This is a genomic window from Devosia riboflavina, from assembly GCF_000743575.1.
Taxonomy (GTDB): domain Bacteria; phylum Pseudomonadota; class Alphaproteobacteria; order Rhizobiales; family Devosiaceae; genus Devosia; species Devosia riboflavina.
Map to the genome: position 1 here is coordinate 113,553 of NZ_JQGC01000007.1, position 115,343 is coordinate 228,895.

The following is a 115,343-nucleotide window of genomic DNA, read 5'->3' on the forward strand; positions in this document are numbered from 1 at the left end:
CGCTGATTGTTGCCGCCAACGAGCGTGTTGCGGCTGCCCCCGACGTGCCGACCGCCGAAGAGGCGCTGGGGAACAAGTGGGCCGCCTATGCATGGCGCGGCATTGCCGCTCCAAAGGGCCTGCCGGAAGACGTCAAGGCACGCCTCGCCGAAGCCATGGACAAGGTCGTCAATTCCCAGGAGTTCAAGGACTTCATGGCCCAGCGCAATTTCGGCATCGACTATCGTGATGCGGCTGGCTTTGAAGCCTTCCTCAAGGATGCCGACGAGTCCATCGGCAAGGCCCTGCAGGCCGTTGGCCTCGCCAAGTAAGCGTTCCGGCTGTTGGACGGCCGGGATGCATTCCCGGCCGCTCCCTCTCCAGAGTCCAACGATCCAGTCTCCCGAAGGGATCAGGCGCTCTGGTTTTTCTTTTGCGCTGCGGTTCTGCCCCGAACCGTCGCGCCTTGGTCCAGTGCTTTTAGGAGGAGCGCATGAGGCAGTCATTTCCAATGGATAGCGCCTTGGGCGTGGTCTTTGCGTTGGGCGGCGCTGCAATCCTACAGCAGGCGCTCGCCATGCAGACCCTACCCGGCATGAATGTGGGCCCCGGCCTCTTCCCCTCGATCGTCGGCGCCGGCATGGCCATCATGGGCGTGGCGCTCACCATCCAGGGCTGGATCGTGCGCGATACGCCCGAGGACGAAGCCCAGCCGCTCGTCACCTGGTTTGCCGTGGGCATTGTCGTGGCCCTCGCGGTGACGACCCTGGCCATGCCCTATCTCGGCTTCCTCGTCGCCGGCACCATCTTCTCAGTGGTGATCGTGCTGATGAGCGGCGGCAAGTGGCTCCCCGCCATCATCTTCAGCCCCATCGCCTCGGCAGGCATCTACTATCTGTTCATGTCGGGCTTCCGGGTTCCCCTTCCTCGCGGCATCCTGGGATAGAGATCATGGACGCATTCGCTCTTGCCGTCGGCCTCGTCTTCAATGCCGAAACGCTGATCACCATTTTCCTCGCCGCCGTTTTTGGCCTGTTTGTCGGTGCCATTCCGGGCCTCACTGCCACCATGGCCACAGCGCTCCTTGTGCCCATCACCTTCTATATGGCGCCCATTCCGGCCATTGCCGCGATCATCTCCTGTACCGCCATGGCAATCACGGCCGGTGACCTACCCGGCACGCTGTTGCGCATTCCCGGCACGCCGGCATCCGCCGCCTATGTGGAAGATTCGTATCGCCTCGCCCAGAACGGCAAGGCAGGTCTCGCCATCGGTATCGGCGTGGTCGGCTCGGTTCTGGGCGGGCTTTTTGGTTTCCTGTTCCTGCTTTTCACTGCGCCTATGCTGGCCAAAGTCGCTCTGGGCTTTTCGAGCTTTGAATATTTCTGGCTTGCGGTTCTGGGCCTTTCCTGCGCTGCGCTAATCTCGTCGGGTGGCCTCGTGAAGGGCGCACTTGCCCTACTGCTCGGCCTTTTCATTGCGCAGGTGGGCATGGACCCGCTCACGGCAACGCCGCGCTTTACCTTCGGCAATCTCGAACTCATGGGCGGCATCAGCTTCATCCCCATCATGATCGGGATGTTCGCCGTGTCCGAAGTTATGCGCGCGGGACGCCGCGCCATGGCCGAAGTGCCGCAGATGAACCTCAAGAACCCATTTGAAGGTACACTGGGCGCGCTCTGGAAGTATCGCAAGAACCAGGTCCGTGGTTCGGTTATCGGCTCGCTGTTAGGAGCACTACCCGGTGTTGGCGGCGACCTTGCAGCCTGGATCACCTATTCGCTGGCCAAGCGGACCTCCAAGGAACCGGAAAAGTTCGGCAAGGGCCATCCCGAGGGCCTCGTCGAGGCTGGCGCCACCAATAATGCCGCGCTCAGCGCCTCGTGGATCCCGGCCATGGTGTTCGGCATTCCCGGCGACGCTGTGACCGCCATTGCCGTAGGCGTTCTGGTGATGAAGGGGCTCGACCCCGGGCCGACGCTAATGACGCTGCATCCGGAGAACTTCTACGCGGTGATGATCGTCTTCGCCATCGCCAACATCCTGATGCTGCCGCTCGGCTGGGTGGCCGCAAAATCGGCCCGCTGGATTTTTGAAGTGCCGCGGGCGCTGCTCAATGCCGCCATCCTGCTCTTTTGTATCGTTGGTTCCTACTCGATCAATAATTCGATGTTCGGCGTCTGGCTGATGCTGGGTGCAGGTATCGTGGCCTATGTACTCGAAGCACGAATGATCGCTATTGCACCGATCATTCTGGGCATCGTGCTGGGACCGCTGGTGGAAACCAATTTTACCACCTCGATGATGATCGCCGACGGCAACCTGCTCGGCTTCTTCGGCCGGCCCGTTGCTGCCGTGTTCGGCGTGGCTACGCTGCTGATCTGGGCTGTATCGATCTATCGAACCGTTTCTGACGCTCGAAATGCGAGGCTAGAAGCGGCAGGACACGCCTGACCGAGATGTGATGTTCGGGCATAGATCAAAACTCGAAACCGGGCGGCCGGGTACCATTATGGCGATTCCTATGCCTGTTATGGTTGCGGCCGCCACAGGCGATAGCAGAGGACTGGCAACGCGAGCGGCGGGATGACCTTGCCAGCACGATAGCAGTTCATACCGGCTCGCCCTTGCCGGCCGGTAGCGGACTAGGCGAGCAGGCCGGTGAGAAAATTGACACGGCCGTCTGCGGGTTCAAAAGTGACGCCGGGACCCACGCATACGGCGTCGCTCAATGCCGGCGAATGTATTGCCCTCGTACCGCAACTGCATTGAATTAAGGAAGACAGCGATATCCTCGGCCTCGCTAAGAAGAAAATCGCTGCCGGGATAGCTCAGCAAGTACCCCGCTTTCATCAACATGTCGCTCAACGACCTCACCGGCAGTGCTAGCAGGTCACGTCGCCGACGCGCCTCGAGGCTTTGCCAGCGGTCGAGTTCGGCCGCTGCGTCGGGAGAGTACCGGTGGTCAAGGGGATCTCCCAGGGGGACCAGGCGATCATAACTGAGAAAAGCCTGTCGATGGCGACGAATGCGCTGACGGAGGGCCGCGGACGGCCTTTGCCGAGAGATATGAAGTTCAGTCAAGATCAGGCTCCGCCCATGCAATCTGGAATCTGGGTCTGGGACGCTGGCATGGCCAAGACACTGAGGATGCGCTGGGGTGAGGGAAAGATGTTGCGCCCTCGATTGGCGTCGTCCGGCCCATTTTCGCCGGCGTTGGTACGATTTCGGCCATATCAAGCTCTTGTTGGCATAGAAATGAGGAGGTCGGCGGTCGCTGCGTGGACCACTTCTGAGCCGCCCGGGGCACGGCATTGTCGAAAATGAGGATCCGTTCTGGCCTTACAAGGCTAGCCTGCGGCTACGTTCTCCTTTGTCGATCGCGTGGTTAATTCGAACTTCTCCTCGCAGAAGGCCACGGAAGCGACGGTCGGGTCGCCATCGATCCCAGGCAGGAGGGGCAAAATGGTTGGATCTCTCAGTGTGATCGGGAGGTGGTCGAGCCTTTGTATCCAGCTGTATTTTTTCAAGGTGACTTGTCCCCGTCCTCTCGTCCCTCGTGCGCTCATTTGACATTCCTGTCGCGTCTGAGCGATGTCCGGCCCATGTCGGTCGATGTCCCTTCACGCGTCGTACCCATCGTTAATCCTGCCTCCAATGGTGCTGTGACAACACCGTGGTCCCGTTTCCCTTTCGCGCTCAAAGGGCGAGTTTCGGAGCTTTGGCTCTCGCTTCGGCAAGAGCGGCGTCAAGTGCAGGACGGAGCCCGGCGGCATCTGCCTCGTCAGCTGTCCATTTGATGCTTAGGTCTGTGGAGGAAAGCTTGAATATCGCAACCCTATCGGTGCCCGTTTCGCGACCGATCGCAGCATAGACGATCACATCGTAGGCCTCCGCTTGCTGGGGGAGGTATTGAAAGGCAATTTCCGGTTCAAGGCACTGCGGCGTTCCGGACGGATCGCAAGGGGCAGGCTGACCATCCTTGTAGCTCCAGATTAAATAAGTGACGGATTGCCCGTCCTTGCGAAAACTGGGCGTGCCATATTTCTCCAAGAGTGATGCCAGAAACGGCTCGTACAATGGTGCCTGCCGATCGGTATTTCTGTAGTCGGCTTCACGCTGAACGAACACGGTCTGATTGCCGCTTGATAGGCCTGACAGTCTTGCGGATAGGCGTTCGCCATCATGGTCCACCCACAGCGCGCGCGTATAGGGGACGCTGCGAACCATGATGCCGTTGCTCGAAATCGTTGTGCTGGTCGTAGTTTCTTCCGCGGCTGTGCCGGAAATGCTCGCTAGGGCAGCTCTTGCTTCATCGGCCGACATGCCCGGAACGAGGCCGCGAATGTCGATTTGCCTTCCAGGGACGCTGGATTGAGCGGCATCCATCAGAACTTCAGGGACGACGTCCTGAGCAAAGGCCATGGATGCAAAAAGCGCGAACAGGCAAGTGGCGACAAAGGGGTTGCGTTTCATCGAATTCTCCAGGTGAGCGAACTGGAATGCATCTTAAAGGCGACAAACTAATGTAACTTAAATCAGGTCGCCTTAAATGCGACAATAGCAATGATGTGCGACGTGAAACGCACCCATCCAGACCAACTTCGCGAGACCCTTGCCCGCAATGTCCGATTGCTAAGGGCGAGCAGAAGCATGAGCCAGGAAATGCTGGCTTTCGAGTCCGGCATCAATCGTAGTTATGTCAGCGATGTCGAGCGCGGCATCCGGAATATATCGCTCGATAATGTCTCCAGGCTCGCCAAGGCACTTGCTGTGCCAGCCTGGTCGCTCCTTAAGGAGCCCGAGGTGTTGGACCCATCCGCGGCTGGGGCGCGCCCCGGCGGGGCGCCGAATGATCCCCAGGAGTAACCTCGTCTCTAAAATCGGAAAGTCTTACCCTCTAATGCGTTCGCCGACGGTGGTCTCGGAAGAAGGTAGTATTTGGGGGGTATTGAGAGGCGCCAAGTATTGGTGAGATTCTCCGGACCAAATTGGCACCGGAAGGTGACCAGCAAATTCTCAGCCGATCCTCAGGGCGGCGGTGTTTCCCGATCCGTTTTCCGGCGTTCCAGTTTTGATAGCCGTTTTCGTGCGCGACGCGTCAATCGAAAACATGGTGACTCGGTCAGCAGGATGACTTCGCGCATCCTGAACAAAATTGACTCATCGGATAAAGCGAGATGAGGTATCGACCGTTCTCGTTGGGTCGATCTGGCTTCACTGTAGGAGGATATGCCGCAGGGGTGAGGGCGCCATGCGCAGAACTGCAGTCAAGGTTGCTGGCTGGTCAGAGGCATCCCGGAATTCGCCTGAATGTTTTGCCAGCTGGTACCGGCCAAGCGGCGTTATCAATACCAGAACGTCGCCTTTGCTGGCATAGGCGTCGAATTGATTGTTGGTATGTGCCGCAGTGCACCAGCGGGTGCCGCGGCCCCACCAGCGTGCGGCTTGTTCATTGCCCAACCGGACGAGGCACCACTTGTCCTTTTTGAAAAGAACCTGGCTCGCACAATAGGCTGCTGCACGCTCCGCCTCACGCATGATTCGGGCCTCCTGGGGATGTACTTCCTGGTAGGCGGCGAAAATCTCTTCGGCGCTCTGATATTGGTTGATGTCGCGTCTTGCGAGGGGGAGGTGGTGCCGTAGGGCGTCAAATTCGCTTAACGCAGAACTCAGTAATTCGAGATCTTCAATGCGCGCCATCGATCGCAGCCCCCCAATCGACCACATTTGGCGGCGCCAGCGGGCGAGCCAAGACCCATAGCGGTGGGAACGGCTAGGGTCGCAGCTAAGGATAAGTGCGAGTGCGTTCTTCTCGATCCTGACCGAGTTCGTTTGGTCAAGACGCTCCAGACCGGCACGATTCCATGCGGCTTGAAGATGGGTATTAATAACGAAGTCGATGCGCTTCAGATGCGATGAACCGGCCATGATGACAAACCTGGCTTTGCACGTCGTCTCAGCCAAGTCGGGAAATGGGAAATTCACCGGATTTGGCCCTAACCGCTGAGCAGTGCTAGCTCACGATGGCGCCTTGACGATATTCGGGTAGAGCGCGCCCGTTGAGGCCAAGCAAGTTGCGGACGGCCGGCTAGCCCCTCAGCAACATCCAAATCGCTCGTCGGTGAGGCGAAAGGGGAACAGTCTGTCACGCAATTCGCCTTCGATGCTATTGCGTCGTTTGGGGGCAATGTCCACATCGTGATAATAGCTCGGCGCTTTCCCGAGCGTGCGGCTTTCCTCCCGCGATGGTGCGTGCAAGAACCTTGTCGAGGGCGCGAGGAGCTTGCCTTCGAGGGAAAACCAGAAATCTCGAGTTTGGAGACTGGCACCGAGAGCGTTGCCGGCTGGTGGCGAAGCTTTGTCGTCATTCCCTCAAAGATTGCAAATGGAACGGACACGAGATGAGCAGCGAACATTTGAAAACCAACGCGGTCTGGCCGGTGATGCTGACGCCCATGACATGGAGCGGCGCGATCGATTGGGATGCGGTGGACCGCTTGACCGACTGGTATATCGAGGCAGGGTGCCTTGGACTTTTCACCAATTCGCGCTCGAGCGAGGTCGAATTTCTAACTTCCGAAGAGCGCGTCGAGCTTGCCGCTCGCGTGGTCAAGCGCGCGAATGGCCGCGCCGCCGTCATCGCGACGGGCACGTTTGGCGCATCGCCCGACAAGGAGATTGCTTCGATCAAGCAGATTGCCGATGTGGGCGCTGATGCCGTGTGCATCCTCACCAATCATCTCGGTTCGCCAGGCGATTCCGAGGCGCAGTGGAGCGGCAATCTCAAGCGCATCGTCGATGGAACCGGCGATATTCCGCTTGGATTTTACGAGTGCCCGACGCCGTGGAAACGCCTCGTTCCAACCACAGTCTACGAATGGGCGGCCAAGACCGGGCGCTTCGTGTTCCATAAGGACGTGAGCCATTCAGTGCCTGATATGAAGGCCAAGCTCGAGGTCTCGCGCGGATCGCCGATGCGGCTCTACAATGGCCAGATTTCCTCTGTCATCGAATCCATGCAGCTCGGTGGTTCCGGCCATTCGGGTTATGCATCGAGCATCGCGCCGGAATTGCTCGTCTGGCTCTGTGCCAATGGCACGCGCGATGATGAGGATACACGTCTTGTTCAGCGCTTGATGACGGTCTTCGAGCGTATGATCAACGTCAAATATCCCAGCTCGCTCAAGCAATTGCTCAATGAGACCGGCCGTCTGCGCATGACCCCGTTCAGCCGCATGACGGGTGCCGAGCCGCTGGGCGATCACGAATTCGATCCGCTGCTCAATATGGTTGATCTCATCAAGAGCCTCAATATCAAGACCACTTGAAAAACCGGGGCCCGGCCTGGGGGAGCCAGGAACAGCCGGGTCCCTGCCCCCGAAAGGGCAATGCAACAGGAGGAAACTGCATATGACCATTACTCTGTCGTGGGCTGGGCGACCGACGCTCCGCCGCGCCACGCTTGCTCTCTCGTTCATGGGGATGCTGACCGCTGGCGTCTCCGCCGAAACGCTGACCCTGGCGGTTGCGCTCGACAATGGTTCGTTCGATCCGGCCATCGTCGAAAATGGTCCGCGCGCCCAATATTGGGCGGCCGTCTATGACACGCTTCTGCTGATGGAACCGGATGGATCCATCGTCGGTAACCTCGCTGAGAGCTATGCTTACAATGAGGACAATACGGTCCTCACCCTCAAGCTCCGTCAAGACGTCAAGTTCACCGACGGCGCGCCCTTCAATGCCGAAGCGGTCAAAGCCAATGTCGAGCATTTGCGCGGGGGCACCGGCCAGAACAGCTTCATGGTCGGTGCGGTTACCGATATCGTCATTGTCGACGACTTCACCGTCGAGTTGCATCTGTCGGCGGCCAATCCGGCGCAGCTAACTTATCTCACCATGGCCGGCGGCGTCATGGGGAGCCCAGCGGCACTGGGTACCGAAGAGATCATTTCCGTGCCTGTCGGCTCGGGCCCCTATATGCTCGACGTCGCCAATACCACTAAGGGCGCGCAATATAGCTTTGTGCGCAACCCCGACTACTGGAACGCCGAAGCCTTTCCCTATGACGCGGTCGTGTTGATCCCGATGGGAGAAATCACCGCACGCATGAACGCTTTGCGGTCTGGTCAAGTCGATGGCGCGCAGGGCAATGCCCAGACGGCCGCTGAGGCCGAAGCTTCGGGCCTCAGCGTCAACCGTACACCCATCGACCGGCACGGCCTGATCCTTGCGGACCGCGAAGGTGCCCTCGTGCCGGCACTAGGCGATGTGCGCGTGCGTCAGGCCATCAATCACGCCATCGATGGCGAAGGCCTGTTGGCGGCCATTCAGCGTAATCTCGGCCACCACACGACGCAGGTCTTCAATCTCAACAGCGTCGCTTATGTGCCCGAGCTCGATGACCGCTATCCCTTCGATCCAGAAAAAGCCAAGGCGCTGCTGGCCGAAGCGGGCTATGCCAATGGCTTCGATCTGACCCTGCCGGAAAACCCAACGGTGCCGGCCAATCCGATTATCACCCAGCAGCTCGCCGATGTCGGCATCCGGGTGATCTGGGACAAGGTCGTGTCCGAGAACTATGTGACCGAAGCCCAATCCAAGCGCTATGGCGCCTTCTGGATGTCGCTCAGCACTGGCAATCCCTGGTGGGATATGACCAAGCAGATTTCGGCCAGCGGTCCCTGGAACCCGTTCGACAGCGCTACGCCCGAACTCGACGCGCTCCTCGCCAAAGCCCAGGCCGCCAGCGGCGACGAGTACACAGCGCTGATGCGCGAGGTGAATACCTATGTCACCGAGAATGCCTGGTTCGATATCTGGTACCAGGCGGATGCGGTTTATTTCGCGGCGCCCGATGTGAAGGTGACCATGCATCCGCAAAATGTGGTCCCCTATATCCGCCACTTCGCGCCCGCAACGGAGTAGCCTCCCAGCTACACTGAACCGGAGCAGCCATGGCCCAGACCATGGCTGCTCCGGCAATCTGAAAGGACGATGGATGACCGGATATGTGATCCAGAGGTTCGCTTCGGCGATGCTCTTGTTGCTGACCATTACGGCGGTGGCCTATGGCCTGATCTATAGCGGCGGCGCGGAAGTCTCGCGCTCGATCCTGGGCGAATTGGCAACCGACGAACAGGTTGCCGCCAAGAATGTCGAACTGGGCCTCGATCAGCCCCTGCCCATCCAATACGGTAATTGGCTGGCCAATGCGGTTCGGGGCGATCTCGGGCGGTCATGGTTTAGCGCCGAACGCGTGTCGGACGCGATCGCGTCGCGACTGGGCGTCACCCTTTCCATCGTCTCGGTTGCCATTCTCATCTGTACCGTGATCAGCGTGGCCCTGGGGGCCTTTGCTGCGGTCAGGCGCGGTTGGTGGGACAGGGCAGTGCAGATCGTTTCCGTCATCGGCGAGGCATTGCCCAATTTCTGGGTCGGGCTTTTGCTGGTCGCCACATTCGCCATTTCCCTTCGGCTTTTCCCGGCCACGGGCTTTGTACCACTCAATCGCTCGCCGCTTGGCTGGCTAAGCAGCATCACGCTGCCGGTGACGGCACTGGTGATCGGGGGCGTCGCCTCGGCCGCGGCCCAGGTGCGCGGCGCGTTGATCGATGTGTTGAGCCGGGACTATATCCGAACTTTGCGTGCCCGTGGTCTTCCTGAAAACCGGGTCATTCTGCGCCATGCGCTGCGCAATGCTGCGCCCGCGGCCATCACGGTTCTTTCCCTGCAATTCATCGGGATGATTGGTGGTGCGGTGATGATCGAGAAGGTTTTTGCGTTGCCCGGCATGGGAACGCTGGCCATCGATGCGACGGTGCGCGGCGATATACCGGTCATTATGGGTGTCTTAATCACCATGGCGCTGATCGTGGTGGTGGTGAATCTGTTCGTCGATCTTGCCAATGCCTGGATCAACCCGAAAGCGAGGCTGGCATGAGTACAGTGGACCTTGAAGCTGTCACTACGCCAGCCGTTGCCACGAGGCAGGGTCGCGCCGTATTGCGCCGCTTCCTCCGCAATCCGCTGGCCGTCATTGCTAGCCTCGTTTTCCTGGCTATCGTCCTGTCTGCGGTTTTCGCCCTCTGGCTTGCGCCCTATGGTGCTAATTTCACCAAGCTCGCTTTGGTGACCGCCCCGCCGGGAGAGGAATTCCTGCTTGGCGGGGACGGCGCCGGCCGCGATGTGCTGAGCCGCCTCATCTATGCTGGGCAGTTGACGCTGGCGGGGTCCTTTCTCACCGTCCTCGTGGCGGCGGGTCTTGGCGTCAGCACAGGACTTATCGCGGGCTATTTCGGCGGCTGGTTCGATCGTTTCGGCGGGTGGATGGCCAATTTTCTCATCGTGCTGCCGGGCACCATCGTGCTCGTCGCCATGTTCACGCTGATCGGGCCCAATATCATCATCACCATGGTGGTTCTGGGCGTGCTGATCGCCCCGAACTTTTTCCGTCTGGTGCGCAACCTCGTCATTTCGGTGCGGAACGAACTTTATGTCGATGCTGCGCGGGTCTCGGGGCTGTCCGATGGCCGCATCATCAGCCGGCACATCCTGTCCGTTGTCCGGGCGCCGATCATCATCATGGCAGCATCGGTCTGGGGCATCGCCATCGTGGTGCAGGCCGGGCTTGAATTCATCGGCCTTGGCGATCCGACGACGCCCACCTGGGGCAGCATGCTGCTCGATGCCTATAACAATATCTATATCGGCAGGCATCTGCTGCTGCCGCCGGGATTGATGATCGGGCTGACGGTGGGGGCGCTTATCCTGATCGGCAATGGCCTGCGCGATGCGCTCAATGGCGAAGAGGCCATTATGGTCGCGCCGCGCCAGCGAGTGAAGGACACGGCGCGGGCCGCAGTTGCGGTGCCTTCGGTTCCAGAAGCCCTCCTTGAGGTGCACGGCCTGTCGGTGGGGTATGCCGGTCGGGATGGCTCCACCAAGACCGTCGTCAGGTCCGTCGGCTTTACTATCGCGCGGGGCGAGATACTTGGCCTTGTGGGGGAATCCGGTTCGGGGAAAACCCAAACGGCGCTCAGCGTGCTGCGCCTCCTGCCCGAGGGCGGCATGGTCACCGGCGGCGGCATCTGGCTTGAGGGACAGAACTTGGCCGGGTTTAGCGACGCACAGATGCAGGCCATTCGCGGCAGGCGCATCGGCTATATTCCGCAGGAGCCGATGAGCAATCTCGATCCTTTGTTCCGTGTCGGCAGCCAGCTCTGTGAGCCGCTGCAGGTCGTCGGCGGCCTCAGCCGGCAAGAGGCCAGGGACAAGGCATTGGCTCTTCTTGAGCGCGTCGGCATTGCCGATCCACACCGCGTCTTCATGAGCTATCCGCACCAGATCAGCGGCGGCATGGCCCAGCGCGTACTCATTGCCGGGGCATTGTCCTGTGATCCCGACCTGCTGATTGCCGATGAACCGACGACGGCGCTCGATGTGACGGTACAGGCCGAAATTCTCGACCTGATCCGGGACCTCCAGGCCGAACGCAATCTCGGCGTGCTGATGGTGACGCATAATTTCGGTGTCGTCGCGGATCTTTGTGATCGCGTCGCCGTCATGCGCGGCGGCGAGATTGTCGAGTTGGGCCCGGTCAACGATATCTTTGCACGTCCCCAACACGACTATACGCGCACCCTCCTGGCCTCGACGCTTGAGGATGCGCCTGTGCGCCCGCCGCTCGTGCCGCGGCCACCCCGTCAGCAGAGCGCAGGAGCAGAGGCATGAGCACCATCGCGACTACCAACCTGCTCGAAGTCGATGAGCTCACTGTCCACTATGGCAAGTTCCAGGCGCTGAAGGGCGTGTCAGTTACCCTGGCGCCGGGTGAAACCCTAGGGCTCGTCGGCGAATCCGGATCAGGCAAGAGCACCCTCGGGCGTGCTGTCCTTGGTCTAGCCGAGGTTTCATCGGGCAGTATCCGGTACCTCGGCCGGGAGATCAGCCGTCTCGACCGGGCCGGGCGGCGTGCGCTGTCGCGCGAAATCCAGGTGGTGTTTCAGGACCCCTATACCTCGCTCAATGCCATGCTCAGCGTTGGCGACATACTGGTCGAGCCCTTGCTGGTTCAGGGAACCAATGGCGCGAAGGCACGAGAACGCGTGCAGGAACTGCTGGATCAGGTGCGGTTGCCGTCCGATGCGGCGACGCGTCTCCCCCGCGAGTTTTCCGGCGGACAGCGCCAGCGTATCGCCATCGCGCGCGCTCTGGCGATCAATCCGCAGCTTATCGTCTGCGACGAACCGGTCAGTGCGCTCGATCTTTCAACCCAGGCGCGGGTCATCGATCTCTTTATCGAAATCCAGGAACGCACGGGCGTGGCCTATCTCTTCATCTCCCACGATCTGGCGGTGGTGCGTGCCATCAGCCATCGTGTGGCGGTCATGAGCGGTGGAAAGATCGTCGAGCAGGGGCCGGCTGACCAGGTTACCAGCGCTCCCAAGGACGACTATACGAGGCGCCTGCTGATGGCGGCCCCGGTACCGGATCCCATCGCTCAGGCCGAGCGCAGGCGGGCCCGGCTGGCTCAGGCCGGCAAAGTGCCGGCCTGATATCTTCACGAACTGGATCGAACCATGACCTACCTTGCCGCCTCCGGGCGCTATCTCGACATGCCTTTTCGCCGCGTTGGCCGCAGTGGGCTAAAACTCCCCGCCGTTTCTCTCGGCCTCTGGCAGAATTTCGGCGATGATCGGGATTTCGGCACGCAGCGAGGCATCCTGCATCGCGCTTTCGATCTGGGTGTGACCCATTTCGATCTCGCTAACAATTATGGCACGCCCTATGGCTCGGCCGAGACCAATTTCGGCCGGCATCTGCGCGACAGCTTTGCTCGATACCGGGACGAGCTGATTATTTCCACCAAGGCGGGTTACGACATGTGGCCCGGCCCCTATGGAGATTTCGGCAGCCGCAAATATCTGCTCGCCAGCCTCGACCAGTCGCTCAAGCGCATGGGGCTCGACTATGTGGACATTTTTTACAGCCACCGCCACGACCCCGAGACGCCGCTTGAAGAGACGATGGGTGCGCTTGACATTGCTGTACGGTCGGGCAGGGCACTCTATGCCGGGATCTCATCCTATTCGGCAGAGGATACTTTGCGGGCAGCCGCGATCCTGCGCGAAATGGGCACGCCTTTGCTGATCCACCAGCCGTCCTATTCCATGCTCAACCGCTGGGTAGAGCAGGGCGCGCCGAACCTTCTGGATGCGCTCGACGATCTCGGCGTTGGCTCGATCGCCTTCTCGCCGCTCAATCAGGGGGTGCTGACGGATCGCTATGCCGGCGGCGTCCCCGCGCAATCGCGTGCGAGCCGCAATCCATCGCTGCTGGAGCGAGCAAAGGATGAGCGGGTGGTGGAGACGGTCGGCAAGTTGTCGAAGATCGCGGCGGGCCGTGAGCAGAGCCTTGCACAATTGGCCCTCGCCTGGGTGCTCCGAGGCGGAAGGGTGACCTCGGCGTTGGTCGGCGCGTCGAGCGTCGCCCAGCTCGAGACAAATATATCGGCTATCAACCGTCTCGATTTTTCCGAAGAGGAACTCACGTCGATCGAGACAGTGCTGGGCTAAGCATCGCCCGGCGCATAAGCCATGGCTGGCGGTATGATGCCTTTTACAGGCGTCTTGACCGTCAGCAGCCGCCCGGACAGAGGCGCGTTCTCAAGAACTTCGCGTGCCAGATCCATGCGTGCCGTTGTGACATGCAATGTGCCTTCAGTTGCGCTGGAGAAGGCAAGACCGGTCGGGCGGGGCACGGGCAGGGCGATGACGTGGTCGATCTCTCCTTCCGGCGTCAGCCGGGCAAGGCTCCAACCATCGTAGAGAGCGACCCAGAGGCGGTCTTCGGCATCGATGGCCAGTCCATGCGGTTCGCCTGAAGCCTTGGAGATGCGAGCCAATATCCGCGGAGCCCCGGACCCGCGGGACAGCGCATAAATGAGGCCGCGCTGAGGGACGGAAGCATAGAGAACCTGGCCATCGGTCGACCAGGTCATATGCTCTACCTGAGCGGCAATGGTCCAGGTTTCCTCGATTTCGCCGGCCTTGGTAATCGAACCTATGCTGGTGCGCGCCTCATGCTCGCAAAAGGTAGCACCATAGGGCACGCCATCGGCTCGGACGGAAAGGCATGTCAGGTTCTGCAGCGCCTCGAAGTGACGCTCATGGCTGTCGCCTTCGGGGTCAACGAACAGCAATGTGCCCTTGGCGAAGGCGATGGCGTGACGGATGGTGTGGTTCACCGCATCGATGGCGACCTCCGATGCAAAGCCATGGGCCCGGGTCGCGGTATGGCTGGTATGGAGACGCGGCGCGAACCGGTCAGCCCAATGCAAGGCCTGTCGGTGCTCGTCCCAGCTGGGTGAAACGCCATGGAGGGCAGGTTCACGATGTCCGCCATGAGGCACCGGCCAATCGGCGGGAGGTACGGGCGTTGCTACCTGGTTGCGCAGAAGTTGAGAGATGTCCTGGGCGACCTGCGCCACTTCCGGCCCCAGTCTTTCGACCCGCTCGCTTGTGACGCGATAGGTGGGACCGGCAATGCTGATGGCTGCAACTGGCCGCCCCGAGGAGTCGAGTACTGGTGCGCCGACGCAGCGCGTGCCGATCGCAACCTCCTCATCATCAATGGCATAGCCGCGCTGGCGGATGATCCGTAGTTGCGAGCGCAGGAGATCGGGATCGGTAATGGTGTGCTCGGTACTGCGGCGAAAATTCATGCGGGCGATCAGCGCATCCACCTCGTTTTCCGGTAGGAAGGCGAGGATGGCCTTGCCCTGACTGGTTGAATGGAGCGGCTTCTGTGCCCCCAGCCGATCCGCTCCCTTGTGCGGATGCGGGCCTTCGAATTTGCCCAACGCCAGGACGTGATCGCCTTGCAAGGCGCCGAGATGGGTGGTTTCTCCCGTTATGTCGCGCAGGCGACGCAATTCCAGGGACGCTGTCGTTACCAGTTCGCCCGAAGACCAGACGTTTTGCGCTAGTTCGATGAAGCGGAAACCAAGCGTATAGCCATTGCTGCGGGGGTCGAGCCGCAGAAACCCATTGGCGGTTGCGGCGCTTAAAATTCGATAGATGGTCGGACGCGGCCAGCCGGTCTCGGCGGCGAGATCAGCAACGGTGACATTCCCGGGCCCCTGCCCAACAATATCGAGCAGGACAAAAAGCTTGCGCAACAGCGCCGTGCCTGGAACGAGCTTCTCCACCGCAATACCCTTCGAGAGCCAACATACTCACGCTCCAGTGTGCCAGACACCAAAGAAGAAAGCTGCTTCCCATGTGGGGTATGGCGGGCGGATTCTCATAATGTGAACGCATCATAGATGAGCAACTAACGTCCCGCCAGTGCACAAAGTCGGCCAATTCGGGCTAACCGGCTAGAGTCCAAGCGCCTTGATATGGTCGATCGAACGCCTGGCGAAGCGCTGCCAATCGCTGGGATTGTCGTGCTCGGTCACGATGTGATCGGCTTTGGTTGCCCGGAATAGCGGCACCAGGTTCGCCCAGTCGATGATGCCGTCGCCGGTCGCGGTCCAGCCGTCATCGGTTTTGGTGCCAAGGGGCGCGGTGTCCTTGGTCTGGATGGCGATGATGCGGTTGGCATAGCGCTTCAGTTCCTGGGCCGGATCGGCACCAGCCCTCGTGATCCAGCCGCAGTCGATTTCGAATAGGACATCAGGCCCGCCGGCCTCGAATATATGGTCGATAGGCCGCGTCCCGTCGGGAAGCGGGACATATTCGAAATCGTGATTGTGCCAGGCCACCTTGAGCCCGTGCGAGGCCGCCGCGACCGCGCCACGCGCCAGTTTGTGCCCCAACTCCCGCCAGTAGTCCGGCGTGTTCTGGCGCTCCTCTGCCGTGACGTAGGGCGGTATCATGACTGTGGCGCCCAGTGTCAGGGCAATGTCGATGAAGCGGTTTGGCTCCGATACGAGGCCTGCCAGGGGCATATGAAAGCCGTAGCAGGCGAGCCCCGCATCGTCCAGTTGACGCCGGAACAGCTTGGTGTCGGCTTCGTAGGCCGGAAGCCAGGGCTCGATGGCGTCGTAGCCCATGGATTTGAGAATGGGCAATTGATCCGCGAGCGGCGGAAAGTTCCGTGAGGAATAGAGCTGGTAGGCAATGGGATAGGGCATGATCTTCTCGTAGGGCGTGCCGAAGGACGAGGTCGCAGCAGGGCGGGACTCCACGTCCCCCGAGAGGCAAGAGCTACGGTTGGGCTTCCTTGTCCTTGTCGAATTCGAGCAGTTCCACCATCACGCCCAGGTCCTTGACCGTGTCGTAATAGGCGTATCGTCCGTGGCTGCCGTCGAATTCGCCGCGCTGCAACAACTTGTGGCCCTTTTCTTCGAGATAGGCATGGCGCTTGGTGAGGTTGCGGGTGCGGAAGGCGATGTGGTGGCAGCCGGGGCCCTTTTCTTCGAGAAGATCGCGCCAGGCGCTTTTCTCGGGGCCGGGCTCAAGAAACTCCACGTCGATATTGCCGAACTTGAACATGCGGATTTTGCAGCCAACCGCAGCCGGCATGCCATTATAGATGGCCTTGGCCTCCTCCGGCTCCGCGGCCTTGCCGAGTGACGGCATGGGTTTGCCGGTCAGGTCGGCGAACCATTGCGCGGATTTGTCCACATCGTCGGTGACGAAGCAGATCTGCATTACCTCGTCTTCATCAAGCAGGCGCTTATCCATTTCAATCGGTCCATTCAAAGGGAGGGAGGCCGGCGGCCCAAAGGTCGCCGACCCAGGGAGGAGGCGGTTAACCCAGGATGGTGTCGTAGTTCTCGTGCATCTGGGCGATGGCGTCTTCGACGGTCATGTTCGGATCGCTCCAGAAGTTGAAGACAACGTTCCAGATCGAATCCTGCCAGTCAGCGTCGGCGGTATTGTGCGGGTTCTGCACCTGCTGGGCCGGGTCTTCGAGAATGCGCAGCACTTCGGTCGAACAGGCGTCGAGGCTCTCGGCCGGTGCGTCGAGACGGACCGGGGTTGAGCCCTTTGCTGCTGCGAACTTGGCCTGTTCGGCGGGATCGAGTACCACCGAAGCAAAGTCGAGTTCGGCGGTCTTGACGTCCTCGGCGGTGCCGCCGAGCAGACCCCAGGCGTCAACCGTAACGACCACGGCCTGCGCGCCGGGGATTTCAATACAACCGAAATCCGTGCCGGCGACCTTGCCGGCGCCGAGCCACTCGCCCTTCATCCAGTCGCCATGGATCTGCATCAGCGCCTTGCCGGTGATGACCTCATTGGTGGTCTCGTTCCAGGGGCGGTTCTGAGCTTCGGGGCCAGCTTCATTGGCGAAAAGGCGCAGGGTCTCGAGAGCCTTGGCGAAGTTGGGATCGTCTAGCGCGGCTGGGTCGACCTCTTCGCCATAGATCTTCTTGTAGACGTCAGGCCCGGCAACGGCGGCCACCAGCGCATGAGTCAGATAGCCGACCTGGAACGGCTGGCTGCCGACGGCGAGCGGAGCGTAGCCGGCATCGCGGATTTTCTGGAAGTCGGCGAACATGGCGTCCATCGAGTCCCAGGCCGTGGGGTCGACACCCGCAGCTTTGGCGACTTCCATATTGTAATAGAGCATGCCGTCGATATGCAGCGCCTGTGGCACCTTGACGATCTCGCCATCGACAGAGATCGAGGCGGCAACGGCGGCGGGGAGCTTTTCGACGATCGCGTTATCGTTGAACCACTGGGTCAGCGGAAAGCCGAGGCCCATGCCGGCAATGTCGCGATAGACGCCAGGGTTGGATTCCATGAAGACATTGGGCGGCTGTCCGCCGGTGATCAGGCTCATCAGGTTCACGTTGGAGCCGGTATCGTGCGGAATGGCGATATCGGTCCAGGTATGGCCCTTGGCTTCTAGCCCCGCCTTGATGACGTTGAGGGCGGCGATTTCTGGTGGGGCGGACCAGCTATGATAGATGACCAGGTCGGTCGCCATGGCACCGAATGAGGTGGTGCTCAGCATGAGGCCAGCGACAATGCCGGCAAGTCTCTTGGTAGACATCGTTCTCTCTCCCTATTTATGCTTACATTCGCTGCCCGGTTCGGGCGTCGAACAGGTTGGCTTTGCCCTTGAGGTAGCTGACGGCGATGGATTGGCCTGGAGTCAACTTTGCGGCGGCGCCAGGCTCGACGCGCAGGGCAAGCAATTCGTCTTCGAACTTGAAGTAGGCTGACGCATCGGGGCCGGTACGCTCTGCATATTGTACTGGCACGGTGAAGCTGGCCGCGACCGGGCCGGTTGCCGTCAGCACAAAATGTTCCGGGCGAAGGCCGGCGATCACCTCGTCGCCGTCTCGTGGCGGGCTGGCGAAGGGGTAGTCAGACACATCAAGCCGCACACCGGAGGCAAAGACTGCCTCGACCTTGCCGGCGGCAACACTCAGCTTTGCCTTACGCAGGTTCATGGCCGGGGAGCCGATGAAGCCGGCCACGAAAAGATTGGCCGGGCGCTCGTAGATTTCGTCCGGCGTGCCGAACTGCTGGATAACGCCGCCATTCATCACCGCGATCTTGGTCGCCATGGTCATGGCTTCGATCTGGTCGTGCGTCACATAGACGATCGTAGATTTGAGCTGGTCGTGCAGCTTCTTGATTTCTAGCCGCATCTCGGTGCGCAGTTTGGCGTCGAGATTGCTGAGCGGTTCGTCGAAGAGGAAGACGCTGACATTTTTCACCAGGGCCCGGCCGATGGCGACGCGCTGGCGCTGGCCGCCCGAGAGCTGGCCGGGTTTTCTGTTCAGCAGCGGCTCGATCTGCAAGAGCTTGGCGGCCCAGGCGATGCGCTTTTCAATCTCCTCGCGTGGCAGCTTGCTGGCCGAGAGGCCGAACCTGAGATTTCCGTGCACGGTCTTGGTCGGATAGAGCGCGTAGGACTGGAACACCATGGCAAGGCCGCGATCCTTGGGATCGAGGTCGGTCACATCGCGTTCGCCGATCATGATGCGGCCATCCGTGACGTCGAGAAGGCCCGCCAGCAGGTTCAGGAGTGTGGTCTTACCGCAGCCCGAGGGGCCAAGCAGCACGAGAAAGTCACCATCGTCGATAGAGAGGTTGAGATCGTCCAGGACCTTGAGGAGGCCATAGGTCTTGGTGATGTGCTCGAAGCTTACGCGGGGCATTCAGGTCAACCTTTGATGGCGCCGGCGGTAATGCCCTGGACGAAGAGCTTGCCGACGAAGAAATAGATGACGAGAGGGGGAATGGCGGTGAGCAGGGCCGCGGCCATGTTGTCGTTGTAGCGAACGGTGCCGGTCGAGATGGTGATGAGGTTGGCCAGGTTCACCGTCATGGGCTGGGCGCCCAGGCCACCAAAGGTCACGCCGATCAGATAGTCGTTCCAGATGGAGGTGATCTGCAGGATCAGCACCACGATCAGGATATTGCCGGACATGGGCAGGATGATTTCGAAGAAGATCTTCCAGAACGAGCCGCTATCCATGATGGCCGCGCTCATGATCTCCTGCGGTATATCCTTGTAATAGTTTCGGAAAATCAGAGTGAGGACCGGCATGGCCAGCACGGCATGGATGATGGCAACGCCCCAGATGCTGCCATAGACCTTGAGCGTCGCCGTCATCGAGATCAGCGGGAACATGATGATCTGGAAGGGCACGAAGGCGCAGATGAACAGCACGAAAAGGAAGGGACCCGCCCATTTGACGTTCCACAGCGCCAGCGCATAGCCGGTGACGATGGAAAGGCCGATCGAGAGGGCCAGCGAGGGAATGAGGATGGAGACCGAGTTCCAGAACCCGACCTTTAGGCCTTCGCAGCGCGTGCCGGAGCATGCGGTGTTCCAGGCATGGTCCCAGGCCTCCAGCGTCCACACATTGGGCAGCGCGAACATGGCGCCCTCGCGGATCTGGTCCATCGTCTTGAACGAGGTGGTGATCACCACATAGAGCGGAATGCAGAAGAACAGGGCACAGATGGCAAGGAAGGCGAGGACGGCGATCGAACGACCGGTGATCGCTTTCTTCTTGCGCGGGAAATAGGGGGCGCTACGGACGGCAACTTCGGCGCCGAGGGCCTTTTGCGTGGCGGTGAGATCGGTCATCCACGTGCTCCCGAACGGCGTTGTTGCCAGGCGGTGAGCAGCACCAGCGGCAGGAAGATAACCGCGGTGATCAGCAGCATCACAACTGCAGCGGCCGAGGCAAAGCCGAGATTGCCCTTGGCCGAGAGCGCCTGGATGGTGAAATAGGCTGGCACATAGGTCGATTGGCCCGGGCCGCCATTGGTCATGGCGACGATGACGTCATAGGCCTTGATAACGCCCAGCGAGAGCAGAATGGCGCAGGTGACGAAGGTAAACTTCATCATGGGAATGATGATCTCGGTATAGAGCTTGAATAGACCCACGCCATCGAGGCGCGCGGCGCTCCAGATTTCCGAATTGATGGATTTGAGGCCCGCCAGCATCAGCGCCATGTAGAAACCAGCGCTCTGCCAGACCGAGGCGAGGATTACGCCGTACATGGCGGTTTCCGGGCGCGCCAGCCAACTGGCATTGACCCAGGTTAGGCCAATGGAATGGATGAAATGCTCGGCGCCCAGTTCGGGGTTGAAAATCCAGCGCCATGCCGCGCCGGTAACGATCAGCGAGATGGCGAGGGGATAGAGAAACACCGTCCGGAAGAGGCTTTCCCCGCGCTTTTCTCGATCGATCATGGCGGCGAGGATGAAGCCGAAGACGATGGCGAGAGCGCTGCCGAAGCCCAGCACGATCAGGTTTTGCAACGAGATCATCCAGGCGTCGTCCTTGAACAGGCGCTCGTATTGCCGGCCCCAGTCGGACCAGTCGATCTCGTATTCCGGCAGGCGCCGGCTGCGCGTCAGGGATAGGTAGATCGTCCACAGGATGGCGCCAATGAAGGCGACCAAGGTCACCAGGCCAGCCGGCATCAATGCCAGCTGGGGTGACCATCGGCTCCACCGAAAGGTCATGCTCGTCCTCCCTTGCACGTCGCGGCGGATTGTTCCGCTCTTCGTCGTGACAGCTCTTGCGGGCAGTATTATCGTTAAACTAGGGTCATGCCGGACGATCCGTCAATAGTCTTTTCGCTTGCCGGATGGGTGTTTTGATCGACTGATGGAGCGAGTTCGTCGTCAGGGATCTCGGCTGAAGGAGGTAAAAATATGAAAAATCAATATGATATACCGCAAATGGGCTTCGGTACCTTTGCGCGAAAAGGAGGCGATGGCATCGAGGCCATGCTGGTAGCGCTCGAGACGGGTTATCGACATCTTGATACCGCGCAGGATTATGGGACCGAGACAGAGGTTGGTCAGGCCGTGCAGCGATCGGGTCTCAATCGCGACGATGTCTTCATTACCACCAAGATTGCCACCGGAAACCTGGGAGCCGGCGCGTTGATTTCATCGCTGCGGCAGAGTCTTGATAATCTGCAAGTCGACCAGCTTGACCTGACGCTCATCCACTGGCCATCCCCGAACAACGCCGTACCGTTGGCGGTCTATATCGAGCAATTGGCCGAAGCGCATGAACTGGGACTGACCCGCCTGATCGGCGTTTCCAACTTCACCATTGCCATGCTCGAAGAGGCTCAGGCCATTCTGGGTGACCTCAAGATTGCCAACAACCAGTTCGAGCTGAATCCGCTGCTTCAGAACAAAAAACTTGCAAACTATTGTATTAAAATGGGAATTTCTGTAACCTGTTATCTGCCGATTGCCCGCGGCATTCTTGGCGGCGTGCCGGAGATTGCGCAAATCGCCGCCCGCCATGGCGCGACGCCGGAGCAAGTGGCTTTGGCCTTCGAGTTTGCCAAAGGCTATATCGCCATCCCTACATCGAGCCGGGCAGACCGCATCCGCTCCAATTATCTCGCCACTAAACTCGTACTTTCCGCTGCTGAGATTGCGACGATCGAAACGGTGGATCGTGGGCAGCGCGTCATCGATCCGGCTTGGGGACCGGACTGGGATTGAGCGCATGGGTGGCTGTTGACAACGCCGCGACTTGGGATAATAGCTTGTCGTATTAACGTTCCTACTAGGTCGCCCGTGCTGACATATCGGGCGGTCCGCTGGTCCTTTGCCGGCGGAAAGGATCAGCTATGGCCGCAATGTCGGCGTGGAGGAATTATGAAGGGCATTACCAGCCTCGGGCACATCGCCATCAACGTGGTCGATCTCGACAAGTCGCTCGATTACTATGTCAACAAGCTCGGCTTCCCCGAAATGCTGCGGCTCAAGCGTGATGATGGCGAGACCTGGCTCGTCTATCTGCGCATCACCGACGAGCAATATCTGGAAATCTTCCCCGGCGCCGAAAACGATCGCGCTCCGGCGAGCTGGCACACCAATGGCATGACCCATATGTGCTGGACTATCGACGACCTCGACGCCACCTGCGATCGCATCAAGGCTACGGGCATAAAGCTTCTGTCCGAACCCAAGGCCGGGCTCGATGGCAATCGCCAGGCCTGGCTCGAAGATCCCGACGGCAATCGCATCGAACTGATGGAAATGCACCCGGACTGCTTGCAATATCAAGCCATCCGCCGTCTCCACGCAGAAGGCGTCTAGTTTAGAGCCGCTTCCGGTGTGTATTGTCGCCCATGATTTTGATCGTCTCTCGTCGGCCTCGTATATCCGCGTATCGGTCAGTGTTCGCCGCTCACGCAGCATGTCGGTAGGTTGAGATCATGGGCAAATCCACCGTTCGCCTGAAGGATATCGCGGATCGGACCGGTTTCTCGGTCAATACGGTTTCGCTGGCCCTGCGGCAGAGCCCGCGCATTCCCGAAGAAACCTCGATTCTCATTCGCGAGGCGGCCGCAGAGCTCAATTATCTGCCCAATCATGTCGCCAAGTCCTTGGTCAGCCGCGAGACCAAGACCATCGGGCTGGTGTTGACCGACATTACCAATCCAGCCCTTACGCAGGTTGCCCAGGCCGTTGAGACGCTCTTGTCGGAGCGCGGCTATTCCACGCTCTTTGCCACCTCCAACAATGACCTGGACGAGGAAAAGCGGGTCATCGAGATGTTCCGCTCTCGGCAGGTGGACGGCATGCTGATTTACCCGCGCAGTCACCGCGAACTCGATCATATCCGTCGGCTGCGCCAGGCCAATTATCCCGTGGTGCTGCTGGTTGGGGATCCCGATGCTGGTATAGACGCCGTCTGCATCGACGAGCGCCGCGGCGCCTATCGGGCCGTGCGCCACCTCATCGATATCGGCCACAGGCGCATTGCCATCATCGATACTTCGAATGCCAAGGGAAACCTCGAAAAGCGCGATGGCTATAACCAGGCGCACAAGGAGGCCGGGCTGCCGATCGACAGTGAATTGCTGGCTGACCCCTTGGGCAATTCGGTGATCCGCGGTTATTGGGCCATGGATCGCCTGATGAGCATGCAGGTGCGGCCGACGGCGGTCTTTGCGGCCAATGACTCGCTGGCCATCGGCGCGCTGCGCTGGACGCAGAAGAACAATCTACGCGTGCCCAAGGATGTCGCCATCATGGGTTTTGATAATATCGAATTTGCCGAGCATGCGGCGACGCCGATTTCTTCGGTCAAATATGAAGTCGATATGGTGACCGAACTGGCAGTGGAGCGCCTGTTGCAACTGATCGCCGCCCCGGAAGGCCTGCCAGAGCCGCGGGTCACTATGATAGACCCTGAACTTATCGTTCGCGACAGCACGGCGGGCAGGGGAGACTAGGCCATAATTGGGCAACTCTAGGTTTTCGAGGAGGAGACGAAAATTCTAAGTGTAGAAATTACCGGTGTGCGCGAAGCCGTGGTTGCGGAACGTCCGGACCCGCAAGCGGCAGGCGATGTCGTCAAGGTCGAGATTCTCGTAGCGCCGATGTGCACCGAGTGGCAGTCCTGGCGCGCCGGCAAGCCTGGCCATGAACTCGGCCATGAAGCGGTCGGTGTGGTTGTTGATGCAGCCTCGTCCACGCGGCATAAGGTCGGTGATCGGGTGATTGCCATGCCGCATTGGGGATGTGGCAAGTGCCCTGCCTGCCTCTCCGGGGAACATATCCACTGCACTGACCAACGCGATCTGCTGGCTGAAACCGGTTCCAGTTGCGGCCTTGGCGGCTATGCCCAATACCTCCTGAAGCCCGACTACCTGCTTTATCCCGTACCTGACGATATAGAGACCGATCACGCGGCCATGGCGCTTTGTGCGCTCGGCCCCAGCTTCACGGCGATGGAGCGCATGCAGGTCTCGCCCGCCGATACGCTGGTGGTGTCGGGTTGCGGCGCGGTTGGCCTCGGCGCCATCGTCAATGCGCGAACCATCGGGGCGCGCGTCATTGCGCTCGAATTGCATCCGTTCCGCGCTGATCTCGCCCGTGCGCTCGGTGCCGAACATGTGCTTGATCCGCGCGCGCCCGACCTCGTCGAGCAGGTCAGGGCACTAACCGGTGGTTACGGCGCCGATGCCGTCATCGAGACCAGCAATAATGAAGCTGCGCCTCCGATCGTGCTCGAACTGGTGCGCGCACGTGGTCGTCTCGCCTTCGTCACCTGGAGTGGCGCTTTGCCGGTTAATCGCATTACCGGCAAGGGCGTCGATATCTTTGGCTGCTGGCACTGGAACCATGATCAGGCCGGGGAGCGCATGATGCAGCGTGTTCGCGAGGCCCGACCGCTGCTCGACAAGCTCGTGACGCATCGTTTCGTCCTGGCCGATGTCAGTGACGCTTTCGCGCTGCAGGAGACAGGGCAGTGCGGCAAGGTGCTGCTCTATCCAGGTGGTCGGGGAGCAGGGGCATGACCATGAGACTCGGTGGCTATGGCATCGACTATAGGGGCGATCCCGAGGCCTATGCGCAAGCGCATGTCGCCTTCGGATACAATGCGGCTTACATGCCCAATATCAGCCTCGAAAACCGCGACGAGATCGCCGCCATCGTTACGGCCATGGCCGACGCAGATGTGATCATTGCCGAGGCCGGGGCCTGGAAAAACCTGATTGCCCACGATGAGGGGCAGCGAAAAGCCAATCTCGACTATGCCGTCCACCAACTGGCATTGGCGGACGAGTTGGGGGCGCGGGCCTGCGTTGCCTTTCATGGCACGGTCGGCCATGCGGGCGATCCCTGGCAGCTCAGCGACAATTACGACTATGGCCCGCATCCGGACAATCAGAGCGAGGCCGGATTCCAGCGGGCGGTGGATACGGCCCGCTATATCATCGATGCGGTAAAGCCCAAGCGCACCAAGTTTTCCCTGGAAATGGTGCCTTGGCTCGTGACCGATACGGCGGAGAATTATCTCAAGCTGCTCAAGGCGATCGACCGTCCGCAATTCGGTGCGCATATCGATGCGGCCAATATGGTGATCAGCCCGCGGCTTTACTTCAATACCGGGCGCATGATCCGCGAGGCCTTCGAACTCCTCGGGCCCTGGGTGGTGTCATGCCACGCCAAGGATATTGTGATGCAGGGTGGGCCGGGGACGATCTCGTTCCATCTAGACGAAGTGCCGCCGGGCGAAGGCAATCTCGACTACGGCGCCTATGTCGCCGAAATCGGCAAATTGGGCCGGGACATTCCGCTGATGCTCGAGCACTTTGGGGTGCCTGAATACAAGCGCGGGCTCGCTTACATCAAGACCATTGCCGGCGCCTGACGCGCCAAAACTCCCCCTTCAGATTTCGAGGTTTTCCATGGCTAAGACTGTTCTTTTCATCGGCGGCACCGGTCAGATTTCCTATCCGTGTGTCGCAGAGGCGGTGGCGCGGGGCCATAAAGTCAGTGTCTTTAATCGCGGCAAGCGCGGGGACGCCTTACCTCAAGGCGTAACGTCCATTGTTGGCGACCTGGCCGGGCCTGAATATGCCGAGCTCGCCAAGCACAACTTTGACGTCGTCTGCCAGTTCATCGCCTTCACGCCCGATCAAGTCGCTCGGGACATCGAGGTATTTGCCGGCCATTGCGGGCAATACATCTTTATCTCTTCGGCCTCGGTCTACGAGAAGCCGGCGCGCCACTATGTGATCACCGAGAAAACCCCTGCCATCAATCCCTACTGGCCCTATAGCCAGGCCAAGATCGCCTGCGAACAATTGCTGGAGAAGTCAGAAGGCTTGCCTTGGACCATTGTGCGGCCCAGCCACACGGTGCGCACGGGCCTGCCGATCATGATGGGCGATAGCGACATCATGGCCCGTCGCATGCTCGAAGGTGAGCCCACCATCGTTGCTGGGGACGGCAACACGCCCTGGACGCTGACCCGCTCGGTCGATTTCGCCGTGCCCTTCGTCCGCCTCTTCGGCAAGGACGCTGCACTCAGCGAGATCTTTCACATCACCAATGACCGTGCCCATATCTGGGACGACATCCAGAAGGCCATCGGCCGTTTGCTCGGCGTCGAAGCCAAGATCGTGCATGTGCCCACTGATACGCTGGTCCGCTACAATCCCGAATGGGTGGGGCCGCTGACTGGCGACAAAGCCTGGACCGCGATCTTCGATAATTCCAAGATCAAGAGTGTGGTCGGCGATTTTTCCTGCGCTGAAAGTCTCGATGAAATTCTGGCCGAGCCTATCGTGCATTTGAAAGATCGCCTTGCCGCGAAGCGCCCGCCCAAGGGCGATTTCGATGCCCTGGTTGACCGCATCTGCGCGGCTCAGGCGGCCCTGGGATAGACCGCGGGCCGAACCGGCCGGAACTGGACGAGCATGGCGGGCGTTGAGCCCGCCATGGAAACCAGCGTCGATTTTTCCGAGAACCTCGATCAGGGCGAGTTGTGGGCGCTTCGCGTTGCCGCATCCCCCTTGGTCGGAACCGCCATTCACGATGGGCACGCCGTTTGGCCACGCTTGTCGCAGATCATGGCCCTTGATGAGGCGCAGCGCCTTCGTGAAGAGGATCCATTCACCGCCGAATTCGTGAAAGATATCCCCACCAGCATCGTGGTGCGGCGATCGCGCTTCGAGGTGGATCTCAATCGGGCGCCGGAAGGCGCCATCTATCTTCGCCCTGAACAGGCCTGGGGCCTCGACGTTTGGAAGCGTAAACCCGACGAGGAGCATGTCGCCCAACTTCTTCGCCAGCATGCGCGCTATTACGCCCTGCTGCGGCATGTGCTTGGCGAGATCGCAGCGCAGTTCGGCGCCTTCGTCGTACTTGACATGCATAGCTACAACCATCGCCGCAATGGTCCGGGTGGGCCAGCCACGCCGCAGGATGATGCACCCGATATCAATATTGGGACCTTCTCCATGGATCGGGCGCGCTGGGCCCATATCCTTGATCCATTCATGGCTTGCCTGCGCCAGGCCACCGTAAAAGGGCGCCCGCTGGACGTTCGCGAAAATATCGCCTTCGCCGGCAAGGGCGAACAGACACGGTTCATCCACGAGCACTTCCCACAAGCCGGCTGCGCCATTGCCGTCGAGTTCAAGAAAATCTTCATGGATGAATGGACCGGCGTGCCGGATATGGAGGCCATCGCCGATCTCCGCCGTGCGGTCGCGATGAGCCTGCCAGTTTTGCAAGCCGCTCTGCTGGGTCGGCCATGAAGCAAGGACAGAGCGGTGTCGATATCGCAGCAGTTGAGGCCGCCCTGCGAGAGGACGGTCCCATACGGCTGGACTTGGCCGGGCGAGGGCGGCTGTTCATGGACCGGCCGATGCCCTTTCTTGTTGTGCATATCGGTAGGCGATCCGAACCGGCCGCGCGGGATGTGGCCATGGCCAACTCCGCTTATTTGCTGGTGCCCAATCTGACCGATGCCGTGGCCGTGATCCGCCTCGTGGGTGCCGCCATGCTCGAACGCTTCGGAGCCTTTGTCGTCCTCGACATTGGAGAATTGACCAAGGACGGTCTCGCCAAGGACGCGCCCTATCTCGCTCCCTTCGAGGTGAGTGCTTCGGCTCCGGCAGGTCGGGCCGCACAGTTAGCGTTGTCGGCGTTGATCGGTGGCCTCGAAAAGGTTGACGCGCGGTACCGGGCGCCGAGAGTGACCCGCAAGGCCCTCGATGAAGACGGTCATGCGGGTCTTGCTCGGCGTCTTCCCGCATTTCCCGTGCTGACCCTGCGTTTTGCTCCGATCTACAAGGTGCCGCAGTCCCACGCGACCTATCCTGAACTTCGGGAGCGTCTTGTCGCGAATGTCTTCGATGCCGCCTTGCAGGCAATGGCCGAATTCGCCCGCCACGAAACCAGTCTGTCGCCGGCCAGCCATCGGGCGCTCGGCCGTCGGGTTTTCGTCGATGCGGTCATGCGCGCCGATAAGGCTATCGACGCGATTGCCAGTAACTTCGATTTTCTTCTCGCCGTTACGCCTATTAATGCGGAAGACGCCTGGTCAGAGTTCAAGGCCGGCAAATTCGAACGCGCGCCCCAGTTTCTCTATAGACCGCTGACCATCGATATCGCGGCGAGCAAGAAGGCGCTTTTTTCCATTGGCCTCGATCATTTTGAGGATCCCGTGTTGAGCACGCTCTATCGGGAAAAGCAGCGTGAACTCGATCTACAGCTATCGATGCTTTCCATGCGCGAGGATCGTCAATTCCTTGAACTGGGCCGGGCGCTTTATCGCTCCATCGAACCGCGCCTCGAAAAAGCGGCGCACGAAATTCTGGAGGCGACGGCGAAAAGCCGATCCGGCAACGAGGTCGCCAATGTCGACTATCGGTTTGTGGAGCGCCGCGCGCAGGCGATGATCGATCGCTATGCCGCCCAGTCAAACAGTTTTGCCGCGTCTATCGACCTGCGCGACGACTTGCCCGCTGGCATGATGGTAACCAATGGCCAATTGCTGATCTCGCGCAATACCACGATGGCCAGGGATCGCGTGGAAGCCCTGCTCAGCCATGAGGTGGGGGTGCATCTCCTGACCTATTTCAACGGCTCGGGTCACGGCCTGCAGATCTTCCGCAGCGGGCTTGCCGGCTATGAAGGGGCACAGGAAGGGCTTGCCGTGCTGGCCGAATATCTGGCAGGCGGCATGACGATCGCGCGCCTGCGTCTCCTTGCGGTACGAGTGCTAGCCGTGTCGGACATGCTGGGCGGTGCGGGCTTTGTCGAAACCTTTGCCATGCTGACCAAGGAGCACAAGTTCTCCGAGCGCAATGCCTTCAACATTGCCCTGCGCGTCCATCGCGGCGGGGGCCTTGCCAAGGACGCCATTTACCTGCGCGGGCTGTTCGAGCTTCTGGATCATCTGTCGAGCGGCGGTTCTCTCGATCCTTTCTGGCTGGGCAAGATTGCTTCAGCCCATTTCTCGGTCATTCAGGAATTGAGCACGCGTGGACTGCTCAAAGCGCCGCGCTTGCTGCCGCAATTTCTTGACATTCCGGGCGCCGACCAGCGCCTGGCCCGCCTCAAGGGCGGGCTTTCACCCCTCGATCTCATCGCTGCCTAGGAGTGGCCATGCGCATTGCATTTTTTGTCAACTCAATCGAAGGCGAGTCGCCCCACTACACAACCACAACCCTCGCCCTGGCGGCATTGGGGCGCGGTCACGACGTCTGCTATGTCACGCCATCGGATTTTGTGCTGCGCGCCGACGATGGGCTGGCCATTCGCGGCCTCGAACTTCCGGCCTCCAACTACAAGAAGTCTGAAACGCTCCATAAAGACCTGCAGAGCAAAAGCGCCGAGATGCGCACATTCGATGTGGAGGAGATCGATGTGCTGTTTCTGCGCAACGATCCGTCTCTCGATGCGGTGGATCGGCCCTGGGCCGCCAATATCGGCATCATTTTTGGTCGCATGGCTGCTCGGCGCGGCGTTCTGGTCGTCAATGATCCGGAGGGATTGGCTCAGGCGCAGAACAAGCTGTACTTCCAGGATTTTCCCGCTTCAGTACGGCCCACAACGCTCATTTCGAAGAATATCGAGGAAATTCGAGCCTTCCTCGACGGCCAGAAAAAGGGGGCGATCGTCAAACCCTTGCAAGGCTCGGGCGGAAAGAACGTCTTCAAGGTGGCTTCGCCTAAGGACCACAACCTCAACCAGATTTTCGAAGCCGTCAGCGGCGAGGGCTATCTGATTGCCCAAGCCTTCCTGCCGGAGGCCAGCGAGGGCGATGTGCGCTTCTTCATGATGAACGGGCGCCCCCTTATGCGCGATGGCAAATATGCTGCCTTTCGAAGGGTGCCAGCCAAGGGTGAAATTCGCTCGAATATCCATGTCGGAGGTGGACCCGCGCCCGTCGAGGTGACGGAGACCATGTTGGCAATAGCTGAAACGGTTCGGCCAAAGCTCATCCACGATGGCATGTTTCTCGTCGGTCTCGACATCGTCGGCGACAAGATTTTGGAGATCAACGTTTTCACCCCCGGCGGGCTGAACAATCTCTCCGAACTCTACGAAACTAATTTTTCCGACAGCGTCATCGCGGCGCTCGAGGAGAAGAAGGCCATCAGCGACGCCTATGGGAAACGGATCGCCAATCGCGAACTGGCGACCCTTTAGGCTGTGCCGCCATGGTCGGGCTTGCGCAAGCTTTCGAGCAATAGTCGAAACCCGGCAACCGCCCGCTTGGAGGTTGCCTCGGGATCGTCGGCGCTGGCAATCCAGGTTGCGGCGTGAGAACTCGCGCCGTTGATCAGGCGGGCAGCCACCTCCGTGTCGACATCGATCAACTGCCCTTCGGTCTTTGCAGCGTCCAAATTAGTCTTGAGCGCCATAATACAGGCGTTTGCGCTGGGCCACTGTGAAGGGTCCCCGAGCACGGCCGGTGCATCGCGGAACATGATGCGCTGAATCTCTGGTTCGAGCGCCATTTCGATATAGGCGATCCATTCGTCGACCAGCCCCTGCCACCGGGAGGGCGCTTTCATCGAAATGGCAAGCAGACGCTCGGACATTTCGCTGTCGATCTCCTCGACCACAGCCCGAAGCAGCCCCTCCTTATCGCCAAAGTGGTGATAGAGCGCGCCCCGGGTAAGGCCGGCCTCTGCGGTGAAGTCGTCCATTGAGGATGCGGCATAGCCGATTGTACCGAAGGCCTTTCGTCCCGCCGCCAGCAGCTTTTGGCGGGTCTCAGCCATGGCTTCCTTTCGCGATTTTCCGACCATATCACTCCGTTCGCATACGTAACGTATTTGGATTGACATACGAGATGTATGCCAATATCCATTTCACATACGCAACGTATATAAGCGTTGCGAGAGTTCATCAAGGATGGGTGAAATGTCCAACCCCTATGCTCAAATTTTCCGCGCACCCGGTGCGAAAGGCTTTGCCGCCGCCGCCTTCGTTGCGCGCATGCCGATGGCCATGGCGCCGATCGGTATCGTCGCCATGCTGTCCCAGACCCATGGCGAATACTGGCTTGCCGGCGCGGTCTCGGCGACTTTCGCCATTGCCAATGCGATTGTCTCGCCGCAGATTTCGCGCCTCGTTGATCGCTACGGCCAATCGGCGGTCGTCGCGCCGGCCATGCTGGTTTCGGTCGTGGCGTTCGTCGCGCTAATTTTGGCTGCGAACCAAGGCTGGCCAATCTGGACGCTCTTCGTGTCGGCTCTTCTCGCGGCCACCATGCCCAGCATTTCGGCCATGGTTCGCGCCCGCTGGAGCGAGCTGTTCAGTGGCCGTCCTGAGCTCAATACCGCTTTTGCCTTCGAATCTTCTGCCGATGAACTCGTTTATATTGCTGGAGCTTCTGTCTCGGTGGCCCTGTCCGTATCGGTGTTTCCGGAAGCTGGCATGATTGCCGGCACCGCGTTTCTGGCTCTGGGCACAATTGCCTTTCTGTTGCAGCGCGGCAGCGAACCCAAGTTGCGGCTGCATGATCGCGTGACGGCACGCGGATCCGCCATCAGGCTGCGCCCAGTTCAGATCATCACCTTGGCGCTGGTCTTTGTTGGTGCCATGTTTGCCACGGCCGAGGTCAGCGCGGTAGCGATCACCGAGGCGCTCGGCCAGGCGAGCGCTGCCAGCCTCGTCATCGGCGTCTATGCCATAGGGTCCTTCGTGCTCGGCCTCGTCCTGGGTGCCCTCAACCCAAAGATGGCTCTCCATCGACAGTTGATGATCGCCGTCGGTGTGCTGGCGGTAACCTCGATCCCCCTCCTGTTTTCCACCGGCTCCGTGGCAGCTCTGGCGGTTGCGGTGTTCATCAGCGGTATCGCGATTTCGCCAACCTTCATCACGGCGTTTGGTCTCATTGAGCGACGCGTGCCGGAGTCCATGCTCACCGAAGGCGTTACCTGGGTGATGACCGGTATTGGTATCGGCATGGCGTTGGGGTCATTCACCGCCGGCTGGGTCGTCGATGCCTATGGTCCGCAGCACGGCTTTTGGGTCTCGGTGGCGGCAGGTGCGGCCAGTGCCCTCATCGTAGCGCTGGGGCAGGGGGTATTGGGAGACGACAGGCCCAGAGATGCCGATCGCCTTCAGGCACAGCCGGCGGAATAATAGATGGCATAAAGTGAGAGGGGCGCTTTCGGGCGCCCCTCTCTTCAAAGATATTGCTGCCGCTTCTAGCGGTGGATCGGCTCCTTGCGATGCCAATTATCCAACTTGCGCGAAGGCTTGTGCGGTTGCATGGCCCATTCGATGCCATTGCCGATCACGTGCTGCACCATAGGATGGTGGTAGATAGGGAAAGTCTCGTGGCCCGGCGAGAAGTAGAAGATGCGCCCGAGGCCGCGATAAAAGGTCAGGCCCGAACGGAACACTTCGCCGCCCTTGTACCAGGAGAGGAAGACGATCTCGTCGGGCGCGGGAATGTCGAAGGGTTCGCCATACATTTCCGAGGCCGGAATCTCGAAGAATGGCGGCACGCCATCGGCGATCGGGTGGTTGGGCAGAATGGTCCAGACCCGCTCGAGGTCGCCTTCCGGCAGTTCGCGCCAGGAAAGATTGGCATTGGTGCCGACCATGCGGCGGAACATCTTCGAGTGGTGGCCCGAATGGAGAACGACCAGGCCCATGCCGGCGAGCACGCGCTGCTGCACGCGGTCGATATATTCGTCCTTCACCTCATCATGGGCGACATGGCCCCACCAGGTGAGCACGTCCGTGCGGTCGAGCAGTTCCTGCGTCAGGCCCTGTTCTGGATCGTCAATGGTACGGCGCTCGATGGTGAAGTCACGATCCCCAAAGCCGGCGGCGAGCGCGCCATCCATGCCGTCAGGATAAATCTTGGCGACTGGCGGGTCGTTCTTTTCGTGGCGGCCTTCGTTCCACATGGTCAGGCGAATAGTCACAGTAGTCTCCGTAGAATGAATCAGCCGGTGATGACGCGTCCGGACTGATCGAAGAGGTGGAAGGCGCCATGGTTGAGCGCCAGCTTCACGGTTGAACCCGGCGCCAGCGCCAGGTCGCCCTGGGCGCGCACGAGCAGGGTGTCGTCGCCATTACGCGCATTGAGATAGGTTTCAGCGCCGAGGCGCTCGACAATGGCGATGGTGGCTTCGAGATCGACATTGTCCGTTGCCGGCTGAATGTGCTCGGGGCGCATGCCCAGCGTCACCAACTGACCGACGGCGCCGGCCAATGAGCGATTGTCGAGCCGCGTGGTCCAGCCGGCATTGGCCTTAAAACTCTGGCTGGCCGCATCGCCGATGATGGTGCCGGGCACGAGATTCATGCGCGGCGAGCCGATGAAGCCGGCAACGAAGGTGTTGATGGGGTTGTTGTAGAGCTCGATCGGGGTGTCCCACTGCTCGACCCGGCCCTTATTGAGCACGACGATCCGTGTCGCCATGGTCATGGCCTCCACCTGATCATGCGTTACATAGACGATGGTGGGTCTGAGTTCCTGATGCAGCTTCTGCAATTCGGCGCGCATCTGCACGCGCAGCGCCGCATCGAGATTGCTGAGGGGCTCATCGAAGAGGATGACGCGCGGGCGCTTGATGATGGCGCGACCGATGGCCACGCGCTGGCGTTGCCCACCGGAGAGTTCCGCCGGTCGCCGATCGAGCAGTTCGGAGAGCTGTAGAAGCTCGGAAACCCGGCCCACCTCGCGAGCGATCTCGGCCTTAGGCACCTTCTTCAGGTCCAGTGAAAAGCCGATATTCTGCGCCACCGTCATGTGCGGATAGAGCGCATAGGACTGGAAGACCATGGCGATGCCGCGCTGGTCGGGCGGCACATCGTTGATGCGTTTGCCGTTCAGCACCAGGTCGCCGCTATCGATTGATTCAAGGCCGGCAATCATGCGCAACAGCGTGGATTTACCGCATCCCGAAGGTCCGACGAAGACGGTGAACTCGCCGTCTTCCACGGCGATATCGACGCCCTGGATGATCTCGACCGAGCCAAAACTTTTGCGCACGCCGGAGAGTTGAATCATGGGAGTGGTCATCGCTTAGCCTTTGACGCCGCCGGAGAAAGTTTGAACGAGGAACCGACGCGCAAAGCTGAAGGCGATGACGGCGGGGATGAGGTAGATGGTGGCCAGCGCTGCGAGGAGCCCGTAGTCGATCTCGTTGACGCGCAGGAACGCGCGGAAAAGACCGATCGGCAGGGTCTGCAATTCGGGCGATGACAGGAGGATCAGCGGCAGAAGGAAATCGCCCCAGGCCGACATGAAGGCAAAGAGCCCGGCCGCCGCGAGACCCGGCAGCGCCAGCGGGATCAGCACCCGCCGAATGCGCTGCACCAGGGTAGCGCCGTCGAGAATTGCGGCTTCCTCATAATCCTTAGGCACGCCGTCGAAGAATACCTTCATGATCCACAGCGCCAGGGGCAGTTGCCCGGTTGCCAGCACGATGATCAGGCCTAGATAGCCATCAATGAAGCCGAAGAGCTGCATGACCGAGCGATAGTGTTCGCCAACCAGCGGTCGCAACAGCGTGCCGATCCCGTTATTTGCTGTGAGCAGGATCTTGTAGAGCGGCACCAGCAGCGCCGTCGACGGCAGCACGCGAATGAGCAGGATGGCGTAGAGGAATGGCTGCTTCCACCAGGCTTTCGAGCGCGACAGCGCATAGCCGCCGAGACCCGCGACCACCATGACGATGAACGTGGCGCTAAGCACGGTGAACAGCGAATTGGCGAACCAGCGCACGCCGTTCTCTTCGGCGAACACCTTGGTGTAGTGGTCGAACGTGACGCTATCAGGCCATTTCAGAAAGAGCTGTGCATTGCTGTCGATCGAGGCCAGAGCCATCCAGATGAAGGGCAGGATGCAGAAGATCGAAATGACGATCAGCGTAACATAGGCAAGGAAGGTATAAGCGCCCGAGCGCTTTTCGGAAATGCCGGCCATCAGACTTCCACCTTGAGGGAGCGCACATAGGCAATGCCCAGCGCCAGCGAGACGACCAGCGCCACCACGGCACCGGCCGCGCCGTAGCCGATCTGGAAAGCGGTGAAGGACTGGTTGTAGATGTAGACCGAGATCACCTCGGTCTTGTTGCCGGGGCCGCCACGGGTCAGCGCGTAAACGAGGCCAAAGACCGAAATGGTCGAGACGGTCGAAATCAGCATGTAGAGGAAGATGGTCGGCGCCATCAGCGGCAGGGTGATGCGCATGAACATCTGGCGCGGATTGGCGCCATCCATGCGCGCCGCCTCATATACTTCGGCAGGCACGGCGGCGAGGCCGGCGGTCAGCAGGATCATGGCGGTGCCGATGCCGCGCCAGGTATTGACCATGACCACCATGAACAGCGGGAAGGTCTGCAGCCAGTCGACATAGGGCAGGCCGAAGAACACAAGGATCTTGCTCAGCGTCGCGTGGTCACCACCGGCGAGCATCGAAATCCACATGAAGCCGGCGACCACTTCCGGCGCGGCATTGGGCAAGAGGATAGCAGCGCCGAAAACGGGCGCGCCGACGATCTTGCGCCGCAGCGCGATGGCGGAAATGAAGCCGAGCACGAACTGTCCGATAATGGCCGAGCCGACCACGAAGACGAAAGTGACGAACAGCGAGTTCCAGAAGCGACCGTCCGAGAAGAGGCGCAGATAGTTGGCGACGCCGACAAAGCGGGGCTTTGCCGCAGCAACGCCGGTCAGCGCCTCATTGGTCATACTCAGATAGACGGCATAGACCGCCGGATAAATGGTCAGGATCAGCAGCGGAACGAGCGCCGGCAAGAGCAGCCAGAGTAGCTGCCGCTCCTTGCGCTTCTGGAACGCGTCGAAGGCCATGGACGGGTGCCTCGATTGAGAGAATGGGAGACGCGGCCTTTGAAGGCCGCGTCTTGACCGGGAAAAGGGGACGCGGCCAAGGGGCCGCGTCCAGGGCGTCGGAGGAGGAGACCGACGACGCTTATTTCACCGCTTCGTCGCCGAGCGTCTGGCGAACGTGATCGACCAGAATCTGCTGGGCGCCGGCCGCGTCGGTTTCCTTGCGCAGCAGGGCTTCGGTGGCGCGCGCGACGCCTTCCGACACGACGGACATGCCGGTGGCCTGCTTGAGGTAGGTACCGTGATTGGCGGCGGCCTGGATCGGCACCAGTTCGGTCAGTGCCTGGAAGCGCGGATCCTTTTGCACGGCGTTGCTGGCCGGGATATTGCCGATGCGGGCAGCGGTTTCGATCTGGTTTTCGACCGAGCCGGCTTCGAGGAGAGCCTTCTTGGCGAGTTCAAGATTGGCGGCCTTGGCATTGACGGCCCAGGGTGCGCCAAGATTGGCCAGCACGAATTCGCCGCCGTTCTGGCCCGGGTCAGCCCAGGTGCCAACGACATTGGTCACGTCGGGAATGGGGTTGCGGCTCTCGCGACCCCAGTCGAAAATGTAGCACCAGGAACCGCAAGTGGTCGCCGCCAACTCGCCACTGGGGAACATTTCATACTTCGGGATCACCCAGGGCTCAGGCCCGAGAAGCGGGTCGACCGGCATCAGGTCGGCGTCGATCAGGTCCTTGTAGAACTGGAAGACGTCGAGCACGCCCTGGCTGGTGAGGTCGAACTTGCCGTCTTCGGTCACGAGCTGCGGGGTCGAAGAGCCGATGATGAGGTGCGAGAAGCCTTCGTCGAAGGCGCCGCCGCCCCAGCTGACGCCGGCTGGAAACAGCAGGCCGAACGAACCGGTCTTTTCCTTGATTTCCTTGGCGCGCGCGAGGAGATCAGCCCAGTCCTCGGGCTGTTCGGTCGAGATGCCGGCCTTTTCGAGCACATCGCGGCGGAAGTAGATCTGCTGGATGCCCAGGATATAGGGGACGACATAAGTCTCGCCATCCGGGCTCACGGCGAGCTGCTTGGCGACATCGACGAAGTCGGCATATTCGGGCCAGGCGGCGAGTTCCGCGCCGACCGGAGCGAGATAGCCGGCTGCCACCATGTCGGCAACGTCGGCAGCGCTCGGGATCGAGAACAGGTCCGGACCATTGCCCGCAGCCAGCTCGGTCAGGAGCTTGGTCATGTAGTCCTTGTCGGGCGCCGGGTATTCAACGATTTCGACGTCGATCCCGAGATTTTTCTCGATGCGCTCGGCAGTGGGGGTGAAGGCGTCGATGCCGGCCTGACCGTGCAAAGCAACGCGAAGGGATTCTGCATTGGCCGTACCGGCGAGCAGGCTCAGAGCGATGGCCGCCAGGCCACCTGCAACAAGTTTGTTCACAATTTCCTCCCTGACGGCGCGTCGGCGCCGCATGTCTCTTAACGTGACGACCCAAATGTACACGCTTACATTTTGCCGACAAGATAAAATCGAACATTCTTTCCATTTTTCAGAATAGCGGAATTTTTCGTTCATTTGGGCGTTTACGGCCGGGCCGAAGCTCATGTACACGTCTCCAAAAGAGGAGAGTTGCGAACATGGTTTTGCGTTTGGGCGTCATTGGTGCGGGGCTGAAAGCGGCCGACTATGCCAAGGGCTGGGCAGCGATGGCGGATGTCAAAATCGTTGCCACGGCGGAAGTGAGCGAAGTCTCGCGCAAACGGTTTGCCGACACTTGTGAAGCCGCAGGCGCCCCGCGGCCGGCCGAATATGGCAATGCCGAAGAGATGCTCGCCGCCATGCAGGGCCAGATGGATGCGGTCTATGTGTCTACGCCGCATGTCTTCCATGGCGCCAACGCCCTGGCTGTTGTCGAGGCTGGTTTTGACCTGCTTCTCGAAAAGCCGATGGTGACGACGGTCGAAGAAGCGCTGGCGCTGGTGGAAGCTGAAAAGCGGACAGGGCGCACCGTGGTCATCGCCTTTCAGGGCGGCCTCTCGCCGCTCGTGCATGATACCAAGAACCGTGCCCGCCGCGGCGATTTCGGCGATCTCGTCAGCGTCAATGCGTCCATCTGGGAAGGCTGGGCCAAGAATTATGCGGGGCAGTGGAAACAGAACCCGGCCATTTCGGGCGGCGGTTTCATGTTCGACACCGGCGCCCACATGATGAACACGGTCTGCGTGCTGGCCGATGCGGAATTCGAGCGCCTGTCGGCCTATGCCAATAATCGCGGTCTGGCAGTGGACCTTGCAACGGCCGTCGCCGCGCGCCTCAGCAATGGCGCGCTCGTCACTTTTAACGCCGCAGGCGAGGGCCCTCCGGGCTGCGCTTCAGCCATCACCTTCTTTTACACCAAGGCCATCGTTCGCATCGATGCCTGGGGCGGTTGGCGCGAGGTCACTATCGAAGGTGTCGCCGAGCCGCGTGAGGAAAACGAGATTCGCGATACGCCGATGCAGACCTTCCAGGCTGTCCGCGATGGTCGTCTGGAAAATCCCTCGACGGTTGCCAATGGCCTGCGCTTTGCGCGCCTTTGGGACGCGATCAAGGCATCTGTAGCTGGCGACGGCACGCCAATTGCCATAGAGGTGTCACAGACCTGACACTCAACGGAACCCGGCCGGTATGCGAAGTAAAGGGCTGACATCAGTACAATTGGCGAAACTCGCCGGCGTCTCCTCAGCCACCATTTCGCGTGCCTTCACAGCCGATTCCCTGATTAAACCCGAAACGCGAGCGCGCATTCTTGCGCTCGCCGACGAGCATGGATATCGGCCGAATGCGATGGCGCGCTCGCTCAATATGAGCCAGTCGCGCCTCGTTGCCTTAGTGGTCAACACAGTTGCCAATCCAGCTGAAGGCGAAGGCCTCGACCAGCTCGTGCACCGCCTGCAGGCCCGCGAGCGCATGCCGCTGCTGCTATGCTGCGCCAATCACGAAGACCGCAACCAGTTGATGCGCATCGCCTCGGCCTATCGCGTCGATCATGTCGTGCTTTATTCCGACGCCGTTTCCATCGACGACGCCACCGATATCTTCCGCTCCGCTACTCTTGTCGTCGCGTCGTCCGAGCCCCTAGAGGGCCGTGCCGTTTCCGACGTGCGGCTCGATGCATCTGCCGCGACCCGCCAGGTTGTCGATCGCCTCGTCGATATCGGCCGCCGCCATTTCGTCTATTTGTCAGGGCGCTCGTCGAGCCACATCGACAAGCAGCGCATGAGCTGGTTTTCCGAGGCCCTCGAAGCTCACAGCCTTGCCTTCGACATAGTCGAGCACGGCGACTATTCTTACGATTCCGGCTACAAGGAAGCCGTCCTTCTCCTCCGCCGCAGCCGCCCCGATGTCATCGTCTGCGCCAACGACCTGATGGCGATCGGCGTCAAAGACGCGGCCTCGCTCCTCAATATTCGCGTGCCCGAAGACCTTGCTATCGTCGGTCACGACGGGGTGGCGCTCGCCAATTGGGAAGCGCATTCTATCACGACGATCATGCCGCTGGAGGGCATGGTCAGCGCCGCTCTTGCCGAGATCATAGACAGAGACCCATCGGCTCCCGCGGTGCAGCGGGTCGTCGACTGCGTTGTTCGTTGGGCGCGATCCACGCCGGAGCTGCCGCGGTAGTTACGGTGACGGCGCCGGGCTTTGGCAGCGGGCGCCAGCGCGTGGGAATTGCCCGATATTCATAGTGTTTGGCGGGTGAATCCAGTCCTGCGGCTTACCGCTTGCGGAAGCAGAAGCAATGTGGTTAGCTAGATATTGCATACGAATGCAAAATAGTTGTGCATACGTATGCGTTGGGAACGCGGTAGAGCTGGAAGCGGCCGCCGTATGATGCAGGGGTACGCGGGTGCCCAAAGCCAGGAGAACGAAAAATGAAGCCCATCCTTATGCTTGCCGTCTCGACGATTGCCTTGGCCCTGGGGGCGGGCGCTGCCTATGCGGAATGCGGTATAGAAGCTGGTTCCGTGCGCATTCTGAGCAATGATTTCGAAGCTCTTCGCGCCATCAACGCGGCCGCGCAAGAATGTGCCTCCGGCACTGTGACGGTGACTGCCAATGCCACCACCGAACACAAGAACCTGCAGGTTCCGGCGCTGAGCATCAATCCTGCCGAATACACCGTTGCCGTTGTCGCCAACAATTCGATTGTCCCGCTGCTCAATGACGACCTGATCCGCCCGCTCGACGATCTGATCGCTCAATATGGCCAGGCCCTGCAGCCGAGCCAGCTCGTCAAGATTGACGGCAACACTATGGCTATTGCCTTCATGGGCAATGGTCAGCACCTGTTCTATCGCAAGGATATTTTGGAAGAGGCCGGTATTGAGCCGCCAAAGTCCTACGATGACATCCTGGCCGCCGCTCAGATCATTAGGGACAAGGGACTGCTCGAGCATCCGCTCGGCGCGTCGGTGAAGCCGGGCTGGGATCTCGCCGCAGAGTTCGTGAATGACTATCTCGGCACGGGTGCCGAATTCTTCGCGCCCGGTTCGGCGGAACTCGCCATCGACAATCCTGAAGGCCGCAAGGTTCTCGAAGTCATGCGTGCCATGACCGCCTTTATGGATCCGGACTACCTGACCTATAGTGCGGACGAACTGATCAAGGAATATGAAGCCGGCAACATCGCCATCATGGTCGCCTGGGGATCCCTGGCCGGCGCCGTGCTCGACGATCAAGGCGCTGCCGAGGGTGTCGTCGAGAACACGGTGCTTACAGCGGCTCCAACCATCAATGGCGGTACCATTCCGGCCGCCGCATTGTGGTGGGATGGTTTTACCATCGCCAAGAACATCACCGACGAAGACGCTGCAGCCTCCTTCCAGGCGATGGTGCATGGCATCAGCCCGGACATGATGAACGCCAACAAGGAAGCTGCGACCTGGTTGATCCAGGGCTATGAGCCTGGTCCCGCCGCCATCGGCGTCGTTGACAATGCCAATGGCGGCGCCCGTCCTTACCCGATGCAGCCCTATATGGGGCTCCTTCACACGGCGCTCTCGACCGAACTGGCCGAATTCATCGCTGGATCGGAAGACGCCGAGCAGGCGCTGGCCGACGTCAAGGCAGCCTACGATACCGCTGCGAAGGAAGCCGGCTTCCTCCAATAGGTCCTCTTCGGACGATATCAGGCTTCTCCCTTTCGCAGGGAGAAGCATTCGGACCGGTTGCGGCTTCGGCGCCGGTCTTGTCCGCAATACGGGGCTTTGCATTGGCATCGATCTGCCGAATGCTAGCACCCGTCGCGCGGCGCATCAGAGGTGGCAGGCATGCCGAACAAGACCTTCTTTGCTTTCATCCTGCCATCGCTTATCGCCATGGTGTTGTTTATCGCCCTGCCGATCGTGTCTGTGGTCGTGCAATCTTTGTATGTCGCGCACGAGCGCGTCATGGTGCAGGTGGAAAATTGCCAGCCCTTCGGCGGATGCTCCACCGAGCTGCGCGTCGACGCCGCAGCAACTGCCGAACTGCAGCGCGAGCAACCCCTTGGGCGCTTCAATGGCCTTGGCACCTATTTCAATCGTGCGCACCTGGCGACGGACGAACTCGGCGCTATCCTTTCGAGCGATCGCAGCTTTGACCAGAAGGTCGCACAGATATTCAATCTGCCCTTCTACAAGGCGCTGATTTTCACGCTGGTCTACTGCTTCGTGGTGACGCCGCTCGCCATGGCGCTGGGTTTCGCCATTGCGCTCGCTGTCAATGCTCTGCCCAAGGTCACCAAGGGGCCGATCATATTCTTCTCGCTGCTACCCATGATCATCACGCCGCTGATCGGTTCGCTGATCCTTTACTGGATGTTGAGCCCCAATGGCATTCTGGGCGCCACGATCCAGCACATCTTCAACGATCCAACGCTCTCATTGCGCGCCTCGCCGGTGCTTACCTGGACCGCGCTGCTGGTCTATGGCGTCTGGACCAATGGCCCGTTTTCTTTTGTCGTCTTCTATGCCGGCCTGCAGACGGTGCCGGCCGATACGCTGGAATCGGCCATGATCGACGGCGCCTCGCGCTGGGAGCGCATTCGCTACGTCATCATCCCGCATCTGGCGCCGCTCGCGACCTTTGTGGCGCTTGTCCAGTTGATGGATAATTTCCGCGTCTTCGAACCCATTGTCGGCTTCTCCGCCGAGGCCAATGCCACCTCGCTCAGCTACCTGATCTACAATGATCTTTCCGGCGATGCGCAGCAGTTCGGATCGGCCGGTGCCACTTCGGTGATCACCATTATCGGTGTCGTAATCCTCCTCATGCCGGTGCTGATCCGCACCTGGCGCGAATTCAAACTCAAGGCGGTGTGATCATGTCGGATGCTGTTGCACAAAAGCGCCCACTTGCCCTCAATGCCATCATCTATGGCTTCATCGTTTTGTGGGTAATCCTCGCTGCGGTTCCCTTCTTTTGGACGGTGTGGGGCTCATTCAAAGTCGAAGCGGACTTTTTCTCTCGCGAAAGCTGGTGGAACGCCATTTTTGGTACCAGTACCACCCGTCAGACTGGCAACGCCTTTACCGGCGCGGGCTACTATGGCGCTTGGGTTTTGCGCGATTTCTGGCGAGCTGCCGGCAATACCATCATCGTCACCGTCTGCGTCACCGTCATCTCGCTGACCCTCGGCACGCTCGGCGGCTATGCTCTGGCACGTTCGGGGCGCAACTACGCCTTCTGGATTTTGATCGCGGCCTTGGTCTTCCGGGCCATGCCGCACATCACGCTGGTTTCTGGCTATCTACTGCCGTTCTTCCAGCTCAATATCTGGGGGGTGTTGCCGACCTCGATCATCGTTCTCGTAGCGATCAACCAGCCCTTCACCCTGTGGATGCTGCACTCTTTCTTTCTCTCGATCCCCAAGGATCTCGATGAAAGCGCCATGGTTGATGGCTGTACCCGTTTCCAGGCTTTCCGCCTTGTCATCATGCCGGTGATGTGGCCCGGCGTCGTGACCACCGGGCTCTTCAGTTTCCTCCTCGGCTACAATGACTTTGCGGTGACCGCGATGCTTCTCAGTGCGGAGAACCAGACCATGGTGCCGAAAATCTCGAGCTTTCTCGGCTCGATCCAGGAAACCGGCAATGTCATGTATGCCGTGGCTGCCGTGGTTTCGGCCACAGTGCCGCTCTTCATCCTTGTTCTCTTCTTCCAACGCCAGATCGTCAGCGGCCTGACCGCCGGCGCAGTGAAAGGCTGATCCCGATGGCCCAGATCCGTCTCAAGAACGTCTCCAAGCGCTGGAACAATTTTGTCGGCGTCGACAATTTCAACCTCGACATCGCAGACCAGGAATTTTTGGTCCTGCTCGGCCCGTCAGGCTGTGGCAAGACCACGACCATGCGCATGATCGCTGGACTCGAAGAAATCACCGAGGGTGAAATCTGGATCGGCGATCGGCTGGTCAACAAGCTCGAGCCCAAGGACCGGGACATCTCCATGGTGTTCCAGAGCTATGGGCTTTATCCGAACATGACGGTCTACGAGAACATCCGCTTTCCCTTGAAAGTGCGAAAAGTGCCGCAGGAGCAGCACCATGAGCGTGTCATGGCAGCCAGCAAGATGGTCGAACTCGACGATTTCCTGCAGCGTCGTCCTGCCGCCCTGTCGGGTGGTCAGCGTCAGCGCGTCGCCCTTGCCCGCGCCATTGTACGCGAACCCAATGCTTTCCTCATGGACGAGCCGCTGTCGAACCTCGACGCGAAACTGCGCGTTTCGACGCGCGCCCAGATCAAGAACCTGCATCACACACTCAAGCGCACCACCATCTATGTGACGCATGACCAGATCGAAGCCATGACGCTGGCCGATCGTGTCGTCGTCATGAGCAAGGGGCTGGTGCAGCAGGTCGGCACGCCGATGGAAATCTACGACCGGCCGGCCAATACGTTTGTTGCGAGCTTCATCGGCTCACCGGCGATGAATCTGATCAAGGGTTCGATCGAGGGTGGAGTCTTCACCAGCGAAGGCATTCGCATCGAGGGGCTGACCTTGGCGGCGAAGGGCCCGGTGACGCTTGGTTTCCGGGCCGAAGATGCCAGCCTTGCGCAAGCGAGTGGGCAGATCGAAGCGCCGATCTATACGGTGGAGCTGCTGGGTGACGCGACCATGCTGTCCATGCGTGTGGCAGGAGAACTCGTCTCGATCAAGGTCAACAAGGATTATCGCGCCGAGATTGGGGAATTGGCGCGCGTCGCCATTCCTGCCTCTGCCTGCCATCTCTTTGATCATTCGACCGGTGCACGGATCGCCTGACCATGTCCAGCAACGACACGTCCGAGCGGCTTGCCTATTTCCAGGATCGGGTCGTCGCAGCCGGGCTCAAGCTTTACGAAAGCGAGGTCGAGGGACTGTTTGGCCTCGCCGCCTGGATGAGCGATGGTCTGACGGAGATGGCCGGCGCCGGGTCGGATGAGGACATCCTCGATCTCGACATCGCCGAGCTCGGCCGCCGCCTGCGCGACGGACGTCTATCCTCTTTGGGGCTGGTAGAGAGGACTTTGCGGCGGATAGCCGAGTGCGATCCTGCCTATCTGGCATTTTATGCCGTGGCCACCGATCAGGCTCTTGCGAACGCGACCAAGGCGGATGCCGAACTGGGCGCAGGGCATGACCGCGGGCCGTTGCATGGTATTCCTGTCGGCATCAAGGACATGATCGATGTTGCGGGTCTCGCGACCACAGCCAATGCACCTGGGCGCCGCGATGCGCTGGCGGTCGAAGACGCTGAGGTGGTCAAGCGTCTCCGCGAAGGCGGCGCTGTGATCATTGGCAAGCTCGCGACCTATGAATGGGGCACGGTCGGCCCAGACAAGCGCGGCCTGTTTCCACCGGCGCGTAATCCCTGGAGCCTGGAACACATCACTGGTGGCTCGTCCTCAGGCTGTGCCGTGGCGGTTGCGGGAGGGCTTTTGCGCACCAGTATTGGCTCGGATACGGGCGGCTCCGTACGCGGACCGGCTTTCTACTGCGGCGTTGTCGGATTCAAGCCGACTACTGGCTCTGTCTCCAAGCACGGCGCCCTGACCATGTCCCCGAGCATGGACCATATAGGCCCGATGAGCCGCACCGTTGCCGAGGCGGCGGTAACGTTTGATGTGATTGCCGGCAGGAGCGGGGAGGAGGCGGCAACTCGGCTCCTTGGCCGGCCTGTTGCAGGTTTGAAGATTGGCTATGCGCGGAACTGGTTCGCTTGTGATCATCAGGTCATGCCGGCGGTGGTTGTTGCGGTGGACGCAGCTGTCTCGCTTCTGAGCCAGCTCGGTGCAGAGGTCACCGAGATCGAGCTGCCGGACTATCCGTCGCTGGAAGTCGCGGCGGCAGCGATCCTCCATAAGGAAAGCTTTGATTTCCACGCGGACGCTTTGCGCAATCATCCCGAGGCCTATGGTCGTCGCGCCTTTCTCAGCCTTGCTGCCGGCTTTGCCGTCACCGATGCGGAACTGGCAACGGCGCGGCAGATCGGCAGCGATTTCACCCGGGCGGTCAACCGTCTATTGACGGGATCTGATGTCATAGTCACGGTCGGCGCCTTGACCACAGCCCTCGAAGTCGCGCGGTTTGAAAAGGAAGCCGTGTGGACGCCGATGCGCACCATCGGATTCAACATCTCCGGCCATCCGGTTCTAGCCATGCCAGTGGGTTTTCACGAAGGCCTGCCGATCGGTATGCAGATCGTCGGGCGGCACGATGATGAGGCCCGGGTTGTTCAGGTCGGTCATGCCTTTGAACAGGCGAGTGATTTCAGCCTGCAGCGTCCGCCGAAACCCTAGTCCACCAAGAAATGTGATGATTGGCATCACATTTGTTGCAATCATGCATTCGTATGCATAAAGTCTGATTGAACCATAAGGAGCTTCCGATGCCGATCTGGCTGAAGCGAGGTAAGGCGGTTGATGAGCGGGCGGAGGCTGATCGTCAGGTTCGCTCGACGGTCGAGGGGATTCTGGCCGATATCGAAAAGCGCGGTGACGCAGCGGTGCGGGACCTGTCGCAGAAGTTCGACAAGTGGGAGCGGCCGGATTTCCGGCTGAGCCAGCAGGAGATCGACGATTGCATCGCGCAATTGACCGATCAGGATCTCGATGACATCGCCTTTGCCCAGACCCAGGTGCGCAACTTCGCCCAGAAGCAGAAGGACACGATGCTCGAACTCAGCGTCGAGACCCTGCCGGGGGTCACGCTGGGCCACAAGCATGTGCCGATCAATGCGGTGGGCTGCTATGTGCCGGGCGGCAAGTATCCGCTGCTGGCCTCGGCCCATATGTCGGTTCTTACGGCCAAGGTGGCCGGTTGCCCGCGCGTCATCACCTGCGCGCCGCCCTTCCATGGCAAGCCGGCCCCGGCGATTGTCGCGGCCCAGGCCATGGCCGGTGCCGATGAGATCTATGTGCTCGGCGGCATCCAGGCGATCGGCGCCATGGCCATCGGCACGGAAAGCATTTCGCCGGTGGACATGCTGGTTGGCCCGGGCAATGCCTTTGTGGCCGAAGCCAAGCGCCAGCTTTATGGTCGCGTCGGCATCGACCTCTTTGCCGGCCCGACCGAGACGCTGGTGATCGCCGACGAGACGGTCGACGGGGAACTCTGCGCCACCGATCTTCTCGGCCAGGCCGAGCATGGTCCCACGAGCCCGGCGATCCTGCTCACCAATTCGGAGAAGCTGGCACGCGACACCATGGCGGAGATCGAACGCATTCTCGCCATTCTGCCGACGGCCGACATGGCACGCAAATCCTGGGAGGACTTTGGTGAAGTCATCGTCTGCGAGAGCTATGAAGAGATGCTGGCCGAAGCCGACCGCATCGCTTCGGAACATGTGCAGGTGATGACCGATCGCGATCTGTGGTTCCGGGACAATATGACCAATTTTGGTGCCCTGTTCCTGGGGCCGCGGACCAATGTGGCCTATGGCGACAAGGTGATCGGCACCAATCACACCCTGCCCACCATGAAGGCGGCGCGCTATACCGGCGGCCTCTGGGTCGGAAAGTTCCTCAAGACCTGCACCTGGCAAACGGTGACGACCGATGAGGCCTCGGCCCGGATCGGCGCCTATGGCTCGCGCCTCTCGATGCTGGAAGGCTTTGTCGGCCATGCCGAACAGGCCAATATCCGCGTGCGCCGCTATGGCGGCCGCAATGTGCCCTATGGTACCGCTGCCGCACCGACAGCAGAGGCCGCCAAGGAATGACGCTTCCCCGCACGCCCAGTTTTCGTCTCGATGGCAAGCGCGCCCTGGTGACCGGTGGCACGCGGGGCATCGGGCTGGGCGCGTCGGTGGCTCTGGCCGAAGCGGGGGCGCATGTGACCGTGGCGGCCCGCACCGCCGGTGATGTCGAAAAGGTCGTCAATGCCATGGCCGATATTGGCCTCATGGCTGAGGGCGTCGCCATCGACATCACCGACTTTGCCGCCATCCGCGCCTTTATCGAAGAGAGCGAGCCCTTCCATGTGCTGGTCAACTCGGCCGGCACGGCCCGGCACAGTGCCATTGCCGGGATCACCGAGCCCGACTATCAGGCGGTGATGCAGCTCAATCTCGCCGCGACGGTTTTCGTATCCCAGGCGGTTGTCGGAAAGCTGCAGCAGGCGGGGCAGGGCGGCTCGATCATCAATGTCTCCTCGCAGATGGGTCATGTCGGTGGTCCCAACCGCGCCATTTATGCGGCGAGCAAACATGCTGTTGAAGGTCTCAGCAAGGCCATGGCCATCGAGCTGGGGGCCAGCAATATTCGGGTCAACACGGTGTGCCCGACCTTTATCGAGACCGAGCTGACGGCCGGCAATCTCAGCGATCCCGACTTCCGATCCTGGGTTCTGTCCAAGATCAAGCTGGGGCGCCTGGGCCGGGTGGAGGACATTATGGGGCCGGTGGTTTTCCTGGCCTCGGACGCGGCGGCGCTGATCACCGGCACGGCGCTCTTGGTGGATGGCGGATGGACAGCGGAGTAAAAAAGCCGGGGGTGACCTCATCGGAAGTGGCGCGCCGCGCCGGCGTGTCGCAATCGGCTGTCTCCCGCACTTTTACCCCCGGTGCCTCCATTGCCCCAAAGACCCGGGCCAAGGTCCTGGCTGCGGCCAAGGAACTGGGCTATCGGCCCAATGCCATTGCCCGCTCGCTGATCACCAATCGCTCGCGCATCATTGCCGTGGTGATGGCGTATCTGGAAAACCTCTTCTATCCCGATGTGCTCGAAGAGCTGGGCCGGCTTCTTGCCAAGGAAGACTATCGCCTCTTGCTGTTCACCGGTTTTATGGATCGGGACAGCGACCCGGTCTTTGACCAGCTCATGCAATATCGTGTCGATGGCATTGTGCTGGCGTCGACCTCGCTGTCCTCGGAACTCTCCGAGGAATGTGCCGCCGCCGGCATTCCGGTGGTGCTGTTCAACCGCACCACCGAGCGCGATGCGGTCTCGAGCGTGACGACGCGCAATCGCGAGGGTGGGCGCCGCGTTGCCGAGTTCCTGATTGCCGGTGGGCACAAGCGGTTCGGCTATATCTCGGGTCTTGAAAGCTCCTCGACCAATCGCGATCGTTTTGGCGGCTACCAGGAGGCTCTCGCTGCGGCCGGGCATACCGATATCATCATCGAGGTCGGCAATTACGATCGCGCCGAAGCCGAAACGGCGGCGCGCAAAATGCTGAAGCGTCCCGATCGTCCCGATGCCATCTTCGTGGCCAATGACCATATGGCCGTTGCGGTGATGGACATCGCGCGGCACGAACTGGGCCTCTCCATTCCCGAGGACCTTTCCATTGTCGGCTATGACGATGTGGGTCCCGCCCGCTGGACCTCCTATGGCATCACCTCGATGAGCCAGCCGCTCAAGCGCATGGTGGAGGCCACCGTCGCCATCCTAATGGATCAGATCGCCAGCGGCGAGATCGAAGCCGAGCACCGCATCCTCAATGGCGAACTCGTCGTCAGGACCTCCGCAAGAATGCCCAAGGCCGGTGTGGTCGAGGTCGACGGACGACGTATCTACAAACCCGCAAAGAGCTGATCCGCATGTCCCTCAAGACACGCTTCCGCCCTCTTTGCGATCCATATTGCATACGAATGCAAAAATGCTATGCTGCCACTGGAAAGAGGATGTCATCATGACCCAGAGCAAGACTTGGACTCAGTCCGAAATGGAAAAGCGCATGGTGCGCTATGCCGATCTGAAGGGGTTGCGCAACGCGTTCATCGACGCGCGGACGCCGGGCTCGGACCGCAAGGAAAACTTCACCATTATCGGGCCGGGTGTGAGTGAGAATCCGGCCCAGGTCGTGCACATTCCGGAAGCCCATGGTTTCAATTTTGGCGCTGCCCGCCAGCCCTTTGGTTGCACCAATTCCCAGCACTCGCACCTGACCGCGGAAACCTTCCTCGTACACTCGGGCAAATGGCGCTTCGTCTTTGGGGCCAACAAGGACGAGGGCTATCTCGACGTTGAACCGGGCGATGTGGCGACCGTACCGACCCACATGTTCCGCGGCTTTGAAAAGCGCGATGAAGGCACGGGATTCCTCGCCGTCGTGCTCGGTCATGACGATCCGGGCAAGGTGGTATGGGCGCCGAGCGTCTTCAAAATGGCCGAGGATTTTGGCCTGAAACTGCTCAAGGGCGGCAAGCTGATCGATACGACGCTGGGCGAAAAGGTGCCGGAAGGCGCTGAACTCGAGCAGCCGCCGAACGCTGAAAAGCTCAAGGAATTGGCAACCCCGCCGATGTCCGAATTGGCGAAATATGCCATCAAGGCCGCGGATATCAAGGGCGACCCGAATTCGCCGCTTGCCGGTGAAGGCGTTGAAGAAGCTGGCGTTATCGGCGATGTCGACGGCCAGGACGGCATTAAGGCCGGGCCGATCGTCGGCCACTGGAAACACGATTTTACGCTGCGCCGCTTCAAGCTCGAAACCGGTGCTGTCATTCCCGTTCATGCCCGTTCCGAGCAAGAAGTGCTCTTCGTGCAGTCTGGTACACTGGAATTCAACTGGGATGGCGGCTCGCTCATCCTTGGCGCTGGCGACACGCTGACCGTGCCGGTTGGCCTGATGCATGGCTTCCGTAATCCGGCTTCGGCCGATGCGATCGTCTTCGTTATCCGTGGTGCCGCCTCGCCGGCCGCCCCGCAGTTCGCAACGGCTCAGGCTGCGGAGTAAACCAATGGCACACAAGATACTCACCACTCACGTTGGCTCGCTGCCGCGCAGCAAACAGGTGACCGATCTTGTGTTCGCCAAGGAGGCCGGCGTCCCGATTGAGGAGGCCGGCTTCAAGGAGATCATTTCGGCGGCGGTGAACGACATCGTCGCCAAACAGAAGGCGGCGGGCATCGACCTGCCGTCCGATGGCGAAATGAGCAAGATCTCCTACGCCACCTATATCAAGGATCGGCTGACGGGCTTTGACGGCGACTCCTCCCGCCGCCCGCCGGCCGATCTTGAACTCTTTCCGAATTTCCTGAAGCGCCAGGCTTCCTCGGGCGGGACGCCGACCTATCGGCGGCCCAAATGTGTCAGCGAGATCAAGGTAAAGAGCCTTGAGCCGCTGCAGGATGATGTCGATACCTTCCAGGCGGCCTTGAGCGCAAATGGTTATACCAAGGGGTTCATGAATTCGGCGACGCCGGGGGTTATCGCACTCTTTCAGCCCAATGAATTCTATAGGACCCAGGACGACTATCTCGAGGCCGTCGCCGAGGGCATGCGCGTCGAATATGAAGGCATTGTCGAAGCCGGATTCATCCTGCAGCTCGACGCCCCCGACCTCGGGCTTGGTCGGCACATGATGTACAAGGACCTCGACGATGCCGGCTTCGTCACTGCCGCTGAAAAGCATATCGAGGTAATGAACCACGCCCTGCGCAATGTACCAGGCGATAAGGTGCGCATGCATGTGTGTTGGGGCAACTATGAAGGGCCGCATATCTGCGATATTGCGCTCAAGAAAATCCTGCCGAGCCTGCTCAAGGCCAAGCCGCGATCGCTTCTCTTTGAAGGCGCGAACCCGCGCCACGCGCATGAATGGGTCGATTGGAAAAATATCGATCTGCCAGATGACTACGTGCTGATCCCCGGCGTCATCGACTCCACATCCAACTTCGTGGAGCACCCCGAGTTGATCGCGCAGCGGCTCAAGAATTTCACTGATATCGTCGGCGTCGATCGCGTCATCGCCGGCACTGATTGCGGCTTTTCCACATTTGCCGGATTTGGTGCCGTAGACCCCGATATCGTCTGGGCAAAATTGAAGGCGCTCAGCGATGGCGCCGAGATCGCCAGCAAGGCGGCTTGAGGAGTTTTCAAATGGCAAAGATATCGTCCGACGCCCTTTCGGCCCTGCGCAAAGCCGACACACCGACCGTATGCAACGCGCTGGAGCATGTCATGGGCGGACGCACCGCCGAGGGCTTTACCAAGCATCCGGTAGTCTGTGCTGATCCCAGCCTACCCCCGGTGGTAGGCTTTGCGCGTACGGCCAAAATCCGCGCCTCTTCGCCGGCCCAGAAGCCGGCGGTCGAGGTGCGGGCCCTCCGCATGCAGTATTATGAATATGTCTCGGCGGGCGAGGGGCCGACCGTTGCGGTCATCGAAGACGCTGATTGGCCCCATGTCATCGGTGGCTTCTGGGGGGAAATGCAGGTGGCTCAGCACAAGGGGCTGGGCGTTGCTGGCACCGTCACCAATGGCGTGCTGCGCGATCTCGGTATGCTCGATGAGGGCTATCAGGTGATCGCCGGCGCCGTCGGACCAAGCCACGCTTTCGTGCATGTGACGGAGCTTGATTGCCCCGTCACTATCTTCGGCATGACCGTACGGCCAGATGATCTGATCCATGCCGATCGTCATGGCGCTGTGGTCGTTCCTGCCGAGCACATCGAGCGCATGCCCTGGGCAATCGATGTCGTAATGCGCAAGGAAGTGCCGATCCTTTCGGCGGCGCGGGCTCCAGGTTTCAATATCGAAAAGCTACGCGCCGCTTGGCTCGAGGCCGACAAGATCAGCTAATGCCGCCTCGCCCGGCATCGAAATAGGTGCCGGTTTCGAGGTCATCGAGCAGGCTCGGGCCTTTTGGCTGCCAATCCAGCGTCGCCCGGGTCAAGGCGCTATCGGCCGGGATATCGAGTTGGGCGAAATTGCCGATCCAGCCGAAATGCTCGCTGGCTTCTTCGCGCGTTACAGAGACGACAGGCACACCGAGCTTGTGGCCGATCATGCCTGCAATGTCCTTGAAGGCAATGCCTTGCTCCGCAACGGGGTGATACCGGGTCTGATCGGCTTCAGTTTCCAGGATTTTCCGGTAAACCCTTGCAGCATCGGCGACGTGTACCGCGGGCCAGCGGTTCTGACCTGACGCGACATAACCTGCCGAGCCCTTGGCTCGCGCTATATCGATCAGCGTCGGCACAAAACCGTGATCGCCATGACCATGGACGGTCGGCGGCAGGCGGACAAGACCGACAGCGACGCCGCGATCGGCAAAAGCCATGGCACTGGCTTCGGAAAGACGGCCATGGCCTGAGATATTGGGCAGGTCGTTTTCGTCGAGCACTTTGCCCGGCGTCAGGAGACCAATGCCCGAGGTGACGATCAGCTTTTTGCCTGTGCCGACAAGCGCTTCGCCCAGGGTAGCGATGGCCATTGCGTCGGTTTGAGCAGCAGTGCTGAAATTGGAAAAATCGTGGATGAAAGCCAGGTGCATGACGGCATCGGCGTTCCTTGCACCAGCGACAAGGCTCTCGAGGTCCGTGAGCGAGCCAACATGGGGCGTGGCGCCTTTCTGACTTAGCGATGCCTGAGCCTCGGGTGAACGGGCGAGGCCGATGATCTCGTGGCCATGGGCTCTCAGCTCGGAAACCACAGCGGAGCCAACAAATCCGGTGGCGCCGGTTACAAATACGCGCATGGTGTATCCCTATCTTTGCGTGATAGCAGCAGACCTATTGCGCAGCGGTCCGGCGAAAAAGCCGGGACGTTATAATGGTATGGCGACTAACAGGCTCGGCATGGATAACCCTCTCGGCATTTTTCTGCGCGAAAGACGAGCCCGGCTTGATCCGGCGGCTTTCGGTCTGCCGCTCGAGCGGCGCCGCACGCCGGGGTTGCGGCGCGAGGAAGTTGCACAGCTCGCTCATGTGAGCGCCACCTGGTACACTTGGCTCGAACAGGGCAGGGGCGGCGCGCCATCGGCCGATGTGCTCGATCGTCTCGCGCGCGCACTGGCGCTCAATGACGAGGAGCGCGAACATCTCTATCTCCTCGCCCAGCAGCGGCCTCCCAAGATAGAGCGGACGGATCAGTCTGGCGTGACACCGCAGTTGCAACGCGTGCTTGATGCCTTTGGCGAGAGTCCGGCGATCGTCAAGACGCCGGAATGGACGGTGCTGGCCTGGAACCACGCCGCCAGTGTCGTGCTGACGGATTACAGTCAGGTGCCGCCGGAAGGCCGCAACCTCCTGCGCAATCTTTTCAAATATGGACGACGCGGTCACCTGATCGACTGGGAGCTGGTGGCCCGTTCGGTTGTGGGCACTGTGCGCCGCGACCTCTTGCGGGCCGGTATGTCGCCGGAAACAGAAGCGCTGATCGAGGAACTGAACCGCGACAGCGCGGAATTTCGCGAGATGTGGGCGGCCGGCGATGTGCTGGCGCATGGCGAAGGCATCAAGCGGCTGCGCACGGTTGCGGCAGGCGATCTGTCGCTGGAATTTTCCACCTTTGCTGTGGATGGGCATCCGGATCTTGGGCTCGTCGTGTTCAATCCCGCCAGTGAGGAAGACCGGACCAAGGTGCGAGCGCTAATGGCGACGAAATGAAAAGGCCGGCGTTTCCGCCGGCCTTTTTGCCTAGTTTGCCTTAGCCTGCATGCGATCGAGGCGCAGTTGGGCGGCGCGGCGGTGGCCTTCGAGGCCTTCGCTGGCGGATTGGCGGGCGGCAGGTGGGGCGACCTGCTTGACGCCTTCTTCGTCGAGCCACTGGTGAGTGGCGATTTTCACATAGGCACCCACCCAGAGGCCGCCGGTATAGGCGCCTGCGCCCATGGTGGGGAGGGTGTGGTTGGTGCCCGAGCACTTGTCGGAATAGACGACGCTGGCGAGTTCGCCAATGAACAAGCTGCCGTAATTCCTCAGCTTTTTGGCGAAGGCCTGGGCGTCCGCGGTATGGACCTGCAGGTGTTCTGCGGCGATCAGGTCGGAATAGGCGATCATTGCGGCTTCGTCCTCGCAGACGGTGATTTCGCCATAGTTGATCCAGGCTTCGCGGGCGGTATTGGCCGTGGAGAGCGTCTGGAGCTGGGCTTCGACTTCCTTGAGCACGGCTTCGGCCAAGGCCTTGTCGGTGGTGATGAGGCCGACGCGGGTGCGGATGTCGTGTTCGGCCTGGGCGAGGAGGTCCGTCGCGATCATTTCAGCATCGCCGGTCTTGTCGGCGACGACGAAAATCTCTGATGGGCCAGCGAGTTGGTCGATGCCGACGGGGCCGAAGACCTGACGCTTGGCTTCGTTGACGAAAGCATTGCCGGGGCCGACGATCTTGTTGACGGCCGGAACGGTCTCGGTGCCATAGGCCATGGCGGCGATAGCCTGGGCGCCACCGATACGGAAAATCCTATCCGCGCCAGAAAGATGGCAGCCGGCGATCATGGCCTTGTGGGCATTGGGCGGAAGGCAGGCGATGACTTCGTCGACGCCGGCAACCTTGGCCGGCACGATTGTCATGATCGGGGCGGAGAGCAGCGGATAGCGGCCGCCGGGAACATAGCAGCCGACGCGGTGGATGGGGATGACGCGGTGGCCCATGTGGACACCCGGCAAGGTTTCCACCTCGAGCGGCAGGATGGTAGCGAGCTGCGCCTGGGCAAATTTGCGAACATTTTCAATAGCAAATTCGGTATCTCGGCGCGTTTGCGGATCGAGTTCGGCAAGTGCGGCTTCTCGTTCGGCCGGGGTGACCTCGAAGACGTCGATGTCGGACTTGTCGAACTTGGCCGAATATTCCCGTACCGCCTTGTCGCCATTGGCGCGGACATTGGCGATGATCTCGGCGACCAGGGTTTCGACCGGCGCATTGTCGCTGATCGAGGAGCGCTCGGGCGCCTTCACATAGGTGACGCCGGGGAAGGGGGAATTGGTCATTGCATCGGTCTCCGAAACGATAGCGGGGGACGGCAATGCGTTAGCAGACTGCTAACATCTGGCGTCTCCTTTGGGCTGAGAATGTTCTTGCATACGTATTCAAAATTTGCCAGAGTTTTTTGGTGAGGAGCGCTTCGATCTTTCGTCGAAGCCCAGCCCGTGACCGATAGCGATGAATAGTCAGGCCCATTCCGATCCGGAGCGAAAAATGGCGGGTGCGCGTGCCGTGCCGCTGCTCCTCTTGCCGGGCACGGTGTGTGACGAGCGGCTGTTTGCGCCTCTGCTGGCCGAACTTGATCACCACGATATCCGCGTGCTGCCGATGACCGGCGCGACGACGACACCGGAGCTTGCGGCAAGGCTTTTGGAGATGGCGCCGGAGCGGTTCGCGCTGCTCGGTTTTTCGCTTGGCGGTATCGTGGCGCTCGAAATGGCGGCACAGGCGCCGGAGCGGATCGAGCGTCTGGCGCTGCTCGACACGACGGCCGCACCTGATCCCGAGGCCAACGCCGGAACGCGTCGCGCCGCTGCCGAAAAGGCGCGGGGCGAGGGGATGGATGGATATATTCTCGATAGCTGGCATAAGCTCGTTTCGCCTGCCAACGCGGGGGACGAAAAGCTACTCGAAGCCATTCTCGCCATGGCGCGTGATGCCGGCGCGGAGGTTTTGGCCGCGCAGTCGGAAGTCGCCATTCACCGTAAGGACAGCAGAAGACGGCTCGGCACTATGGGGATGCCAGTGCTGATCCTTGCGGGTGAAGATGAAAAGATCTGCCGCCTCGAAGGCCATGAAGAGCTCGCCGCCGGCATCGCCGGCGCGCGCTACTTCACCATTCCGAAATCCGGGCATTTCAGCCCGCTTGAAAATCCGGCCGCGGTGGCGCGTCATGTGCGCGACTGGTTGAGCTGGCCTCCCGAAAAATTCTCGAACGAGCCGTCACAGACCCAAGGAGCGGAAATGAGCGACGCAACGAGCAATCCCAAGACCAAGGGCGCTTCGCCCGTCGCCGTGGAAAACGTGCTGCAGGTCGAGCGCCACGACTATCCCGACCTGGCACCGACCAATCGTCCGCGGTCGCAGTCCCTGGCTGGGTTCGATGAGATCTATACCGACATCGTCGACTACATCATTCGCTGCACCCATAAGATCTGGGACGAACGCGATATCGGCCTGATCTACACGCACTACACGCATAACTGCGTGCTCTATGGCACCACCGGCACGATCTATAATCGCGAAGACGTGGTGCGCGACACCATTCAGCGCCTGGTTTCCTTCCCCGAGCGCCGCGGCATGGGCACCCAAGTGATCTGGAACGGCAATGACAAGGATGGTTTTTATACCAGCCATCTCGTGACTGGCTCGGGCCGCCACACTCAATATGGTCATCTCGGCCAGCCGACGGGGCGCCCCTTCGTCAGCCGCACGATTGCCGACTGCATGATTTTTGAGAACAAGATCTATCGCGAATGGGTCGTGGCCGACACCATGGCCATCATTCAGCAGCTTGGTCTCGACCCGCACCACTTTGCCATGAAGACGGCCAAGTCCAAGTTCGATGCGGGACTGATCTCGCTCGACATCGGCGAAAACCGCCGCTTCCTCGGCCAGACGCCGCCGGCGGAAAAGGCCGATACGTCGCTCGCGCATAACGACGTGGAAGCGCAGACGATCGAAATGCTGCACGAGGTCTTCACCAAACGCATGTTCGGCCGTATCGCCCAGGATTATGCGCCGAACGCGCAGTATCATGGGCCGCTGATGAAGGAACTCTATGGCCACGCCGCCATCATCCATCAGCATCTGGGCCTAATTGGCTCCCTGCCGGACGCGAGTTTCGAAGTCCAGCATGTTGCCTCCAATCCCTGCGACGAAGGCGGCACCAAGGTTGCCGTCCGCTGGATCATGGAAGGTCATCACCTGGGCTATGGTATTCTCGGCACGCTGGGCGACCCGACCGGCAAGCGCGTGCAGGTAATGGGCATGAGCCATTATCACTGGAAGAACGGCAAGATTGTCGACGAGTGGAATGTCTATGACGAGTTGAGCCTGCTGGTGCAGGTGAAGCTCGGCCAGTTGGCAGCTGAAGTAGGCTTGGCGCAATAGGCGCTGGTTGCTGAATTGACAGGGGCCGGTGCGTTGCGCCGGCCCTTTTACTTGCGCGGAAGGAATGGTCCCGGATCGGGCCTATTCAAGACGCCCGCCACCCTTTGCTCTTGCTGACGGCGGCCGCAAACCGGGCCCTGTTCTGGGACCAATCGCCTTCCGGCGTGATTTCCGTTCTCTGGCCCAGGTCGACATCGAGCGCGCCACCCGCTGCCAATTGCGCGAGGCCGACGCAGGTGAGTTCGGTAACGGTGTGGGTCACGATAGTGCGCCCGGTGGCATTGGCCAGCACCTGGCGGAAATAGCGGCTCTGGGACAGGCCCCCATCGACGGAGAATTTTGGGCCAAGAGGCGTTTCCGCATCGAGCGCGGCGACCACATCGGCGGTGAGAAAGGCAATACCTTCCAAGAGTGCCTGGCAGAGGTCGCGTTTGTCCGTATCCGCTGTCATGCCAATGAAGAGACTACCGGCGTGTCGGTCCCAATGGGGTGCGGCGAGACCCGATAGGGCGGGTACACAGGCCAAGTTGCGAGAGATTGCGGCTGGACGATCGAATGCCTCTAGTTCGGCGAAATCGGAAAAGAGTCCAAGGCGCTTGGCCCATTCCACCGCAGAGCCTGCATCATAGACGCCGCCATCGACGGCGCGGGTGACCCCATCGGGACCGGACCAGCCTATGGTCGGCAGAATGCCGCGTTCGGGGGCGCGGACGAGATGGTCCGACACGGCCAGAACGAATGCGCCCGTGCCGAAAGTGACCTTTGCATCGCCGGGCAAGCGGCAGCCGTGTCCATAAAGTGCGGCCTGCTGATCCACCATGCTGGCGCGAACAGGGATGCCGTTGATCGAGCCGAAATCGCCCATGGAAGGAACGATGGGGGGCAACGTTTCCAATGGGACGCCGAACACCGCACAAAGCTCGGCGTCCCAGTCCAAGGTTTCAATGTTCATCAGCCCGGTACGCGAGGCGGTGGTGATGTCGGTGACGCAGTGTCCGGCGAGGTTGTGCAGGAAGAAGGCGTCGGTGGTGCCGAGGCGTAGGCGACCGGCATGATGCGCGGCCGCGACCGGCAGACAGTTCTTCAAAAGCCAGGCGAGCTTGGATGCCGAAAAATAGGCGTCGGCGGGAAGCCCCGAAGATGCGAGGACTTTTGCACGTTGCATCTCGCCCCATTCCGCAAGGGCCGGGGCCGTGCGCATGTCCTGCCAGACGATGACGGGGGATAGGGGCTCGCCGGTCAGAGCGTCCCAGGCGAGGCAGCTTTCGCCCTGATTGGCGATGGCTATGGCGTCGACCGTTCCGGCTTCGATGAGGCAGGCCCGGATATGGGCCAGGAGTTCGTTGGGGTTGTGCTCGACCCAGCCTGCCTGCGGATAGAACTGCTGCTGGCGGTGGCGGGCGACGACTTCAGGCATCTTGCCCTCAGCGATCACGAGGGCTCGGGTGGAAGTCGTTCCCTGGTCGATCGCCGCCACTTTCATGCTTGCACCCTCGTTAGCCGTTCAGTCACAATAATTGACTGTTCAGTCATTCGCAAGAATGACCTCGACTGCGGCGTCATCGAGCGCCAGCGCGAGATCAGCATTGGGGGCGGCATTGGTGACGAGACGATGGACCTGGCGCAGCGGGGCGACCGGGAATAGCGCCTGACGGCCCAATTTGCTGTCGTCGGCGAGTACGGTAACGCGGCGGGCCTGGCGGATCATTGCCAGCGCGATCCGGGACTCTTCGACATTGTAGTCGAGCAAGCCCGCAGCGCTGATGGCGCCAACGGTGAGTACGGCGTGCTCGGCGTGAAAGCTGCCGATCTGCTCGACAGCCAGCGGGCCGAGGGTTTCGGAAGCATCATCGCTGAAGGCGCCACCGATGAGATAGATCGAATGGCCATTGCCAGAGCGGCCGAGAATCTGGGCAATCGCCAAGGAATTGGTGATGACAGTCAGGCCATGGCGGCGAGAGATTTCTTCGGCGAAGGCGATCGTCGTCGTGCCGGTGTCGACAAAGAGCGTGTCCCCAGGCTGAAACAATTCCCCGGCCCGGCGGGCGATGGCGCGCTTTTCGGCGGCGCGTTCGGTGAGGCGGGCGGCAAAAGCACCTTCGCCTTGCGGATCGGGCAGAATGGCGCCGCCATGGATTTTTCTGACCAGTCCCCGGTCAGCCAATTCGTTAAGGTCGCGGCGAATGGTTTCGCGCGAGATGTCGAGCGTGTCGGCCAGTTCGTCGACGCTGACCTTTTGGTTGAGGCGCACGGCATCCAGAATTTTCTCGCGTCTTTCGTCCGGCCGCATATCAACTCCAATTGACAGTTCGGTCAAAAGAAACTACCGAATAGTCATTCAAATGTGGAATTGAACGTGCCAGAGCTCGCTGTGAAAAGCAATTGCTACGATGTCGCCATTGTTGGCGGCGGCGTGGTCGGCTGCGCGGTGGCGCGGCGGCTGACGCTTGATGGTGCCCGCGTGGTGCTGATCGAAAAGGGCGCTGATATTCTTTCTGGCGCGAGCAAGGCCAATAGTGCGCTGCTGCATACTGGCTTTGATGCGCCGGCGGGTTCGCTTGAACTCCAGTGCATGCAGGCGGGCTATGCCGAATATCTAGCCATACGGGCGGAGCTGAATCTGCCGTTGCTCGAAACCGGCGGTATGGTGATCGCCTGGAATGAAGAGCAGCTCAGCAAGCTCGACGGCATTCTGGCCCAGGCGCACGGCAATGGCGTGGGCGATGCGGTCCTTGTCGATGGGGCGGCCGTGGCGGCGCGCGAGCCCCATCTGGCGCCGTCATTGGGCGCTGTGCTGGTGCCGGGCGAGCATGTCATCGACCCCTGGAGTGCGCCTCTGGCCTACCTGACGCAGGCGGTGGTAAATGGCGCGGAATTTCTGCGCAGCACCGAGGTGATCGGCGGTCGTTTTGCCGATGATGAATGGGCGCTCGATACCAGTTCAGGTCCGTTGCGCGCTCGTTTCGTTGTCAATTGCGCGGGCTTGTTTGGTGATCGGCTTGAAGCGAGCCTGCTCGGTGACGCGCATTTCTCCATAAAGCCGCGAAAAGGGCAGTTTCTAGTTTTCGACAAGATGGCCGCCAAGCTGATGCGGACCATTATATTGCCGGTGCCGACCGAGCGGACCAAGGGCGTGGTTCTGGCTCGCACGGCTTTCGGCAATGTGCTGGTGGGCCCCACGGCGGAGGAGCAGGACGATCGCGTGCATGCGCGAACCGATGAAGCGACGCTCGAAATTTTGCACGATGCTGCCGTGGCCATGATCCCCGAACTGGCCGATGTGCCGGTCAATGCCATCTATGCCGGGCTGCGGCCGGCCAGCGAGCAGAAGCACTATCGTATTCGGCGCGAGGATGGGCGGCAGTTCCTGACCTTGGGCGGCATTCGCTCGACGGGGCTGACGGCGGCGCTGGGCTTGGCGCAGTTTGCGGCGGGCGAACTGCGGGCGATGGGGTTGGAGATCAGCGCACTGGCCGAGCCAGTAGTGAAGCCAATGCCCAACATTTCGGAAATGGCGCCGCGCGATTGGCAGGCGGAAAATCACGGCACAATAATCTGCCATTGTGAACTGGTGACGGAGCGGGAGATCGCGGCGACGTTCGACACCGCCGTGCCGCCGGGTGATCTCGGCGGACTGAAGCGGCGGACGAGGGCCTGTATGGGGCGCTGCCAGGGGTTTTATTGCTCGGCCAATGTGGCGCGCCTGAGCGAAGGGCGGCTCGATCCGCCCATGGCGGCAGCGTCATGAAGGTCGATGTAGCGATTGTGGGCGGCGGGCCGGCCGGGCTCGGTGCCGCCATGGCACTGCGAAAGGCTGGTATCGAACGCGTCGTGGTGATCGAGCGCGAGCCCGAGGCGGGTGGTGTGCCGCGCCATTGCGGGCATCCCGCCTTTGGCATGCGTGAATTCGGCAGGCTGATGAGTGGTCCTTCCTATGCACGGGCGCTGGTGCGGCGGGCCGTTCAGGCTGGTGTCGAGATTTTGACGCGACATTCGGTGGTGGCGTTGCAGCCTGAGGGGCGGTTGATGGTTGCCAATCCCGCCGGTAGCCTGGAGATCGTTGCGCGGCGCGTGGTTCTCGCGACCGGCGCGCGCGAAATGAGCCGGGCGGCGCGGCTGGTGGGCGGCGATCGGCCGCTCGGTGTCATGAATACCGGCGCGTTGCAGGCTTATATCTATCTGCAGGGGCTGGCGCCGTTTCGACGTCCGGTGATCGTCGGCACGGAACTGGTGAGCCTGTCGTCCATCTGGACCTGCATGGCGCACGGCATTCGGCCGCAAGCCATCGTCACTGGCGGCGACCAGGCGGTCGCGCGATGGCCGCTGGGATTTTTTCCGCACCTGCTGGGCATTCCCGTGCACTATCGGGCGCAGGTACAAGCCATTGGCGGTGTTGGGCGGGTCGAGAGCGTTGCGGTAGTGCGCGAGGGCCGCGGGGCGGTCGAGATTGCCTGTGATGGCGTCTTGCTGACCGGGCAGTTCATTCCGGAATCGAGTCTGGCGCGGTTAAGTCATATCGTCGTGGACAGAGCCAGCGGCGGGCCGGCAGTCGATCAGGTTCATCGCTGCTCCGATCCCGTCTATTTCGCCACCGGCAATCTGCTACGTGGCATCGAGACCGCCGGCTGGTGCCATCGTGAAGGCCTGGCCCTGGGCAAACGCGTAGCCGAAGATTTGGCGCGCGACAGGCCTAAGGGGGCGCAGGTGTCCGTCTCGGTCAGCGCGCCATTCAAGTTCTCCGTGCCGCAGCGCCTGGCTGCTGACGTCGCCAGCGCGCCCGATTTGCAACTTCGCCTGACGGAACCGGTGTCGGGCACGCTGGTCGTCGAAAGTGGGGGCAGGGCGCTCTATCGCCGCCCCTTGCGCAGCAGGCCGGAGCGACGCATTCTCGTGCCGATCCAGCATTTGGCCGGCGCGCGCGAGCCCATAACCATCCGCATCGAGTAGTAAGATGCATACGAATGCTGAAGAGGGAAATATGGCAAACGAACCCCGCAAACCCAATGAATCCGCTGAGACAGCAGCGACGATGACGCCCATTGCCAAGAGTGAAAAGGCTCCGAAGAAAGGCGCGCGCGGCCGCATCGAAAATTGGGGTAATCAGCCAATCGAAGCCTGGATTCCGCCGTCGGATCGCGCGCGGGCCGAAATCAGGGATCTCGTGCCCAATCCGCACAAGCGCAGGAATCCGACGGATTACTCGATCTCGCTGCGCGGGCGCATGAGCACCGATCAGCAATTGCTGTTCCCTGGCGAGCGCCGCCAGTCGATGCGGGGTTTTGAGGACCACTATACCGACATTGTCGATTTCACCATTCGCGGCACGCACCGCGCCTGGGAGGAAAAGGACATCGGCTATGTCTACGATTTTTATAAGCACAACATCCTGATTCAGGACGAATTTTCCACGCGCTCGGGCCGCGACGGGGTGATTGCCGGGTCTTTGGGGCTGATGAATGCCTTTCCGGACATGCGCTGGATTCCGGCTGAAGTGATCTGGGCGGGCGATGACGAGAACGGCTTTCATACCTCCCATCGCAGCTTCTTCGTCGGTACCAATACCGGCTGGAGCGAGTTCGGTCCGCCGACGGGCCGCCGCTGCACCTGGTGGGTCGTCGCCAACTGCGTGGTGATCGGCAACGAATATTACCAGGAATGGGTGATCGAAAACTCGGCAAGCCTGGTGCAGCAGCTTGGCCTCGATGTGCGCGAGGCGGCGCGGGAGAAGGCAAACCAGACTGATACAGACAATTTCGCGCTGATCGGGCTGGGTGAGCCGGACCGCTTGCGCGGCCAGTCAAAGCCCTTCCATATGCCGCCGCCGGCCGAGGGGCCGTTCGATCCGGAAGATTTCGTCCGACGCATGCTGCATTATGTGTGGAACTGGCGCCTGATCGGTACCAGTCGCGAATATGTTGCCCAGAACGTTAGGAGTTTCGGGCCTTCTGGCCGCCAGAGCTATGGCATTGGCGATTATATGCAAAACATCGTGGCGCGCCTCGCCATGTTCCCCGATCTCGTGCATCAGGTCGACGACGTCTACTGGATGGGTAACGAGGCCGAAGGCTACCAGGTGGCGGTGCGCTGGTCGCTGATCGGCACCCATACCGGCTATGGCATCTATGGCAAGCCGACCGGCCGCCGCGTTCGCATGTGGGGTATCAGCCACTTTGCCATCGACGGCGGCAAGATCGTCGAGGACTGGACCATGTTCAATGAGTTCTTCGTGCTGCAGCAAATTTTCCGCGATCAGCCGTTCAGCTAAGGCGAAGATGCCCCTCGTCGCTCATGGAACCGGGCAGCATCGTCCGGTTCCGGCCTTGGTGCCCGGTAACGGCGCCCGTCATGCCTCGACAAGAAATATCTCGGTATTGCCGTCGATATAGTCGTCGAAAAGCACGGTGGTGCTGTCTTCGGTGCCGATTACATAGGCCATCTGCCCGGGGCCGGTGAGGCGACGCATGGGGACGTGCGGCTGGTCGACCGTGCATTGATAATGCCCGCCCGAAAGCGTGGTGAAGGCAATGCCGCGCCACACAGCTGTTGAGGTCAGGTGGACGTGGCCGGCGATGACCTGACGGATATCGGGATGGGTTTTGAGTGCGTCGATAAAGGCGTGGGGTTCAAGGATGCGGATGTCGTCGGATTCGATATGCAGCGCATTGGCGTTGTGATGGAGAATGACGATGACCGGACGATCCATGGCTTCGCCGAGGCGCGCCTTCAGCCACTCGATCTGTGATGCGGTCAGCGCGCCATCGACGCGCCCGGGTTCGGACGAGTCGAGCAGAATGATGCGGTAACCCTTGATATCAAAGGCTTTGTCCACCTTGCCGGTCTCCGCAATGTGGCTGGGGCCGAAGACCGAAAGGAAGCTGTCGCGATCGTCGTGATTGCCGAGCGTGATGTGCACGGGGATCGGAATACGGTCGATGATGGCCTTGAGCCGCTCATAGGCCGCTGGTTGACCGAGGTCGGCAAGATCCCCCGCCAGCACGCAGAAATCGGCATTGCCATAGCGCGCCGTGATCGCCTCGACCGCTTGTTCGAAGCGGGCGCCGGTGTCCAGTGTGACCGACAATTCCCCTTCGGGCATGACATGCAGGTCACTCAGCACGAGGAATTTCAAGGTCACGGCGAATCGCTCCGAAAATGGCTGTCATGCCGCTGGTTTAATCGGGTTCATGTGACATCTTGCCATTTGCCGTTCGATTTCTTCAAGAAGCGTGGGGAGTTCGCCGGGGGTCCGGATCGTGTAGCGCGGGACTTCATCCTCGTTCGCCGGAATGTGGCTGCGCTTCTTGGACCAGCTTTGCCAGATACTGACGATCCCCAGCCGGTTGGCGCCGCCGATATCGCGTTCGAGGTGATTGCCGACCATAACGATGTCTTTGGCGTCGCTTTCGGCTAGGCCCAGCGACGACATCGCCTTTTGGAACATGCGCGCGTCGGGCTTTTCGCAGCCCTCGGCTTCGGAAATGACCTGGGCGTGGAAATGCGGTTCGATACCGTGGCCGCCCAGGATGGTGGCAAAACTGCGGACGCGGCCGTCGGCGACAAGGGCGAGGCGATAGCCTTCCCCGGTGAGGGCGCTGATCATTTCGAGGGCCCCGGGGATAAGTCCGGCCTCAATGACATAGCCCTCGGCGTCGAAGACTTCAGTAGCTTCGTTGACCAGTGTGTCACCGCTGTCGAGAAACACAGCTTTGAGAAGAGGTTGCTGCTGCCGCACCTCGGCCAGAACTGTCCGGACTCGGCCCGGAATCCAGGCCACGAGATCCGCCCAGGACGAAAATTCGACCGAGGATAGATCGAAACGCTGGTTGAAATGAACCGAAGGCAGGAAGGCGCGGGCCTGCAGGTAGCGTTTTACCGCACGATGGTCCTCCGCGGTGAGGCCATCGAGGGCGGTGCGGAACATGTCGTTGACAAGGATGGTGTCGCGGCCGGCCAGCTCCTGGCAGCAGAGAGCGGTCAGCTTGGCGGCCGGCAACTGGCCTTCCGGCGTGGCCGAGAAGGCGTGCTTGCCGGGGGCGGAGGCCAGTGTCACGCGGCCGGCCTCCCGGGGGAGCGAGCCATTTTCCAAGACCATGGGGAAGATGCCGCCATGGGCGCTGGCCTCGACGGCGACGACCTGATCGTCGGCATCGAGCTTGAGCCAGATGTGCTCGAGCTCATAGAGGTGCTGGATGTCCCAGTCCCACCAGATGGCATATTCGACGACCTTGGCGATGCCTGGGCCGAAGGTGATGTCGAGCGCCGCAGAGGGCGAGCGGCAGGGTTCGGTCAACACCGAAATGCCGACGCGGCCGGGCAGAAATGGCTCGTTGTCGCAAAAGCGGATGACGGGGGCCAGACGGCGAGCGAGTTCGATTTCCGCTGTGGTGGCGGCCCGGATTGGCGAGGACATGAGACTTCCCTTTGACGATCGGCTGTCGCTGCAAACCTTGTAATCGTTTTCAAGATTATGCCGCAAGAGGCGTTGGCTGCTAAATTTGTAAAAGATGCTGTTGCTGGTCTGACCACGTTTTTTCGAGAGGCTGCATTCTCGTCGTGCCCAGTATAACGGAGGTGTGTGGGGCGGGGATAAGGCGGTGGTTTGGCCGCGCGCTGGTGTGCCGGCCGGACGAGAGGCGCCGGGGACTTGGAGGGCAGGCCTGGGCAAGGCCTTCGCGCTCCCGTCGGGGTCATTCTCGCGAAGGCGGGCGTCCCGGCGTAGAAGCAGAGATGCCCGCTTCCGGGATAATGCTGCCGTGGTTGAGAGGATTTCGAAATCTTGAGCGAGCGGCTTCGCGTGTGCCGGGAAAGTGCTTGTCTTGGGCGCTCCGCGAGCTACCCGTCGCGCTTCCCTTCGGGCCTGACCCGAGAGTCTGGCATCACAAGCGCAAGTGCCGTGGCTTCTGCACTGGCTCTCGGGTCAGGCCCGAGGGCGGCATCGTGGAGATGAAACTGCACGGATGAACCGAGCGATCGACCTGAATAATCGCCTGGGCCCGGGCGGGCGATGGGGTCCCTAGGTCTCCAGGGGAATGGTCGAGGCGCGCTGGACGAGGGTGTTCTCCAGAACGACCTGGCGCGGCGATTTGCTGGCTTCGCGCATGTGGTCGATCAGCGTCATGGCGGCGATCTGGCCCATTTCGTGGATCGGCTGGGCGATGGTGGAAAGCGTGGGGAAGGTAACGGCGGATTCGAGGACGCCGTCATAGCCCAGAATCGACAGGTCGCGCGGCAGGTCGAGGCCGAGGGCATGGGCGGCGTGCATGACGCCGATGGCGAGCATGTCGGTGGTGCCGAAAATGGCCGTGATATCGGGATTGCCTGTGATCATGGCCTGGCCCGCTTCGCGGCCCACTTCAAAACTGGCGGTGTCGAAAGGATGCGAGAAGACGATCTCGACATCGTCGGCAAGGTCGTGTGCCGCCTGACGGATGCCGCGAACGCGCTCGCTGCCGACATCCTGGCTGCCGCCGCGCTGGGCGATGCCGCCGGCGACAACGCCGATCTTGCGGTGACCTAGCTCGATAAGGTGGCGCATGCCCTGATAGCCGCCCGAAAAATTGTCGCAAACCACGGAACTGATCGAGGCGATCTTGGGCTTCATATCGACGAAGGCTACGGAAACGCCGCGCTCGCGCAGGGTTGCGACCTGCTTGACGGTGCGCGCAGTGGTGGCGGAGGGGCGGATGATTATGCCCTGTACCCGCATGTCGAGCATGGTTTCGAGATAGGCCTGCTCGCGGTCGGCATCGCCATTGGTTGAGCAGAGCAGCACGCGGTAGCCCTGGTCGAACATGGTGGTTTCGATGGCATAGGCGAGAGCGCTGGAGAAGGGGGTGCGCTGCTGGCGCAGCAAAACGCCCACGATATTAGACTGTTGCGTGCGGAAGGAACTGGCGAGGCCATTGCGGCGATAGCCGAGGCTATCGATGGCCTTGTTGACCGCATCGCGGACTTCCGGGCGCACATGGGCGTAGCCGTTGATCACGCGCGACACGGTGGCGATCGACACATCGGCCAGCTTCGCGACGTCCTTGATGGTTACCACTTGGTTAGCACACTGTTCACATCGAGAGTGACCGGGAAGGCCTTTGCGATAGCACTTTGCTGATCTCGCGACCATGTCGATTTTCGTATCTTGTTTTGAAAACGTTTACAAGATAGCGTCACCAAACCGATAGAAGTGGGGACTAGTTACGAGGGGCATCACGCACCCTCAACAAGGTGAGGTTCTCGGCTCCAAATCCCCACCGGCCGAACCTCGGAGGAATGCGACTTGTTCATTTTGTGGGAGGGAAGCAAATGCAGAAGGTACGTTTTGGCGTAACGCGGCTGGTGGCGGCATCGCTGCTGTTGAGCGCGTCGGCCTTGCCTGGCGCGGTGGTGTTGCCGGTGCAGGCGCAGGATAATGCCGCGGTTTGCGCGAGTGGTTTCACCGAGGCGCCGCAGCTCAAGGCGCAGGTCGATGCGGGTGCGCTGCCGCCGGTGGCCGAGCGCCTGCCGCTTGAGCCGCTGGTGATCCAGCCGGCCAAGGAAATCGGCACCTATGGTGGCCAGTTCATCGATAGCTGGGGCGGCGGCAATATCGCCGATATCCGCCAGTTCGGTTACGAGCCGCTGGTGCGCTGGAGTGTCGATGGCTCGGAAGTCGTGCCCGGCGTCGCCAAGGGTTGGGATGTGAGCGAAGACGCGCGCACCTACACCATCTATCTGCGCGAAGGCATGAAGTGGTCGGACGGCCAGCCTTTTACCGCCGATGACATCCTTTTCTGGTGGGATCGGGTCGAGAACAATCCTAAGGTCATGACCGGCGGGCCGCGTGGCGAGCTCAAGAACAATGGCAAGGCGCCGACCGTGACCAAGGTCGACGACTATACCGTCGCCTTCGCCTATGAAGACCCCAATGGTCTCTTCCTGCAGAACATGGCCGGCCCCTATGGCCAGCGCGCCGTGCAGTTTGCCAAGCATTATCTCGAGCAGTTCGATATCGACGCCAATCCCGAGGGCGTAGCCAAGCTAATGGCCGACGCCGGCCAGACCGATTATGCGGCCTGGTGGAAGGCAAATGTCGGCACCTATAACGACGCCGCTCAGTTCAATGATCCGAAGCGCCCCTCCGTGCATGCCTGGATCGGCACCGATACGCTGCTTGGCAAGGAACGCGTGACCTATGTCCGCAATCCCTACTATTTCGCGGTCGATCCCGAATGCCAGCAGCTTCCCTATATCGACGAACGCGTCTGGGCGCTGGCGGCCGATCCGGAAGTGACGTTGCTGCAGGCGATCCAGGGCAATATCACCATGTCGCCGCGCAATGTGTCGACCCCACAGAACCGTGCCGTGTTCTTCGACAACCAGGAGGCGGGCGGCTACCATCTCGTGCCGTCGCGTAGCTGCGACTATAACACAGCCGTCTTGACCTTCTCGGTCAACAGCCCCGATCCGCGCAAGGCGGCGGTTTTCTCCAATCCCGATTTCCGCAAGGGCGTGTCCCTGGCCATCAATCGCCAGGAGATCATCGACACGGTCTATCTGGGCCAGGGCGAGCCCTTCCAGCCGGCACCGCTGCGTGACTCGCCGTTCTTCAACGAAGCCATGGCCAAGAACTTCACCGAGTTCGATCTCGCCAAGGCAGCCGAATATCTCGATAAGGTTTTGCCCATGGGGGCAGATGGCAAGCGCGTCGGTCTCGACGGCCAGCCCTTCGCGTTCTCCATCGATATCAATGCCGACTTCCGTCCCGATACGGTGGATACGTTCCAGCTGATCGAACGCACCTGGAAGCAGGCCGGCCTCGATGTCACCATCAATGTCCGCGCCGATAACGTGTTCCAGAACTCGTTGGCGGCTCCAGAATCGGATGGTGGCGTCTGGGTGGGTGAGAATGGTTGTGGGCAATTGCCGCTGCTCAATCTCAACCGCTTCCTCAATGACTATGGCAGCTGGCAGCCGGGCAACTGGAAGGGCTGGACCGCCTGGAACGCTCTGCGCCTAGATCCCAATGCGACCGTACCGGAAGGCGTGACCCCGGTGGAACCGCCCGCCAATGTCGCCCGCATGTATGAGCTGCGTTCGCTCATTCCGACCAAGATCGGCGACGAACAGGCTGCACTGATGAAAGAGTTCACCGACCTTGCGGCCGAAGAACTCCTCGCCATCGGCGTCGCCACCCCGGCGGGCTTCTACCGGTCGGTCAAGAATGACGTGCACAACGTGCCCGACGAACTGATCGAAGGCTGGCTCTATCCGGGCCCGGCGCCGTCGAACCTGTCGACCTATTTCATCAAGCAATAGGTCTCCGCTACGGATGGTCACGCCAGGGGCCATCCGGCATCGGCCGGTCTCTCTTCACTCCCTGCAGGGGCCGGCCGTCTCATTGATTGCCACGCATTGCCGTGACTTCGCTGGGTTCATTCGATCCACGACGTCATTCCCGCGACAGCGGGAGCTTCCGTTTCGGTGGAGGGGCTGGGTCCGTGGCGTGAAATACAGGAGACCGGTATGGGCTCATTCATTCTGCGCCGCATCATCTATGTGATCCCGGCGCTCATTGCGGTTTCGCTCATATCGTTTCTTGTCATTGCCGTACCGCCCGGCGATTTCGTCGACCGGCTCGCCGAGGAAGCGGCCAAGAAGGGCGATATCATGCCCCTGGCCGAAATCGAGGCCATGCGCCGGGCCTATGGGCTCGATCAGCCGCTTCTGGTGCAATATTGGAGCTGGATTACCGGCGTCGTGCTGCGCGGGGATTTTGGCTATTCCTTCGGCTGGAACCTGCCGGTCAAGGAAGTCATATGGCCGCGCCTCGGGCTGACCGTGGTGCTGTCGCTCGCGAGCCTCCTCTTCGTCTGGGTCGTCGCCATTCCCATCGGCATTTATTCGGCAGTGCGCCGCTATTCGGCCGGGGACTATTTTTTCACTTTTCTTGGGTTTCTCGGGCTGGCCGTGCCCAATTTCCTTCTGGCGCTGGCGCTGATGTATGTCGCCTTCGCCTGGTTCGGGCAGGATGTGGGCGGACTCTTTTCGCCCGAATATATCGAAGCGCCCTGGAGCTGGGGCAAGTTCACTGATCTCATGGCCCATCTCTGGTTGCCCATGGTGGTGCTGGGCACATCGGGCACGGCCAGCGTCATCCGCGTGATCCGGGCCAATCTGATCGACGAATTGCACAAGCCCTATGTCACGGCGGCCCGCGCCAAGGGCAAGGGCGAGTTTGCCCTCCTCATGAAATATCCGGTGCGCCACGCGATGAACCCCTTCGTTTCCGGGCAGAACGACATTTTCGTCGACATCGTTTCGGGCGGCACCATCGTGGCAATCGTGATGGGCCTGCAGACCACGGGGCCGTTGCTGATCAAGGCGCTGCTGGAGCAGGACATGTATATGGCGGCCAGCTTCATCCTCATGCTGAGCGTGCTGGTGGTGGTGGGGACGCTCCTGAGCGACCTGCTGCTGGCCTGGCTCGATCCGCGCATTCGTTATCAGCAGGGGTGAGGGCTGGCATCATGACCACATTTGACGAAACCAGCGGCATGGTGTCACCGGCGCCGGAAAAGCGCCGGGGGCAGGGTTTTGAGGGGCATTGGGCCCTGGTCTGGCGCAAGTTTCTGCGTCACAGGCTGGGCGTGCTTGGCGGCATGATCGTGCTACTCGCCTATGTCGTTGCCGCCATTCCCGACTTTCTCGCGCCAGTGACGCTCGAAGCCTATAATCCGGCCTATGCCTACGCGCCGCCGCAACAAGTGCATTTGGGCGTTTCAACCGAGGACGGCTGGCAGTTCCGCCCGCATGTCAACGCGTACAAAACCGTCATCGATTACAATTCCGGCCGCCGCATTTTTACGGCCGATCCCGACTCCATCGTCGATATTGGCTTTTTCGTCGTCGGCGAGCCCTACAGGCTGCTTGGTTTCATTCCTGCCGACCGGCACCTTTTCGGGCCGGTCGAGGTGGGGCAGCCTTTTTACATCTTCGGCGCCGATCGGTTGGGGCGCGATATTCTGAGTCGCACTATCTATGGTGCGCGCATTTCCATGACCATTGGTTTGCTGGGCGTTGCCGCGAGCCTGGTGCTTGGCATTCTAGTCGGCGGGGTTTCGGGGCTGTTCGGTGGCGTGGTCGACAATGTCATCCAGCGGCTTATCGAATTCGTGCAGTCGGTGCCGGCCATTCCGCTCTGGATCGGACTCGCGGCGGCTATTCCGCGCGATATTCCGCCTTTGCAGGTCTATTTCTTCATTACCATCATCCTCTCGATACTGGGCTGGACGAGCCTGGCGCGCGTGGTGCGCGGGCGGTTTCTCGCCATGCGCAACGAGGATTTCGTGAAGGCTGCGCGGCTCGATGGCTGCGGACCGGTGCGGATCATTTTCCGGCATATGCTGCCGAGTTTCCTGAGCCACATCATTGCGACGGTATCGCTGGCCATTCCCGGCATGATCCTGGCGGAGACGGCGCTGAGCTATCTCGGCATCGGGCTCAGGACACCGATCGTGAGCTGGGGTGTGCTGCTGCAGGAGGCGCAGAATGTGCGCACCATCGCCTCGGCGCCCTGGCTGCTGCTGCCCGGCGTGGCGGTGGTGATCGCGGTGCTGGCCCTCAATTTCCTCGGCGATGGGCTTCGTGACGCCGCCGACCCCTATGCGGATTAAGACCATGGAAAATCTCGTTGAAATCCGCGGGCTGCGCATCACCTTTGCCGGGGCCGTCGATGTGGTGCAGGGGCTCGATCTCGATATTCCGGCGGGCAAGACGCTCTGTCTCGTGGGCGAAAGCGGCTGCGGCAAGTCGGTGACGGCCAAATCCATCCTGCAGGTGATCGATCATCCTGGCAGGGTATCGGGCGGCTCGATCAATCTCAGGCAAACCGATGGTTCAGTGCTCGATATTGCCAAGACCAAGCCGACGAGCCCCCTCATGCGGCAGGTTCGTGGCGGCGATATCGCCATGATCCATCAGGAGCCGATGAGCTTCCTGTCGCCGCTCTACACCATCGGCAACCAGATCAGCGAAGCGCTGATGCTGCATCGCAAGATCGGTAAGAAGGAAGCGCGGACCGAGGGCATAAAAATGCTCGAAGAGGTCGGCATGCCCGACCCGGCGCGGCGCTATGACAGTTTTACGTTCCAGCTTTCCGGCGGGCAGCGGCAGCGCGCCATGATCGCCATGGCGCTCATCAACAAACCAAGGCTGCTCATCGCCGACGAGCCGACGACGGCGCTCGATGTGACGACGCAGGCCAATATCCTGGATCTTCTCGGCGAGTTGCAGCGCGAGACGGGCATGGGGGTGCTTTTCATCACCCATGATCTCGGGGTCGTTGCCGAAATCGCCGACGAAGTGGCGGTGATGTATCTGGGCAAGATTGTCGAGCGGGCGCCGGTCAGGGAGCTGCTGGAGAACCCCAAGCATCCCTATACCAAGGGGCTGCTCGCCTCGATGCCGCGGCTCGATGGAGACTTCAAGGCACCGCTGAAAGCCATTCCCGGCATGGTCCCGCCGCCAGCCTTGCGGCCGGCCGGTTGCTCGTTCCATCCGCGTTGTGAATGGGCGCGGAAAGACATGTGCGGGCATGTTGCCGTGCTCGAAACCGATCTGGGGCAGAACCATATGGTTGCCTGCCATGCCTATGGACCGCAGGCGCACAAGTTTTCGCGCGCCACCAGGACGGCCGACCTTGCGGCTCCGGTGGCCGCGTCCAAGAAGGCGGCGGGAAAACCGCTGTTGAGTGTTCGCAACTTGCATAAGCACTTTGCCATTCGTGCGGGGTTCTTTCAGCGCCAGGTGGGGGCAGTGCGGGCGGTCAACGACATTTCGCTCGACGTGTTTCCGGGCGAAACGCTGGGGCTCGTCGGCGAGAGCGGTTGTGGCAAGTCGACCCTGGGGCAGACTCTCGTGGGGCTGCATCGGGCCGATAGTGGCGATGTTCAGTTCGCAGACATCGACGTGCGGGCGGCCAAGGGCGCCGAGGCAAAGCAATTGCGGACCGATATCCGCATGGTGTTTCAGGACCCGACCGGGTCGCTCAATCCGCGTATGCGGGTGCGCGACATCATCGGGGAAGTGTTGCAGGTCAATGGCAACCACAGTGCTGCCGAGATCGAGGAGAAGGTGCAAGGCCTGCTCTCGCGCGTCGGCCTCAGCCCCGACTATGCCGAGCGCTACCCGCATGCCTTTTCCGGCGGGCAGCGGCAGCGCATTGCCATAGCGCGGGCGCTGGCGTCCGACCCGAAGCTGGTGATCGCCGATGAGGCGGTGTCGGCGCTCGATGTTTCGGTGCAGACCCAGATCATCAACATGATGAAGGAGCTGCAGGCCGAACTAGGGCTGACCTATGTCTTTGTCAGCCACGACCTCGGCGTCATTGCCAATATCAGCGACCGGGTGGCGGTGATGTATGCCGGGCGGATCGTGGAACTGGGCGAGACCGACCAGATTTTTCGCAATCCGCGGCACCCCTATACCGAGGCCTTGCTGGCGGCCATTCCTGGCCGCGGGGCGCGCAAGACGGGGGCGCGTATCCGGCTGACGGGGCATGTGCCGGATGCTGCAAAGCCGCTCGAGGGCTGTGCCTTTGCCGATCGCTGCCGTTATGTCACCGACGCCTGCCGGGTGAATGTGCCAGCATTGCGCGGAGAGGCGAACCACCTCGATGCGTGCCTGCGCTCGGAGGAACTGAAACTGCGGTCCGTATCCCAGACGGGGGCGCTGGTATCAGCGTGACTTGAGGCGCGCTTCTCACAGAAATTCGCGATAATCGCTTTTCGCGGATCGCAAGATTACGCTTTTGGCCTTACCAACAGACGATCATGTCGATCTGGCCCAGCGGTTTTCTGATGGCATTCAATCACCAAGAGCAGCGCGGGAGCGGCACTTACGACTTGGACATTCCGGCCATGGCGGCGTCGATGCGGACCCGCCAGACCTTGGTGCTCGGCCTTGCCCTTTTCTTGCTTCTTGTGGCTTTTGTCGCCGCGATTTGCCTGGGGTCGACGGCGATACCACTGCAATCGGTAATCGGCGCTTTGAGCGGCCAGCTCGCCAACGGCAATCCGGATTTTGACATTGTATTGTCCATTCGTCTGCCGCGCGCCATCACGGCATGTCTCGCCGGGGCGGCGCTCAGCGTTGCGGGCCTGCAGATGCAGACGTTGATGCGCAATCCGCTGGCGGATCCCTTCGTGCTTGGCATCACTTCGGGCGCGAGCCTGGGCGTGGCGCTGGTTGTCCTTGCCTCGGGCACCACCGTCGGGGCGTTTCTGTCGAGCGGCATGGGTCTTGGCGGCGGTTTTGCCATTGTCGGGGCGGCCACGCTGGGTGGTCTCCTGGTGCTAGTGCCGGTGCTGGCGATTTCCGTGCGACTGCAAAATCCATCCACCGTGCTGATCTTCGGATTGATGACGGGCTATGCCGTCTCGGCCTTTGTCACCTTGCTCGTGGCAGGGGCGCGGCCGGACCAGCTCGAGCGCTGGATCGCCTGGGGTTTTGGCTCATTCAGTGCGGTGACCTGGACCGAGTTGCAGGTGCTGGCGCCTGTAGCGATGTTGGGCCTCGTGGTCGCCTGTGCCAGCATCAAGCCGCTTAATGCGCTGCTGCTGGGCGAAAATTATGCGGGCTCCATGGGGCTTAATACCCGGGCGATGCGCCTTGTGACCATGGCGGTGGCGTCGATGCTCGCCGGTGCTGTGACGGCCTTTTGCGGACCCATTGGTTTTCTCGGCGTGGCCGTGCCGCATATGGCGCGGGCCATGCTCAAATCGTCGGACCATCGCGTCCTTGTGCCGGCGACGATCCTCTTGGGTGCGCTCATGGCGCTTCTGGCACAGCTTGTTTCGCTTCTCCCGACCAATCTTGGTGTGCTGCCCCTCAATGCTGTCACGGCGCTGATTGGCGCCCCGGTGGTTGTGTTTGTCATCCTGCGGTCGCGCAATGGGGTTTTTGCGGGATGACTCCTTCTCTCAAAACCCATGATCTTGCCGTTGGCTATCGCAGCCGCGGCAAATCCCGGACCGTCCTGCGCGATATCAACGTGCAGGTTTCTCCGGGCGAACTCGTTTGCCTCCTCGGCGTCAATGGTATCGGCAAATCCACCCTGATGCGGACACTGGCCCGGATGGAGCCGGCGCTGGGCGGGTCGGTTGCGATCAATGGTGCCGACATCACCCGCATGTCGCAATATGACCTTGCCCGCAATGTCGCCGTTGTGCTCACCGAGCGCGTTGCGGTCGGTTCCATGCCGGCTTTCAGGCTGGTCGAGCTGGGGCGTTACCCGCATGTTGGCTGGTCGGGGCTTCTTTCCGAAGAGGATCGCGCAATCGTCCGCGACGCGGTCATTGCCGTCGGCGCGGAGCATCTGGCGCGTCGCGAGATCAACGAACTTTCAGATGGCGAACGCCAGCGCATCATGATCGCAAGGGCGCTGGCCCAGCGGCCCGCCGTGCTGTTGCTCGATGAGCCTGCGGCGTTCCTTGACGTATCGGCGCGCGTGGAAATTGTCGCTACCTTGCGGCGGCTGGCGCGGGAGCGGAATGTTGCAGTTGTTCTCTCGATCCATGATCTCGATCTGTCCTTGCGCATGGCCGATACGATCTGGCTGATCGATGGGGCAGGGCGGATGCATATCGGTGCGCCCGAAGATTTGCTTGCCGATGGCAGTATCAGTTCCGCTTTTTCGGGGCCCAATATTGCCTTTTCCGCTGGCGACCGTACGTTCAAAATTCGTGAGCATCCATACGGCAAGGCTTTTGTCGGCGGGACAGGCGAAGGCCTCGGCATGGCTCGGACCGTGCTGGAGCGCGAAGGCTTCGAGATCACCCACGCTCCCGAAGGCGCGCAGCTGATGGTCACGATGAACGCTTCTGGTTGGGAGGCTCGGGGCAGACTGGGCACCAATCACGGTGCAAGCTTTGGCGAACTCGCCCGCTTCGTTCGCCAAGAAGCCGGCGCCACACTCCAGACGGAACCTCAGCCGTGATCAGTCGTCGTCTCGCCTTCGTCGCCGTTGCCCTGCTGACACTGACCTTGCCGGCCTCTGCGGCATTTGAGGCCAATGGCTGTGTCACCGGCTTCGAACCAGGCATCGACTATTTTGCTGCGAAATCCAGCGTCGATTATGCGGAGAATTTTTCGGTCGCCTATTTTGACCACTACAAGGTGGTGACGGTCGAGCGGCCCACGCCCGGCGGGGCTAAGGAAAGCTACGTTCTCGTGCAATGCGGCACGCCCGAGCCGGAATTGGGCCCGGAGCTTGCCAAGGCGCCGCGCATCACCGTGCCGGTTCGTTCGCTCTTTTCCGGCAGCACGTCGCAAAGCCCGGCGCTGGTAGCCGTTGGCGGGGTGGACGCCGTGACCGGCGTAGCGCGGCGCGATTTTATCGCTACGCCTGAACTGATCGAGCACATGCAACGGGCCGAGGTCGTCGAATACGAAACCTCGGGCGTGGTCAATGTCGAGGCTGTTGTCGCCGCGGCGCCGGATGTGTTCATGGCTGGCGGTGGCGGCGAACCGGAGGTTCAGCGCCTGGCTGTGGCCGGCGTGCCGGTGGTCAATTTTGCCGAATGGCAAGAGACCTCGCCGCTGGGGCGGGCCGAATGGGTCAAGTTTATGGGCTTGTTCTTCAATGCCGAGGACAAGGCGAACGCGACCTTTGCCGATGTGGTGGAGCGCTACGATACGGCTTTGGCGCTGGTGGCCGATGTGCCTGAAAGCGATCGGCCGCTGGTGCTGAGCGGGCAGGCTTTCAACGGCGTGTTCTTTGCTGCTGGTGGGCAGTCCTTCATGGCCCGGCTGATTCATGATGCCGGCGGCCGCTATGTTTTTGCGGCTGACACCAGCACCGGTAGCTTCCAGATTCGCGATCTCGAACGACTGATCGCGGCGGCACGCGATGCAAAGGTCTGGATTCAGGCGTCCATTCACTATCAGACGCTCGCCGATATCGCGGCGGAAGATCCTCGCCTTGCAGCGCTGCCCGCGGCGCAATCGGGTCAGGTCTGGATACCTGATGCCCTCGAGGGACCCAATGGTGGCGTGCAGTTCTATGAACTAGGCAGCATGCGGCCGGACATGGTGCTGATGGACCTGATATCCATCCTCCATCCGGACAAGGCGCCGGGATATAGGCGCATCTTCAACCGCTCGATCGCGCTCGACTGACATTTAAGTTTGTCGTGCTCTCGAACCACAAAAGTGGTGTCCACTTTTGCTGATCGCACTCCACGCACAAGGCCGCTGTTGAAACAGATATAAGGAAATCCTTATGTCGTTGACTCTTAATGGTGTCTTCACCATTGTCCTCTCGTCCATGGTCCCCGCGAGGGGATAATAGGGAAGCCGGTGGGGGAGAGATCCCCAGTCCGACGCTGCCCCCGCAACTGTAAGCGGAGACGAAGCCTCTTTGTCCACTGGCCGGTTCGGCTGGGAAGGCGAGGTTTCGGTTCGATCCGCAAGCCAGGAGACCTGCCATGGAAACGGAATCCATTTCAGGCTGATCGGGCGGATCGGCGAGAGGACCCAAATCGATGACGACAAATCGCATCCGCTTTCTTTCGGGCCGCTGACCGCGGCGCCAGCGACTCCACTCTTTCCAGTTTCTGCTCAGCCTCGCCCGCCATTGGCACATAGGTGCACTCGCTGGAGCCCACTGAGCAGCCCTCGCCGAAGAAGGCCCGTTACTATGCGTCTCAAGCCCCATGTTTCGTCCCTCGCTCTCCTTGCCGCCATGCTGGCGACGGCCCTGCCGGCCGCTGCGCAACAAACGACGCTCGACGTTCTCCGCATCACCGCCGCGGGCCTGACGCCGTTCGAGGAGCAGGAGATCGGGCGGTCTTATACGGTGATCGACAGCGAGACGCTTGAGGTGACGAAGGCTGCCTATGTGGCGGATGTGCTGCGGACCGTGCCGGGCTTTGCCGTATCCCAGATGGGCTCAAAGGGCGGCATGACGCAGGTTCGCGTGCGCGGCGCCGAGGGCAACCACGTCCTCGTTTTGATCGATGGCGTTCCCGTCAGTGAGCACTCCACGGGCGAGTTCGATTTCGGGCGCCTGGCTGTTGCCAATATCGAGCGCATCGAAATCTTGCGCGGCCCCCAGAGCGCCTTCTGGGGCGCCAATGCAATGGCAGGCGTCATAAATATCGTCACCAAATCGGGTGGCTCCGATGGTCTCCATGGCAGCCTCGGCGCCGAGTTCGGAACCGACGGCACCAAGATGACTACGGGCTCGCTGGAATACGGCCAGGACAATTTCCAGGCCTCGGGTTCGCTCACGTTGCGCGATACCGATGGCTTCAACATTGCGGCGGTGGGCGACGAGCTCGATGGCGCCACGCATATCGACGCCAATGCGCGCTTCAAGGCCGATATCACGCCCTACCTGACGCTCGACGGTACGGTGCGCTATGGGCGCCTCATTGCCGATACCGACGAGCAGGACGACTTCACCGGCATCGTGAAAGACGCGCTCTATCAATCCAAGGTCAACGAACTCTATGGCGCGACCGGACTGGGCTGGGTCAGTGAAGACGGCTTGTGGTTCCAGAATGCCCGCGTTAGCGCGAGTACGCTCGAGCGCCAGTCGACTGACCAATATGGCGAAGCCGTCAATACTGGCGACCGCTACAAGGCCACCTACCAGATCGGCCGTCACTTCGACACGCCCGGCTTCCTCGATGCCACCCACACCGTCACGCTCGGCTATGACCTGGTCCACGAGACGTTCCAGAAGCTCGTTCCGACTAAGCTCGACGTGCAGCGCCGGACCACGCATTCGCTGGTCGGTGAGTATCGCGGCACCTATCTCGATCAGATCTTCCTGACCGCGGCTCTGCGCCACGATTTCAACGACGCCTTCTCCGACGTCACCACGTATAGCGTCAGCGGCGCGTGGGAGATTCCCGATATCGGCACGCGCCTCCATGCTTCAGTAGGGACGGGCTCGACCAATCCGACCTTTATCGAGCAGTTCGGCTTCACCCCGGCACTGTTTATCCCAAACCCGAACCTGCTCCCTGAAACCAGCTTTGGTTGGGACGTGGGTGTGCAGCAGTCCCTGCTCGACGGCATGGTCGTGCTCGATGCCACCTATTTCAATCAGACGCTCGAAAACGTCATCGCGACCGAAGGTTGGCCGCTCAGCACGGTGATCAACAGGACCGGTACCAGCACTCGCCAGGGTGTGGAACTGTCGGCCAGCGTCAACGTCTTCGAAGGCCTCACTGCCGGCGTGACCTATACCTATGTCGATGCCCGGCAACCCAACGGCACGCAGGAAATCCGCCGCCCGCGGCATTCCGGCTCGGTCAACCTCGCATACACTTTCGCCGATATCCCGCTCACTCTGCACAGCGAAGTCGTTCTTACCGGTGAAAATCCAGATACTGATTTCGGCACGTTCTCGCGCGTGATGATCCCGGCCTATGCCGTGGTCAATGGCGGCTTCAACTATCAAGTCAGCGATCAGGTGGAGGTCTATGGCCGCGTGCATAACCTCTTCGATACCAAGTACCAAGAGGTCTACGGCTTCAACACGCAGGGCCGTACCTTCTACGCGGGCGCCCGCGCCAAGTTCTGACCGGCGCCCCGGCTTGCGCCGGGGTGAAGACGGAACATAGCCGGCTCGAGACCCAGGTCTGCGCCGGCGGTATCTTCACGACCACCTCTCGCCGCACCATATCTCGCTTGGCTTTCTTTTCGGGGCGTGCCCCGCTAAAAGGCCCTCAACACTTGCGAGGTAGTCATGTCGGCAGTTGCTTCCCCCAGCCGCAAAGCTCTGGAGCGCCTGGCGCGCGAACGCATCCTTATTCTGGATGGCGCCATGGGTACGCAGATTCAGGGGCTTGGCCTGTCCGAGGACGACTTTGTCGGCCATGGCTCGGGCCATGCCTGCCGGCACCATTCCGATCATCCGCAGAAGGGCAATAACGACCTTCTGATTCTGACCCAGCCCGAGGCGATTGAAGAGATCCACTTCAAATATGCCATGGCCGGCGCTGATATCGTCGAGACCAATACCTTTTCGGCGACCACCATTGCCCAGGCCGATTACGGCATGGAATCGGCGGTGCACGATCTCAATGTCGAAGGCGCGCGCGTCGTGCGCCGGGCGCTCGATCGCGCCACGGCTATCGATGGCAAGCCGCGCTTCGTCGCTGGAGCCGTCGGCCCGACCAACCGCACGGCCTCGATCAGCCCCGATGTGAACAATCCCGGTTTTCGCGCTGTCACTTTCGAGGACCTTCGGAAGGCCTATTCGCAGCAGGTGAATGGCCTGATCGAAGGTGGCGCCGATGTCATTCTGATCGAAACGATCTTCGATACGCTCAATGCCAAGGCGGCGATCTTTGCCTGTGTTGAAGCGTTCGAAGCGCGGGGCGTGGCGCTGCCGATGATGATTTCGGGCACGATTACCGATGCCTCGGGTCGTACCTTGACCGGCCAGACGCCAACGGCCTTTTGGCATTCGGTAAAGCATTCGCGTCCCTTCACCATCGGGCTCAACTGCGCTCTGGGCGCCGAGGCCATGCGCCCGCACATGGCCGAAATCTCCAGCGTCGCCGACACTTTTACCTGCGCCTATCCCAATGCCGGTCTGCCCAATGCCTTCGGTCAATATGACGAAGGTCCGGAGGATACGGCCAAGCAGGTGGGTGAGTTCGCCAGGGAAGGCATCGTCAACGTAGTCGGCGGCTGCTGCGGCACGACGCCGGATCATATCCGTGCCATCGCTGCGGCCGTTGCTGGCGTTACTCCGAGGCTCGTGCCGTGAAGCCCTATCTCCGTCTCTCCGGTCTCGAGCCCTTCGTCCTCACGCCCGATATTCCCTTCGTCAATATCGGCGAACGCACCAATGTCACGGGTAGCGCGCGTTTTCGCAAGCTGATCACGGCGCGCGACTACACCGCGGCGCTCGCGGTGGCGCGTGATCAGGTGGAGAATGGTGCGCAGGTCATCGACATCAACATGGACGAGGGCCTGATCGACTCCAAGGCCGCGATGGTTGAGTTCCTCAACCTCATCGCCTCGGAGCCGGAAATTGCCCGCGTGCCGGTGATGATCGACAGTTCCAAATGGGAAGTGATCGAGGCGGGCCTGCAATGTGTGCAGGGCAAGCCGATCGTCAATTCGATCTCGCTCAAGGAAGGCGAAGAGCAGTTCCGCCACCATGCGGCGCTCTGCATGGCCTATGGCGCTGCCGTCGTGGTCATGGCCTTCGACGAGACCGGCCAGGCCGATACCTATCAGCGCAAGATCGATATCTGCGCGCGGGCGTACAAAATCCTCGTCGATGAGATGGGCTTTCCGCCGGAAGACATCATCTTCGACCCCAATGTGTTCGCCATCGCGACGGGCATCGAAGAACACGACAATTACGGCGTCGACTTCATCGAGGCGACCGCCTGGATCCGCAAGAACCTGCCGCATGCGCATATTTCGGGCGGCGTTTCTAATCTGTCCTTCAGCTTCCGCGGCAATGAGCCGGTGCGCGAAGCCATGCATGCGGTGTTCCTCTACCACGCCATCAAGGTTGGCATGGATATGGGCATCGTCAATGCGGGCCAGCTCGCCGTCTATGACCAGATCGATCCGGAACTGCGCGAAGCCTGCGAGGACGTGGTCCTCAACCGCAAGCCCAAGGCTGGCGGCACGGCGACCGAGCGCATGCTGGAGATCGCCGAGCGCTTCAAGGGCGGGGCCCGCGAAGAGAAGGTCCGCGACCTCACCTGGCGCGAATGGCCTATCGAAAAGCGCATCGAACATGCGCTGGTCAACGGCATAACCGAATTCATCGAGGCCGATACCGAGGAAGCGCGCCTTGCCGCCGAGCGTCCGCTGCATGTCATCGAAGGCCCGCTGATGGCCGGCATGAATGTCGTCGGTGATCTCTTCGGCGCGGGTAAAATGTTCCTGCCGCAGGTGGTGAAATCGGCCCGCGTGATGAAGCAGGCCGTGGCGGTACTTTTGCCCTATATGGAAGAGGAAAAGGCCGCCAATGGTGGCTCCGATCGCCAGTCAGCGGGCAAAATCCTGATGGCGACGGTCAAGGGCGACGTGCACGATATCGGCAAGAACATCGTCGGCGTCGTGCTCGCCTGCAACAATTACGAGATCATCGACCTTGGCGTCATGGTGCCGCCGCAGAAGATTCTGGAAGTGGCGCGGGCCGAGAAGGTCGACATCATTGGGCTTTCGGGCCTGATTACGCCCTCGCTTGACGAGATGGTGCATCTTGCCAGCGAAATGGAGCGCGAAGGTTTTGATCTGCCGCTGCTGATCGGCGGGGCGACGACTTCGCGCGTGCATACGGCTGTGAAAATTGCGCCGCGCTACACCAAGGGGCAGGCGATCTACGTCACCGATGCCAGCCGGGCGGTGGGTGTCGTCGGCCAGTTGCTGTCGGCCGAGATGAAGCCCGATTATGTCGCCGGCATCCGCGCTGAATATGTCGATGTCGCCGAAAAGCACGAGCGCGCCGAACTCGCCAAGCAGCGCCTGCCACTGGCCGCGGCCCGGGAAAATGCCTTCAAGGTCGACTGGTCGGACTACAAGGTGAATGCCCCGCAATTCCTCGGTACGCGCGTTATCGAGGATTGGGATCTCTCTGAGATCGCTCGGTATATCGACTGGACGCCGTTCTTCCAGACCTGGGAATTGAAGGGCGTCTATCCGCGCATTCTGGAAGACGAAAAGCAGGGCGAAGTGGCCCGGCAGCTTTTTTCCGATGCGCAGGACATGCTCAAGAAGGTCATCGCCGAAAATTGGTTCAAGCCGCGGGCCGTGGTCGGCTTCTGGCCGGCGAATGCTGTGGGCGACGACATCAAGCTTTTCACCGCCGAAGACCGTCGGGATGAGCTGGCAACGCTCTATACGCTGCGCCAGCAGACCTCCAAACGTGAGAACCGTCCCAATGTGGCGCTGGCCGATTTCGTGGCGCCGGAAGGTACGAAGGACTATGTCGGCGGCTTCGTCGTCACGGCTGGTCCCGAAGAGAACGAGATCGCCGAGCGCTTCAAGCGCGCCAATGACGACTTTGGCTCGATCATGGTCAAGGCGCTGGCCGACCGCTATGCGGAAGCCATGGCCGAAATGCTGCACGAGCGCGTGCGCAAGGAGCTTTGGGGCTATGGCGCAGACGAGACGTTCGCGCCCAATGAACTGATCGGCGAACCTTATCGCGGCATTCGCCCGGCGCCGGGCTACCCGGCCCAGCCGGACCATACCGAGAAGGTGACGCTGTTCCGTCTGCTCGACGCAGAAGCTTCGACCGGCGTGACGCTGACGGAAAGCATGGCCATGTGGCCGGGGTCATCGGTCTCTGGCATCTATATCGGCCACCCCGACGCCTACTATTTCGGCGTCGCCAAGGTCGAACGCGATCAGGCGATCGACTATGCCCAGCGCAAGGGCATGGATCTGGCCGAGGTGGAGCGCTGGCTGGCGCCGATCCTCAACTATACGCCCGCCGGCTGAGCGTTTTCAGGAAAAACGCTGGGGATTCCACGAGCGCTCCTGACCCTCGGCAGCAAGCCGGGCGCCAACGAAAAGCAGGTCCGACAGGCGGTTGAGATAGACCCGCCCATTGGCCGTGCGCTCTTCGTCGAGCGAAAGCAGCCGTCGCTCGGCGCGGCGACATACGGTCCGCGCCATGTGCATCGCGGCAACGGCGGACGAACCGCCGGGCAGGATGAATTCCTTCAATGGGGGCAGGTTGGCGTTCCAGGCGCTGACTGTCTGCTCGATCGCCTCAATGTGCGCCTCCGCCAGCACGGTATGACCGGGCAGGGAGAGGGCGCCGCCGAGATCGAAGAGATCGTGCTGGATCGACACCAGTTCTTCGCGGAGATGGGGCAGGGTTTGCTGGCTTTCGGCAAAGCCGACAACGCTGTTGAGCTCATCCACCGTGCCGATGGCTTCGATCAGCGCGTCGTCTTTCCGCAGCCGCGAACCGTCGGAGAGGCCAGTCGTGCCGTCGTCGCCGGTACGCGTGACGATCTTCGAAAGCCGGTGTCCCATTCAGTCCTCCAGTGGCGCGGCCTTGCGCTCCACTGGACATACTTGGTCTCGCACTCGATTGTCACCCCGGGCTTGGTCGGGGTGACAGCTCGTCGCGCCCTCAGCGCGTCGAAGGGATTTCGTAAATCTTCTCGATATCATCGAGCGCCAGATGGGCCGCCATCACACCGCCGGCCGTCGCCCAGACGGTGTCGGACACACCATAGACGTGGTCGGCCTTTACGACATCGAGGTTCTGCCAGAGTGGCGATGCCATCCAGGCTTCTGCTTCCTTGGTCGCGCCGCCGTCGCCGGTTTCGTAACTGAAGTGCAGCAGGCGGTCGCCATCGAGATCGGGGATACGTTCGAGGGTGATCGGTTCGGCAAGGCCAGCCTTGTCCTGCGGTGCGGGGCGGCCGAAGCCGATATCGTGCAGGATGGAACCTGAGAAGCTGTCATTATTGTAGGCGTAGTTCTGGCCCGAGATGAAGCGCACCAGGCCAACCTTTTCGGCCGCGCGATCGCCGAGCGCTGCCTTGATCGCCGCGACGCGGTCCTCGTAGCCTTTGAGTACGGCGTCGCCTTCAGCGGTCTTGCCGACGGCTTCGGCATAGAAGGCGAGATTGTTGCGCCACTGACCGGTGATGTTTTCGACAAAGACGGTCGGCGCGATGGCGGAGAGTTGCTGGTAAATCTGTTCGTGGCGCTTCTTGTTGCCCAGGATCAGGTCGGGCTCGAGCGAGAGGATCACTTCGAGATTGGGGGCCAGTTCCTCGCCCACCATGGTCGTATCCTTGAGCGCTTCAGCAACGTGGTCGAACCAGGGATCGGCATTGGCCGAGCGAACTGCGCCAACCGGCACGAGGCCGAGCGCGAGAAGATCCTCGGTCGCTTCATTGGTCAGGGCGACGATGCGCAGCGGCTGATCCGGAACCGTGGTGACACCCATGATATGGGTGATGTCGCGGGCAAAGGCGGGTGCCGCGAGCGCAAGGAGGAGAGGCACGCCAAGGAGCGCGAGAAGACGGCGAGAAATCATGACCGATCCATTTTATGACTTGTATAGTCATGTTTTATAATGCGCCGGTGCCACATCGAGTCAAGTCGTTGACGATGCCGACGGCGATTGTGATCGCGCTGTCACAGCGATGAGTACCATGCGCAAATCCTTAACGATCTCAAGAGAGACAGGCGTGCCGACATCGGAAGCCAGCATTTGGCGCGATCGCGTTAAACCTCTGTAGCGGATTGAAAAGTAGCGTTCCTCCACCGGTGGCGTCAGCACCGGCATCATCATGTGGGGGACTTCATGACAGGCTGCACTTGCAACACGACCCATGGGGCCGACTGCACGCATATCGAGCGGGACCAGCTCAGCGACCCGAACCGCCGGATGTTTATGGCCAGCGCCGTCGCTGCCGGCGCCGCGGCCACGTTCGGCTTTTCTCCGGTCTCGGCCGTTGCCGCCCCGTCCGACGACAAGAAGGTGTTCATGGAAGAGGCGACGCGCCTTGCCATCGAATCCGTCGAAAAGGGCTGGGGTGGCCCGTTCGGTGCGGTCATCGTCAAAGATGGAGAGATCATCGGCCGCGGGCAGAACCGCGTACTGCTCACCGGCATTCCGGTCTTCCACGCCGAAATCACCGCCATCATCGATGCCTCGACCCGGCTCAATCCCAAGGCGCTGCTCGGCAGCGACTATGGCGCCGGCACGATCCTCGAAATGATCCCGCGCGAAGAGGGCTCGCCCGACCCGGTGCCCGAGCGCGCCAAGATGCTCAAGGGCTGTGAAATCTACATCAATGGCGCGCCATGCCCGATGTGTATGAGCGCCATCTATTGGTCGCGCATCGACCATTTGTATTTTGCCGCCAGCCTCAAGGACACCAGCGCCATTGGCTTCGATGATGCGTTCCAATATGAGGATTTTGCCAAGCCATGGACCGAGCGCCGCATTGCGGTGACCGAGGGCTTTGAGCGCGAAACCGGCTTGAAGGCCTATGAGGCCTGGATGAACAAGGCGGACCGGCATCCCTATTGAGGGGTGGTTGCTCCAGATTGACGCCGCCGCGAGGGGATCGCGGCGGCGTTTTTGTTTGGATCAAAACGCTCCCATTTCCACGATGTCATTCCCGCGAAAGCGGGAACCCCTGTTTTGAAACGGAGGTCCCCGCTTTCGCGGGGATGACACAGTGAAAAGTAGATGGTTGGTGGCACGGGCAGAGCTACCCGAACACCCCTACCGGCACCCCGGGTGCATCCACGCGGAACTGCACGATTCCATCGCGCTCGTCTTCGCGTGAATTGAGGCTCGTCACGAACACCGTCTTCATATCCGACCCGCCAAAGCATGGCATCGTTGGAAATTTCAGGGGCACGTCGACCCAATCCAGCAGTTCCCCCGTTGCCGAAAAGCGATTGATGCGGCTCGCCGAGGGGCCGGCGGACCAATAGTTGCCCAGGATATCGCAGGCGCCGCCATCGGGCCTGCCATTGGCCTCGTCATTCTCGCGCAGCCGGCGACGATTGCTGACTGCGCCGGTCGCGCGATCGAAATCCCAGCAGTCGAGCCACATGCTGCCGCGTGAATCCGAATGGTAGAGCAGGGTCGCGTCAGCATTCCAGGCAAGGCCATTGGAAATGGCAATGCCCTCGGCAATCACCCGCACCTCCCCATTGGGCGCCACGCGATAGAGCTTGGCCGCAGGCGCATCGCGGGGGTCGGCATCCATGCTGCCGACCCAGAAGGCACCATCCGGCCCTACCTTGCCGTCATTGAGCCGCATGTCGGACTTTTCGTGCTCGATCCGTGCGATCTGTTCCCGTGCGCCAGTGGCGGGATTGAATAGGATGATGTCATTGCGCAGAGCCACGACCAGCTTGCCGTTCCTCGCCAGCCCCAAGCTGGGCACCGGCTCGCCGAACGCCCAGACCGTGCGCGCCCCGGTGTCGATATCAAGCGCATGGATTGCTCCCGCCGGAATATCGCACCAGTAAAGGCGCCCTTTGGCCGCGTCCCAGACGGGGCTTTCGCCAACACCAAATCGTTCGTGGATGACCCAGTTCACTTCTGGCTGTGTCATGGCGCTCTCAATGGCCGAGATCGTGGGCCAGACTCCACTCGCGATAGCGGCGGCGGCCGCCTTCGAGGTGCTGGCGCATGGCGAGGCGCGCCGCGTCGGGCTGGCGATCGCTGATGGCTTCAAAAATGCGACGGTGTTCGGTCTGGATGTTTTCCAGAAACTCGGCCTTGTCCTTTTCGTCGCTGAAACTGGCGCCCAGCGCCCGGCGCGGGATCAGTCTTTCGCCCATTTCATCGACGAAGAGACGGAAGCGGGAATTGTTGGTGGCGTCAGCGATGGCGCGGTGAAAGGCGCGGTCGGCGTCGGTCGCGAGGGTGTTGTCGGCCAGATGCCGGGCGAACTGGCTGAGCGCCTGTTCCATGCGGAGCAGATTGGTCTCGGTCCGGCGTTCGGCGGCAAGACCTGCGGCCTCGATCTCGACGCTCATGCGGAATTCGATGAGGTCGAGCACATCGGCAATGTCCTGCGGCGCCTCCATGAACATGGAGCCTCCCAAAACCTTGGGCGGTTCGCTGACATAGACGCCGCTGCCGCGGAGCGAGCGCAGCCGGCCCTCGGCCTTGAGGCTGGCAATCGCCTCACGCACCACGGTGCGGCTCACGTCGAACGTCTCGCAGAGCCTGTCGGCCGGCGGCAGCTTGTCGCCAGGCTTGAGGCCGCTATCGGTGATCAGGCGCACCAGCCCATCCTTGACGCGATCGGTCAGTCGCAGCGCTTCGATTTCAGCCATTTTCCGCTTTCGCGTCCTCGATGATAACAGTCCGCTAGCACATTGCCGCGGAATGGGGGCTTCTCTCGCATGCCATGCTGTGCCGGATTTGTCATCCTTCTCGTGCTGCGATCCTGCTGACGGCGAGAAAATGTCTCTGCCTGCGACCATGTTCGGCTTGTAGCACGCGCAGATTTTTCATACAACTTTGTAGAAGTCATAACACTTGAGGAATTTCGGCATGTATGTGGGCACCCAGCTAAGCGGGGAGAAATTCAACGAGGTGGGGGATGCCCACTTGCGTCAGTTGGCGCAGCTTGGCCTGCGCCATGTCTGCGTCGATCCGGTGGGCAATCCGCATGATTGGACGCGCGAAGTTCTGGAGCGCCATATCGAGCGGATTGAAGCTGCGGGCCTGGTGCTCGACATGGTGCAATTGCCCATGTCTTCGGCCGGCGTCGACAAGGTGAAGTCGCCTTCGATCGTGATGGGTCGCGATCCGGACCGCGAGCGTGAGGTCGACAGCATTTGCCGGCTGATCGAGACGCTTGGTGCGCTCGGTATCAAGGCGGCAAAGTACAATTTCAACATTCTGGGTATTCCGCGCACCCCATCCGAGCGCGGCCGCGGGGGTGCCATCATGTCCACCTTCCGGCACGACCAGACGACCGACGATGCCGTGCCCAGCAGCGCCGGCACCGTCAGTGCTGACGAGATGTGGGAGCGCATCACCTGGTTCCTCGAGCGCGTTGTGCCGGTGGCGGAGGCGAGCAAGGTGCGCCTTGCCTGTCATCCCCACGATCCCCTGACCCGTCCGGGCTATCGCGGCATGGAAGAGCGCGTGCTGGGCTCGGCAGAGGGGCTCAAGAAATTCGTTTCGATCGTGGAAAGTCCTTATCACGGGCTCAATTTCTGCCAGGGCACGGTGGCCGAAAGTCTCGAAAATCCGCGTGAGGAAATCGGGGACATCATCCGCTGGTTCGGCGAGCGGAAGAAGATTTTCAACGTCCATTTCCGCAACATCAAGGGCGGTCGCTATTCCTTCACCGAGGAGTTTCCCGATGCCGGCGACATGGACATGGCAGCGAGCTTGAAGATCTACAAGGAAGTCGGCGTCGACTGCATGATCATGCCCGACCATGTGCCGCACATTGACGGCGAAGCGCCGTTCGAGACCGCCTTTGCTTTCTGCTATGGCTATATCATCGGCCTGTTCCAGGCCAATGGCTGGGATCCTTACGGGGCTTGAGCGCCTCGGATTCCAAATTCCACACCCACGGTGTCATTCCCGCGAAAGCGGGAATCTCTGTTTCCGATCAATGAGATTGCCAAAATCTCGATGGGTTGCTGGGGATGCAAACAAAAGGCCCGGATATTGCGATCCGGGCCTTCTCACGCAGGGAGGCGCGTGTGTCTCAGCGATTGGCGGCAATGAGTTGTGACAACTCCTCGCGTTCCTCGCCGGTCAGTTCCGTAAGCGGGCTGCGGACCTTGCCGGCGCTGCGGCCGACGATATCTGCGCCGGCCTTGACCATGGAAACGGCATAGCCGCGCTTGCGGTCGCGCAGTTCGATCAGCGGCAGGTAGAAATTCTTCAAGAGGTCTTCGATCGTCGCCGCATCGCGGGCGCGGACGGCCTTGTAAAAGCGCAGGGCTAGTTCGGGCACGAAGTTGAACACGGCCGATGAATAGGTGGTGACGCCCATTTCGAGATAGGGTTGGGCAAAGACCTCGGCCGTCGGCAGGCCTCCAACATGCACCAGGCGGTCGCCGATCAGGGTGGAGATCTTGACCATCAGCTGCAGGTCGCCGATCCCGTCCTTGTAGCCGATGAGGTTGGGGCACATCTCGGTCAGCTTTGCGAGGGATTGCGGCGTCAGGCGCGTGTTGTCCCGCGCATAGTAGATGACGCCGATATCGACCGCGTCGCAGATGGCCTTCATATGGGCGATGATACCTTCCTGCTCGGCGAACATCAGATAATGCGGCAGGACCAGAATGCCGGCGGCGCCGGCCTTTTCGGCGCGCTTGGCGAGCTCCACTGCCATGCGCGTGCCATAGCCGACGCCGGCCAAGACCGGCACGCCGGGCGCTGCATTGCTCACCGCGGTGCCGATGATGTCGTCATATTCGCCATCGTAGCCGATCGAGAAGAATTCGCCCGTGCCGCCGGCAGCAAAGAGGCCCGCCGAGTCATAGGAGGAAAGCCATTGCAGACGCTTGGCGTAGGACTTGCGGTCGAACTCGCCTGCTGCATCGAAGTCGGTCACCGGAAATGACAAGAGGCCCGAGCCGATCTTGGTTTTGAGTTCGTCGAAGTTCACGTCCGGTCTCCTGCGGCGACGATTAGTAATACTTCTTCCTGTATGCCTCGCTCCATAAGGGCTGTCAACGGCGCCAATATGTGCAATCTGAAAAAGAAGTATGATTGATTATTGACATGACCATTGCAGTCATACAAAAGTGCAGCCCTCAGCAATCGTCCGGAACGGTACATCCGCCGGCGAACTCAGTCTGACGGGAGGAAAATTTGAAACATCTGAGGGTAGCCGCCCTGGCGGGAATCTCGTTTGCAGCGCTGGCGAGCGGTGCTGCATGGGCCCAGGAATATCAGCAGTCTCCGGCACTCGACGGTCTGGATTTGCCGTCGGTGGCAGAGCGCGTCGGCAGCGAGCCGCGCGTCGTCACTCCCGTTAGCGAAGTCGGAAAATATGGCGGCACGTTCCGCGGCGGCATGGTGGGCGGCAATGACCGCAACATGCTCTTCACCTATTTCGGCTACGAGCCGCTGCTCAGTTGGGATGCCGATTGGAGTGGCGAGGTATTTCCCAATATCGCCAGCGGCTATACGGCAAGCGAGGATAGTAAATCCTTCACCTTCACCCTGCGCGAAGGCATGAAGTGGTCCGATGGCAGCCCGTTCACGGCCGACGATATCGCCTTCTTCATCGAAGACGTCTTGCCTGACGAAAAACTCTTTCCCACCAAGCCGGGTTGGCTGACGGTCGAGGGTGAACTGCCGACGATTGCTGTGGCCTCGCCAACCGAGTTCACCATTTCCTGGACCAAGCCCAACGGCCTCTTCATCATCAATGCCGCGAGCGTCTATGGCGTGCAGCTCGCGCTGCTGAACAAGGCCTATTGCAGCCAGTTCATGCCCAAATACAATCCGGATGCGGACGCCAATGCCAAGGCGGCAGGGGTTGCCGATTGGGCCGAGCACATGACCAATATGTGTGGCGTCGGCATCGAGAATATCCAGCGCTGGCGCAATCCCGAGCGCCCGACGCTCGAAGCCTGGCACATCACTGAGCCCTATGTGGCCGGCGCCACCCGCGTTTCGTTCGAGCGCAATCCCTATTACTGGAAGGTCGACACGGCCGGGAACCAGCTCCCCTATATCGACGGGCTCAGTATTTCGGTGAATGCCGAAGCGCAGACGCTGCTGCTCAGCGTTTTGGCCGGCGAAATCGATTATGAAGTGCGTCACACAGCCAATACGGCGAACCTGCCGGTTCTGGCGGAAGGCACGGAAGCGGGTAATTTCTATATTTCCCCGCGCGAGTCCCGCGTCGGCAATTCGCTTGCCGTGTCGGTCAACCTCAACTCGCATGACCCGGTGAAGGCCGAGATTTTTGGCAACAAGGATTTCCGTGTTGCGCTCTCGCATGCACTTGATCGCGTTGCGATCATCGATACCTTGTTCCTGGGGCAGGGGACGCCGCAGCAGGTGTCGCCGCGTGAGGGCACGCCGTTCTACAATGAGCGGCTTGCGACCCAATATCTCGAGTATAATGTCGATGAGGCCAATCGCCTGCTCGACTCCATCGGTCTCGACAAGCGCGGTGGCAACGGTTTCCGCCTGGCGCCCGATGGCAGCCCGCTGGTGGTTAATGTCGCGGCGGTGACGGCGCTTGGCGCCAATGCCGATGCGGCTGAATTGCTGGTGCAATACTGGCAGGCGGTTGGCGTCGATGCGCGCTTCTCGGCGCAGGATCGTACACGGTTCTACGAAGAGAAGACCGCGAGCCAGCATGACATCGTCGTCTGGGGTGCCACCTCCGGCGGCATCGACGTCTTCATCGATCCGCGCGACTACTTCCCGTTCTCGACCGAGTCCAACTTCGCCGTCGATTGGGCAAAATACTATATCGGCGACGGCGGCACCGAGCCGCCCGATTACGTCAAGGAGCAATGGGCGCTTTACGACCAGATCAAGGGCACGTCGAACCCAGAAGAGCAGGCCGCGCTTTTCCAGCAATTGCTCGAAATCACGGCCGACCAGTTCTACCAGATCGGCATCAGCACGGCCATTCCGGGCCTTGCGGTCGTGTCCAATAATCTCGGCAATGTGCCGACGGACACGCCGACGGGCTGGATCCACCCCGATCCTGGCACGCTCAATACCGAGCAGTTCTACTTCAAGAACTAACCCTGCCTTCTCGCCCGGCCGGTTTTCCGGCCGGGTTCCTCGACCAAGGGATCGCTGCCCATGCTGATCTTTATTCTCAAACGGGTTGCCGGGATGATCCCGGCCATGTTTGCGATCTCGATACTCGCCTTCACCGTCATCCAGTTGCCGCCGGGGGACTATGTCTCAACCTATGCGGCCCAGATCGCCCAGACCGGCGAGGCCGTCGACAGCGCTGTGCTGGCTAATCTGCGCGAGCGCTATGGTCTCGGCGAAAACGTCGCCGTGCAATATTTCAAATGGATCGGCGGCATCGTCCGCGGCGATTTCGGCCAGAGTTTTGAGTGGAACCAGCCGGTGACCGAATTGGTCTGGGGCCGCATGGGCATGACGGCGCTTATCTCCTTCCTGACGCTGATCACCATGTGGGCCGTTTCCCTGCCCATCGGCATCATCTCGGCGGTGCGGCAATATTCGGTCATCGACTATCTGACGACGACCTTTGCCTTCCTCGCGACGGCCGTGCCGGAATTCCTCGTCGCCATCGTGCTCCTCTACATATCGACCATGTGGTTCGGGGTGTCGGTGGGCGGGCTCTTTTCCCCCGCCTTCGAGAATGCGCCATTCTCGCTGGCAAAAGTCCTGGATTTTCTGCAGCACGCCTGGATCCCCATTTTGGTCATTGGCCTTGGCAGCACGGCGGCGCTGACGCGCATCATGCGCGCCAATTTGCTTGACGAGTTGCACAAGCCCTATGTCGAGGCCGCCCGCGCCAAGGGCTTGCCCGAAGGCCGGCTGGTGCTGACCTATCCGGTGCGCGTGGCGCTCAATCCCTTCATCTCCACCATTGGCTGGGTACTTCCGGCCCTTATTTCCGGCGAACTCATCGTGTCCACCGTTCTCAACCTGCCCACGGCCGGGCCTCTGCTGCTGCAGGCGCTCAAGAGCCAGGACATGTACCTGGCCGGCGCCTTTATCCTGCTCACCGGTGGGCTGGTGCTCATCGGCACGCTGATCTCCGACATTCTCCTCGCCATTTCCGATCCGCGGATTCGTCTGTCATGAGCGCGCCCTTCGATACAACCAAGGATGCGGAGCTTCTCGACCAGCAGGTGCATGCCGGCAGCCTTGTTGCTGCCAGCCAGTGGGCGCTGATCTGGCACAAGTTCAGCCGCCATCGCCTGGCCATGGTCGCGCTCGTCGTCGTAGTGTTGATCTATCTCGTGGCCGCTTTTGCCGAGTTTCTGGCGCCTTATGATCCCGGCAAATTCGATCCGCGTTACACTTTCGCGCCGCCGCAGCAGATCCATCTCTTCCTGACGGATGAAGACGGCACGCGCTTTGCTCCGCATGTTCTTGGCTACAAGAGCCAGGTCGATCCCAAGAGCTTTCGACGCCTGTTCCAGCCTGATCCGGAAAAAGTCATTCCGATCGCCTTTTTCGTCGAGGGGCAGCCCTACAAGTTCTGGGGGATATGGGAGGCCAACCGGCACTTCCTCGGGCCCTTGGATAAGGCTGATCCCTTCTTCCTCATTGGTGGCGATCGGCTTGGTCGTGATCTTTTGAGCCGCACCATTCACGGTACGCGCATCTCCATGTCGATCGGCCTTGTGGGCGTGACGTTCTCGCTCATCATTGGCCTGATCCTGGGCGGCATTTCCGGCTATCGGGGCGGTCTTGTCGACCGGGTCATTCAGCGCGTTATCGAGTTTATCCGCTCGGTGCCGACCATTCCGCTGTGGCTTGGCCTTGCCGCTGCCATGCCCAAGGATTGGCCGCCGCTACAGGTCTATTTCGCCATCCTGATCATTCTCTCGCTGATCGGCTGGACCGAAATTGCCCGCGTCGTTCGTGGCCGCTTCCTCAGTCTTCGCCGCGAGGATTTTGTCATCGCCGCGCGGCTCGATGGGGTCAGCGAATTCCGTCTCATCATGCGTCACATGATGCCTTCGCTCTACTCGCACATCATTGCCGCCATTACGCTCGCCATTCCCAACATGATCCTTGCGGAAACGGCGCTGAGTTTCCTCGGCCTCGGCCTGCAGCCGCCCATCGTCAGTTGGGGCGTGCTGTTGCAGGACGCGCAGAACCTGCGCGCCATCACCCAGGCACCGTGGCAGTTTGTGCCAGGGGTCTGCGTGGTCGTGGCGGTGCTGGCCCTCAATTTCCTCGGCGATGGCGTCCGCGACGCTGCCGACCCCTATGCCAAGTGAGCCGGTCATGTCAGACGAAACCATTCTGAAAGTCCGCAATCTCTCGGTCGATTTCCCGATCCAGAAATCCGTGGTCCACGCGGTCAAGCAAGTGAGCTTTGATCTCAAACGCGGCGAGACGCTCTGCGTCGTGGGGGAGAGCGGCTCGGGAAAATCGGTGACGGCCCGCGCCATTCTGCAATTGGTGGCGAAGCCTGGCGCCATCACCGGCGGGCAGATCCTGCTCAATACCGGCTCGGGCGAGGTCGATATCGTCAAACTCGGCAGCCGGGGCCTTGCCATCCGCGAAGTGCGCGGCCGGCGCATCGCCATGATCTTTCAGGAGCCGATGACGAGCCTCTCGCCGGTGCACACCATCGGCCACCAGATCGTCGAAACCATTCTGCTGCACGAAAAGATCAGCAAGGAAGAGGCGCGCAAGCGCGCGGCGGCTCTCCTCGGCCGGGTGCGTATTCCCGAGCCGGAAAAAGCGCTCGACCGCTATTCCTTCGAATTTTCCGGGGGCATGCGGCAGCGGGCGATGATCGCCATGGCGCTTTCGTGCAATCCGGAAATCCTGATTGCCGACGAGCCGACGACGGCGCTCGACGTCACGACCCAAGCCGAAATCCTGTCGCTGATCCGCGAATTGCAGCGCGATCGAGGCATGGCCGTGCTGTTCATCACCCACGATATGGGCGTCGTCGCCCAGATTGCCGATCGTGTCATGGTCATGTTCCGAGGCGAGAAGGTGGAGGAGGCCGGTGTCTTCGATCTCTTCGAACGTCCGCAGCAGGCTTATACGCGGGCGCTGCTCGGCTCGGTGCTGAAACTTGAAACCCCGGCGCCGCGCCCCCCGCGTCCGGCGGCGGAAAAGCCGATCGCAAAAATCGAAAACCTTGAGCTGCACTTTCCGCTCAATGCCGGCTTCATGGGGCGGCCCACCAACTATCTGAAGGCTATCGATGGGGTGAGCCTCACCATCAACCAAGGCGAGACGGTCGGCGTGGTGGGAGAATCCGGATCGGGCAAGACGACGCTGGGGCGCACGCTGTTGCGTGTCTATGATCCGACCGGGGGACAGGTGATGTATTGGCCGAGCAATGGCGAGCCGGTCGATATCGCGACGCTCAACAAGGCCGGCATGAAGTCGCTTTATGGCGAGGTGCGCATGGTGTTTCAGGACCCGCATTCCTCGCTCAATCCGCGCATGACCATCTACCAGACCATTTCGGAGCCGCTTCGCACCAATACCGATATGACCGAGCGACAGATGATGGATCGCGTGTCCGAACTCCTGGCGCGCGTCGGCCTGCCGCCCGATATCGGCGACCGCTATCCACACGCCTTTTCGGGCGGGCAGCGGCAGCGCATTTCCATTGCCCGCGCGGTGGCCGTGCGGCCACGCCTCATCATTGCCGATGAGCCGACCTCGGCTCTGGACGTGTCGCTACGCCATCAGGTGCTCGATCTGATGCGCGACCTGCAGAACGAATATGGCCTATCTTACCTATTCATTTCTCACGATATTTCGGTCATCCGCTATTTCTGCGACCGGGTCGCGGTGATGAAGAACGGCAAGATAGTCGAGGTCGGAGACGTGGTGCAGATTTGCGAAAACCCGCAGCACGCCTATACGCAGAACCTGATCGGCGCGGTGCCGCGCCCAGATCCGCGCCTGCGCGCCGACGCCCCGCAATAAGGAAGGTTTCATGTCCACTATTCTGCTGACCGGCGCTTCCGGAAGGCTGGGCACCCATATGCGTCGTTGGTTTGCCCAAAAGGGCAGGACGGTGCTGGCGACAGATATCAGGCCGGCGGAGGATGGTGGACCGATCGAGATCGTCGATCTTTCAGATCGCCCGGCGGTGGACCGGCTGATGGCGCGGGACATTTCGGGCGTGGTGCATCTCGGCGGCATGGCCAAGGAGGCGGGCTGGCAGACGGTGCTCGATGCCAATATCATCGGCAGCTACAATATCTTTGAATCGGCCCGCAAGGCTGGGGTCAAGCGCGTCGTCTATGCCTCGACCTACCATGTCATCGGCATGTATCCGACGCCGGGCGATACGCCGCTCGACCTCGATGCGCCTTATCGCCCGGACTCGCTCTATGCCGTCTCGAAGGCCTTTGGCGAGACGCTGGGGCGGCTCTATTTCGACAAGTTTGGCATTGAATGCCTTGCCGTTCGCATCTGTACGGCCGGCGACCCCGGCACACCGCGAGAGGCGCGGCTGTGGATCAACCGCGATGACCTGGCGACCTTGATCGAGACCGGCCTCGATCAGCCCGACCTCGGCCATCGGATCGTCTACGGTATTTCAAACAATCCGCTGAAGATGATGGTCAATGAGCCTGATCCGGGGCTCGACTGGACACCGGCCCACGGCTCGGGCGAGTTGGGAAAGCCCGATCCGCTGGCGCCGCTCGATCAAACCGACCCGCGCAACCGTCTCCTCGGCGGGGCTTTTTCGACCTGGGGCCATCAGGACGATAAGTCGGACCTTTAGTGGGCGGCAAAGCTTGAGCTGACGTCCTGCGGCCGGACCATGCTGACCATGTGCCAGGCAGCCACCAGAGCCAGCACTGCAGTAGCGACGCCCAGCGCGTAGACTGGAACGATAGCGAGTTTGACCGCGCCGGCGGACGCGGCCGCCGCCATGCCGCCCGAATTGGCGGCAACCCCGGCAAGCGCGGCCCCGATTGCATTGCCGGCCGATTGCGTCGTCGGGATCAGACCCGAGGCACGGTCGCGCTCTTCGTCACTAGCGGCTTCCATGACGGTGAGGTTGAGATAGCCATTGTGCAGGCCAAAGCCTGAGCCGATGACCAATTGGCCGATGATTACCACGACGACCTGATCGATCTGTAGCCCCGCCAGCACGAGCACCAGCCCCAGGCCGATCATGCCGGGCCCGAGGCGGATGAGCGTCTTGCGGGTTTCCTTGCTGCGCACATTGGCGACGGTGATAGCCGAGAAACTCCAGGCGACGGCGAGCACAGCGGCGAGGGCGCCGGCAGAAGCGGGCTTGTAGCCCCAGATTTCCTGCACCACGAGCACGAGATAGACGGCTGATCCGGCGCCGGCGACATTTATCAGCAGAACGACCCAAAGCCCGGTGCCGACTACGGAAATTGGGCGGAAGGCATCGCGGGGCATCAGGCGCTCTTCGGCTCGGCCGTCCATCCACACGGCGGCCACGAGCAAGGCGGCAGCGACGACCAGCAAGGCTCCCGCCGGTAGCGGCGCTGCAAGAGCGGCGAGGGCCACAAGCATGATCGCTGCGCCGATGGTGAAGAGACGTAATCCCGGGAAGCGGGCGATGACGCGGTCGTCGGGTGAGTGGGCCGGCACCTTGATGACGACCATAGAAGCAAAGAGCAGAACCAGCGGTACATTGACCAGGAAGGCGGCACGCCAGGAGACCATTTCGGTGAGAATCCCGGCAGCCGCGGGGCCGCCGAAGGCTGCGATAGCCCAGATCATTGCCTGCAAGCCGAACACTTTAGGCACAAGGCGCGAGGGGAAAAGCTCTGGAATGAGCGCAAAGCAGATGGCCGAGACCACGCCTTCGCCAAGGCCCTGAAGCGCGCGGCCGACAAGCACCTGCGGCATGGACGTGGCGGTCGCGGCAATGACCGTACCAAGAAGAAAGACGCCTGCGGAAACCAGCAGAGCGGTGCGCGCGCCAAGGCGCTGCTTGAGGAGTGCAGCGCCGGAGCCGCCGACAATGGCGAAGACGAGGAAAAGCGTTAGCGCCCAGGAAATCAGCGCTACGCCACCCAGTTCCTGCACGGCTGTCGGCAGGGAAATTGAGGCGAGGAAGGCGTTGAAGGCGAGAAGCGCTACGCCGAGGCACAGGATCAGCGTCACGGTCGCATAGCGCGGCGTGAAAATTTCGGCCCAGCGGCCTTCTACTGAATCTGACATATCGCCTCCAATTTTCCAAGCAATCACTTGTTTAATTCAAGTCGCCAGGGAAGGCAATCAAATGTGCAGGTCGCCTGAAAATTGTGCAGGGATAAGGGGGGCGAGCCATGGCCGCCCTCTTTGCGCTTATTCAGCGCCAATGGCAGTGAGGCCAGCGCGGGCGCAATCAGCGTCCAGACCGCCATTGGGGGCGCCGCCCACGCCGATGCCGCCGACCAGGGCTTCGCCGATCCGGATCGGCAGGCCGCCGGCCTGAATGACGAAGCGGGCATCCATGTCGCGCAGGCCGTTATTGTTCGGGTTCGCGGCGATGAAATCGGCGAGCTCACCGGCATCGCGGCCGAGGGCGGCGGCGGTAAAAGCCTTGCCTTCGGCGCTGCTGCCGGTGTGCGGGCCGGACATGTCGGCCTTGAGGAGAACCTTGGTCGCTCCATCACGGCCCACCACGGCGACGGAGACGTTGTAGCCGCCGGCGGCGCAGGCTTCGATTGCGGCCAGGGCGGCCGAGGTCGCAAGGTCGAGCGGCAGGTAGGGTGCGGTCGGCAGGTCCTGGGCGAAAGCGGCGGTGGGGGCCAGCAGCATGGCGGTCAGTGCGAGGGAGCGAAGCATGGTGATTTCCTCTCTGTTGGTGATGAGGAAATCCTAGTTGCCGTGCGGGCTGCGATGAATCGGTAGGGTTGGCGCCGGTCTCGGTAGAACTACCGAGTGTCTTGCCCTTCGAGCCAGAGCCGGGTCATTTCGGCCTGCGAGGTCGTGCCCAGCTTGAGGCCGATGGCGGCGCGGTGGGTGTCGACGGTACGCGGGGAGAGGCCGAGACCTTCGGCAATCTCGCGCGTCGAAAATCCCTGGGCAATGCGGTCGAGGACTTCCGTCTCGCGCGGGGTCAGGGCCGAAAGAAGTGCCTGCGTTTCGGCCCGCAGTGCTTTGGCGCCAAGGCTGCGGTCAAGAATGTGCTGGGCGCGCTGGATGGCATCTATGAGATCCTGCTCGTCGACGGGCTTTGAGAGAAAGTCGACGGCGCCATTTCTGAAGGCGCGGCGGCAGGCTTCGATATCGCCGTGGCCGGAAATGACGATGGTGGGCCAGTCGATGCCCTGGGCCAGCAATTGTTCCTGCAATTTGAGCCCGCTGATGGCGGGCATGCGGATATCGAGGATCAGGCAGCCGGGTTCGAGCCGGGATAATTGGCCGAGAAATGCAGAGGGGTCTCCAAAGCCTTTCACGCTGAGCCCGATGGTGGAAAGCAGCAGGCTCAGCGCGTTGCGCACGGCCTCGTCGTCATCGATGAGATAAACGGGTTGGGTCATTTTGTGTCTCCCCCGGGCGCGAGAGGCAGCGTCACGCGGAAGAGCGCGCCGCGATCCTGCGGGATATAGGCGATCTCACCACCGGCTCGTTCTACGAGTCTTTGGCTGAGCGCCAATCCCAGACCCGTGCCCTCGGGGCGCGTGGTGGTGAAGGGCGTAAACAGTTTCGGCACGAGTTCAGTGGGAACGCCGGGGCCGTTGTCGGCGATATCGAGGCGAACCGCGCCGCCGGCCTCCATGAGCTCGATCCGGACTTCTCGTGGCTCGGACTGCTCGGAGACGGCCTCGAGAGCATTGCGCAGCAGGTTGAAAATCACCTGTTCCAGCTCGACCGGGTCGGCGAGGACGCTGACCGGCCTCGTGGAAAGGCGGGGTTGCAGGGTGACGGCGCGTTGAGCCGCTTCGCTGCCGAGCAGGGTCATCACTGAACGGACTGCGGCACCGAGATCGACTGGCGCTGGCGGGGCACGTTGCGGACGCGACCAGTTGCGTAGACGCTCGAGAATGTCGGCGGCACGGCGGGCCTGCCCCACCGTGTCATCAAGCACTTTGCCGAGGGCTGCATTGTCCTGCCGGGCGAGGAGGTGCTTTCCGGCCTGCGCCTGGGAGAGAATGGCTGTCAGCGGCTGGGTCAGTTCGTGGGCCATGCCGCTCGCCATTTCGCCCATGGCGTTGACGCGGGCGGCGTGGGCGAGGCGGGACTCCATATCGCTGAGTTCGGCGCGGCGCTCGGCAAGGCGGGCGCGGGTGCGCTGTTGCATGAGGGTTGTGCCGATAGCGGCCAGAAGGCCGGCGCCGATGATAATGGCTGCCAGCCGATCGAGCGGCAGCAACTGACCGAGGCTGACCGGCATGGCTGCTTCGAGCAGCAGTGGCTGCGTGGCGCTGCCGAGGCGGCGAGAAAATTGCGGCGCGGCGGGCATCTCGGCGGGACCGAAGACCACCTGTCCATCCGGCATGGTCAGGCGCAGGGTCGCATTGCCATTGCGCCAGAATGCTGCATCGGAGGCGAGCAATTGCGCGACATCGACGGCAAGCATCAATCCGTCCCGCGCCGCATCGTTGTTTGGGCTGCGCTTGACCATAAGGTAGTGGCCGGGGCGCTCGGGCGCGGTGAGGAGGGCGGTCTGGCCAGTCGAAGCTGCCGCTGCTGCCTTGATCGCTTCGGCGAGGTTGGGTTCCAGCGGCCCCGTGCCGGCCATTGGCGCCATACCATCAAGCGGCATGAGCTGGATTTCGTCGATGCGTGGATAGAAGCGCAGGATCGTCGTGGCGACTTCGAGGAAGGCGCTGCTGTCGGTCTTGTCCGCCTGGGCGATGGCGGAGAGCGCTGTCAGATGAGCATCATGCTGGTCGGCGCGTTGTGCGGCTTCAGCGGCCAGGGTCGAGCCGGCCTGTTCCAGCTCGCCGAGCAGGGTCACCTGGCGATAAGAGCCGAGGCCTGCCGTGCCGAGCAGGGCCAGTCCCACCCACCAGATCCAAAACCACTTCATCCGCACGGCATGCCAGCGTTCAACATGCCGCCATCAATGGCTCAATCTGCCCCCTCGCGGCAAGATCAATCGCCTTATGGTCAGGCCGTGGCCCGCAATTGCGCCTCGGTGGGCAGGCGCAAGGCTGAGCCAATGCCGAGGATGATGGGGCAGTCGAGATCGAGCTTCTTGGACTCTTCCGCGGCATCGCGCAGGCAGGTGTGAATGATGTTTTGGCTGGGACGGCTGACATTGGAGGCGAAGACCACCGGCGTGTCGTGAGCAAGGCCGGCAGCGAGAAGGCGAGCCACCAGTTCACCCGAAGTGCGGCCGGCCATATAGTAGAGGTGGGTCGTCGATTTGTCAGCGAGGGCGGTCCAATCGAGATTGACCGGCAGTTTGCCGTCGCGGCTATGGGCGGTGACGAAGCGGACGGACTGGGCGCAATCGCGGTGGGTCAGCGAGAGTTTCAGTTCCGAGGCCAATGCAAGGGCGGTGGTGATGCCGGGAACGACGTCCACAGGAATACCAGCGCGGTTGAGTTCGGCGATTTCCTCGCCGGCCCGGCCGAAGATCATCGGGTCGCCGGATTTGAGACGCACCACATGGCGGCCTGCCTTGGCGAGGGTGATCATGGTCCGATTGATATCTTCCTGCCTGCAGCTATCGCGGCCGCCGCGTTTGCCGACGAGAATGCGCTTGGCCTCGCGCCGCGCCAGTTCGAGCACGTCGTCGGAAACGAGATCGTCGAAGAGGATGACGTCGGCTGCTTGCAGCGCGCGCATGGCTTTGAGGGTGAGATACTCGGCGTCGCCGGGGCCGGCGCCGACAAGGGTGACCCGACCGCCGTCGGTGCCTTTGGCTGCCTCGATCCAGTTTTCGAGTTCGGCTTCTTCGGCAGGCGTATGGAAGGCTTTTTCGGCGAGTCGCTGCCAGAAGTGGCGGCGTTCCGGGCCGGGATCAAGCAGGCTCGTGGCGCGGGTGCGGATGTGGCGGGCAAGGCCGGCCCAATCGGTTAGGCTTTTGGGCAGCATGGCTTCCACCCGCTGGCGCACGGCCTGGCCGAGAATGGGCGCAGCGCCTGAGGTCGAAATGCCTACGACCAGCGGCGAGCGATTGACGATGGAGCCGAACTGGAAATCGCAGAAGGCCGGCTTGTCGATGACATTGACAGGGACGCCGAAGCGACGCGCTGCGCCGGCGAAATGGGCGGCCTCGTCTTCGTCCTCGCAGTCGCCGACTGCCATGGCATAGCCGGTCCAAGCTATGACGGTCCAATGGCCATTGAGAAGAGTTACTTGCCCGGACGTTGCAAGGCCTCGCATCTCTTCGGAAAGTTCACTTTCGGGCGCGGCGACTTCGACCGTGGCGCCGGTTGCCGCCAACAGCTCGGCTTTCCAGGCTGCCGCTTCCGAGCCACCGGCAAGCAGAACGCGCTTGCCGGTGAGGGTGTAAAAGACCGGAAGGGTCGAGAGGGCAGCAAGGCGCGGACGCTGTGCTTCACCCGGCTGGCGCGTGACGATGTGCATCTCCCGGTCTCCTTGTTCGTGGTTATTCGGCCGCGACGGGGCTGGCGCCGACTTCGCGCACGGCGCCGACGGTCGAGGGCTTCTTGCGCGAGGGGGCGGTGCGGCTGTGGGTGGCGTAGAGGGTGAGGCCGACAAAGGTCAGGCCGCCGACGAGATTGCCGACAACGGTGGGGATCTCGTTCCAGACCATGTAGTCCCAGAAGGAAAACTGGCCGCCGAGCAAGATGCCCGAGGGGAAGAGGAACATGTTCACGATGGAATGCTCAAAACCCATGTAGAAAAAGAGCATGATGGGCATCCACATGCCCAGAACCTTGCCGGTGACCGAATTGGACATCATGGCGGCGACGACGCCGGTCGAGACCATCCAGTTGCAGAGCACGCCGCGGATGAAGAGCGTCAGCATGCCGGCAGCGCCATGGGCGGCATAGCCGAGGGTGCGGCCTTCACCGATATGGCCGATGCGTTCGCCCACGGCGTCGGGCGCCTGGGTGAAACCGAAGGTGACGACCACGGCCATCATCAGCGCCACGGTGAGGGCGCCGGCAAAATTGCCGGCAAAGACGAGACCCCAATTGCGCAACACACCGCCTATGGTCACGCCGGGGCGCTTGTCGATGAGGGCGAGAGGCACGAGAGTGAAGACGCCGGTGAGGAGGTCAAAGCCCATGAGATAGAGGAGGCAGAAGCCGACGGGGAAGAGGATGGCCCCGGCAAGCGGCTGGCCGGTCTGTACGCTGATGGTGATAGCGAAGGCAGCGGCGAGGGCCAGGATGGCACCGGCCATGAATGCGCGGATCAGCGTGTCCCTGGTGGACATGAAGACCTTTGCCTCGCCGGCGTCGATCATCTTCTTGATGAAGTCGGTGGGGGCGACGTAGTCCATTTTACTCTCCTGAAGGTCGATGGTGTGTCGAGGGAAGGGTTTCAGGCGGCCGTGGCCGCGGCGAAGCTGTGCGCATCGATGAGGATGCGGTCCTGGTGGAGGCGGAGCGGATAGGTCCGCACCGCGCCCTTGTCGGCGCCTTGGGCGGTGCCGGTTTCGAGTGAGAAAACCCAGTTGTGAAGCGGGCAGGTGACCTGTGCGCCATGGACGATGCCCTGGCTCAGGGGGCCGCCTTTGTGCGGGCACTGGTCGTCGATGGCGAAAACCCTGTCATCGGCAGTGCGAAAGACGGCGATCTTGCCGAGCGGCGTCTTGATGCAGCGGGCGCCGCGGCGGGGAACGTCTTCGAGGCACCCGATATCGACCCAATCGTTCATGGCCATCACTCCGCTGCCTGCAACATCTGGAAATCGGCCATGGCCGCGAATTCGTGGGCGTCGCGGCCGTTGACGCGCTCTTCCCAGGGATCGACCTGGGCGAATTTCTGCGAATAGACGAAGCGCTCGAAGAGCTGGCGGCGCTTGGCCAGGTCCTCGACCACATTGACCTTGATCGAGTCCGAGCCGACGCGCTTGGCCCATTTGTAGATGCGCTCGAGGTAGCGGCCCTGCTCGCGATAGAGCTGGGTCAGGGCGGCGATGATCTCCATCGCCTCGTCCTCGGTCTTGGCATGGCAGAGGACTTCCGTGCCCTTGATGTCGAGGCCGGCGGCGCCGCCGAAGTGGATTTCGTAACCGGAGTCGACGCAGATCACGCCGATGTCTTTGCAGGTTGCCTCGGCGCAATTGCGTGGGCAGCCGGAGACGGCGAGTTTCAGTTTCGCCGGGGTCCAGGAGCCCCACATGAACTTTTCGATGCGCACGCCAAGGCCCGTCGAATCCTGCGTGCCGAAGCGGCACCAGTCCGAACCGACACATGTCTTTACCGTGCGCAGACCTTTGGCATAGGCGGCGCCCGACATCATGCCGGCCTTGTTGAGATCGGCCCAGACGGCGGGCAGGTCTTCCTTCTTGATGCCCAAAAGATCGATGCGCTGACCGCCAGTCACCTTGATGGTGGGGACGTCAAACTTGTCGGCGACATCGGCGATGGCGCGTAGCTCGTTGGCGGTGGTGAGGCCGCCGAACATGCGCGGTACCACCGAATAGGTGCCGTCCTTCTGGATATTGGCGTGGACGCGTTCATTGATGAAGCGCGACTGGCCGTCGTCCTCATATTCGCCGGGCCAGTTGGCAACGAGATAGTAGTTGAGAGCCGGGCGGCACTTGGCGCAGCCGCATGAGGTTTTCCAGCCCAGTTCCTGCATCACGGCGGGGATGGATTTCAGCTCCTGCGCCACGATCAGGCGGCGCACTTCGTCGTGGCCCAGCTCGGTGCAATTGCACATGGGCTGGATGGCGGCGGGATTGTACTTATCGCCCAATGTCGCCATCAGCAGCTTTTCGACGAGGCCGGTGCAGGAGCCGCAGGAGGCCGAGGCCTTGGTATGGGCGCGAACGTCGTCGAGCGAGGTCAGGCCCTTGGAGGTGATGGCATTGGCAATGGTGCCCTTGCAGACGCCACTGCAGCCGCAGATTTCGGCTTCGGCGGGGAGGGCTGCAACGGCGGCAAGCGGGTCGGCAGACGCACCGCCGCCGTAGCTCTGGCCGTAGATCAGGGTGTCGCGCATGGGCGCGATGTCAGTGCCGCGCTTCAAGAGGTCGAAGAACCATGACCCATCGGCGGTATCGCCATAGAGCACGGCGCCGAGAACGCGATTGTCCTTGAGGACGACGCGCTTGTAGACCCCGGCCGTGGCGTCCCGCAGCACGATCTCTTCGCGGTCGTCGGCCTCGGCAAAATCACCGGCGGAATAGAGGCTTACACCGGTTACCTTGAGTTGCGTGGCGGTCTGCACCGGCTTGAAGGTGGCCTCCGTGCCGGTCAGGGTCTTGGCGGCGACCTTGGCCATGTCATAGAGGGGCGCGACGAGGCCGTAGACGGCGCCCTTGTGCTCGACGCATTCGCCCAGCGCGAGAATGTCGGAGTCGGAGGTCACCATGGCATCATCGACGACGATACCGCGATTGATCTCGATGCCGGCGTCGGTTGCGAGGCGCGTTTCCGGGCGAATGCCCGCGGCCATGACCACGAGGTCGGCGGGGTAGATGGTGCCATCATCGAGCGCTACGGCTTCGACGCGGTCAGTCCCGAGGATGGCCTTGGTCTGCGCCTTGCAATGAACTTTTATGCCCCGACCTTCCAACTCGCGGCGCAGCAGATAGCCGGCGGCAGCGTCGAGCTGGCGCTCCATCAGGTGACCGGAGAGGTGGAGAACGACGACTTCCATGCCGCGCCCGCGCAGGGCTGCGGCGGCTTCGAGGCCCAAGAGGCCGCCGCCGATGACCACGGCTTTCGCATCGGGTTTGTCGGCCATTGAAACCATGGCTTCGACATCGTCGAGATCGCGGAAGGCGCGCACACCCGGCAGGTAGCGACCGGCGATGGGGAGGATGAAGGGGGCGGAGCCGGTGGCGATGACCAGCCGGTCATAGGGTGTCTCGACGCCATCGGCAAAGACGGTTTTGGCCGCGCGGTCGATTTTGGTCACCGTCTGGCCGAAGCGGCAGCGCACATTGTTGGCGGCGTACCAGTCGGCATCGTGGGTGACGATGTCTTCATAGCGCTTTTCGCCGGCGAGAACCGGCGAGAGCATGATGCGGTTGTAGTTACCGCGCGGTTCGGCACCGAACAGGGTGACGTCGTAGCGACCGGGTTCGGCTTCGAAGAGATGTTCCAGCATGCGGCCCGAGGCCATGCCAGCACCGATGATGACGAGTTTTTCGGCCATGTTCTTCCCAAAACGAAAACGCCGCCAACCAGCAGGGACCTCGTCGCAAGACGAAGGCTCTGAAGGTTGGCGGCGTTGCCAATATGTGGCGCCCATCGTTGGACGCCGGAATTTCAATGCGCCGAGGCGCTTGGGAGTATCCTTGCAGGAAGCGTGCCAAACGGCCGTGCGCAGTAAAATCCGAGGTTGCTCAGGACTTTACGCGGCGCGCCTCAGCAATTGATTCATCGACTTAATGTGCTGCTTTGCACGGCAGTTCGGCGTTCTGCTCATATTTTGATCATGAGCCGCGTTGTGCCGCGATATAGGCATCGAGCGTGTCGGGATCAAAATCCGTCCCGTCGAAGAAGCCATCCGGCCCCAAGGTCAGGTGTCCGCCGATGGCGCCAACTTCGGTCGGTTCACGCAAGGCGCCTTCAATCTTGCTGCTGGCGCCCGGCACGGGCATGCCCATGCCGGAAAGGGCGGCTCGATAAAGATCGGGCCGATAGCTGGCTGCAGCTTTCTGCGCGTTTTGCGGCTTATGGGCCACCTGGCCCCAGCGCACCATCTGCGAATAGAACCAGAGGGCGTGGCTCACCCAAGGGAAGTTGGCGGCGCGGGAATAGGGCACGAAGAAATCCGGCATGAACCGTTCGACGCCCGGCTCGAATTGCAGTTTTCCGGTCACGGCGCGCAGGATGAGATCGGCGTCTATACCCAGCCGATCCTCGCGGGCCAGCATGGCGGCGAGGGCCATGTGGTTGGCCGGGTCTTCGCACCAGCGCGCGGCGCGGGTTGCGGCGCGCAGCAGGGCGGCGAGCTGTTCGGGAAAGCGCTCGGCCCATTGCAGGCGCGTGCCCAACACCTTGTCCGGGCTCATCTGCCAGATCTGGCCCTTAGTGGTGACAATCCGACCGACGCCGCGCGCCACGGCGACCGAGCCGAAGGGTTCACCGACGCAAAATCCGTCGGTGCGCTTGGCCGCGAGCGCATCGGCCTGCAAAGGCGGGGGCACGATGACGATGTCGACGTCGCGGTCCGGGTCGATCCCTGAAGCGGCCAGCCAATAGCGCAAGGCATAGTTATGGGCGCTTTCGGGATGCACCACGGCGAGGCGCAGGTGTGGCTCGCCGGAGCGCGCACGATCCGCGATGACTTTTCGGAGGGCCGCACCAACAGGGCCGGGCGCGCCGTCCTCGGGTGCGCCGGCCTCTGCCATTTTATCCCAGATGGCGTTGGACATGGTGATGGCAGCGCCGCCGAGACCGAGCGCCATGGGGGCAATCACCGCCGCGTCGAGCGGGGTCAGGCCGAGATTGGCACTGAGGGGCATGGGTCCGAGCATATGGGCCACGTCGAGATGGCCGATGGCGACGCGGTCGCGAATATTGGCCCAGGAGGTCTCGCGCACGAGGTTGAGGTGCAGGCCCTCGCTCTCGGCAAAGCCGAATTCTTCGGCGGCGAGCAGCACCGCGCTATCGAGCAGGGGCACATATCCGGCTGATATCTGCGTCAGGCCCATGAGCAAAAATCCTTCTTCATGGTCCCAAAAGCTCCGCGGCCGTGACGACCGCCTGGGCAATTTCGACGATCTTGCGGTTCTGGTTCATGGCGGTGGTCCGCAGCAACGCATAGGCGGCATCTTCGGAAAGGCCGCGCGATGTCATCAGAATACCCTTGGCCTTGTCGATGACCTTGCGCCCCTGCAATTCGGAGCGGGCGGCTTCTAGTTCATCGCGCAGCCGCGAAAAGGCGCGAAAACGGACGATGGCCATGTCGAGGATTGGCTTGATGCGGTCCTTGCGTAGCCCGTCCACCACATAGGCGGAAACGCCGGCATCGACCGCCGCCTCGATTTCGGCAGGGTCGGATTTGTCGACGAACATGGCGATCGGTCGCTTGATGGTGCGGCTCAGGGCGAAGAAATGCTCCAGCACGTCGCGATTGGGATTTTCGAGGTCGATGATGACCACATCGGGCGCGATCTCGCCGATGCGCTGCGCGACATCCTCGATATCGGTAATGACGCGCACCGAAGCATGGCCGGCCTCGCGCAGCCCGGCCTCGATGATCGAGGCGCGGATCGCGTTGTCGTCAATCACCAGAATCGAAAGCGACTCTGTCATGGACCTCAACTGCAAGGATGTCGGCGGCTCAGTCACTGCATGACTGGTGGGCCGCTGTCTACTTCCTTTGCGGCAGGGGGGCTATGCCATTTGGATCGCGTCGACCTCGGCTTTGGTGGGAATGGCCGGTTGCGCGCCGGCACTGCAGCAGGCGAGGCTTCCGGCAATGGCGGCGCGCTGCATGGCCTCTTCGAGCGATAGGCCGGCATCGAGCCCGGCGGCGAGATAGCCGCAAAAAGTATCGCCTGCGCCAACCGTGTCGACCGGTTCGACCCGGTGAGCCGGTACGGAAAAACGGCCTTGCGGGGTTCGCGCATAGGCGCCTTCCGGCCCGAGCGTGACGACAATGGTGCGTCCGGTTCTTTGCACCCAAGCGGTCGCGGCGGCGTCAAGGTCGGTTATGGGGCGGCCCGTCAGGAACGAAAATTCGGTCTCGTTGGCGACGACAATATCGGCCAGCGGCGCGAGATCGGCTGTGTCGGCAAGGAAAGGGGCAGTGTTGAGCACACTGCGGGCACCCTTGCTGCGCGCGATTTCGAGCGCCCGGCGGGTCGCCGCCTGTGGTATTTCCTGTTGCACCAGCAGCGTATCACTTGCCGTCAGGTTCCCGAGATGCCGGTCGGCATCGGTGGCACTGATCGTGCCATTGGCGCCGGGCAGCACGGCGATGACGTTTTCGCCAGCGGCATCGACGAAGATCATGGCAATGCCAGTGGCGGTTTCGGCTTTGCTGAGGCCCGAAAGGTCGACGCCACTATCCTTCAGAAGATGCAGCGCCATCTCGGCAAAGGCATCGTCGCCGACTGCCGAAACGTGCCGAACCTCGGCGCCCGCACGGCGCGCCGCGAGGGCCTGATTGGCACCCTTGCCACCCGGCGCCATGGAAAAGGTGCCGCCTGCGACCGTCTCGCCGGGCCGCGGCAGGCGCGTCACCGTGCCGACCTGATCGAGATTGGTGGAGCCGAAAACGGTGATCATGGCAGAAGTCCAGTCAGGGCATGGTGTGCAAGCATGGCGCGCGATTGGGCAACGTCGCGCTCGGTCTGCCCGGTGAGGTCGTCGAGCCCGGAAAAGCGGCGCATGTCGCGCAGCCTGGTCAAAAGGCAGATGTTCAGTTCGTGGCCATAGAGCGTGCCGTCGAAGTCATGGATGTAGATTTCGACCCGTCGCTCCTTCACGTCGTCAAAGGTGGGGTTGTTGCCCACGCTCGCCGTGGCGCCATGGTGCGTCGTTTGGCCCGGAAGCCAGACGATGCAGGAATAGACCCCATCCGGCGGCAGCTCTACGCCCGGCGCTATTGAGAGATTGGCCGTGGGGAAACCAAGCTTGCGGCCGCGCTTGTCGCCATGGATGACGCAGCCGGAAAGTCTGATCCCCAATGTCCCGGGGCCGAAATCAGGATGCCCGGGACAGTCCAAGATACTGGCTCTGGTGGAAGACGAGGGGGCGAATGTCGGGGAAAAGCGTCGTGTTCCTGATTTCGAACAGGATGATTTCATGGTCGCCACCCGAGAGCCTGTCGGCAATGGTGCAATCGAGCCAAAGCGTGGCGCCGGGAATGAAGCGGGCGGTTTCCTCGCCTGATTCCAGCGCCACATCACGAAAACGGTCGCCATTGCGGGATGAAAGCTGCCGGGACAGCGGCTCCTGATCGGCGCCCAGAATGCTGAGGCCGATGCGGGGCAGGGCATTGAGTTTGGGCCAGGTGCTCGATTGGCGGGCAATGCAGACCGAAACCAGCGGCGGTTCCAGCGAAACGGTGCTGAACGAATTGACTGCCATGCCGACCGGCTCGTTTCCATTGTGTCCGCACATGGCGACAACGCCAGTTGGAAACAGCGAAAATGCCCGCCGCAGGGCCAGGTTTGCCTCCGCGCTATTCAAGATTTCCTCCTCGAGTAGTCAATTTTGAATATTTGAAATGAAGCTATGTCATTTGCTAGGGAATGACAAGAAATTTGCCGAGGGGAAGGCACCAGAAAACCATGTCCAACATCACCCGCCTCGTTGTTTTGGGCGCCGTGCGCCAGTTCGAGCCCGTGCACGGCTACTTCCTCCGTCGCGAGCTGATGACCTGGCATGTGGACGAATGGGCGAACATCCAGCCCGGCTCGATCTACAATGCGCTGAAGTCGCTCAAGCAGGACGGCTATATCGAGGAAGCGGGCACGGAAGCAGCCGGCAAGCGGCCCGAGCGCACCATTTATCGCACCACGCCGCAGGGCGTCGTCGAGCTGATGCGCATGCTCCGCCAGACCCTCTGGACTGTCGAAACTTTCGATACCAAACCCACCATGGCGCTGACCTCGTTCATGTTTCTCCTCAGTCGCTCGGAAGTGGTGGCGGCGCTGAAATTCCGCATGACCGAGATCGACGCAAAGATTGCTAGCAACGGTTTTGACATTGCCGATGTCGGTCATTCGACAACGACGCCTGCCTATGTGCGCGAGATCTTCGAGCTGTCCTCGCTGCGCCTACGCGCCGAGCAGGAATGGGTAAAAGGGCTCTTCGAACGGATCACGGCTGGCAATTATGTCTTTGCCGGCGATCCGGGTTCGCGCGTCGAACCGGTCGAGCAGAAGTAGGCCGCCGGATTTCCCGGCGGCCTAGTCCTTAGAGCGTGCGATACCCGGCGCCCGGATGGTCGGCGCTCAGGATCGGGCTCGGCGTGCCGACAAGGCGTTCGCGTAGCGTATCGCCTTCATAGTCCGAAGCAGCGACGCCGCGGGCGCGTAGGATCGGCATCACCTGTTCGACGAAATCCTTGGTGGAGGCCGGCTGGATCAGCGGCGTGAACAGGAAGCCATCGATGTCGGTCTTTTCGGCGAGATCGATCATGATGTCGGCGATGTCTTCGGGCGTACCGACATAGGGATTGGTGCGAACGCCATGGGCGTGCCAATCCTTGAGCACTTCGCCAACCGTTTTGTCGCCGAAGCGCGCGATCTGGGTCTGCGAGAGTTCGGTATGGAGATCGCTCATCTTGGTCGCGGGATCAAAGGATGAGAGATCGAGGCCGGTGAACCAGGCATAGGAGGCGACGGCCACTTCGGGGGTCTGGGCGTCGAGCAGTTCCTGATGCTTGCGGCGGGCTTCTTCCTTGGTCGGTGCGACGACGCAGGAGAAAGCGCTCATCAGCTTGATCGAATTGGGGTCGCGACCATTGGCGACTGCTTCGTCGCGGATGGATTTGACCTGGCCCGCCAGCTTTTCGGCCGTGCCGCCGCCGAGGAAAATGCATTCGCCATGCTTGCCGCCGAACTGCTTGCCGCGATCCGACGAACCTGCCTGGAAGAGCACCGGCGTGCCTTGGGGCGAATAGGATGAATTGCCGAAGCCGTGCGAGCGGAAATAGGGCCCGTCATGAGAAATGCGGTGCACCTTGTCCGGATTGGCGTAGCGACCAGCCTTGTTGCGCTCCAGCGCGTCGCGTTCCCAGGCGCCCTCAAAGAGCTTGTAGACGAGCTCCATGAAATCGTCGGCCATGTTGTAGCGCTCGTCATGGGCCACCATGGGCACGCCAAAAGCGGCGACGGCGGTTTCGGCTGTGCCCGTCGTCACCACGTTCCAGCCGATGCGGCCCTTGGAAAGGTGGTCGAGGCTCTGCATGCGGCGGGCGAAGGCATAGGGCTGCTCGAGGAGGGTCGAGCCGGTCATGACAATGCCGAGCTTTTCAGTCGAAGCGATGATGGCAGCGCCGACAATGGCGGGGTCGAGGCGCGGCAGGTCGAGGCCTTCGGTGTCGCAGATGTCCGGGCGCGTTCCCTTCACATCGGCCCAACCCCAGGCGTCGGCGAGGAACAGGAAGTCGAGCTTGGCGTCCTCGCACATTTTTGCGACATCGACCCAATAGTCGAGCGTATCGAAATTGTGCCGCTCGCTGTCAGGGTGGCGCCAGGTGGACGTGCCGGAGTCATTGGTCTGGGCGTTTTCAAACAGCCCAAAGCGCAGCTTCTTCATCGTAATGTCTTTCGTAATTGTATGTGGGTGTCGGGCGCCTCAGCGCCCGATCACATCCGCGTCGCTCCACCAGAGGACACGCTTGCGCAGAAGGGCCAGCAGCGACACCAGCACCACGCCGAGAAGGCAGAGGAGGGCAATGCTCGCCCAGGTGACGGGCAGGTCGGCCTGCGCCGCAGAAATGGTAACCAGGGAGCCGAGGCCCGCCTGCTGACCGGCCGCCACGAATTCGGCGACGGCGGCACCAACCACAGCCAGCGGCATGGCGATACGGAGCCCCGCAAAGACGAAGGGCATGCAGCCGGGCAGTCTCAGATCACGAAACGTTTCCCAACGACTGGCATGGAGCGTCTTGAAGACGTCGAGTGCCTTCTGGTCGACATCGCGCAGGCCGGCCAGCGAATTGACCAGCATGGGGAAGAAGACTACGAGCCCGGTGACGATGTACTTTGGCAGCATGCCGAAGCCGAAGGCAACGACCAGAGCCGGGGCAATGGCGACGACCGGGGTGACCATGATCACAACGATCAGCGGCATGATCGCCTTTTCGATGATCGGCAGTTCGGACATGGCCACGGCGAGGAGGAAGCCGAAGAGAATGCCCGCGCCGGCGCCGATGACGATTTCCTGGCAGGTTACCAGCATATTGGCCCAGTACATATGCGGGTCGCCGGCCATGCTGTTGCCGATGGATTCCAGCGTGGGCAGCACATAGGGATTGTTCAGCGCCACGACCTGCCAGAGCACGGCGACCACGACGAAGGTTATGGCGGGCGGCAGCCAGTCGCCTGCGAGGCGCGCCATGGGCGAGGCGGTCTTTGCCTTGGGGGCGACGTCGGCTGCGATCGAACTAGACATGGGCAGCCTCCATCACCTTGCGCAGGGCGTTGCGGACATAACCTTCGAGATCGCGGAAGGCGTCGGTGGCATAAAGTGCTTCATTGCGCGGCCGGGGCAGGTCGACGTCGATGATTTCGGCGATGCGGCCGGGATGGGCCGCCATCAGCACGATGCGGTCGGACAGGATGATGGCTTCGGGCACCGAATGGGTGACGAAGAGCACCGATTTCTGGTTCGATTGCCAGAAATCGAGCAGGCCCATGCGCTGCTGGTCGCGGTTCATTTCGTCGAGCGCGGAGAACGGCTCGTCCATGAGCAGGATTTCGGGATCGAACACGAAGGCGCGGGCAATGGCGGCGCGCTGCTGCATGCCCCCCGAAAGCTGGGCGGGATAGCGGTCGATCGCCTTGCCGAGGCCAAAATTGGTCAGGATTTCCTTGGGATCACGTAGCTTGCGCCCGGCATTGGCGCCCGGATTGATGGAGATAGGCAGGCTGACATTGTCGAGAATGGTGCGCCAGGGCAGCAGGGCCGGCGATTGCGGCACAAGGCCGATGGCCTTTTCGCGCGAGGCCTCGCGCGCCGACTTGCCATTGATCGACACCTTGCCGCCATCGGCATCCGATAGGCCGGCGACCACCTTGAGCAGGGTGGACTTGCCGCAGCCCGACGGGCCGATCAGCGAGACAAATTCGCCCTTGCGGATGGTGAGCGAGACGCCGTTGAGCACGGTGACACGGGCTTCGTCCGGGCCGAAGCTCTTGGTGATATTGGCGACCTCTACCCCGGCCTCGCCGGGGTATCGATCACTGGATGCTTGAGCAGGTGCAGACATTGTCCGGTTCACTTTTCCGGCCAGATCAGCTTGCCGTCCTGATAGAGCGAGGCAACGAGATCAGGATCCATCATGGCTTCGATGGCGGGCGGGTTCTTCAGCCCGCCGAACTTCTGGGCCATGTCATATTCGCTCTGCCAGCCGGCGACGGTCTGCACGCCCGGAGGCCCAAAGGTGCTCGAACGCACCCATTCGGATTCGACGCCCCAGGTGCGGGCCTGCTGCTCACGCGGGAAGGCTGAGCCCTGATTGTTGTCGGCGGCAAGCTGGCTGATCATGTCGACGCACTTTTCTTCCTCGGCGAGGCAGAATTCGAGCGCCTTGAGGCTCGCGCGCATGAAGTCGGCAGCGGCCTCGCGATGCTCGGCGAGGAACTTGCTGTTCACTTCCATGACGTTGTAGGTGCCCGGCAGCCCGAGATCGGACGGCAGGAATTCACTGAAGGGCAGGTTCATGGCCTTGAGCGTCTGGGGCTGGTTTGAGGCATAGCCGACAATGGCATCGACCTGGCCGCGGGTGACGACCGTGGGGTCGTAGTTCGTCATCTTGATCAGTTCGACCTTGGAGACATCGACGCCGGCGGCATCGAGCATGGCAAGAGCGATGGGGGTGATGTTGATGAAGTAGCCGAGGCGCTTGCCTTCGAGATCCTTCAAACTCTTCACCGCTTCATTGGCAAAGATCGAGAAGGGCGACGTGCTGCCATAGGTGGCGACGGCGGTCAGGTTTCGGCTATTGGCGGCGGCCAGCATGACGTCGGAGGCCGAACCGAGCGCAGTGAACTGGGCCTGGCCGGACGAAACCAGCAATTGGCCATTGCCGCCGGCGGCGTTGATTTCGACCGTGAGGCAGAGGGCATCGAAATAGCCCAGTTCCTTGGCGAGGAACACATCCACCTGGCCGGCGCTGGCCGAATAGCCGTAACCGGAAATGTAGGTGATCGTGCCCGCGGCCTTGTTGCGATCGCACTCTTCCTGGGAGACGAG

General features: G+C 61.4%; 98 protein-coding genes, 1 pseudogene and 1 riboswitch (2 of these 100 cut by a window edge). Of the genes and pseudogenes, 55 read left to right on the forward strand and 44 right to left on the reverse strand.

The features are described from left to right. From JP75_RS09735 to JP75_RS09745, 3 genes are all read left to right on the forward strand, one after another. Positions 1-311, forward strand: partial view of a tripartite tricarboxylate transporter substrate binding protein gene (locus tag JP75_RS09735; protein ID WP_035082326.1) — the 3' end only. Its footprint begins 649 nt before the window's first position; the window shows 311 of its 960 coding nt (coding positions 650-960); the start codon falls outside the window, past its left edge; it ends in the stop codon at positions 309-311. Between the two features lie 161 nt (positions 312-472). Beyond that, positions 473-925 (forward strand): tripartite tricarboxylate transporter TctB family protein, encoded by a 453-nt coding sequence (locus tag JP75_RS09740; protein ID WP_084587583.1) that lies wholly within the window; start codon positions 473-475, stop codon positions 923-925. Positions 926-930: 5 nt separating this feature from the next. After that, a complete protein-coding gene (locus JP75_RS09745) occupies positions 931-2,433 on the forward strand; it encodes a tripartite tricarboxylate transporter permease (RefSeq protein ID WP_035082328.1) in 1,503 nt (500 codons plus the stop codon). A 1,245-nt stretch (positions 2,434-3,678) separates the two neighbouring features. On the opposite strand, the gene JP75_RS09760 is transcribed toward JP75_RS09745, so the two are convergent. Next, positions 3,679-4,455: a hypothetical protein gene (locus JP75_RS09760; protein ID WP_035082331.1), complete on the reverse strand. Its 777-nt coding sequence runs from the start codon at positions 4,453-4,455 to the stop codon at positions 3,679-3,681. 93 nt (positions 4,456-4,548) lie between these two features. Between JP75_RS09760 and JP75_RS09765 the strand changes: the two genes are divergently transcribed. After that, the gene (locus JP75_RS09765; protein ID WP_051960580.1) at positions 4,549-4,848 is read left to right on the forward strand and encodes a helix-turn-helix domain-containing protein; all 300 of its coding nucleotides are present in this window, start codon (positions 4,549-4,551) and stop codon (positions 4,846-4,848) included. Between the two features lie 348 nt (positions 4,849-5,196). Here the strand turns inward: JP75_RS09765 and JP75_RS09770 are convergent, their stop codons facing one another. Further along, positions 5,197-5,910 carry a hypothetical protein gene (locus JP75_RS09770; RefSeq protein WP_035082332.1) on the reverse strand — a complete coding sequence of 238 codons (714 nt, stop codon included), beginning with the start codon at positions 5,908-5,910 and terminating at the stop codon, positions 5,197-5,199. A 473-nt stretch (positions 5,911-6,383) separates the two neighbouring features. Here JP75_RS09770 and JP75_RS09775 point away from each other — a divergent pair, with 473 nt between their 5' ends. From JP75_RS09775 to mgrA, 6 genes are all read left to right on the forward strand, one after another. Beyond that, on the forward strand, positions 6,384-7,310 hold the full coding sequence (locus JP75_RS09775; protein WP_051960557.1) for a dihydrodipicolinate synthase family protein: 927 nt from the start codon (positions 6,384-6,386) through the stop codon (positions 7,308-7,310). A gap of 82 nt (positions 7,311-7,392) precedes the next feature. Beyond that, positions 7,393-8,907, forward strand: coding sequence for an ABC transporter substrate-binding protein (locus JP75_RS09780; protein ID WP_051960558.1), 1,515 nt, complete (start codon positions 7,393-7,395; stop codon positions 8,905-8,907). A gap of 73 nt (positions 8,908-8,980) precedes the next feature. After that, the gene (locus JP75_RS09785; RefSeq protein ID WP_035082333.1) at positions 8,981-9,922 is read left to right on the forward strand and encodes an ABC transporter permease; all 942 of its coding nucleotides are present in this window, start codon (positions 8,981-8,983) and stop codon (positions 9,920-9,922) included. Next, positions 9,919-11,712 (forward strand): dipeptide/oligopeptide/nickel ABC transporter permease/ATP-binding protein, encoded by a 1,794-nt coding sequence (locus JP75_RS09790; protein WP_051960559.1) that lies wholly within the window; start codon positions 9,919-9,921, stop codon positions 11,710-11,712. The genes JP75_RS09785 and JP75_RS09790 overlap by 4 nt, the downstream gene beginning before the upstream one ends. Then, positions 11,709-12,536, forward strand: coding sequence for an ATP-binding cassette domain-containing protein (locus JP75_RS09795; RefSeq protein WP_035082335.1), 828 nt, complete (start codon positions 11,709-11,711; stop codon positions 12,534-12,536). The genes JP75_RS09790 and JP75_RS09795 overlap by 4 nt, the downstream gene beginning before the upstream one ends. 24 nt (positions 12,537-12,560) lie before the next feature. Further along, on the forward strand, positions 12,561-13,556 hold the full coding sequence (mgrA, locus tag JP75_RS09800; protein ID WP_035082336.1) for an L-glyceraldehyde 3-phosphate reductase: 996 nt from the start codon (positions 12,561-12,563) through the stop codon (positions 13,554-13,556). On the opposite strand, the gene JP75_RS09805 is transcribed toward mgrA, so the two are convergent. From JP75_RS09805 to JP75_RS09835, 7 genes are all read right to left on the reverse strand, one after another. After that, a complete protein-coding gene (locus tag JP75_RS09805; protein WP_035082337.1) occupies positions 13,553-15,190 on the reverse strand; it encodes an IclR family transcriptional regulator domain-containing protein in 1,638 nt (545 codons plus the stop codon). The two genes, mgrA and JP75_RS09805, sit on opposite strands and share 4 nt — an antisense overlap. Before the next feature lie 171 nt (positions 15,191-15,361). Continuing rightward, complete coding sequence (locus JP75_RS09810) at positions 15,362-16,120, reverse strand: sugar phosphate isomerase/epimerase family protein (RefSeq protein WP_035082489.1); 759 nt, start codon at positions 16,118-16,120, stop codon at positions 15,362-15,364. A 73-nt stretch (positions 16,121-16,193) separates the two neighbouring features. Continuing rightward, positions 16,194-16,673: a VOC family protein gene (locus JP75_RS09815; protein ID WP_035082338.1), complete on the reverse strand. Its 480-nt coding sequence runs from the start codon at positions 16,671-16,673 to the stop codon at positions 16,194-16,196. Between the two features lie 67 nt (positions 16,674-16,740). Then, complete coding sequence (locus tag JP75_RS09820) at positions 16,741-17,988, reverse strand: ABC transporter substrate-binding protein (protein ID WP_035082339.1); 1,248 nt, start codon at positions 17,986-17,988, stop codon at positions 16,741-16,743. Between the two features lie 22 nt (positions 17,989-18,010). Then, positions 18,011-19,105 (reverse strand): ABC transporter ATP-binding protein, encoded by a 1,095-nt coding sequence (locus JP75_RS09825; protein ID WP_035082340.1) that lies wholly within the window; start codon positions 19,103-19,105, stop codon positions 18,011-18,013. Positions 19,106-19,110: 5 nt separating this feature from the next. Beyond that, entirely contained in the window at positions 19,111-20,043 is a 933-nt protein-coding gene (locus tag JP75_RS09830) for a carbohydrate ABC transporter permease (protein ID WP_035082341.1), read from the reverse strand. Continuing rightward, positions 20,040-20,933: a carbohydrate ABC transporter permease gene (locus JP75_RS09835; RefSeq protein ID WP_035082342.1), complete on the reverse strand. Its 894-nt coding sequence runs from the start codon at positions 20,931-20,933 to the stop codon at positions 20,040-20,042. Before JP75_RS09835 ends, JP75_RS09830 begins: the two co-directional genes overlap by 4 nt. 219 nt (positions 20,934-21,152) lie before the next feature. Between JP75_RS09835 and JP75_RS09840 the strand changes: the two genes are divergently transcribed. The 9 genes from JP75_RS09840 to JP75_RS09880 all read left to right on the forward strand — a co-directional run bounded on the left by JP75_RS09840 (position 21,153) and on the right by JP75_RS09880 (position 30,401). Continuing rightward, complete coding sequence (locus JP75_RS09840; RefSeq protein ID WP_280113990.1) at positions 21,153-21,938, forward strand: aldo/keto reductase; 786 nt, start codon at positions 21,153-21,155, stop codon at positions 21,936-21,938. Between the two features lie 156 nt (positions 21,939-22,094). Then, on the forward strand, positions 22,095-22,538 hold the full coding sequence (locus JP75_RS09845; protein ID WP_035082344.1) for a VOC family protein: 444 nt from the start codon (positions 22,095-22,097) through the stop codon (positions 22,536-22,538). Between the two features lie 119 nt (positions 22,539-22,657). Then, complete coding sequence (locus JP75_RS09850) at positions 22,658-23,680, forward strand: LacI family DNA-binding transcriptional regulator (protein ID WP_035082345.1); 1,023 nt, start codon at positions 22,658-22,660, stop codon at positions 23,678-23,680. A 66-nt stretch (positions 23,681-23,746) separates the two neighbouring features. Further along, positions 23,747-24,748, forward strand: a complete 1,002-nt coding sequence (locus tag JP75_RS09855; protein ID WP_244446291.1) for a zinc-dependent alcohol dehydrogenase — start codon at positions 23,747-23,749, stop codon at positions 24,746-24,748. Continuing rightward, positions 24,745-25,605 carry a sugar phosphate isomerase/epimerase family protein gene (locus tag JP75_RS09860; protein ID WP_051960560.1) on the forward strand — a complete coding sequence of 287 codons (861 nt, stop codon included), beginning with the start codon at positions 24,745-24,747 and terminating at the stop codon, positions 25,603-25,605. The genes JP75_RS09855 and JP75_RS09860 overlap by 4 nt, the downstream gene beginning before the upstream one ends. A gap of 37 nt (positions 25,606-25,642) precedes the next feature. Continuing rightward, positions 25,643-26,623 (forward strand): SDR family oxidoreductase, encoded by a 981-nt coding sequence (locus JP75_RS09865; protein ID WP_035082346.1) that lies wholly within the window; start codon positions 25,643-25,645, stop codon positions 26,621-26,623. 33 nt (positions 26,624-26,656) lie between these two features. After that, positions 26,657-27,499 carry an N-formylglutamate amidohydrolase gene (locus JP75_RS09870; RefSeq protein ID WP_152565796.1) on the forward strand — a complete coding sequence of 281 codons (843 nt, stop codon included), beginning with the start codon at positions 26,657-26,659 and terminating at the stop codon, positions 27,497-27,499. Continuing rightward, on the forward strand, positions 27,496-29,346 hold the full coding sequence (locus tag JP75_RS09875; protein ID WP_035082348.1) for a flavohemoglobin expression-modulating QEGLA motif protein: 1,851 nt from the start codon (positions 27,496-27,498) through the stop codon (positions 29,344-29,346). Before JP75_RS09870 ends, JP75_RS09875 begins: the two co-directional genes overlap by 4 nt. 8 nt (positions 29,347-29,354) lie before the next feature. Further along, a complete protein-coding gene (locus tag JP75_RS09880) occupies positions 29,355-30,401 on the forward strand; it encodes a glutathione synthetase (protein WP_035082349.1) in 1,047 nt (348 codons plus the stop codon). Here JP75_RS09880 and JP75_RS09885 read toward each other — a convergent pair. Beyond that, positions 30,398-31,006 (reverse strand): TetR/AcrR family transcriptional regulator, encoded by a 609-nt coding sequence (locus tag JP75_RS09885; protein WP_035082350.1) that lies wholly within the window; start codon positions 31,004-31,006, stop codon positions 30,398-30,400. The genes JP75_RS09880 and JP75_RS09885 overlap by 4 nt on opposite strands. Positions 31,007-31,121: 115 nt before the next feature. Here JP75_RS09885 and JP75_RS09890 point away from each other — a divergent pair, with 115 nt between their 5' ends. Next, complete coding sequence (locus tag JP75_RS09890; protein ID WP_035082495.1) at positions 31,122-32,348, forward strand: MFS transporter; 1,227 nt, start codon at positions 31,122-31,124, stop codon at positions 32,346-32,348. Positions 32,349-32,413: 65 nt separating this feature from the next. On the opposite strand, the gene JP75_RS09895 is transcribed toward JP75_RS09890, so the two are convergent. The 5 genes from JP75_RS09895 to JP75_RS09915 all read right to left on the reverse strand — a co-directional run bounded on the left by JP75_RS09895 (position 32,414) and on the right by JP75_RS09915 (position 37,452). Next, positions 32,414-33,142 (reverse strand): ThuA domain-containing protein, encoded by a 729-nt coding sequence (locus JP75_RS09895; RefSeq protein WP_035082351.1) that lies wholly within the window; start codon positions 33,140-33,142, stop codon positions 32,414-32,416. Positions 33,143-33,162: 20 nt separating this feature from the next. Next, positions 33,163-34,233: an ABC transporter ATP-binding protein gene (locus JP75_RS09900; protein WP_035082352.1), complete on the reverse strand. Its 1,071-nt coding sequence runs from the start codon at positions 34,231-34,233 to the stop codon at positions 33,163-33,165. 15 nt (positions 34,234-34,248) lie between these two features. After that, positions 34,249-35,151, reverse strand: a complete 903-nt coding sequence (locus tag JP75_RS09905) for a carbohydrate ABC transporter permease (RefSeq protein ID WP_035082353.1) — start codon at positions 35,149-35,151, stop codon at positions 34,249-34,251. Further along, positions 35,151-36,038 (reverse strand): carbohydrate ABC transporter permease, encoded by an 888-nt coding sequence (locus tag JP75_RS09910; protein ID WP_035082354.1) that lies wholly within the window; start codon positions 36,036-36,038, stop codon positions 35,151-35,153. The genes JP75_RS09905 and JP75_RS09910 overlap by 1 nt, the downstream gene beginning before the upstream one ends. 121 nt (positions 36,039-36,159) lie before the next feature. Continuing rightward, entirely contained in the window at positions 36,160-37,452 is a 1,293-nt protein-coding gene (locus JP75_RS09915; protein ID WP_035082497.1) for an ABC transporter substrate-binding protein, read from the reverse strand. A 197-nt stretch (positions 37,453-37,649) separates the two neighbouring features. Here JP75_RS09915 and JP75_RS09920 point away from each other — a divergent pair, with 197 nt between their 5' ends. From JP75_RS09920 to JP75_RS09980, 13 genes are all read left to right on the forward strand, one after another. Then, entirely contained in the window at positions 37,650-38,657 is a 1,008-nt protein-coding gene (locus JP75_RS09920; RefSeq protein WP_035082355.1) for a Gfo/Idh/MocA family protein, read from the forward strand. 52 nt (positions 38,658-38,709) lie between these two features. After that, positions 38,710-39,675, forward strand: a complete 966-nt coding sequence (locus tag JP75_RS09925; protein ID WP_051960561.1) for a LacI family DNA-binding transcriptional regulator — start codon at positions 38,710-38,712, stop codon at positions 39,673-39,675. A 251-nt stretch (positions 39,676-39,926) separates the two neighbouring features. Beyond that, positions 39,927-41,165 (forward strand): ABC transporter substrate-binding protein, encoded by a 1,239-nt coding sequence (locus JP75_RS09930; RefSeq protein ID WP_035082356.1) that lies wholly within the window; start codon positions 39,927-39,929, stop codon positions 41,163-41,165. A gap of 159 nt (positions 41,166-41,324) precedes the next feature. After that, positions 41,325-42,356, forward strand: a complete 1,032-nt coding sequence (locus JP75_RS09935) for a carbohydrate ABC transporter permease (RefSeq protein WP_035082357.1) — start codon at positions 41,325-41,327, stop codon at positions 42,354-42,356. Positions 42,357-42,358: 2 nt separating this feature from the next. Next, the gene (locus JP75_RS09940) at positions 42,359-43,243 is read left to right on the forward strand and encodes a carbohydrate ABC transporter permease (protein WP_035082358.1); all 885 of its coding nucleotides are present in this window, start codon (positions 42,359-42,361) and stop codon (positions 43,241-43,243) included. 5 nt (positions 43,244-43,248) lie between these two features. Continuing rightward, a complete protein-coding gene (locus JP75_RS09945) occupies positions 43,249-44,298 on the forward strand; it encodes an ABC transporter ATP-binding protein (protein WP_035082359.1) in 1,050 nt (349 codons plus the stop codon). 2 nt (positions 44,299-44,300) lie between these two features. Beyond that, positions 44,301-45,815, forward strand: a complete 1,515-nt coding sequence (locus JP75_RS09950) for an amidase (RefSeq protein WP_244446293.1) — start codon at positions 44,301-44,303, stop codon at positions 45,813-45,815. Between the two features lie 89 nt (positions 45,816-45,904). Then, complete coding sequence (gene hisD, locus JP75_RS09955; RefSeq protein ID WP_035082360.1) at positions 45,905-47,236, forward strand: histidinol dehydrogenase; 1,332 nt, start codon at positions 45,905-45,907, stop codon at positions 47,234-47,236. Continuing rightward, a complete protein-coding gene (locus JP75_RS09960) occupies positions 47,233-47,997 on the forward strand; it encodes an SDR family NAD(P)-dependent oxidoreductase (RefSeq protein WP_035082361.1) in 765 nt (254 codons plus the stop codon). The genes hisD (JP75_RS09955) and JP75_RS09960 overlap by 4 nt, the downstream gene beginning before the upstream one ends. Continuing rightward, a complete protein-coding gene (locus tag JP75_RS09965; protein ID WP_035082362.1) occupies positions 47,982-49,052 on the forward strand; it encodes a LacI family DNA-binding transcriptional regulator in 1,071 nt (356 codons plus the stop codon). The genes JP75_RS09960 and JP75_RS09965 overlap by 16 nt, the downstream gene beginning before the upstream one ends. A gap of 97 nt (positions 49,053-49,149) precedes the next feature. Next, positions 49,150-50,196, forward strand: coding sequence for a cupin domain-containing protein (locus JP75_RS09970; protein ID WP_051960562.1), 1,047 nt, complete (start codon positions 49,150-49,152; stop codon positions 50,194-50,196). A gap of 4 nt (positions 50,197-50,200) precedes the next feature. Next, the gene (locus JP75_RS09975; protein ID WP_035082363.1) at positions 50,201-51,331 is read left to right on the forward strand and encodes a cobalamin-independent methionine synthase II family protein; all 1,131 of its coding nucleotides are present in this window, start codon (positions 50,201-50,203) and stop codon (positions 51,329-51,331) included. Between the two features lie 11 nt (positions 51,332-51,342). After that, positions 51,343-52,044, forward strand: coding sequence for an RraA family protein (locus JP75_RS09980; RefSeq protein WP_035082364.1), 702 nt, complete (start codon positions 51,343-51,345; stop codon positions 52,042-52,044). Here JP75_RS09980 and JP75_RS09985 read toward each other — a convergent pair. After that, a complete protein-coding gene (locus JP75_RS09985) occupies positions 52,037-52,942 on the reverse strand; it encodes an SDR family oxidoreductase (protein ID WP_035082365.1) in 906 nt (301 codons plus the stop codon). The genes JP75_RS09980 and JP75_RS09985 overlap by 8 nt on opposite strands. Positions 52,943-53,042: 100 nt before the next feature. Between JP75_RS09985 and JP75_RS09990 the strand changes: the two genes are divergently transcribed. Next, on the forward strand, positions 53,043-53,852 hold the full coding sequence (locus tag JP75_RS09990; RefSeq protein ID WP_035082366.1) for a helix-turn-helix transcriptional regulator: 810 nt from the start codon (positions 53,043-53,045) through the stop codon (positions 53,850-53,852). A 30-nt stretch (positions 53,853-53,882) separates the two neighbouring features. Here the strand turns inward: JP75_RS09990 and hisD (JP75_RS09995) are convergent, their stop codons facing one another. Further along, entirely contained in the window at positions 53,883-55,172 is a 1,290-nt protein-coding gene (hisD, locus tag JP75_RS09995) for a histidinol dehydrogenase (protein ID WP_035082367.1), read from the reverse strand. 208 nt (positions 55,173-55,380) lie between these two features. On the opposite strand from hisD (JP75_RS09995), the gene JP75_RS27015 reads away from it, so the two are divergent. Then, positions 55,381-57,279, forward strand: a complete 1,899-nt coding sequence (locus JP75_RS27015) for an alpha/beta fold hydrolase (protein WP_244446294.1) — start codon at positions 55,381-55,383, stop codon at positions 57,277-57,279. An 85-nt stretch (positions 57,280-57,364) separates the two neighbouring features. On the opposite strand, the gene JP75_RS10010 is transcribed toward JP75_RS27015, so the two are convergent. Then, positions 57,365-58,762: an FGGY family carbohydrate kinase gene (locus JP75_RS10010; protein WP_035082368.1), complete on the reverse strand. Its 1,398-nt coding sequence runs from the start codon at positions 58,760-58,762 to the stop codon at positions 57,365-57,367. Positions 58,763-58,804: 42 nt separating this feature from the next. Continuing rightward, entirely contained in the window at positions 58,805-59,569 is a 765-nt protein-coding gene (locus JP75_RS10015; protein WP_035082369.1) for a DeoR/GlpR family DNA-binding transcription regulator, read from the reverse strand. A 66-nt stretch (positions 59,570-59,635) separates the two neighbouring features. Between JP75_RS10015 and JP75_RS10020 the strand changes: the two genes are divergently transcribed. From JP75_RS10020 to JP75_RS10030, 3 genes are read left to right on the forward strand one after another with little or no spacing between them, the layout of a single operon-like run. Further along, complete coding sequence (locus JP75_RS10020; protein ID WP_035082506.1) at positions 59,636-61,027, forward strand: NAD(P)/FAD-dependent oxidoreductase; 1,392 nt, start codon at positions 59,636-59,638, stop codon at positions 61,025-61,027. After that, entirely contained in the window at positions 61,024-62,226 is a 1,203-nt protein-coding gene (locus JP75_RS10025; RefSeq protein ID WP_035082370.1) for an FAD-dependent oxidoreductase, read from the forward strand. The genes JP75_RS10020 and JP75_RS10025 overlap by 4 nt, the downstream gene beginning before the upstream one ends. Before the next feature lie 31 nt (positions 62,227-62,257). Next, complete coding sequence (locus JP75_RS10030) at positions 62,258-63,544, forward strand: ester cyclase (RefSeq protein ID WP_051960563.1); 1,287 nt, start codon at positions 62,258-62,260, stop codon at positions 63,542-63,544. 78 nt (positions 63,545-63,622) lie between these two features. Here JP75_RS10030 and JP75_RS10035 read toward each other — a convergent pair whose 3' ends face one another. From JP75_RS10035 to JP75_RS10045, 3 genes are all read right to left on the reverse strand, one after another. Then, a complete protein-coding gene (locus JP75_RS10035; protein WP_035082371.1) occupies positions 63,623-64,414 on the reverse strand; it encodes a metallophosphoesterase in 792 nt (263 codons plus the stop codon). Positions 64,415-64,438: 24 nt separating this feature from the next. Then, on the reverse strand, positions 64,439-65,689 hold the full coding sequence (locus JP75_RS26855; protein ID WP_201772920.1) for an HAD family hydrolase: 1,251 nt from the start codon (positions 65,687-65,689) through the stop codon (positions 64,439-64,441). A 603-nt stretch (positions 65,690-66,292) separates the two neighbouring features. Beyond that, positions 66,293-67,324, reverse strand: a complete 1,032-nt coding sequence (locus JP75_RS10045; RefSeq protein ID WP_051960564.1) for a LacI family DNA-binding transcriptional regulator — start codon at positions 67,322-67,324, stop codon at positions 66,293-66,295. A 254-nt stretch (positions 67,325-67,578) separates the two neighbouring features. On the opposite strand from JP75_RS10045, the gene JP75_RS10050 reads away from it, so the two are divergent. The 9 genes and pseudogenes from JP75_RS10050 (at position 67,579) to metH (ending at position 83,742) form a co-directional block, all read left to right on the forward strand. Next, a complete protein-coding gene (locus JP75_RS10050) occupies positions 67,579-69,570 on the forward strand; it encodes an ABC transporter substrate-binding protein (RefSeq protein WP_051960565.1) in 1,992 nt (663 codons plus the stop codon). A 207-nt stretch (positions 69,571-69,777) separates the two neighbouring features. Continuing rightward, positions 69,778-70,770, forward strand: coding sequence for an ABC transporter permease (locus JP75_RS10055; protein ID WP_035082372.1), 993 nt, complete (start codon positions 69,778-69,780; stop codon positions 70,768-70,770). 38 nt (positions 70,771-70,808) lie between these two features. Beyond that, positions 70,809-71,927, forward strand: coding sequence for an ABC transporter permease (locus tag JP75_RS10060; RefSeq protein ID WP_035082516.1), 1,119 nt, complete (start codon positions 70,809-70,811; stop codon positions 71,925-71,927). A 4-nt stretch (positions 71,928-71,931) separates the two neighbouring features. Further along, a complete protein-coding gene (locus JP75_RS10065) occupies positions 71,932-73,998 on the forward strand; it encodes an ABC transporter ATP-binding protein (protein ID WP_035082373.1) in 2,067 nt (688 codons plus the stop codon). 86 nt (positions 73,999-74,084) lie between these two features. After that, positions 74,085-75,224, forward strand: a complete 1,140-nt coding sequence (locus JP75_RS10070) for a FecCD family ABC transporter permease (protein WP_201772921.1) — start codon at positions 74,085-74,087, stop codon at positions 75,222-75,224. Continuing rightward, the gene (locus tag JP75_RS10075) at positions 75,221-76,249 is read left to right on the forward strand and encodes an ABC transporter ATP-binding protein (RefSeq protein WP_051960566.1); all 1,029 of its coding nucleotides are present in this window, start codon (positions 75,221-75,223) and stop codon (positions 76,247-76,249) included. Before JP75_RS10070 ends, JP75_RS10075 begins: the two co-directional genes overlap by 4 nt. After that, entirely contained in the window at positions 76,246-77,430 is a 1,185-nt protein-coding gene (locus JP75_RS10080) for an ABC transporter substrate-binding protein (RefSeq protein ID WP_051960567.1), read from the forward strand. Before JP75_RS10075 ends, JP75_RS10080 begins: the two co-directional genes overlap by 4 nt. Before the next feature lie 132 nt (positions 77,431-77,562). Continuing rightward, positions 77,563-77,755: riboswitch (cobalamin riboswitch) on the forward strand. Positions 77,756-77,950: 195 nt separating this feature from the next. Then, a complete protein-coding gene (locus JP75_RS10085; RefSeq protein WP_051960568.1) occupies positions 77,951-79,846 on the forward strand; it encodes a TonB-dependent receptor plug domain-containing protein in 1,896 nt (631 codons plus the stop codon). Positions 79,847-80,011: 165 nt separating this feature from the next. Then, positions 80,012-83,742: pseudogene (gene metH, locus JP75_RS10095) on the forward strand (methionine synthase). Positions 83,743-83,748: 6 nt separating this feature from the next. Here the strand turns inward: metH and JP75_RS10100 are convergent. Both JP75_RS10100 and JP75_RS10105 read right to left on the reverse strand, forming a co-directional pair. Continuing rightward, positions 83,749-84,285: a cob(I)yrinic acid a,c-diamide adenosyltransferase gene (locus tag JP75_RS10100; RefSeq protein ID WP_035082376.1), complete on the reverse strand. Its 537-nt coding sequence runs from the start codon at positions 84,283-84,285 to the stop codon at positions 83,749-83,751. 100 nt (positions 84,286-84,385) lie between these two features. Next, the gene (locus JP75_RS10105; protein ID WP_035082377.1) at positions 84,386-85,303 is read right to left on the reverse strand and encodes an ABC transporter substrate-binding protein; all 918 of its coding nucleotides are present in this window, start codon (positions 85,301-85,303) and stop codon (positions 84,386-84,388) included. Positions 85,304-85,573: 270 nt separating this feature from the next. On the opposite strand from JP75_RS10105, the gene JP75_RS10110 reads away from it, so the two are divergent. Beyond that, complete coding sequence (locus JP75_RS10110) at positions 85,574-86,305, forward strand: nucleoside deaminase (RefSeq protein ID WP_201772922.1); 732 nt, start codon at positions 85,574-85,576, stop codon at positions 86,303-86,305. 184 nt (positions 86,306-86,489) lie between these two features. Here the strand turns inward: JP75_RS10110 and JP75_RS10115 are convergent, their stop codons facing one another. Together JP75_RS10115 and JP75_RS10120 are read right to left on the reverse strand one after the other, a co-directional pair. Further along, a complete protein-coding gene (locus JP75_RS10115) occupies positions 86,490-87,347 on the reverse strand; it encodes an SMP-30/gluconolactonase/LRE family protein (RefSeq protein ID WP_035082378.1) in 858 nt (285 codons plus the stop codon). Between the two features lie 7 nt (positions 87,348-87,354). Then, positions 87,355-88,077 (reverse strand): FadR/GntR family transcriptional regulator, encoded by a 723-nt coding sequence (locus JP75_RS10120; RefSeq protein ID WP_035082379.1) that lies wholly within the window; start codon positions 88,075-88,077, stop codon positions 87,355-87,357. A 220-nt stretch (positions 88,078-88,297) separates the two neighbouring features. Between JP75_RS10120 and JP75_RS10125 the strand changes: the two genes are divergently transcribed. Continuing rightward, positions 88,298-89,305, forward strand: a complete 1,008-nt coding sequence (locus tag JP75_RS10125) for a mannonate dehydratase (protein WP_035082380.1) — start codon at positions 88,298-88,300, stop codon at positions 89,303-89,305. Positions 89,306-89,471: 166 nt separating this feature from the next. On the opposite strand, the gene kdgD is transcribed toward JP75_RS10125, so the two are convergent. Continuing rightward, positions 89,472-90,380: a 5-dehydro-4-deoxyglucarate dehydratase gene (gene kdgD, locus JP75_RS10130; protein ID WP_035082381.1), complete on the reverse strand. Its 909-nt coding sequence runs from the start codon at positions 90,378-90,380 to the stop codon at positions 89,472-89,474. A gap of 206 nt (positions 90,381-90,586) precedes the next feature. Between kdgD and JP75_RS10135 the strand changes: the two genes are divergently transcribed. Genes JP75_RS10135 through JP75_RS10155 form a run of 5 tightly spaced genes read left to right on the forward strand, consistent with a single transcriptional unit; the run spans position 90,587 to position 97,169 of the window. Continuing rightward, positions 90,587-92,488 carry an ABC transporter substrate-binding protein gene (locus tag JP75_RS10135; protein ID WP_035082382.1) on the forward strand — a complete coding sequence of 634 codons (1,902 nt, stop codon included), beginning with the start codon at positions 90,587-90,589 and terminating at the stop codon, positions 92,486-92,488. Positions 92,489-92,548: 60 nt separating this feature from the next. After that, positions 92,549-93,532, forward strand: a complete 984-nt coding sequence (locus tag JP75_RS10140; RefSeq protein WP_035082383.1) for an ABC transporter permease — start codon at positions 92,549-92,551, stop codon at positions 93,530-93,532. Beyond that, positions 93,529-94,680 (forward strand): ABC transporter permease, encoded by a 1,152-nt coding sequence (locus JP75_RS10145; RefSeq protein ID WP_084587591.1) that lies wholly within the window; start codon positions 93,529-93,531, stop codon positions 94,678-94,680. Before JP75_RS10140 ends, JP75_RS10145 begins: the two co-directional genes overlap by 4 nt. A 7-nt stretch (positions 94,681-94,687) precedes the next feature. Further along, a complete protein-coding gene (locus JP75_RS10150; protein ID WP_051960569.1) occupies positions 94,688-96,361 on the forward strand; it encodes an ABC transporter ATP-binding protein in 1,674 nt (557 codons plus the stop codon). A gap of 10 nt (positions 96,362-96,371) precedes the next feature. Next, a complete protein-coding gene (locus JP75_RS10155; RefSeq protein WP_035082385.1) occupies positions 96,372-97,169 on the forward strand; it encodes an NAD-dependent epimerase/dehydratase family protein in 798 nt (265 codons plus the stop codon). Here JP75_RS10155 and JP75_RS10160 read toward each other — a convergent pair. The 13 genes from JP75_RS10160 to JP75_RS10220 all read right to left on the reverse strand — a co-directional run bounded on the left by JP75_RS10160 (position 97,166) and on the right by JP75_RS10220 (position 110,606). Then, positions 97,166-98,590, reverse strand: coding sequence for an MFS transporter (locus JP75_RS10160; protein ID WP_035082386.1), 1,425 nt, complete (start codon positions 98,588-98,590; stop codon positions 97,166-97,168). The two genes, JP75_RS10155 and JP75_RS10160, sit on opposite strands and share 4 nt — an antisense overlap. Positions 98,591-98,716: 126 nt before the next feature. Further along, on the reverse strand, positions 98,717-99,199 hold the full coding sequence (locus JP75_RS10165) for a GlcG/HbpS family heme-binding protein (RefSeq protein WP_035082387.1): 483 nt from the start codon (positions 99,197-99,199) through the stop codon (positions 98,717-98,719). An 89-nt stretch (positions 99,200-99,288) separates the two neighbouring features. Continuing rightward, a complete protein-coding gene (locus JP75_RS10170) occupies positions 99,289-99,897 on the reverse strand; it encodes a response regulator transcription factor (RefSeq protein ID WP_035082388.1) in 609 nt (202 codons plus the stop codon). Next, a complete protein-coding gene (locus JP75_RS10175; protein ID WP_035082389.1) occupies positions 99,894-101,390 on the reverse strand; it encodes a sensor histidine kinase in 1,497 nt (498 codons plus the stop codon). Before JP75_RS10175 ends, JP75_RS10170 begins: the two co-directional genes overlap by 4 nt. An 80-nt stretch (positions 101,391-101,470) precedes the next feature. Next, entirely contained in the window at positions 101,471-102,898 is a 1,428-nt protein-coding gene (gene cysG / locus JP75_RS10180) for a siroheme synthase CysG (RefSeq protein ID WP_051960570.1), read from the reverse strand. Between the two features lie 22 nt (positions 102,899-102,920). Continuing rightward, positions 102,921-103,784 (reverse strand): formate/nitrite transporter family protein, encoded by an 864-nt coding sequence (locus tag JP75_RS10185; protein ID WP_051960571.1) that lies wholly within the window; start codon positions 103,782-103,784, stop codon positions 102,921-102,923. Between the two features lie 41 nt (positions 103,785-103,825). Continuing rightward, complete coding sequence (gene nirD, locus JP75_RS10190) at positions 103,826-104,161, reverse strand: nitrite reductase small subunit NirD (protein WP_035082529.1); 336 nt, start codon at positions 104,159-104,161, stop codon at positions 103,826-103,828. Positions 104,162-104,166: 5 nt separating this feature from the next. Further along, a complete protein-coding gene (nirB, locus tag JP75_RS10195; RefSeq protein ID WP_035082390.1) occupies positions 104,167-106,614 on the reverse strand; it encodes a nitrite reductase large subunit NirB in 2,448 nt (815 codons plus the stop codon). 280 nt (positions 106,615-106,894) lie between these two features. Next, positions 106,895-108,118: a CmpA/NrtA family ABC transporter substrate-binding protein gene (locus JP75_RS10200; RefSeq protein WP_035082391.1), complete on the reverse strand. Its 1,224-nt coding sequence runs from the start codon at positions 108,116-108,118 to the stop codon at positions 106,895-106,897. A gap of 16 nt (positions 108,119-108,134) precedes the next feature. After that, entirely contained in the window at positions 108,135-108,722 is a 588-nt protein-coding gene (locus JP75_RS10205) for an ANTAR domain-containing response regulator (protein WP_035082392.1), read from the reverse strand. Positions 108,723-108,803: 81 nt separating this feature from the next. After that, positions 108,804-109,700 carry a ribokinase gene (locus tag JP75_RS10210; protein ID WP_035082393.1) on the reverse strand — a complete coding sequence of 299 codons (897 nt, stop codon included), beginning with the start codon at positions 109,698-109,700 and terminating at the stop codon, positions 108,804-108,806. Continuing rightward, positions 109,697-110,101, reverse strand: coding sequence for a riboflavin kinase (locus JP75_RS10215; RefSeq protein ID WP_035082394.1), 405 nt, complete (start codon positions 110,099-110,101; stop codon positions 109,697-109,699). The genes JP75_RS10210 and JP75_RS10215 overlap by 4 nt, the downstream gene beginning before the upstream one ends. 16 nt (positions 110,102-110,117) lie before the next feature. Next, positions 110,118-110,606, reverse strand: coding sequence for a flavin reductase family protein (locus tag JP75_RS10220; protein WP_201772923.1), 489 nt, complete (start codon positions 110,604-110,606; stop codon positions 110,118-110,120). A gap of 101 nt (positions 110,607-110,707) precedes the next feature. Between JP75_RS10220 and JP75_RS10225 the strand changes: the two genes are divergently transcribed. Then, positions 110,708-111,307 carry a PadR family transcriptional regulator gene (locus JP75_RS10225; RefSeq protein WP_035082396.1) on the forward strand — a complete coding sequence of 200 codons (600 nt, stop codon included), beginning with the start codon at positions 110,708-110,710 and terminating at the stop codon, positions 111,305-111,307. A gap of 28 nt (positions 111,308-111,335) precedes the next feature. Here JP75_RS10225 and JP75_RS10230 read toward each other — a convergent pair whose 3' ends face one another. The 4 genes in view from JP75_RS10230 to JP75_RS10245 are tightly spaced (at most 39 nt apart) and all read right to left on the reverse strand, a layout consistent with a single transcriptional unit that may run on beyond the window. After that, a complete protein-coding gene (locus tag JP75_RS10230; protein ID WP_201772924.1) occupies positions 111,336-112,682 on the reverse strand; it encodes an NtaA/DmoA family FMN-dependent monooxygenase in 1,347 nt (448 codons plus the stop codon). 39 nt (positions 112,683-112,721) lie between these two features. Continuing rightward, the gene (locus tag JP75_RS10235; RefSeq protein ID WP_084587593.1) at positions 112,722-113,540 is read right to left on the reverse strand and encodes an ABC transporter permease; all 819 of its coding nucleotides are present in this window, start codon (positions 113,538-113,540) and stop codon (positions 112,722-112,724) included. Next, positions 113,533-114,357, reverse strand: coding sequence for an ABC transporter ATP-binding protein (locus JP75_RS10240; protein ID WP_051960572.1), 825 nt, complete (start codon positions 114,355-114,357; stop codon positions 113,533-113,535). Before JP75_RS10240 ends, JP75_RS10235 begins: the two co-directional genes overlap by 8 nt. Positions 114,358-114,365: 8 nt before the next feature. Beyond that, positions 114,366-115,343, reverse strand: partial view of an ABC transporter substrate-binding protein gene (locus JP75_RS10245; RefSeq protein ID WP_201772925.1) — the 3' portion only. Its footprint extends 141 nt past the window's final position; only the last 978 of its 1,119 coding nucleotides appear in the window; the start codon falls outside the window, past its right edge — the gene reads right to left on this strand; it ends in the stop codon at positions 114,366-114,368.

What these genes read in the sequence shown, in the direction of transcription:
- JP75_RS09740 (WP_084587583.1), top strand. Translation starts at nt 473, where the DNA reads ATGAGGCAGTCATTTCCAATGGATAGCGCCTTGGGCGTGGTCTTTGCG.
- JP75_RS09745 (WP_035082328.1), top strand. Translation starts at nt 931, where the DNA reads ATGGACGCATTCGCTCTTGCCGTCGGCCTCGTCTTCAATGCCGAAACG.
- JP75_RS09760 (WP_035082331.1), bottom strand. Translation starts at nt 4,455, where the DNA reads ATGAAACGCAACCCCTTTGTCGCCACTTGCCTGTTCGCGCTTTTTGCA.
- JP75_RS09765 (WP_051960580.1), top strand. Translation starts at nt 4,549, where the DNA reads ATGTGCGACGTGAAACGCACCCATCCAGACCAACTTCGCGAGACCCTT.
- JP75_RS09770 (WP_035082332.1), bottom strand. Translation starts at nt 5,910, where the DNA reads ATGGCCGGTTCATCGCATCTGAAGCGCATCGACTTCGTTATTAATACC.
- JP75_RS09775 (WP_051960557.1), top strand. Translation starts at nt 6,384, where the DNA reads ATGAGCAGCGAACATTTGAAAACCAACGCGGTCTGGCCGGTGATGCTG.
- JP75_RS09780 (WP_051960558.1), top strand. Translation starts at nt 7,393, where the DNA reads ATGACCATTACTCTGTCGTGGGCTGGGCGACCGACGCTCCGCCGCGCC.
- JP75_RS09785 (WP_035082333.1), top strand. Translation starts at nt 8,981, where the DNA reads ATGACCGGATATGTGATCCAGAGGTTCGCTTCGGCGATGCTCTTGTTG.
- JP75_RS09790 (WP_051960559.1), top strand. Translation starts at nt 9,919, where the DNA reads ATGAGTACAGTGGACCTTGAAGCTGTCACTACGCCAGCCGTTGCCACG.
- JP75_RS09795 (WP_035082335.1), top strand. Translation starts at nt 11,709, where the DNA reads ATGAGCACCATCGCGACTACCAACCTGCTCGAAGTCGATGAGCTCACT.
- mgrA (WP_035082336.1), top strand. Translation starts at nt 12,561, where the DNA reads ATGACCTACCTTGCCGCCTCCGGGCGCTATCTCGACATGCCTTTTCGC.
- JP75_RS09810 (WP_035082489.1), bottom strand. Translation starts at nt 16,120, where the DNA reads ATGCCCTATCCCATTGCCTACCAGCTCTATTCCTCACGGAACTTTCCG.
- JP75_RS09815 (WP_035082338.1), bottom strand. Translation starts at nt 16,673, where the DNA reads ATGGATAAGCGCCTGCTTGATGAAGACGAGGTAATGCAGATCTGCTTC.
- JP75_RS09820 (WP_035082339.1), bottom strand. Translation starts at nt 17,988, where the DNA reads ATGTCTACCAAGAGACTTGCCGGCATTGTCGCTGGCCTCATGCTGAGC.
- JP75_RS09825 (WP_035082340.1), bottom strand. Translation starts at nt 19,105, where the DNA reads ATGCCCCGCGTAAGCTTCGAGCACATCACCAAGACCTATGGCCTCCTC.
- JP75_RS09830 (WP_035082341.1), bottom strand. Translation starts at nt 20,043, where the DNA reads ATGACCGATCTCACCGCCACGCAAAAGGCCCTCGGCGCCGAAGTTGCC.
- JP75_RS09835 (WP_035082342.1), bottom strand. Translation starts at nt 20,933, where the DNA reads ATGACCTTTCGGTGGAGCCGATGGTCACCCCAGCTGGCATTGATGCCG.
- JP75_RS09840 (WP_280113990.1), top strand. Translation starts at nt 21,153, where the DNA reads ATGGGCTTCGGTACCTTTGCGCGAAAAGGAGGCGATGGCATCGAGGCC.
- JP75_RS09845 (WP_035082344.1), top strand. Translation starts at nt 22,095, where the DNA reads ATGAAGGGCATTACCAGCCTCGGGCACATCGCCATCAACGTGGTCGAT.
- JP75_RS09850 (WP_035082345.1), top strand. Translation starts at nt 22,658, where the DNA reads ATGGGCAAATCCACCGTTCGCCTGAAGGATATCGCGGATCGGACCGGT.
- JP75_RS09860 (WP_051960560.1), top strand. Translation starts at nt 24,745, where the DNA reads ATGACCATGAGACTCGGTGGCTATGGCATCGACTATAGGGGCGATCCC.
- JP75_RS09865 (WP_035082346.1), top strand. Translation starts at nt 25,643, where the DNA reads ATGGCTAAGACTGTTCTTTTCATCGGCGGCACCGGTCAGATTTCCTAT.
- JP75_RS09870 (WP_152565796.1), top strand. Translation starts at nt 26,657, where the DNA reads ATGGCGGGCGTTGAGCCCGCCATGGAAACCAGCGTCGATTTTTCCGAG.
- JP75_RS09875 (WP_035082348.1), top strand. Translation starts at nt 27,496, where the DNA reads ATGAAGCAAGGACAGAGCGGTGTCGATATCGCAGCAGTTGAGGCCGCC.
- JP75_RS09880 (WP_035082349.1), top strand. Translation starts at nt 29,355, where the DNA reads ATGCGCATTGCATTTTTTGTCAACTCAATCGAAGGCGAGTCGCCCCAC.
- JP75_RS09885 (WP_035082350.1), bottom strand. Translation starts at nt 31,006, where the DNA reads ATGGTCGGAAAATCGCGAAAGGAAGCCATGGCTGAGACCCGCCAAAAG.
- JP75_RS09890 (WP_035082495.1), top strand. Translation starts at nt 31,122, where the DNA reads ATGTCCAACCCCTATGCTCAAATTTTCCGCGCACCCGGTGCGAAAGGC.
- JP75_RS09900 (WP_035082352.1), bottom strand. Translation starts at nt 34,233, where the DNA reads ATGATTCAACTCTCCGGCGTGCGCAAAAGTTTTGGCTCGGTCGAGATC.
- JP75_RS09905 (WP_035082353.1), bottom strand. Translation starts at nt 35,151, where the DNA reads ATGGCCGGCATTTCCGAAAAGCGCTCGGGCGCTTATACCTTCCTTGCC.
- JP75_RS09910 (WP_035082354.1), bottom strand. Translation starts at nt 36,038, where the DNA reads ATGGCCTTCGACGCGTTCCAGAAGCGCAAGGAGCGGCAGCTACTCTGG.
- JP75_RS09920 (WP_035082355.1), top strand. Translation starts at nt 37,650, where the DNA reads ATGGTTTTGCGTTTGGGCGTCATTGGTGCGGGGCTGAAAGCGGCCGAC.
- JP75_RS09930 (WP_035082356.1), top strand. Translation starts at nt 39,927, where the DNA reads ATGAAGCCCATCCTTATGCTTGCCGTCTCGACGATTGCCTTGGCCCTG.
- JP75_RS09935 (WP_035082357.1), top strand. Translation starts at nt 41,325, where the DNA reads ATGCCGAACAAGACCTTCTTTGCTTTCATCCTGCCATCGCTTATCGCC.
- JP75_RS09940 (WP_035082358.1), top strand. Translation starts at nt 42,359, where the DNA reads ATGTCGGATGCTGTTGCACAAAAGCGCCCACTTGCCCTCAATGCCATC.
- JP75_RS09945 (WP_035082359.1), top strand. Translation starts at nt 43,249, where the DNA reads ATGGCCCAGATCCGTCTCAAGAACGTCTCCAAGCGCTGGAACAATTTT.
- JP75_RS09950 (WP_244446293.1), top strand. Translation starts at nt 44,301, where the DNA reads ATGTCCAGCAACGACACGTCCGAGCGGCTTGCCTATTTCCAGGATCGG.
- hisD (WP_035082360.1), top strand. Translation starts at nt 45,905, where the DNA reads ATGCCGATCTGGCTGAAGCGAGGTAAGGCGGTTGATGAGCGGGCGGAG.
- JP75_RS09960 (WP_035082361.1), top strand. Translation starts at nt 47,233, where the DNA reads ATGACGCTTCCCCGCACGCCCAGTTTTCGTCTCGATGGCAAGCGCGCC.
- JP75_RS09965 (WP_035082362.1), top strand. Translation starts at nt 47,982, where the DNA reads ATGGACAGCGGAGTAAAAAAGCCGGGGGTGACCTCATCGGAAGTGGCG.
- JP75_RS09970 (WP_051960562.1), top strand. Translation starts at nt 49,150, where the DNA reads ATGACCCAGAGCAAGACTTGGACTCAGTCCGAAATGGAAAAGCGCATG.
- JP75_RS09975 (WP_035082363.1), top strand. Translation starts at nt 50,201, where the DNA reads ATGGCACACAAGATACTCACCACTCACGTTGGCTCGCTGCCGCGCAGC.
- JP75_RS09980 (WP_035082364.1), top strand. Translation starts at nt 51,343, where the DNA reads ATGGCAAAGATATCGTCCGACGCCCTTTCGGCCCTGCGCAAAGCCGAC.
- JP75_RS09985 (WP_035082365.1), bottom strand. Translation starts at nt 52,942, where the DNA reads ATGCGCGTATTTGTAACCGGCGCCACCGGATTTGTTGGCTCCGCTGTG.
- JP75_RS09990 (WP_035082366.1), top strand. Translation starts at nt 53,043, where the DNA reads ATGGATAACCCTCTCGGCATTTTTCTGCGCGAAAGACGAGCCCGGCTT.
- hisD (WP_035082367.1), bottom strand. Translation starts at nt 55,172, where the DNA reads ATGACCAATTCCCCCTTCCCCGGCGTCACCTATGTGAAGGCGCCCGAG.
- JP75_RS27015 (WP_244446294.1), top strand. Translation starts at nt 55,381, where the DNA reads ATGGCGGGTGCGCGTGCCGTGCCGCTGCTCCTCTTGCCGGGCACGGTG.
- JP75_RS10010 (WP_035082368.1), bottom strand. Translation starts at nt 58,762, where the DNA reads ATGAAAGTGGCGGCGATCGACCAGGGAACGACTTCCACCCGAGCCCTC.
- JP75_RS10015 (WP_035082369.1), bottom strand. Translation starts at nt 59,569, where the DNA reads ATGCGGCCGGACGAAAGACGCGAGAAAATTCTGGATGCCGTGCGCCTC.
- JP75_RS10025 (WP_035082370.1), top strand. Translation starts at nt 61,024, where the DNA reads ATGAAGGTCGATGTAGCGATTGTGGGCGGCGGGCCGGCCGGGCTCGGT.
- JP75_RS10030 (WP_051960563.1), top strand. Translation starts at nt 62,258, where the DNA reads ATGGCAAACGAACCCCGCAAACCCAATGAATCCGCTGAGACAGCAGCG.
- JP75_RS26855 (WP_201772920.1), bottom strand. Translation starts at nt 65,689, where the DNA reads ATGTCCTCGCCAATCCGGGCCGCCACCACAGCGGAAATCGAACTCGCT.
- JP75_RS10050 (WP_051960565.1), top strand. Translation starts at nt 67,579, where the DNA reads ATGCAGAAGGTACGTTTTGGCGTAACGCGGCTGGTGGCGGCATCGCTG.
- JP75_RS10055 (WP_035082372.1), top strand. Translation starts at nt 69,778, where the DNA reads ATGGGCTCATTCATTCTGCGCCGCATCATCTATGTGATCCCGGCGCTC.
- JP75_RS10060 (WP_035082516.1), top strand. Translation starts at nt 70,809, where the DNA reads ATGGTGTCACCGGCGCCGGAAAAGCGCCGGGGGCAGGGTTTTGAGGGG.
- JP75_RS10065 (WP_035082373.1), top strand. Translation starts at nt 71,932, where the DNA reads ATGGAAAATCTCGTTGAAATCCGCGGGCTGCGCATCACCTTTGCCGGG.
- JP75_RS10070 (WP_201772921.1), top strand. Translation starts at nt 74,085, where the DNA reads ATGTCGATCTGGCCCAGCGGTTTTCTGATGGCATTCAATCACCAAGAG.
- JP75_RS10075 (WP_051960566.1), top strand. Translation starts at nt 75,221, where the DNA reads ATGACTCCTTCTCTCAAAACCCATGATCTTGCCGTTGGCTATCGCAGC.
- JP75_RS10085 (WP_051960568.1), top strand. Translation starts at nt 77,951, where the DNA reads ATGCGTCTCAAGCCCCATGTTTCGTCCCTCGCTCTCCTTGCCGCCATG.
- JP75_RS10100 (WP_035082376.1), bottom strand. Translation starts at nt 84,285, where the DNA reads ATGGGACACCGGCTTTCGAAGATCGTCACGCGTACCGGCGACGACGGC.
- JP75_RS10105 (WP_035082377.1), bottom strand. Translation starts at nt 85,303, where the DNA reads ATGATTTCTCGCCGTCTTCTCGCGCTCCTTGGCGTGCCTCTCCTCCTT.
- JP75_RS10110 (WP_201772922.1), top strand. Translation starts at nt 85,574, where the DNA reads ATGACAGGCTGCACTTGCAACACGACCCATGGGGCCGACTGCACGCAT.
- JP75_RS10115 (WP_035082378.1), bottom strand. Translation starts at nt 87,347, where the DNA reads ATGACACAGCCAGAAGTGAACTGGGTCATCCACGAACGATTTGGTGTT.
- JP75_RS10120 (WP_035082379.1), bottom strand. Translation starts at nt 88,077, where the DNA reads ATGGCTGAAATCGAAGCGCTGCGACTGACCGATCGCGTCAAGGATGGG.
- JP75_RS10125 (WP_035082380.1), top strand. Translation starts at nt 88,298, where the DNA reads ATGTATGTGGGCACCCAGCTAAGCGGGGAGAAATTCAACGAGGTGGGG.
- JP75_RS10140 (WP_035082383.1), top strand. Translation starts at nt 92,549, where the DNA reads ATGCTGATCTTTATTCTCAAACGGGTTGCCGGGATGATCCCGGCCATG.
- JP75_RS10145 (WP_084587591.1), top strand. Translation starts at nt 93,529, where the DNA reads ATGAGCGCGCCCTTCGATACAACCAAGGATGCGGAGCTTCTCGACCAG.
- JP75_RS10150 (WP_051960569.1), top strand. Translation starts at nt 94,688, where the DNA reads ATGTCAGACGAAACCATTCTGAAAGTCCGCAATCTCTCGGTCGATTTC.
- JP75_RS10155 (WP_035082385.1), top strand. Translation starts at nt 96,372, where the DNA reads ATGTCCACTATTCTGCTGACCGGCGCTTCCGGAAGGCTGGGCACCCAT.
- JP75_RS10160 (WP_035082386.1), bottom strand. Translation starts at nt 98,590, where the DNA reads ATGTCAGATTCAGTAGAAGGCCGCTGGGCCGAAATTTTCACGCCGCGC.
- JP75_RS10165 (WP_035082387.1), bottom strand. Translation starts at nt 99,199, where the DNA reads ATGCTTCGCTCCCTCGCACTGACCGCCATGCTGCTGGCCCCCACCGCC.
- JP75_RS10170 (WP_035082388.1), bottom strand. Translation starts at nt 99,897, where the DNA reads ATGACCCAACCCGTTTATCTCATCGATGACGACGAGGCCGTGCGCAAC.
- JP75_RS10175 (WP_035082389.1), bottom strand. Translation starts at nt 101,390, where the DNA reads ATGAAGTGGTTTTGGATCTGGTGGGTGGGACTGGCCCTGCTCGGCACG.
- cysG (WP_051960570.1), bottom strand. Translation starts at nt 102,898, where the DNA reads ATGCACATCGTCACGCGCCAGCCGGGTGAAGCACAGCGTCCGCGCCTT.
- JP75_RS10185 (WP_051960571.1), bottom strand. Translation starts at nt 103,784, where the DNA reads ATGGACTACGTCGCCCCCACCGACTTCATCAAGAAGATGATCGACGCC.
- nirD (WP_035082529.1), bottom strand. Translation starts at nt 104,161, where the DNA reads ATGAACGATTGGGTCGATATCGGGTGCCTCGAAGACGTTCCCCGCCGC.
- nirB (WP_035082390.1), bottom strand. Translation starts at nt 106,614, where the DNA reads ATGGCCGAAAAACTCGTCATCATCGGTGCTGGCATGGCCTCGGGCCGC.
- JP75_RS10200 (WP_035082391.1), bottom strand. Translation starts at nt 108,118, where the DNA reads ATGGGCCTGACGCAGATATCAGCCGGATATGTGCCCCTGCTCGATAGC.
- JP75_RS10205 (WP_035082392.1), bottom strand. Translation starts at nt 108,722, where the DNA reads ATGACAGAGTCGCTTTCGATTCTGGTGATTGACGACAACGCGATCCGC.
- JP75_RS10210 (WP_035082393.1), bottom strand. Translation starts at nt 109,700, where the DNA reads ATGATCACCGTTTTCGGCTCCACCAATCTCGATCAGGTCGGCACGGTG.
- JP75_RS10225 (WP_035082396.1), top strand. Translation starts at nt 110,708, where the DNA reads ATGTCCAACATCACCCGCCTCGTTGTTTTGGGCGCCGTGCGCCAGTTC.
- JP75_RS10230 (WP_201772924.1), bottom strand. Translation starts at nt 112,682, where the DNA reads ATGAAGAAGCTGCGCTTTGGGCTGTTTGAAAACGCCCAGACCAATGAC.
- JP75_RS10235 (WP_084587593.1), bottom strand. Translation starts at nt 113,540, where the DNA reads ATGTCTAGTTCGATCGCAGCCGACGTCGCCCCCAAGGCAAAGACCGCC.
- JP75_RS10240 (WP_051960572.1), bottom strand. Translation starts at nt 114,357, where the DNA reads ATGTCTGCACCTGCTCAAGCATCCAGTGATCGATACCCCGGCGAGGCC.